This window comes from Desulfitobacterium sp. (assembly GCF_035539115.1).
Lineage (GTDB): Bacteria > Bacillota > Desulfitobacteriia > Desulfitobacteriales > Desulfitobacteriaceae > Desulfitobacterium_A.
Map to the genome: position 1 here is coordinate 1 of NZ_DATLJA010000029.1, position 115,343 is coordinate 115,343.

The 115,343-nt window shown below is 43.8% G+C and carries 104 protein-coding genes, 1 tRNA gene, 1 pseudogene and 1 riboswitch (1 of these 107 running past the window's edge); of the genes and pseudogenes, 84 read left to right on the forward strand and 22 right to left on the reverse strand.

The annotated features are described in order from the left end of the window. The first annotated feature begins 273 nt into the window (after positions 1–273). Both VM640_RS05080 and VM640_RS05085 read left to right on the forward strand, forming a co-directional pair. Positions 274–858, forward strand: a complete 585-nt coding sequence (locus VM640_RS05080) for a DsbA family oxidoreductase (protein WP_325390493.1) — start codon at positions 274–276, stop codon at positions 856–858. 45 nt (positions 859–903) lie between these two features. Beyond that, on the forward strand, positions 904–2,124 hold the full coding sequence (locus VM640_RS05085) for an amidohydrolase family protein (protein WP_325390338.1): 1,221 nt from the start codon (positions 904–906) through the stop codon (positions 2,122–2,124). 66 nt (positions 2,125–2,190) lie between these two features. On the opposite strand, the gene VM640_RS05090 is transcribed toward VM640_RS05085, so the two are convergent. Beyond that, a complete protein-coding gene (locus VM640_RS05090; RefSeq protein WP_325390339.1) occupies positions 2,191–3,432 on the reverse strand; it encodes an MFS transporter in 1,242 nt (413 codons plus the stop codon). 257 nt (positions 3,433–3,689) lie between these two features. Between VM640_RS05090 and VM640_RS05095 the strand changes: the two genes are divergently transcribed. The 3 genes from VM640_RS05095 to VM640_RS05105 are packed head-to-tail and all read left to right on the forward strand — an operon-like array spanning position 3,690 to position 5,787. After that, positions 3,690–4,163 carry an NfeD family protein gene (locus VM640_RS05095; protein WP_325390340.1) on the forward strand — a complete coding sequence of 158 codons (474 nt, stop codon included), beginning with the start codon at positions 3,690–3,692 and terminating at the stop codon, positions 4,161–4,163. Positions 4,164–4,221: 58 nt separating this feature from the next. Next, positions 4,222–5,217, forward strand: coding sequence for a flotillin-like protein FloA (gene floA, locus VM640_RS05100; protein WP_325390341.1), 996 nt, complete (start codon positions 4,222–4,224; stop codon positions 5,215–5,217). A gap of 15 nt (positions 5,218–5,232) precedes the next feature. Continuing rightward, entirely contained in the window at positions 5,233–5,787 is a 555-nt protein-coding gene (locus VM640_RS05105) for a hypothetical protein (RefSeq protein ID WP_325390342.1), read from the forward strand. A gap of 105 nt (positions 5,788–5,892) precedes the next feature. On the opposite strand, the gene VM640_RS05110 is transcribed toward VM640_RS05105, so the two are convergent. After that, positions 5,893–6,747, reverse strand: a complete 855-nt coding sequence (locus tag VM640_RS05110; protein ID WP_325390494.1) for a CvfB family protein — start codon at positions 6,745–6,747, stop codon at positions 5,893–5,895. A 256-nt stretch (positions 6,748–7,003) separates the two neighbouring features. On the opposite strand from VM640_RS05110, the gene VM640_RS05115 reads away from it, so the two are divergent. The 9 genes from VM640_RS05115 to recQ all read left to right on the forward strand — a co-directional run bounded on the left by VM640_RS05115 (position 7,004) and on the right by recQ (position 19,374). Beyond that, the gene (locus tag VM640_RS05115) at positions 7,004–8,260 is read left to right on the forward strand and encodes a hypothetical protein (RefSeq protein WP_325390343.1); all 1,257 of its coding nucleotides are present in this window, start codon (positions 7,004–7,006) and stop codon (positions 8,258–8,260) included. 260 nt (positions 8,261–8,520) lie between these two features. Continuing rightward, positions 8,521–9,267 carry an ABC transporter ATP-binding protein gene (locus VM640_RS05120; RefSeq protein ID WP_325390344.1) on the forward strand — a complete coding sequence of 249 codons (747 nt, stop codon included), beginning with the start codon at positions 8,521–8,523 and terminating at the stop codon, positions 9,265–9,267. Continuing rightward, entirely contained in the window at positions 9,239–9,991 is a 753-nt protein-coding gene (locus VM640_RS05125) for an ABC transporter permease (RefSeq protein WP_325390345.1), read from the forward strand. The genes VM640_RS05120 and VM640_RS05125 overlap by 29 nt, the downstream gene beginning before the upstream one ends. A gap of 9 nt (positions 9,992–10,000) precedes the next feature. Then, entirely contained in the window at positions 10,001–11,446 is a 1,446-nt protein-coding gene (locus VM640_RS05130) for a sensor histidine kinase (protein WP_325390346.1), read from the forward strand. 23 nt (positions 11,447–11,469) lie between these two features. Continuing rightward, positions 11,470–12,174: a response regulator transcription factor gene (locus tag VM640_RS05135; RefSeq protein WP_325390347.1), complete on the forward strand. Its 705-nt coding sequence runs from the start codon at positions 11,470–11,472 to the stop codon at positions 12,172–12,174. Positions 12,175–12,266: 92 nt separating this feature from the next. After that, a complete protein-coding gene (locus VM640_RS05140; RefSeq protein ID WP_325390348.1) occupies positions 12,267–13,271 on the forward strand; it encodes an NADH:flavin oxidoreductase in 1,005 nt (334 codons plus the stop codon). A 235-nt stretch (positions 13,272–13,506) separates the two neighbouring features. Beyond that, on the forward strand, positions 13,507–13,728 hold the full coding sequence (locus VM640_RS05145; protein WP_325390349.1) for a hypothetical protein: 222 nt from the start codon (positions 13,507–13,509) through the stop codon (positions 13,726–13,728). Between the two features lie 117 nt (positions 13,729–13,845). Beyond that, complete coding sequence (locus tag VM640_RS05150; RefSeq protein WP_325390350.1) at positions 13,846–17,121, forward strand: DEAD/DEAH box helicase; 3,276 nt, start codon at positions 13,846–13,848, stop codon at positions 17,119–17,121. A gap of 48 nt (positions 17,122–17,169) precedes the next feature. After that, complete coding sequence (gene recQ, locus VM640_RS05155) at positions 17,170–19,374, forward strand: DNA helicase RecQ (RefSeq protein WP_325390351.1); 2,205 nt, start codon at positions 17,170–17,172, stop codon at positions 19,372–19,374. Positions 19,375–19,376: 2 nt separating this feature from the next. Here the strand turns inward: recQ and VM640_RS05160 are convergent, their stop codons facing one another. Then, complete coding sequence (locus VM640_RS05160) at positions 19,377–19,949, reverse strand: hypothetical protein (protein ID WP_325390352.1); 573 nt, start codon at positions 19,947–19,949, stop codon at positions 19,377–19,379. A gap of 364 nt (positions 19,950–20,313) precedes the next feature. Between VM640_RS05160 and VM640_RS05165 the strand changes: the two genes are divergently transcribed. Next, the gene (locus tag VM640_RS05165; protein ID WP_325390353.1) at positions 20,314–20,616 is read left to right on the forward strand and encodes an SHOCT domain-containing protein; all 303 of its coding nucleotides are present in this window, start codon (positions 20,314–20,316) and stop codon (positions 20,614–20,616) included. Positions 20,617–20,776: 160 nt separating this feature from the next. Here the strand turns inward: VM640_RS05165 and VM640_RS05170 are convergent, their stop codons facing one another. Beyond that, positions 20,777–21,196, reverse strand: a complete 420-nt coding sequence (locus VM640_RS05170) for a hypothetical protein (RefSeq protein ID WP_325390354.1) — start codon at positions 21,194–21,196, stop codon at positions 20,777–20,779. 146 nt (positions 21,197–21,342) lie between these two features. Between VM640_RS05170 and VM640_RS05175 the strand changes: the two genes are divergently transcribed. Both VM640_RS05175 and VM640_RS05180 read left to right on the forward strand, forming a co-directional pair. Beyond that, the gene (locus tag VM640_RS05175; RefSeq protein WP_325390355.1) at positions 21,343–22,599 is read left to right on the forward strand and encodes a heparan-alpha-glucosaminide N-acetyltransferase domain-containing protein; all 1,257 of its coding nucleotides are present in this window, start codon (positions 21,343–21,345) and stop codon (positions 22,597–22,599) included. Further along, positions 22,599–23,519 carry a phosphatase PAP2 family protein gene (locus VM640_RS05180; protein WP_325390356.1) on the forward strand — a complete coding sequence of 307 codons (921 nt, stop codon included), beginning with the start codon at positions 22,599–22,601 and terminating at the stop codon, positions 23,517–23,519. The genes VM640_RS05175 and VM640_RS05180 overlap by 1 nt, the downstream gene beginning before the upstream one ends. Here the strand turns inward: VM640_RS05180 and VM640_RS05185 are convergent. Beyond that, positions 23,509–24,741 (reverse strand): aminopeptidase, encoded by a 1,233-nt coding sequence (locus tag VM640_RS05185; RefSeq protein WP_325390357.1) that lies wholly within the window; start codon positions 24,739–24,741, stop codon positions 23,509–23,511. The genes VM640_RS05180 and VM640_RS05185 overlap by 11 nt on opposite strands. A 217-nt stretch (positions 24,742–24,958) precedes the next feature. Between VM640_RS05185 and VM640_RS05190 the strand changes: the two genes are divergently transcribed. The 12 genes from VM640_RS05190 (at position 24,959) to VM640_RS05245 (ending at position 40,076) form a co-directional block, all read left to right on the forward strand. Continuing rightward, positions 24,959–25,477 carry a DUF6125 family protein gene (locus VM640_RS05190; RefSeq protein ID WP_325390358.1) on the forward strand — a complete coding sequence of 173 codons (519 nt, stop codon included), beginning with the start codon at positions 24,959–24,961 and terminating at the stop codon, positions 25,475–25,477. Further along, positions 25,477–27,660, forward strand: a complete 2,184-nt coding sequence (locus tag VM640_RS05195; RefSeq protein WP_325390359.1) for a sigma 54-interacting transcriptional regulator — start codon at positions 25,477–25,479, stop codon at positions 27,658–27,660. Before VM640_RS05190 ends, VM640_RS05195 begins: the two co-directional genes overlap by 1 nt. A gap of 546 nt (positions 27,661–28,206) precedes the next feature. Beyond that, on the forward strand, positions 28,207–29,346 hold the full coding sequence (locus VM640_RS05200) for an acyl-CoA dehydrogenase (protein WP_325390360.1): 1,140 nt from the start codon (positions 28,207–28,209) through the stop codon (positions 29,344–29,346). A 13-nt stretch (positions 29,347–29,359) separates the two neighbouring features. After that, positions 29,360–30,199: a 3-hydroxybutyryl-CoA dehydrogenase gene (locus tag VM640_RS05205; RefSeq protein WP_325390361.1), complete on the forward strand. Its 840-nt coding sequence runs from the start codon at positions 29,360–29,362 to the stop codon at positions 30,197–30,199. 90 nt (positions 30,200–30,289) lie between these two features. Next, positions 30,290–31,435: an acyl-CoA dehydrogenase gene (locus VM640_RS05210; RefSeq protein ID WP_325390495.1), complete on the forward strand. Its 1,146-nt coding sequence runs from the start codon at positions 30,290–30,292 to the stop codon at positions 31,433–31,435. 59 nt (positions 31,436–31,494) lie between these two features. Further along, complete coding sequence (locus tag VM640_RS05215) at positions 31,495–32,268, forward strand: electron transfer flavoprotein subunit beta/FixA family protein (protein ID WP_325390362.1); 774 nt, start codon at positions 31,495–31,497, stop codon at positions 32,266–32,268. Between the two features lie 37 nt (positions 32,269–32,305). Continuing rightward, entirely contained in the window at positions 32,306–33,295 is a 990-nt protein-coding gene (locus VM640_RS05220) for an electron transfer flavoprotein subunit alpha/FixB family protein (protein WP_325390363.1), read from the forward strand. 183 nt (positions 33,296–33,478) lie between these two features. Beyond that, positions 33,479–35,542, forward strand: a complete 2,064-nt coding sequence (locus VM640_RS05225; protein ID WP_325390364.1) for a heterodisulfide reductase-related iron-sulfur binding cluster — start codon at positions 33,479–33,481, stop codon at positions 35,540–35,542. A gap of 52 nt (positions 35,543–35,594) precedes the next feature. Beyond that, entirely contained in the window at positions 35,595–36,773 is a 1,179-nt protein-coding gene (locus VM640_RS05230) for an acetyl-CoA C-acetyltransferase (protein WP_325390365.1), read from the forward strand. A gap of 34 nt (positions 36,774–36,807) precedes the next feature. Next, a complete protein-coding gene (locus VM640_RS05235) occupies positions 36,808–37,590 on the forward strand; it encodes an enoyl-CoA hydratase-related protein (protein ID WP_325390366.1) in 783 nt (260 codons plus the stop codon). Between the two features lie 163 nt (positions 37,591–37,753). After that, positions 37,754–38,944, forward strand: a complete 1,191-nt coding sequence (locus VM640_RS05240; protein ID WP_325390367.1) for a Xaa-Pro peptidase family protein — start codon at positions 37,754–37,756, stop codon at positions 38,942–38,944. Positions 38,945–38,999: 55 nt separating this feature from the next. Next, positions 39,000–40,076, forward strand: coding sequence for an FUSC family protein (locus VM640_RS05245; protein WP_325390368.1), 1,077 nt, complete (start codon positions 39,000–39,002; stop codon positions 40,074–40,076). Between the two features lie 54 nt (positions 40,077–40,130). On the opposite strand, the gene VM640_RS05250 is transcribed toward VM640_RS05245, so the two are convergent. Both VM640_RS05250 and VM640_RS05255 read right to left on the reverse strand, forming a co-directional pair. Further along, positions 40,131–40,400 carry a DUF1294 domain-containing protein gene (locus tag VM640_RS05250; protein ID WP_325390369.1) on the reverse strand — a complete coding sequence of 90 codons (270 nt, stop codon included), beginning with the start codon at positions 40,398–40,400 and terminating at the stop codon, positions 40,131–40,133. 3 nt (positions 40,401–40,403) lie between these two features. Continuing rightward, entirely contained in the window at positions 40,404–40,706 is a 303-nt protein-coding gene (locus VM640_RS05255) for a carboxymuconolactone decarboxylase family protein (RefSeq protein ID WP_325390370.1), read from the reverse strand. Between the two features lie 188 nt (positions 40,707–40,894). Between VM640_RS05255 and VM640_RS05260 the strand changes: the two genes are divergently transcribed. The 6 genes from VM640_RS05260 (at position 40,895) to VM640_RS05285 (ending at position 47,277) form a co-directional block, all read left to right on the forward strand. Continuing rightward, positions 40,895–41,032 carry a hypothetical protein gene (locus tag VM640_RS05260; RefSeq protein ID WP_325390371.1) on the forward strand — a complete coding sequence of 46 codons (138 nt, stop codon included), beginning with the start codon at positions 40,895–40,897 and terminating at the stop codon, positions 41,030–41,032. A gap of 198 nt (positions 41,033–41,230) precedes the next feature. After that, on the forward strand, positions 41,231–42,397 hold the full coding sequence (locus tag VM640_RS05265) for a metallophosphoesterase (protein ID WP_325390372.1): 1,167 nt from the start codon (positions 41,231–41,233) through the stop codon (positions 42,395–42,397). 62 nt (positions 42,398–42,459) lie between these two features. After that, positions 42,460–44,247: an ABC transporter transmembrane domain-containing protein gene (locus VM640_RS05270; RefSeq protein ID WP_325390373.1), complete on the forward strand. Its 1,788-nt coding sequence runs from the start codon at positions 42,460–42,462 to the stop codon at positions 44,245–44,247. After that, entirely contained in the window at positions 44,225–46,009 is a 1,785-nt protein-coding gene (locus VM640_RS05275; RefSeq protein ID WP_325390374.1) for an ABC transporter ATP-binding protein, read from the forward strand. Before VM640_RS05270 ends, VM640_RS05275 begins: the two co-directional genes overlap by 23 nt. An 11-nt stretch (positions 46,010–46,020) precedes the next feature. Next, entirely contained in the window at positions 46,021–46,917 is an 897-nt protein-coding gene (locus VM640_RS05280; protein ID WP_325390375.1) for a DegV family protein, read from the forward strand. Between the two features lie 81 nt (positions 46,918–46,998). Beyond that, a complete protein-coding gene (locus VM640_RS05285) occupies positions 46,999–47,277 on the forward strand; it encodes a hypothetical protein (RefSeq protein WP_325390376.1) in 279 nt (92 codons plus the stop codon). A 47-nt stretch (positions 47,278–47,324) separates the two neighbouring features. Here VM640_RS05285 and VM640_RS05290 read toward each other — a convergent pair whose 3' ends face one another. Together VM640_RS05290 and VM640_RS05295 are read right to left on the reverse strand one after the other, a co-directional pair. Continuing rightward, complete coding sequence (locus tag VM640_RS05290; protein ID WP_325390377.1) at positions 47,325–47,660, reverse strand: hypothetical protein; 336 nt, start codon at positions 47,658–47,660, stop codon at positions 47,325–47,327. A gap of 90 nt (positions 47,661–47,750) precedes the next feature. Beyond that, a complete protein-coding gene (locus VM640_RS05295) occupies positions 47,751–47,933 on the reverse strand; it encodes a PspC domain-containing protein (protein ID WP_325390378.1) in 183 nt (60 codons plus the stop codon). A 125-nt stretch (positions 47,934–48,058) separates the two neighbouring features. On the opposite strand from VM640_RS05295, the gene VM640_RS05300 reads away from it, so the two are divergent. The 12 genes from VM640_RS05300 (at position 48,059) to VM640_RS05355 (ending at position 65,596) form a co-directional block, all read left to right on the forward strand. Beyond that, positions 48,059–48,544: a spore coat protein gene (locus tag VM640_RS05300; RefSeq protein ID WP_325390379.1), complete on the forward strand. Its 486-nt coding sequence runs from the start codon at positions 48,059–48,061 to the stop codon at positions 48,542–48,544. Between the two features lie 218 nt (positions 48,545–48,762). Continuing rightward, complete coding sequence (locus tag VM640_RS05305; RefSeq protein WP_325390380.1) at positions 48,763–49,287, forward strand: chromate transporter; 525 nt, start codon at positions 48,763–48,765, stop codon at positions 49,285–49,287. 38 nt (positions 49,288–49,325) lie between these two features. Continuing rightward, the gene (locus VM640_RS05310) at positions 49,326–49,889 is read left to right on the forward strand and encodes a chromate transporter (RefSeq protein WP_325390381.1); all 564 of its coding nucleotides are present in this window, start codon (positions 49,326–49,328) and stop codon (positions 49,887–49,889) included. Between the two features lie 113 nt (positions 49,890–50,002). Continuing rightward, positions 50,003–51,439: a cardiolipin synthase gene (cls, locus tag VM640_RS05315; RefSeq protein ID WP_325390382.1), complete on the forward strand. Its 1,437-nt coding sequence runs from the start codon at positions 50,003–50,005 to the stop codon at positions 51,437–51,439. 222 nt (positions 51,440–51,661) lie between these two features. Beyond that, positions 51,662–52,171 (forward strand): RNA polymerase sigma factor, encoded by a 510-nt coding sequence (locus VM640_RS05320; protein ID WP_325390383.1) that lies wholly within the window; start codon positions 51,662–51,664, stop codon positions 52,169–52,171. Next, positions 52,171–53,388, forward strand: a complete 1,218-nt coding sequence (locus tag VM640_RS05325) for a DUF4349 domain-containing protein (RefSeq protein WP_325390384.1) — start codon at positions 52,171–52,173, stop codon at positions 53,386–53,388. Before VM640_RS05320 ends, VM640_RS05325 begins: the two co-directional genes overlap by 1 nt. 207 nt (positions 53,389–53,595) lie before the next feature. Continuing rightward, entirely contained in the window at positions 53,596–54,441 is an 846-nt protein-coding gene (locus VM640_RS05330; protein ID WP_325390385.1) for a YitT family protein, read from the forward strand. A gap of 154 nt (positions 54,442–54,595) precedes the next feature. Beyond that, positions 54,596–55,957, forward strand: a complete 1,362-nt coding sequence (locus VM640_RS05335) for a GGDEF domain-containing protein (protein ID WP_325390386.1) — start codon at positions 54,596–54,598, stop codon at positions 55,955–55,957. 177 nt (positions 55,958–56,134) lie between these two features. Continuing rightward, a complete protein-coding gene (locus tag VM640_RS05340; RefSeq protein ID WP_325390387.1) occupies positions 56,135–56,878 on the forward strand; it encodes an ABC transporter ATP-binding protein in 744 nt (247 codons plus the stop codon). Continuing rightward, complete coding sequence (locus VM640_RS05345) at positions 56,875–57,630, forward strand: ABC transporter permease (RefSeq protein WP_325390388.1); 756 nt, start codon at positions 56,875–56,877, stop codon at positions 57,628–57,630. Before VM640_RS05340 ends, VM640_RS05345 begins: the two co-directional genes overlap by 4 nt. Positions 57,631–57,708: 78 nt before the next feature. Then, a complete protein-coding gene (gene addB / locus VM640_RS05350) occupies positions 57,709–61,410 on the forward strand; it encodes a helicase-exonuclease AddAB subunit AddB (protein WP_325390496.1) in 3,702 nt (1,233 codons plus the stop codon). Then, positions 61,403–65,596 (forward strand): UvrD-helicase domain-containing protein, encoded by a 4,194-nt coding sequence (locus tag VM640_RS05355; RefSeq protein WP_325390389.1) that lies wholly within the window; start codon positions 61,403–61,405, stop codon positions 65,594–65,596. Before addB ends, VM640_RS05355 begins: the two co-directional genes overlap by 8 nt. A 108-nt stretch (positions 65,597–65,704) precedes the next feature. Here the strand turns inward: VM640_RS05355 and VM640_RS05360 are convergent, their stop codons facing one another. From VM640_RS05360 to VM640_RS05370, 3 genes are all read right to left on the reverse strand, one after another. Further along, complete coding sequence (locus VM640_RS05360; protein ID WP_325390390.1) at positions 65,705–66,508, reverse strand: ABC transporter ATP-binding protein; 804 nt, start codon at positions 66,506–66,508, stop codon at positions 65,705–65,707. After that, the gene (locus VM640_RS05365) at positions 66,492–67,409 is read right to left on the reverse strand and encodes an ABC transporter permease (protein WP_325390391.1); all 918 of its coding nucleotides are present in this window, start codon (positions 67,407–67,409) and stop codon (positions 66,492–66,494) included. The genes VM640_RS05360 and VM640_RS05365 overlap by 17 nt, the downstream gene beginning before the upstream one ends. A 161-nt stretch (positions 67,410–67,570) precedes the next feature. Further along, positions 67,571–68,569: an ABC transporter substrate-binding protein gene (locus VM640_RS05370; protein ID WP_325390392.1), complete on the reverse strand. Its 999-nt coding sequence runs from the start codon at positions 68,567–68,569 to the stop codon at positions 67,571–67,573. A gap of 308 nt (positions 68,570–68,877) precedes the next feature. On the opposite strand from VM640_RS05370, the gene VM640_RS05375 reads away from it, so the two are divergent. The 4 genes from VM640_RS05375 to VM640_RS05390 all read left to right on the forward strand — a co-directional run bounded on the left by VM640_RS05375 (position 68,878) and on the right by VM640_RS05390 (position 71,452). Beyond that, entirely contained in the window at positions 68,878–69,291 is a 414-nt protein-coding gene (locus VM640_RS05375; RefSeq protein WP_325390393.1) for a LysM peptidoglycan-binding domain-containing protein, read from the forward strand. 265 nt (positions 69,292–69,556) lie between these two features. Continuing rightward, positions 69,557–69,931, forward strand: a complete 375-nt coding sequence (locus VM640_RS05380) for a GntR family transcriptional regulator (RefSeq protein WP_325390394.1) — start codon at positions 69,557–69,559, stop codon at positions 69,929–69,931. A gap of 2 nt (positions 69,932–69,933) precedes the next feature. Beyond that, positions 69,934–70,800 carry an ABC transporter ATP-binding protein gene (locus tag VM640_RS05385; protein ID WP_325390395.1) on the forward strand — a complete coding sequence of 289 codons (867 nt, stop codon included), beginning with the start codon at positions 69,934–69,936 and terminating at the stop codon, positions 70,798–70,800. Beyond that, entirely contained in the window at positions 70,793–71,452 is a 660-nt protein-coding gene (locus VM640_RS05390) for an ABC-2 transporter permease (RefSeq protein ID WP_325390396.1), read from the forward strand. Before VM640_RS05385 ends, VM640_RS05390 begins: the two co-directional genes overlap by 8 nt. A gap of 132 nt (positions 71,453–71,584) precedes the next feature. Here VM640_RS05390 and VM640_RS05395 read toward each other — a convergent pair whose 3' ends face one another. After that, complete coding sequence (locus VM640_RS05395; protein WP_325390397.1) at positions 71,585–72,337, reverse strand: hypothetical protein; 753 nt, start codon at positions 72,335–72,337, stop codon at positions 71,585–71,587. A gap of 1,019 nt (positions 72,338–73,356) precedes the next feature. Here VM640_RS05395 and VM640_RS05400 point away from each other — a divergent pair. The 10 genes from VM640_RS05400 to VM640_RS05445 all read left to right on the forward strand — a co-directional run bounded on the left by VM640_RS05400 (position 73,357) and on the right by VM640_RS05445 (position 81,583). Beyond that, entirely contained in the window at positions 73,357–73,506 is a 150-nt protein-coding gene (locus VM640_RS05400; protein ID WP_325390398.1) for a Flp family type IVb pilin, read from the forward strand. 342 nt (positions 73,507–73,848) lie between these two features. Next, positions 73,849–74,367, forward strand: a complete 519-nt coding sequence (locus tag VM640_RS05405; RefSeq protein WP_325390399.1) for an A24 family peptidase — start codon at positions 73,849–73,851, stop codon at positions 74,365–74,367. Position 74,368: 1 nt separating this feature from the next. After that, complete coding sequence (locus tag VM640_RS05410; RefSeq protein WP_325390400.1) at positions 74,369–74,758, forward strand: TadE/TadG family type IV pilus assembly protein; 390 nt, start codon at positions 74,369–74,371, stop codon at positions 74,756–74,758. Positions 74,759–74,774: 16 nt separating this feature from the next. Continuing rightward, positions 74,775–75,827, forward strand: coding sequence for a pilus assembly protein TadG-related protein (locus VM640_RS05415; protein WP_325390401.1), 1,053 nt, complete (start codon positions 74,775–74,777; stop codon positions 75,825–75,827). A 45-nt stretch (positions 75,828–75,872) separates the two neighbouring features. Further along, positions 75,873–76,607 (forward strand): Flp pilus assembly protein CpaB, encoded by a 735-nt coding sequence (gene cpaB, locus VM640_RS05420; protein WP_325390402.1) that lies wholly within the window; start codon positions 75,873–75,875, stop codon positions 76,605–76,607. A gap of 14 nt (positions 76,608–76,621) precedes the next feature. Next, positions 76,622–77,860 carry a response regulator gene (locus VM640_RS05425; protein ID WP_325390403.1) on the forward strand — a complete coding sequence of 413 codons (1,239 nt, stop codon included), beginning with the start codon at positions 76,622–76,624 and terminating at the stop codon, positions 77,858–77,860. 11 nt (positions 77,861–77,871) lie between these two features. Then, positions 77,872–79,224, forward strand: coding sequence for a TadA family conjugal transfer-associated ATPase (locus tag VM640_RS05430; RefSeq protein WP_325390404.1), 1,353 nt, complete (start codon positions 77,872–77,874; stop codon positions 79,222–79,224). A gap of 19 nt (positions 79,225–79,243) precedes the next feature. Then, on the forward strand, positions 79,244–80,203 hold the full coding sequence (locus VM640_RS05435) for a type II secretion system F family protein (protein WP_325390405.1): 960 nt from the start codon (positions 79,244–79,246) through the stop codon (positions 80,201–80,203). A 40-nt stretch (positions 80,204–80,243) separates the two neighbouring features. Next, the gene (locus VM640_RS05440; protein ID WP_325390406.1) at positions 80,244–81,152 is read left to right on the forward strand and encodes a type II secretion system F family protein; all 909 of its coding nucleotides are present in this window, start codon (positions 80,244–80,246) and stop codon (positions 81,150–81,152) included. A 71-nt stretch (positions 81,153–81,223) separates the two neighbouring features. Then, positions 81,224–81,583: a DUF192 domain-containing protein gene (locus VM640_RS05445; protein WP_325390407.1), complete on the forward strand. Its 360-nt coding sequence runs from the start codon at positions 81,224–81,226 to the stop codon at positions 81,581–81,583. Here the strand turns inward: VM640_RS05445 and VM640_RS05450 are convergent. After that, a complete protein-coding gene (locus VM640_RS05450; RefSeq protein WP_325390408.1) occupies positions 81,573–82,898 on the reverse strand; it encodes a M18 family aminopeptidase in 1,326 nt (441 codons plus the stop codon). The genes VM640_RS05445 and VM640_RS05450 overlap by 11 nt on opposite strands. Before the next feature lie 158 nt (positions 82,899–83,056). Here VM640_RS05450 and VM640_RS05455 point away from each other — a divergent pair, with 158 nt between their 5' ends. From VM640_RS05455 to VM640_RS05495, 9 genes are all read left to right on the forward strand, one after another. Then, complete coding sequence (locus VM640_RS05455) at positions 83,057–83,875, forward strand: GNAT family N-acetyltransferase (RefSeq protein WP_325390409.1); 819 nt, start codon at positions 83,057–83,059, stop codon at positions 83,873–83,875. 538 nt (positions 83,876–84,413) lie between these two features. Continuing rightward, the gene (locus tag VM640_RS05460) at positions 84,414–85,295 is read left to right on the forward strand and encodes a DegV family protein (protein ID WP_325390410.1); all 882 of its coding nucleotides are present in this window, start codon (positions 84,414–84,416) and stop codon (positions 85,293–85,295) included. 27 nt (positions 85,296–85,322) lie between these two features. Beyond that, positions 85,323–87,080 (forward strand): phospho-sugar mutase, encoded by a 1,758-nt coding sequence (locus VM640_RS05465; RefSeq protein WP_325390411.1) that lies wholly within the window; start codon positions 85,323–85,325, stop codon positions 87,078–87,080. 212 nt (positions 87,081–87,292) lie between these two features. Beyond that, positions 87,293–88,243, forward strand: a complete 951-nt coding sequence (locus VM640_RS05470; RefSeq protein WP_325390412.1) for a J domain-containing protein — start codon at positions 87,293–87,295, stop codon at positions 88,241–88,243. Between the two features lie 67 nt (positions 88,244–88,310). Beyond that, positions 88,311–90,899 carry an ATP-dependent chaperone ClpB gene (gene clpB / locus VM640_RS05475; RefSeq protein WP_325390413.1) on the forward strand — a complete coding sequence of 863 codons (2,589 nt, stop codon included), beginning with the start codon at positions 88,311–88,313 and terminating at the stop codon, positions 90,897–90,899. 175 nt (positions 90,900–91,074) lie between these two features. Continuing rightward, the gene (locus VM640_RS05480; protein WP_325390414.1) at positions 91,075–91,233 is read left to right on the forward strand and encodes a hypothetical protein; all 159 of its coding nucleotides are present in this window, start codon (positions 91,075–91,077) and stop codon (positions 91,231–91,233) included. A 14-nt stretch (positions 91,234–91,247) separates the two neighbouring features. Further along, a complete protein-coding gene (lpdD, locus tag VM640_RS05485) occupies positions 91,248–91,673 on the forward strand; it encodes a prenylated flavin chaperone LpdD (RefSeq protein WP_325390415.1) in 426 nt (141 codons plus the stop codon). A gap of 121 nt (positions 91,674–91,794) precedes the next feature. Then, entirely contained in the window at positions 91,795–93,561 is a 1,767-nt protein-coding gene (locus VM640_RS05490; RefSeq protein ID WP_325390416.1) for a UbiD family decarboxylase, read from the forward strand. A gap of 65 nt (positions 93,562–93,626) precedes the next feature. Beyond that, positions 93,627–94,010 carry a putative signal transducing protein gene (locus tag VM640_RS05495; protein WP_325390417.1) on the forward strand — a complete coding sequence of 128 codons (384 nt, stop codon included), beginning with the start codon at positions 93,627–93,629 and terminating at the stop codon, positions 94,008–94,010. A 10-nt stretch (positions 94,011–94,020) separates the two neighbouring features. On the opposite strand, the gene VM640_RS05500 is transcribed toward VM640_RS05495, so the two are convergent. Beyond that, positions 94,021–94,521, reverse strand: coding sequence for a DivIVA domain-containing protein (locus VM640_RS05500; protein WP_325390497.1), 501 nt, complete (start codon positions 94,519–94,521; stop codon positions 94,021–94,023). Positions 94,522–94,720: 199 nt separating this feature from the next. Between VM640_RS05500 and VM640_RS05505 the strand changes: the two genes are divergently transcribed. Then, positions 94,721–94,930, forward strand: a complete 210-nt coding sequence (locus VM640_RS05505) for a hypothetical protein (RefSeq protein WP_325390418.1) — start codon at positions 94,721–94,723, stop codon at positions 94,928–94,930. A gap of 22 nt (positions 94,931–94,952) precedes the next feature. Continuing rightward, complete coding sequence (locus VM640_RS05510; protein ID WP_325390419.1) at positions 94,953–95,150, forward strand: spore coat protein; 198 nt, start codon at positions 94,953–94,955, stop codon at positions 95,148–95,150. 106 nt (positions 95,151–95,256) lie between these two features. Here VM640_RS05510 and VM640_RS05515 read toward each other — a convergent pair whose 3' ends face one another. The 7 genes from VM640_RS05515 to VM640_RS05545 all read right to left on the reverse strand — a co-directional run bounded on the left by VM640_RS05515 (position 95,257) and on the right by VM640_RS05545 (position 100,612). Beyond that, positions 95,257–95,877, reverse strand: a complete 621-nt coding sequence (locus VM640_RS05515) for a sigma-70 family RNA polymerase sigma factor (protein ID WP_325390420.1) — start codon at positions 95,875–95,877, stop codon at positions 95,257–95,259. 124 nt (positions 95,878–96,001) lie between these two features. Further along, positions 96,002–96,463 (reverse strand): 6,7-dimethyl-8-ribityllumazine synthase, encoded by a 462-nt coding sequence (gene ribH, locus VM640_RS05520; RefSeq protein WP_325390421.1) that lies wholly within the window; start codon positions 96,461–96,463, stop codon positions 96,002–96,004. 57 nt (positions 96,464–96,520) lie between these two features. Continuing rightward, positions 96,521–97,723 (reverse strand): bifunctional 3,4-dihydroxy-2-butanone-4-phosphate synthase/GTP cyclohydrolase II, encoded by a 1,203-nt coding sequence (locus VM640_RS05525; RefSeq protein WP_325390422.1) that lies wholly within the window; start codon positions 97,721–97,723, stop codon positions 96,521–96,523. Positions 97,724–97,751: 28 nt separating this feature from the next. Next, positions 97,752–98,402, reverse strand: a complete 651-nt coding sequence (locus VM640_RS05530) for a riboflavin synthase (protein WP_325390423.1) — start codon at positions 98,400–98,402, stop codon at positions 97,752–97,754. 24 nt (positions 98,403–98,426) lie between these two features. Then, positions 98,427–99,563: a bifunctional diaminohydroxyphosphoribosylaminopyrimidine deaminase/5-amino-6-(5-phosphoribosylamino)uracil reductase RibD gene (gene ribD, locus VM640_RS05535; protein ID WP_325390424.1), complete on the reverse strand. Its 1,137-nt coding sequence runs from the start codon at positions 99,561–99,563 to the stop codon at positions 98,427–98,429. 130 nt (positions 99,564–99,693) lie between these two features. After that, a riboswitch (FMN riboswitch) is annotated at positions 99,694–99,807 on the reverse strand. Between the two features lie 51 nt (positions 99,808–99,858). Continuing rightward, positions 99,859–100,392, reverse strand: coding sequence for a GNAT family N-acetyltransferase (locus VM640_RS05540; RefSeq protein ID WP_325390425.1), 534 nt, complete (start codon positions 100,390–100,392; stop codon positions 99,859–99,861). Between the two features lie 143 nt (positions 100,393–100,535). Beyond that, positions 100,536–100,612: transfer RNA gene (locus VM640_RS05545), tRNA-Pro, on the reverse strand. A 266-nt stretch (positions 100,613–100,878) separates the two neighbouring features. Here VM640_RS05545 and VM640_RS05550 point away from each other — a divergent pair. The 12 genes and pseudogenes from VM640_RS05550 to VM640_RS05605 all read left to right on the forward strand — a co-directional run. Beyond that, positions 100,879–101,722 (forward strand): annotated as a pseudogene (locus VM640_RS05550) (DegV family protein). A 39-nt stretch (positions 101,723–101,761) separates the two neighbouring features. Continuing rightward, entirely contained in the window at positions 101,762–102,010 is a 249-nt protein-coding gene (locus tag VM640_RS05555) for an NUDIX hydrolase (RefSeq protein ID WP_325390426.1), read from the forward strand. Positions 102,011–102,442: 432 nt separating this feature from the next. After that, positions 102,443–103,219: an ATP-binding protein gene (locus tag VM640_RS05560; protein WP_325390427.1), complete on the forward strand. Its 777-nt coding sequence runs from the start codon at positions 102,443–102,445 to the stop codon at positions 103,217–103,219. Between the two features lie 69 nt (positions 103,220–103,288). Next, on the forward strand, positions 103,289–105,307 hold the full coding sequence (gene cooS, locus VM640_RS05565; protein ID WP_325390428.1) for an anaerobic carbon-monoxide dehydrogenase catalytic subunit: 2,019 nt from the start codon (positions 103,289–103,291) through the stop codon (positions 105,305–105,307). Positions 105,308–105,326: 19 nt separating this feature from the next. Next, entirely contained in the window at positions 105,327–107,507 is a 2,181-nt protein-coding gene (gene acsB, locus VM640_RS05570) for an acetyl-CoA decarbonylase/synthase complex subunit alpha/beta (RefSeq protein WP_325390429.1), read from the forward strand. 132 nt (positions 107,508–107,639) lie between these two features. Then, entirely contained in the window at positions 107,640–108,968 is a 1,329-nt protein-coding gene (acsC, locus tag VM640_RS05575) for an acetyl-CoA decarbonylase/synthase complex subunit gamma (RefSeq protein ID WP_325390430.1), read from the forward strand. Positions 108,969–109,056: 88 nt separating this feature from the next. Further along, positions 109,057–110,967, forward strand: coding sequence for an ASKHA domain-containing protein (locus VM640_RS05580; RefSeq protein WP_325390431.1), 1,911 nt, complete (start codon positions 109,057–109,059; stop codon positions 110,965–110,967). Positions 110,968–111,015: 48 nt separating this feature from the next. Further along, complete coding sequence (locus VM640_RS05585; RefSeq protein WP_325390432.1) at positions 111,016–111,774, forward strand: ATP-binding protein; 759 nt, start codon at positions 111,016–111,018, stop codon at positions 111,772–111,774. A 57-nt stretch (positions 111,775–111,831) separates the two neighbouring features. Beyond that, positions 111,832–112,800, forward strand: a complete 969-nt coding sequence (locus tag VM640_RS05590; RefSeq protein WP_325390433.1) for an acetyl-CoA decarbonylase/synthase complex subunit delta — start codon at positions 111,832–111,834, stop codon at positions 112,798–112,800. Positions 112,801–112,845: 45 nt separating this feature from the next. Then, positions 112,846–113,640 (forward strand): methyltetrahydrofolate cobalamin methyltransferase, encoded by a 795-nt coding sequence (locus VM640_RS05595; protein ID WP_325390434.1) that lies wholly within the window; start codon positions 112,846–112,848, stop codon positions 113,638–113,640. A 180-nt stretch (positions 113,641–113,820) separates the two neighbouring features. Next, entirely contained in the window at positions 113,821–114,873 is a 1,053-nt protein-coding gene (locus VM640_RS05600; protein WP_325390435.1) for a hypothetical protein, read from the forward strand. Positions 114,874–114,953: 80 nt separating this feature from the next. Continuing rightward, a protein-coding gene (locus tag VM640_RS05605) for a sensor histidine kinase (protein ID WP_325390436.1) crosses the window boundary here: on the forward strand, positions 114,954–115,343 show its start. It continues 750 nt past the right edge of the window; the window shows 390 of its 1,140 coding nt (coding positions 1–390); the start codon lies at positions 114,954–114,956; its stop codon lies beyond the right edge, outside the window.

Sequence of the window (115,343 nt, forward strand, 5' to 3'; positions counted from 1 at the left end):
CTAGGGCTTCTGCCTTCGCTTTGCTTGGCACAAGCCAAGTTTTCTTTATCCTACGATGCAAGTGGTTAAGTCCGGCAGGATAAGGCAACTAGGCCTACCACCTTCGCTAGGGCTTGGTGCTAGCCAAGTTTTCTTTATCGCTAAAGCTCGGCGAAAGCCGGGTTTTCTTTATAAAAGTGGTACAATAAGGATAAAACGAGTTAATCAAAAGGAGGAATATCTATGGTATTCACCATAAAAGTATACTCAGACTACACCTGACCGTTCTGTTACATTGGCAACGGGATTGTCAAAGAATTAAAAAAAGAGTTTGAAATACAAGATGAATGGATGAGTTATGAGCTCCATCCGGAAATCCCCAAACCGGGCATAGCAATTACTCAATTCTTTCCGGGAATGAACACGCAAGGCATGCAGGAGCAACTAAACTCAATGGGTGCTGCATATGGTCTTATCTTTAAAGAGACGTCTTGGGTTGCAAATACAAATCTTGCGTTGCAGGCCAGCGAATATGCACGTGATCATGGTAAATTCCATGAATATCATGATCAATTACTTTACGCTAATTTTACAGAAGGAAAAAACCTGGGAGAAATTGATGTCCTTCTTGACTTAGCCCAAAATGTCGATTTAGATCCTCAGGAACTTAAAAATGCTCTTCAAGAAAACCGCTATCAAACACGCTTAATTGAAGCCAAGCAGCAGGCAGAAAAAGATCACATTACCGCTACACCAACATTCATGATTAATGATCAATACAAAATCGTGGGTGCGCAAACGCTTCAAAATTTCCGAAAAACCTTACAAGAGATCAGCTCGAAGGGCTCTAATAACAATAATCCATTTACAATTCTTTAATTGTCACTTACTTGAGGAAAGCATGTAAAGTGAAAGTGAGCAGCTATGGAGATTTCTTGCAGTTCCAAGCGTGAAATTTGGAAGATTCCTGAATCAGGCCAAGCCTATCTGGCTGGGTATTGGAGTCCTGAAAAGGGGTTAACTCCGCAACCCACCTACGTGAAATGGCAGGCAGGGAAGATTATTGCCTTAGAATCTATCGATGAACCACAAAATACTTTGGCTAACAAAGACCCAATGTCTCTTACTTCTCAGGAAGTCTTTTCTTGGGACTCCTATTACCTAATGCCTGGCTGGTTAGATGCTCATGTCCACCTTGCCTTGGATAGCCTTGACTTTTACCAGTGTTTAGACAACTGGGCAAGACCTGAACTTATTGACGAAAACATCAAGAAATATTTAAGGGATTATCTCACAAGAGGGATTGTTGCAATTCGAGATGGGGGAGATCTTCCAGGATTCGCCTGGCAGGCTAAGCAAAAGGTGGACTCAGGTCAATGGCAAGGTCCTCAGATTTTATCGGTCCGCGAAGCAGTAAACCGGCAAGGCAAGTACGGTCGCTTCCTTGGACGAGGCTTCAAAACGATCTCAGATTGGAAAGACCAGCAAGAAGCCTTCTTTACACAAGGATTAGATCAGCTCAAAATTGTGGTTACGGGAATTATCAAATTTGATACTTACGGAGTCGTCGGACCCGTGCAGTGGAGCGTTGGGGATCTCAAAGAACTCGTGAAAAGTGCCCATGATCGAGGAATTTCCGTAATGGCCCATGCGAGCGGGGCAGAGGGGATATCTGTCGCGATTGAAGCGGATGTTGATTCGGTTGAGCATGGGTATTATTTGAGGACAGAACAATTAAAACGCATGCAAGCCAAAAAAATCGCTTGGGTACCTACTGTCGCACCGATCGGGAATATCTTAAAATACGACGTCGAGCGTTATTCCGAACAGGAGAAGGCCGTCTTAACTCAAATTCTGCAAAGGCATTTGGCGAAGATTCAAGAAGCCTTTCAACTGGGCGTTTTAATCGGGGTTGGTACAGATGCAGGCGCGTTTCTTGTTCCGCATGGAGATGGCTTTTTTGATGAACTCTCTTGGCTGATTGAAGCAGGACTGCCCAAGGATGAAGTTCTGAGAAGAGGCACTCAGGGCAATGCACGCATTTTTGGTTGGCCAAATTTAGGAACCCTTAAAATCGGGAGTACGATGAATCAACTTCAGCTTAATAGCAATCCGTACAATTTCATAGATCACGTTCATAATTAATAGAGGCCATAGGGATTACCCCATGGCCTCTAATCTTTCTCATTGTTGTCCTTCAAGATATTCGATTCAATTTTTAGGTCCATGTTCCCGAAAATTGAGCCCCCAGGCAATTAAACTTAGAAGTACCATACTTAGTCCTCCCCAGCAAACTCCTTGCCAGCCTCTAACACTCCAGAGGTATACTCCTAAGGTCGAGCCCAGTGCTCCGCCTCCAAAATAGGTGACCATATAAACTGTGTTCAGTCGATTCCTGGCATTGGGGATAAGCGTATAGATCTGGGTCTGATTGGCAATCTGGGCGCTCTGAACGCCCAAGTCTAAAAGAATAACACCTAGGATTAAGCCCCACAGTTGTTTTCCAAGGAGCCCTAAAATCACAAAGGAGAGAAGAGCGATTCCTGCCGCAACCCCGGCAACAGAACGAGGGCTATTTTTGTCCGCGAGACGACCTGCGAGGGGAGCCATTGAAGCCCCAACAACTCCAACGAGTCCGAAAAGACCGGCGACCTCGCTTCCATAAGCATAAGGAGGTTGTTCTAAAAAAAAGACTAAAGTCGTCCAGAATAGGCTAAACGCACCAAAAAGCATTCCTCCCATGAAGGAAGTTTTTCGAAGTACGGGTTGTTTGATAACGAGTTGTCCAAGTGAGCGCATCACTTGGGGATAGGGGATCCGAGAATTTTCTGGTTCGCATTTGGGAAGATAGGTCCTAAGAAGGAGCATTAAAATAAACATGAACCCGGCAGCAATTAAGTACATCATTCGCCAACCTAAGAAGTGTCCGATCATTCCACTCACCAGGCGTGCCAGTAAAATTCCAAAGAAGAGTCCGCTCATGACGAGTCCGACCACTCGCCCCTGTTCCTGCGGCTTTGCCAATTGCGCCGCGAACGGTACGATCAGCTGTGGAACGATAGTTGTTGCTCCTACAGCAAAACTCGCAAGCTCCAACATCGTAATATCAGGGGCAAAGGCCATTGCCAGTAAGGCGAGAATTACCGCCCCAAGTAAATTCGTGATCAATTTCCTGCGTTCCCTCAAATCTCCAAGTGGAATAAAGAAAAACATACCTAAGGCATACCCGATTTGAGTGAGCATCGAAATATTTCCAATTCGACTTGCCGACACCTGAAAAGTTTGAGCCATCTCAACGAGTAAGGGCTGATTATAGTAAAGATTGGCTACTGAGGCTCCTGCTCCGATGGCCATGATCCAGATCAAGCCTTTGGAAAGTCTAGAGCTAGGAGGATTTTCCAAAGGGTGTGTCGAAGGTCTTTCCAAGGAATCCTGATAAAGAGGCTGACTCATCGCGCTTACTCCTTTAAGATAGAACTTAGATTGTCTTTTCTTTAGATTTCTATCCGAATTATTTAGGTATAACTATTATTGTAGCTATACATCCAAGAAGTTACAACTAGAAGTGTCTCGCCTTATCCCCCAATTAGAAGTATAATTAGGTGCTGACAGCGAATAGTCTATTAGCATGGATCTCCGTAATTTTCATTTTTAAGGAACCCGGCGAGAGTTCGTAACGTGGAATTTAAGTTTGAGAGGGGAGAAGAACGATGGGGCCGGGATTAGCATCAACTCTATTCATCTTAGGAATCATTTTACTGTTTCTAGAGATCTTTGTTCCTGGAGGAATTCTAGGACTACTAGGGATTATCTTATTCTCAGTTGGAATCTTTCTTACCGTGGATTCCGCCTTACAAGCCCTCTTATACATTGGCGGGATGTTACTCGCCATAGGAATCATAGTACTTCTCAGTTTTCGCTTTTCGCGAACACGCAAATTTTGGCAAAGATTTTCTCTAAGTACCCGTCAAACTAAAGCAGCCGGCTATGTTGCTTCCAAGCTTAGTTATGAAAACTTTCTTGGCCGGGAAGGGGTAGCTCTCAGTCAGCTTCGCCCAGCCGGGACCGCGGATTTCGCAGGGGAACGTCTTGATGTGGTAACCGAAGGAGGGTTTATCCCACAAGGATCAAAAATTAAAGTTATTGACGTTGAAGGTGCCCGTGTGATTGTGAGAGAGGAATAGCACAGTAAAAATAATCAAGAGAGAAAGCGAAGGTGAAGCCCGTTACCGGGCGTGAAAAATGGCAAGTACGATTATGTCACTGATTCTTTTAGCAATAGCCCTTCTAATTATCGGGATTTTGTTTACTTTTATTCCGATCGGACTCTGGGTATCAGCTTTAGCGGCTGGGGTTAATATTGGGATCATCACACTAATTGGAATGAGACTACGGAGAGTCACTCCCTCGAGAATTGTCAATCCACAAATTAAAGCCCATAAAGCGGGTTTAGATATCTCAACCTCCCAATTAGAAGCTCACTTTTTAGCGGGTGGGAATGTGGATAAAGTGGTTAACGCTTTAATTGCGGCTGAACGTGCCGAGATTCCATTGCCTTTTGAGAGAGCCGCCGCAATCGATCTCGCTGGCCGAGATGTTCTCCAAGCCGTTCAAATGTCTGTTAATCCTAAAGTTATTGAAACTCCAATCGTTTCCGCAGTGGCACAAAATGGGATTGAATTAAGAGTGAAGGCTCGCGTTACTGTGCGCACCAATCTTGATCGTCTTGTTGGTGGTGCAGGAGAGGAAACGATTATTGCTCGGGTCGGTGAAGGAATTGTCACAAGCATTGGTTCATCGCTCTCGCACAAACAGGTCTTAGAAAATCCAGACTTGGTTTCTCGTACCGTTCTAGCCAAAGGACTCGATTCAGGAACGGCCTTTGAAATCCTCTCGATTGACATCGCCGATGTGGACGTTGGTAAGAACATTGGGGCACAACTTCAAACCGATCAAGCTGAAGCGGATAAACGTATTGCCCAGGCAAAAGCTGAAGAGCGTCGCGCGATGGCAGTTGCCCTAGAACAAGAGATGAAAGCCTCCATCCAAGAAATGAGGGCAAAGGTTGTTGAAGCAGAAGCTGAAGTTCCTCGAGCCTTGGCTGCGGCCTTAAGAGAAGGAAAAATGGGAGTCATGGATTATTACAATATGAAAAATATCATGGCCGATACCTCAATGAGAGAAAATATCGCCGGTTCCGGCAAGGTTGAGTCTGGCGATCCCAGCCCGAAAAAGTAGTAGGGAGGGATACCCATGGATATATTTTCCTGGTTACCAATTATCGTGATTATCCTTGTAGCCTTATCCTCGGCCAATAATAAGCTTCAAGGAAAACCTGGTTCAAAACCGCACGACCAACCTTCTCCTTGGGCTCGAGGTTTTGATCCTCGGAGTTTCGAGCTTCCCAAATGGCTTACTCAGGAAGGACCCCTGAAAGAGTCAGGACACATTTGGGACGAATTTAAAAGCTTTAATGAGTATCCTAAGAAAGGCTTAACTGACACTGAAGGAACAATTAGTGTTGAAGGAACTGCTGGAGAGGAGGGTACTTCTGGGAATGAGGGTACGATTGGGATTGAGGGGTCCTCTGGAACAGAAGGAACTTCTGGGCGAGAAGGGACTTCAGTGTTATCAGGAAATGATGCTAAGGAGCGTATTTCTGAACTCAGAACCCCGATTACGCCTGAAATTTCTTCCCAATCTCAAGGCTTATTCCTAAACTACTTCCCTGCCGATGCCGTTCTAATGCGCGCGGTGGTGTGGGCCGAAATTCTGGATAAACCCAAGGCCCTAAGAAAACGGAAGTAGACTTAATCTCTGGATAGATAAGTAAAAGAGCAAGAATTCCTCGAATTAGGGGTTTCTTGCTCTTTTTGTACGTTCTTTATTCCCTATATTACTGACTACCTATGTTTAGCTCTCAATGTTTCCAGACTTGAGTTTAAAACCATTCTCCGTCTTCTGAATTCTTCCAGACTTAAGTAAACCACCGATCGCCCGTTTAAATTCAGACTTACTCATTTTAAACATCTTCTCAAGCTCCGCCGGACTTGCTTTTTCACCCAAAGGAAGATTTCCGTCATTTTCTTGCATCGCTTTGAGAAGATGCTGGGCGTCGATACTCATTTGCTCATAAGAAAGCCTACGTGTCGAAAGATCGAGTTTGCCATCTTCCCGAACCCGGATGACCCTCGCCTGAATTCGATCTCCCACATGAAGATCGGTAAAATTCTCCGTGTTCGGAATAAGTGACTTATATAGGTTATCCACGGCTACGAAGGCGCCAAATTCTGGCTGAATCTGATATATTGTTCCTATGACTGAGTCGTTTTTTTGATAAGGCGCATCCGAGCTTAGAAATTCAGAGATATCCGTTGTACAACAAAGTCTATCCGTTTTATCAATGTAGACAGAGACTAAATAACTTTTTCCTAGTACAATAGGGAATTTTTGTTCACTAAACGGTAAAAACAAACCCCGCTCTAGCCCGAACTCCAAAAAAGCTCCAATTCCCGTTTTGGCGGTAACCGTTAGATAGGCAAGATCTCCAACTTGAGCAAGAGGAGTCCGGGTCGTCGCGATCAAACGGTTTTCGGAATCTCGGTAGATAAAAACATCAAGGAAGTCACCCGCTTTTGCCTCAATTGGCCGCTGCTTTTCCGGCAACAATACATTATCGATGCGGTTTCCGGTCCCCGCATCGAGATAGGCCCCAATGGACACGAGATTTGATATTTGAAGTCGATTAAATTTACCAATCTGAATAATATGAATTCCCCCTAGTCTTCAGCTGTAATACGTTCTTTTTATAAAATAACTTTAATTATAACACAAGGTCAAATTCTCTGCTATTTTCCCATCTTTCCTACTTTCTTATTTATCGCTTAGCGTGTTTTTTTTAACTTTTTTACGTTCATTTGGAAAGTTTATACTTTGTTTAGATTCTGTTAACAGAAAATCAATGTGTTTGCGTTAGAATACAGTTAGGGAAGCTTCCTGAAGTAAAATAAAGGAGTCACAAAGAATGAAAATTAAAAAGAAGACCGCCATGATCGTGAGTTTTGCTCTCGGCAGCTTGATCTTCGCCACGACAGCCTTGGCGGACATTGCGAGCAAGAGCGGGTATGACCAATTAAAAGACACGCTTAAAGTCACCGCTGAGAATTGCAGTGATAAACTTAATAGTTATACGATGGATTTTACCATGGTCCTGAAGGACAATGGTAAAACGCTAACCTCCCAAAATGAGATTCATAAATATGATCGGAGTAAAAGTGCTGAAGAGAATATATCTTCTCGTGAAGGCATTGTGAGTGGAAAATACAATAGTCGGAGTTACACAGATCCTGTGACCATAATCCGGAAGAATGACGAAGAGCAAGCGTTCAATGTTACCGAATTCACCAAGCCCCAGAAGGTTAAAGCCTTTGACAATCCCTTTATAAGCAACCGTGCAGTGGATGTCGAGAAGATTGCCGATGCAGTGGTTGGAAGCCTGAAAGACCAAGTGATCGTCAAAGAAAATCCTGATGGAACCAAAGATTTCAGTGGTTCTTTGAGCGAGGTTCAAATTCCTACCCTCGTGAATGCTATCGCCTCCTTTCAATTGAAACAAGATTTGAATGGCCGTAATCAAGAAACCCCACAACTCGCTCAAGACATTTTCGTTAAAGAAATCAAAGGTTCGGCCCATGTCAACCCGGAAGGACTTCTGGAAAACATCTTAGGCACAGCAACGATCATCGGTAAGGATGAGCAAGGAAACGACCACGAAGTTACGGTTGAAATTCTCTTCAAACTATCTGGGATTAACTCCACAGTCGTGACTAAACCTGATCTCACTGGGCAAAAAGTCAATAAACAAGTTGCTAATAATCTAAATGGTCCCCAACAGATCTCGAATCGCGAAAAGTTCGTCGGCAAATTTAAAAACGATATGATTATTGAAAAAGACGGGAAATACGTAAAAATTGGCGAGAGATTTATCGAGATCACGCAACTTGACCAAAACCATGTTGTAGGGAAATATTACGAAGAATATAAACCCGGTTATGAAGTAAATGCTGCTAATAAGGAGAATTTTAGCTTTGATGCCCCATTTAACAGCGGCGAGAAAAAAGACCCCAATAGTGTGAACTTCGACGTTACAAATGAAGCAGGGGTCAAAACTCAAGGGAATATTCACTTTGATGAGAATCTTGGAAAACTCAATTTAGGTATTAATGGAAGAATGATGGGGAACCAACCTTTTGATTCTACGTTCAGCCCAGATTTAGAGTAAACCTACCACTCTGCAGCAGCATCATCTGGACGAGGACTCTACGCGGGCAGATATCAAGCTTGGGCAAAACTACTCTTACTTAAGTGGGACGAGTCACAGGGCAGAAAGCCTCTCTGAAGATTGCTCACGACGTAGGATGGGTTTCGCCCCAAGCCCTTGCTCAAGAAGAAATTTCAACGGCAAAGGGTTGACTCGCCGACTTATATACAATTCAAAGCTATTTTCATTTAGAATTTACTTTTTTAATTGGAGGCCAGTAGATGGATAAAGAAAAAGTCATCGAAATCCAAAATCTAACCAAGCGCTACCCCAATGGTCGGGGGATTGAGGATATTAACCTTGAAATCTTTAAGGGAGACATTTTTGGCTTTCTTGGTCCCAATGGGGCAGGAAAGACCACCGCAATGAAGATCATGACCGGGCTCATTCGTCCGAACCGCGGAGATGTGAAGATTTTCGGGACGAGCGTCATGGAAGAATACGAGAAAGCTATGGCCTCAGTCGGCTGTATCATTGAAATGGCGGAATCTTACCCGTATCTAACGGCCTATGAGAACCTCAGACAGTTTGCCCGCTATTCCTCGCAAGTTAGCCGGCAGCGCATCGAGGAAGTCCTTGAACTGACCGGAATGCTCAAGTTCAAGGATGAAAAACCTAAAAAGTTCTCCCTGGGCATGAAACAACGTTTGGGGCTGGCCGCTGCCATTCTGACCCACCCTAAGGTGGTCATTCTCGATGAACCGCTTAATGGTCTGGATGTGGAAGGGATGATCGATATCCGCAATCTTATTAAACACCTAGCGGAAAACGAGCAGACCACATTTTTTATTTCCAGTCATCTCATCCATGATGTCGAACTTACCTGTGACCGCGTTGGCGTGATCTATAACGGAAGAATGCTCAACGTTGAGAGCACCGAAAATATCTTGAGAAACTATGCCACCCTGGAAAATTATTTTGTGAGTGAGGTCGAAAGAAATGGCCGTATTCCAAATTGCGCTGGTTAACGAACTGGAAAAACTTTATAAGAAGAAAAAAGCCTTAGCGGCAGTTATTCTGTCGCTCGCTGTGATTATTCTCGGTCAACTTGGCGTCCTTGGGGTCAGAACGGGTTTTGGAATTCGTGGAGCCGGGAATATCGCGTTTCCGATGCTCGTGCTGTCCGTCGTCGTCAACACGATTTTGCCGCTTTTTACGGCCCTAGTGACGATTGATAGTTTCTCAGGAGAGTTTGCCCAAAATACGATGAGAATTACCTTAACCCGACCGGCCAGCCGGTTTAAAATTTTCATGGCTAAAATTACAGCCATTACCCTTTTTATCCTGACCATACTCGTCTTGCTCCTCATTCTCTCCTTAATCGCCGGTTTTTTATTTAACGTCAGCTCAGCCACCGCGAGTGACGTGCTCAAAACAGTCCTTGCCTATGCTGTAAGCATCCTACCCCAGTTTATCTTAGCTTTGGGGATTGTCCTGATCGCTAATCTCTTCAAAAGCGGGGTTTCCGTCTTTTTTATCTCAATCCTTGGCTTTCTCGGATTCAAAGTTCTCGGCCTTGTCTTTTCGCAGTATGCCAGTCTACTCCCGACGACCCAATTGGATTGGTATACGTTATGGATCAGCAATACTTTTCCTTTGCTTAAAATCCTTCGCCAGTTCTTACTCATGGTGGGGTATGCTATAATGTTACTTACAGCCGGGTTTTATTTCTTTGATAAAAAAGAATTTTAGGGTGACAATATGGACCTAAAACGTCGTTTAATCGTTACCAATGCCACCACAGTGATTATCCCTTTGATCGTTACTGTGGTGTTTGCAATGGCTTTTTTGTTCATTTCCAACAATCTATCAAACCATGATCTCTCTCTTGAGAATTATCAAAAACAATCAAAAGTTAAACTTGAACTTTTGAATATAGAGCAAAGCATTTTACGACAGACGCCAGAGGCGATTGAATCCCCGGAGTTTCAGAAGAATATACAGGATCGTTTGTCCACGATCAATGGAGATGTCATAATTCTCAAGGATGAACAGGTTCTTTTTACATCACACAATATAAGTAAAATCGATATTGCCAAGAGTCTGGATGCGGGAAATTCAAAGTGGGGAAACTCGACCGTCAAGATTGGGAACGTGCCCTATAGCGTACAAGCGGTTAAGCTCTCCTTAGCCGGGAGATCGACAGGGACCGTATTAATGCTCGCACCCGTGGATCTTGCTTCAGCAAGCGATATGACCCATTTTCTTATTTTTGTTGCCATCATTTTTATCCTGTTCTTCGTCTTGACCAATGTTCTTGTATCCTATCAGTTTGCCCACAGAATTTTGTCTCCTTTAAATCACTTAAAAAAAGCCGCGACCGAAATTAGCGGGGGTAATCTCGATTTTCCCATTGTCGAAGAAGGGGATCAGGAACTTCAGGAACTTTGCCGCGATCTCGAACTCATGCGCCTTAAACTCAAGGACTCCATTCACACGCAATTAAAGTTTGAAGAAAACCGCAAAATGCTGATTTCAAGCATTTCCCACGATCTAAAAACACCGGTCACCTCCATCAAGGGCTATGTTGAAGGAATTATGGATGGAGTGGCGAATACCCCCGAAAAGCAAGAACGCTATTTAAAAACGATTTATACCAAAGCTCAACTCGTAGACGAAATGATTGAGGATCTGCTGCTTTACGCTAAACTTGATCTAAATCAGCTTCCCTTTGATTTCGAACGAACGGACATCAGCGAATATCTTTATGAGTTTGTCCGTGAGAACGAGCCCGAATGTACTAAAAATGGGATTCAACTCACTTTGCAAAAGGAGCTCTCCCAACCCTACACGATCCAGTTAGACCGTGCTCGTTTTCGCAGAGTCCTCATGAACATTTTAGATAATTCAAGAAAGTATATGACAAAAGAAGATCGCGAGCAGGCAGGGCTCATTCAGATCTCGCTCCGTGAAACCCCTTCCAGTGTTATTCTCGAGCTTCGAGACAATGGAATTGGGATTCCGGAAAAGGATTTATCGCATATCTTTGATCGTTTCTATCGCTCAGACACGTCTCGCGGAGAAATCAAAGGGAGTGGCTTGGGGCTTGCTATTGCGAAACAAATCGTCGAAGGGCACAACGGAAGAATATGGGCACTCAGTCACGCTCAGGAAGGAACAAGCATCCTGATTTCTCTAAGCAAGTGAATTCTCAAGGAGGTGAATAATGCGTGAAGAAAATTCTGATCATCGAAGATGACCTCAGTATTGCGGAGCTGCAGAAGGATTACCTTGAAATCGCAGGCTTTGAGGTACTCATTTGTACGGACGGCAGGGAAGGATTAACGGTTCTGGAAGCAGCAGATAACGCATTCTGCCTCCTGATTCTGGATATCATGCTTCCCGGTCTCGATGGTTTAGATATCCTTCGCCAGATCAAGGAGGATAAGGATATTCCGGTTCTTCTCGTTTCCGCCAAAAAAGAAGAAATCGATAAAATAAAAGGCTTAAGCCTTGGAGCTGATGACTATATCACCAAACCTTTTAGCCCTGGGGAACTCGTCGCTAGGGTCAAGGCTCATCTTGATAATTACGAACGCTTAAAACAACGCTTCAGCGAAGGGCTCAACAAGCAGAAGGTTTTGTCCATTCGTGGTCTGAAAATAGAAAAAGAGGCGCGTCGGGTTTTCGTTCAAGGCGAAGAAGTGAGTCTGGCTCAGAAGGAATTCGATGTGTTACTCTTTCTCGCTCAATATCCCAATCGAGTATTTAGTCGAGACAAACTTTTTGAACAAATCTGGGGCTTAGAAGCTTTCGGAGAATCCTCTACAGTAACTGTACATATTGCCCGAATTCGGGAGAAAATAGAAAGCGATCCTTCAAATCCGCAATATATTGAGACAGTTTGGGGAGCGGGGTATCGGTTTAGGGTATGAGGTATATTCGTAATCCAATCTATAGTGAGTTATAATTAAGAGATGGCATTCTAGGTTCTCTAAATTTAACCTAAATATTGGAGGAATTCCTTATGATAAAATTACTTCTGCCCTTGCAAGCAGGTCCACTAACCTTGGCCAATCGTTTAGTCATGCCACCGATGGCTACTTCTAAAGCTGAAGCTGATGGCCAAGTGAGTCAAGCTATTCTTGACTATTATACCGAAAAATCAGCAGGAGGATATCTCTCACTGATCACCATTGAACATAGCTATATTCGACCCGAGGGCAAAGCTAGCCAGAATCAGCTTTCGGTCGCCGACGATCGGATGATTAAAGGCTTAGCGAAGCTAGCCCAAGTTATTCATCAGAATGGTTCCAAAACAATGATGCAGCTCAATCATGCTGGAAGTCAGACCACCGAAGAAATTACCGGTTTTTCACCAGTCGCTCCTTCGGCTGTTCTTAACCTGCGCAATGGAGATAAACTTCCTCGTGAATTGACCCATGAAGAAATGATTGAGCTTGTTTTGGCCTTCAAAGAGGCTGCTCGCCGAGCAAAGGCTGCTGGTTTTGACGGGGTCGAAATTCACTCTGCCCACGGTTACCTATTGAACCAGTTCTTGTCTCCACTTACGAATAAGCGTACCGATGAATATGGAGGTACACTTTTAAACCGAATTCGGCTTCATCTTCAAGTGATTGAAGCTGTTCGATCTGAAGTTGGACCTGATTATCCTATTTTCTTGAGACTTGGAGCTTCCGACTTTATGGAAGGGGGAACGACTCTCGAGGATAGCCTAATTGCAGCTCAAGAATTTGAAAAAGCAGGCATCAATGGGCTTGACATTTCGGGTGGTTTCTGTGGCTTTAGCTTACCTGGAAGATCGGATCAAGGATACTTTTCCGACCTCACCGAAGGAATAAAAAAAGTGGTATCAATTCCAGTTATTCTGACCGGTGGCATCACTGAGATAGAAGCAGCAGAACAGCTCCTAGCCGAAGGTAAGGCTGATCTTATTGGGGTTGGCCGGGCTCTTTTGCGTAATTCAAAATGGGCTGAGGAAGGAATCCATAAACTTCAAAGAGAAGGGTAAAGGAAACCTCGAACTAAAAAAGGCAGCTCCTCCCCAAAATAGAGGAGGAGCATGCCTTTTTTTTACTAACAGAAAGTATAAGTTTTGGGCAGATAGCATAAGTGCAACTAAGGCTTCCGCCTACGCCAGAGGCTTGGCGCAAGCCAAGTTTTCTTTACTACTCAGAAAAAGTCTAGAAGAATGACTTAAAGGACCCACGAGCGTAGCTTCTCCTCGAAGGGGACTATAGCGCACGATGCTTCCGTGGGTTAGCGGCGCCAGTGGGCTTGGCCATGGAAACAAGTGCGTAAGCCTTACCACGGCTTACGGGCCTGATGTCGCGGGTGCAACCTTCGGGCGAACAGTTCACTGGACTGTTCGGGATTTGCAGGAGAGACGCACTTCAGGTATTACCTACCCTGAGGTTTGGCAGAGTTCCCACGGAAGCGAGTGTGCCAGCCCCAGAGCGACTAAGTAAACGAATGTGCGTTGCGCCACAACCCTCAATAAGCCGTCCAAGGGTAAACTTCGGAGAATTATGTTATAATAGATTTTATACCTAATTTTTCTCGGAACGATTCAAAGGAGTCTTTTCATGTTACGTCTAGAAATGACGGATAGACAAATACGAAATCTAGCGAGCTATCCGATGGCTTATCAACTGGGTGTTGCGTATTATCAAGCAGGGAAGGTTGGCCCCCTCGAATATAATGCAGCGGAACGAAAAGTGAAGGCCTTTGTTGCCGGAACTTCACGATATCTCATCCAGCTTCAACTTACACCAGAGGGCGGTCTTAGTAGCTATCATTGTAGTTGCCCCGCCTATAGCCAGCATTCCGGGGCGTGTAAACACATTATTGCCGTCCTGAAAAGCACGCAGGTTACCTTACCGCTGATTTTCCAGAAGAAGGCTAACAGTTCCTCAAGCCGAGAATTCTTATCTTTTTTTAAAGACCATGCCCAAGACACTTTTATGGAAGAGCTAAATCTTGAGGTCGAACTTGAGCTTTACGTCGTTCCAAGACACCGAGTATCAGCGCAGTTTTCCTTAAAAGTAGGCTTTCAACGGCTCTATGTCGTTAAGGATGTTGGTCTGTTTTTAAATTCCCTATATAAAGGAAAAACGTTGGAATTTGGCAAGCAATTTACCTTTGAACCTCATCGGCAAACCTTTAACGACCAAGACCGTCCAATTATTGACCTTCTGCTCGAAATGTATGAACAAAATATGGCCTGGACGGAAATGTTAAACACGTATGCTGGCTCAGTCTTTAACAGCAAAAAACTCATTCCTTTAAAAGGAGTCTATTTCAGAAAATTTCTGGATGCTCTTGGGGATAAACCTTTTAATCTTTATCAAGAATCTGCTCCTCTGTTACAAACCCAAATTATCCGTCAGGCGCTTCCCCTTGAACTCACTCTGAATTCCGAGGCGGAAAATCTTGCTTTGACGTTAGACGTAGAAGAGCTTCCCCTTCAATTACTTCCGGATGCGAGTTATTTCTTATACCAGCAGAAAATTTACCAAGCGACTCCGGCTCAACAAGAAATTCTTCCTTCAATGCTCAAGGCAATACATCAAGAATACTCTTCAACCTTGATCTTACCCTCTGACAGCAAAGAATTTTTCATTTCCGAAGCACTACCCTCGCTCGAAAAAATGGGCAAGGTTTCGATTGCCCCTGGACTCGCCGAAAAGTTCAGCCGAGAGAACCTCGTGACCCAGATTTATTTTGAACGGGGCAATGATGATGGTATCGCTGCTCGGGTTGAGTTCCATTATGGGGAAAACTCCATCAATCCCTTTGCGCCAGTAGGAGGAACCCATACTTTCAAGGATTCCCACGATGTGATTTTAATCCGTGCTGTTGAAGAAGAGCGCAAAGTCTTAACTCTGCTCGAACTCGCAGAATTCAGCGTTAATCAAGGGAAAATTCATCTGGAAGATGACCATAAGATCTTCGAATTTGCCACAACCTATCTTCCCCAACTCCAAGAACTCTCTGAAATCTTTTACTCTGATGATTTTAAACTAACTATTCATAACTCGGTCTCATTTGCTGGGGCTGTTCGTTTGGATGAAAAGCTGGATTTACTTGAGATATCCTTTCAATATAGCAATATTGACGAGACAGAATTAGCCGATATCTTCCAGGCACTGAACCTTAAGAAAAAGTACTACCGCCTTAAAGATGGCTCCTTCCTCAATTTGCACCAGCCCGAATTGGAAACCGTGGCTCGGCTCGTTGATTATTTGGATCTCAAAGCAGAAGACCTGGAGCAAACCGTTCTCAGACTCCCGAAATATCGCGCTCTCTATATCGATAACTATCTTCGTCAGGCCAATTTACCTGGAATCCAGCGTAACAAGGCGTTTAAGCAACTGGTCCAGAGTATCCTCGAACCGCATGACGGAGATTTTGAGATTCCACCTTCCCTTCAAAATGTGCTTCGTGATTATCAGAAAACAGGGTTTCAATGGTTAAAAACTTTGGCTGCCTATGGTCTAGGCGGAATCTTAGCTGATGACATGGGTCTCGGCAAAACCTTACAAGTCCTTGCTTTCATTCTTTCTGAGAAACCGACTGCTTCCCAACCTGCGCTCGTTGTCGCCCCAACTTCCGTGATTTACAACTGGCAGGAGGAAGCCCTCAAATTTGCTCCGGAATTGAACGTCCTCGTTGTCGATGGCCCTCCCCAGGTAAGGCAAGACCTACTTGCTGATCTCGACGGTTGGGATCTTGTGGTGACTTCTTATCCGCTCCTGCGGCGCGATACGGAGACTTATGCGCATCTCGAATTTTCCTATTGTTTTTTGGATGAAGCACAACACATTAAGAACCCGCAAACAATCAATGCCAGATCCGTCCAACAACTCCAGGCTAAAGGATATTTTGCGTTGACCGGAACTCCGATCGAAAATTCGCTCTCAGAACTTTGGTCCATCTTTCAATTTATCATGCCAGGGTATCTTTTATCACACCCTGATTTTCGGAAGAAGTTTGAAATTCCTATCGTCAAAGGGGATGATTCTGAACCTCTGATCGAGCTCAGTCGGCACGTTACTCCTTTTATCTTGCGTCGTCTCAAAAAGGATGTTCTCTTAGAGCTTCCCGATAAGATTGAAACCCGGATGAGCGCTCAGATGACGGAAGAACAGACGAAGATTTATCTCGCCTTTCTCCAGGAAGCCCAAAAAAATATTGCCCGAGAGATCGCCTCTGTCGGTTTTGAAAGAAGTCAGATTAAGATTCTCGCCGCACTTACCCGACTTCGTCAGATATGTTGCCATCCCGCGATGTTCGTTGAAAATTACACGGGAGGAAGCGGCAAAATGCAACTGTTTGAGGAAGTCATCGCCAATGCCCTAGACAGCAGTCATCGTATTTTGGTTTTTTCCCAATTCACAACCATGCTCGATATCATCCAAAAACATCTGATCTCCAAGAAGATTGAACATTTTTATTTGAGGGGTTCAACCAAATCAACAGATCGGATGAAAATGGTTCAGTTATTCAACAATGGGGTAGGTCAGATCTTTCTTATTTCTTTAAAAGCTGGCGGAACTGGGCTCAACCTGACTGGTGCGGATATGGTGATCCATTTTGATCCCTGGTGGAACCCGGCCGTCGAAGATCAGGCAACAGACCGAGCTCACCGAATCGGTCAGAAAAATGCCGTGCAGGTCATTAAACTCGTTACGCAAGGAACGATCGAAGAAAAAGTCCTGGTCCTACAGGAAAAGAAGAAGGCACTTATTCAAGCTGTCATACAGCCGGGTGAAACTATGATTTCTAAGTTGACCGAGAAAGAGCTTGTGGAGCTTTTTGATCTAGATGAAAAAGGAAGTTCGCTACCAATAGAACTTTAACCTTTATCGCGTAATTAAAAGAGAACCCTTCCTAAGGAGTTGTTTTTTATGATGGATAAAGCCTTGCAAACGTTACAGCATTATTTCGGTTACTCCCAGTTTCGGTTAGGACAAAATGAAGTCATCGTAAGTTTGCTTTCAGGAAAGGATACCTTAGCAATTATGCCGACTGGCGCAGGGAAATCATTAGCCTATCAGATCCCTGCACTTTTATTTAAAGGGGTAACCCTCGTTATTTCTCCGCTTATTTCTTTAATGAAGGACCAAGTGGATGCGCTCCAGGAATATGGTGTCCCAGCCACATTTATTAATAGTTCGCTTTCTCCCCGTGAAACCTTATCCCGTATTGAACAGACAAAGCGCGGAGAATTTAAATTACTCTATATCGCTCCCGAACGTTTGGAAACGGAAAGTTTCCTCGCCCTCCTTGAAACCATTGAGCTTTCTTTTATTGCTATTGATGAGGCCCATTGTGTTTCCCAATGGGGTCATGATTTCCGCCCAAGCTATCTCCGAATTGGGCAATTCCTACAACGACTTCAAGCACGCCCGTTAATTGGTGCCTTTACCGCTACGGCAACTGAAGAAGTCAAAGAGGATATCCTTCGCCTGTTAAAACTTCAAGATCCTAAAGTTTTCGTTACAGGTTTTGATCGGCCCAACCTCACCTTCTCAACCCTCCGCGGGGAGAACCGCAGAGTTTACCTATTAGATTACGTTAAAACTCATTCCGATGAGTCAGGAATCATCTACGCTGCCACACGTAAAGAAGTCGATGCCCTGCAGACATTTCTGCGTGGGAAAGGTCTACCTGTCGGAAAATACCATGCTGGGATGAGTGATGTGGACCGTCAAAAAAACCAGGAAGATTTTCTCTATGATAAAGCACCTATTATCGTGGCAACCAACGCTTTTGGTATGGGCATCGATAAATCGAATGTGCGTTATGTTATTCATTATAATATGCCGAAGACTATGGAAGCGTATTATCAGGAAGCCGGTAGGGCAGGGCGTGATGGCGAACCTGCCGAATGTATTCTTCTATTCTCCCCGCAAGATGTCGTACTGCAACGTCATATGATCGAGCAAACAACATTACAGCCTGAACGCAGGGAAAATGAACTTAATAAGCTTCAGGAAATGATGGATTACTGTCATACCACGCGCTGCTTACGTAAAACAATTCTTGTGTATTTCGGAGAAATGAATGTCCCTGAGGAATGTGGTCAATGCAGTAATTGCCTAGATGATCGGGAAACGGTGGATATCACGGTTGATGCGCAAAAGATTTTTTCCTGTATTATCCGGATGCGAGAACGATTTGGAATGAATCTTGTTGCTGAAGTTCTTAAAGGCTCACGCCAAAAAAAAGTCCTTGAACTCCAATTTGACCGACTCTCAACATACGGAATTATGAGCGAGAGGTCTGTTCAGGAAATCAAAGATCGTATGAATTATTTGATGACAGAAAACTATTTGCGCTTATCGACCGGAGAGTATCCCATAGTTAAGCTCGAACCGAAAAGTATACCGGTTCTGAAAGGGGAAGAGAAGGTCTTTCAAAAGATGTCCCGTAAGATTATAAAATCCAGTTCTGACCTCCAAACCTTGTTTGAACGACTTCGCCTCCTTCGACGTAACCTCGCTTCTCGGGAAAATCTGCCTCCTTATATGATCTTTGCTGATAGCACACTTCGGGAAATGGCTGAAACTCGCCCAACTGATCGTGCTGGTTTTATCCGCTTAGGTGGGGTAGGGGAAAAGAAACTTGAAAAATATGGGGCGGAATTTATCGAGGAGATTCAAGCTTTTCTTATGGAAAAACAGGAGACACCTGATGACCTTAAGCAAGAAATGGCCATTAATCAACAGACTTTAACCCCTTCAGAGCAAAAATCTCAAGAAGCAAAGGATCGGCAACCTGCTCGCGAATCAGATTTCGCTACAAATCCTTCCGCGAAAGTCCCAAGTCATCTTCAAACCCTTGAACTTTTTCAGGAGGGAAAAACGTTAGAGAAAATTGCCTCCTTACGGAATTTATCCTTACCTACAATTCAAGACCACCTTATCCGCTGCCAGGATGAAGGTGACGTCATTCCTTGGGAGAAGCTAATCCCGACTGGACAAGAAGAGCTCATTCTTACAGTTATTCAACAAGTTGGCAGGGAAAAATTACGTCCGATTAAGGACGCCCTACCTGAAGAAATCGATTGGTTGACGATTAAAGCCGTGCTCGCTAAGCACAAGCCATAACACTACACTTTTAAATGATAAGCCTTAAGGTAATTGAGAATTTTATCCTTTTCGCTCGTATGCGCATAGACTAAGGGGTGTTCCAGCCCGCCCTCTACTCCCGCCCATTTCATATAAAGTGCTTGTTGATAGGTTTGATTTAGGACAGGATCAGAGTAGGTTAGATGGATGACAATGTACTGGGGAGGAACCTTACCCTCTGCAGGTGAGATGTCTTTGGAAGCAAGCTGGATCATTAGGCGAGTCGTTGTTTCACGTGGAATATCGTTAATCAAGGCGTACTCATCCACATGAACAGGTTTAACATTTAAGCTTTGATCAAAAACATAGGTATTGCTCATTAAATTTGAAGCCGAATGTTTACCCACGTTGGTAAATTCAAATTCAAATGTTATTTCTTTTTGTATCTCAACGGTAGGAGATTCCTTCACACTGAAATAGGGACGGTCCGCTTGGCGCTGTGCCCGCCAGGAAGTAATCGTTATGTAGGCTGTAATCAAGGAAACGATCGCGAAAATCACAGTAGAATAAGTGACGAGAGTCGTCGACCAATCCCGTTCTTTCTTCGAAGCCATACTTCTCCCTCATTCGCAATGTTTCTAATATGTTTATGAATTTTTAAGTCTAATCATTCCAATAGCAAACTTCGACGCACTTATCGCCAATTCTAACTTCCAAACGGGATCGACCATCCCAATGTCTTCGGTATAATTCCGCAAGCTTTAAAAAAAATTCCTATACACAAGGCTGGAGTAGACCTCAATGCAGGCCATACAAATCTTTAATTCACGAAAAGTTCACATTTAATTCATGAGATTATAAGCTTTTTAGCGTATGATAAGCTTAAGATAAAGCAAAGTAAAAGCTTATTAAAAGTCTATGAACCCATGAGGACAGCTCACAAGAGGAATATTGAACGAAATAGGAGGATTGATTCTTATGATTAGTAATTACGCCGGTAATTGGGGAGGGTATGGTGGAGGCTGCGGACTGGGTTACTTTAGCGGGTATGGTGGAGACTTCGGCAGGATGGGACTCTTAGGAATAGGAGTTCATGCTATCTTCTGGATTTTGGTTATTCTCCTTATTTTAGTCCTAGTCCATCGCTATAGAAAGCACAATTCTGGCTCTTTCCTAGGATTTAACCACAATGAGGCTCTAAACATATTGCGTGAAAAATACGCGCGTGGAGAGATTGATACCGAAGAGTATGAACAAAGACGCGATACGCTCTTAAAATAAGTCCAATAAAACCTGCTTTTGGTTGAGAATTGAGCTCTTCCTAAAGCAGGTTTTCTTTATACTAACAGAAAGTATAAGTTTTGGGCAGATAGCATAAGTGCAACTAAGGCTTCCGCCTACGCTAGAGGCTTGGCGCAAGCCAAGTTTTCTTTATCATCTATCATCGGCCTATACACACCGTCCCAAAATACTTGACACATAATCGACAATTCCAGTCTGAACCCATTTTTGACCGAGCACAGGTATATCCCTCTGGCTGAACACTGAAAAGCGGCCAATCATCAGTACGTCCGTGCAAAAGGGCAATATAATGTTTCTGCTGTACCGGATCATGGAGGATAAAATCATACGGAATTTCTTCTGTTCTCTCGATCCAGCCGATCACTTCATATTCCGCAGACAAGGAATTCAGATTACAGTCGTTCAGAGTCAAAATTTGCATGCAATGACCATGATTAATGATCATGGATTTATCCTGCTCAGAATTCCGAGCCAACTCATTCTCCTGGACTTCTCCTAGATAACGAATTTCTTGCAATTTATCAATATAGTCTTTATTGATAATGGGATGCTTTAGCATGAATATCCTTCTCTCAGTCAATATCAATTTTAAACTTAAGAGAATCTAAACGTTTCTTAACCAAATCTCCACCTCATTTTCAGAGTAGATTCAGTTTCGATTTTTATAATTTGAACAGGTAATTCAAAAAGAAAAGAGGGATCGAATTGTCTGACACGTCCAAATCCAATCGTTTAGTGTTTGTTGATCAGTACCGCGGATTGATCATGGTATTGATGGCCCTTGACCACGCGCTATTTTTTTGGAGCAACGGGGGACGGATCAGCAATGAAGGATTACCTTTGATTATTAATGGAGTTTGGCAATTCAATCAACCCGACCAGTTTAGTGCTTTAGGTTATCTTGTTATGCTTCTTTCCAGTCTGGCCGCGCCCGGATTTTTATTTTTATCAGGCTATGTTCTTTCGCGCTCTCTCAAACACCGACGTGAGAAGGGAATGACCCCGGGAGAAATTACCCGCCACCTGTTCCAGAGGGGACTGATTTTAATCGTCCTCCAAATCTTGGTCATATCTCCAGCCTTTAATCTTCCCACAATGATCGAAGCAAAATCTTTATCGTTCTTTTCCGTCGGCACCTTTTTCTCCTTTAGCGTGCTCTCAACCATTGGCACAGGATTTATTTTTCTAGCGCTTATGCAGCGGTTTTCTCCCTGGGTTGGCTTTCTCACGGCTCTGATTCTCTATGCTGGAGAGCAAGTTTTCCTCCCAACCCTGACCCAACTTTTCCCCACGTTAACTCTGACAGGCAAGGCTTTGATAAGCTATTTGCTTTTGCCGATTCCATTCAAATCCTCATATTTTCTCAATCAAAATTTTCCGGTAATACCCTGGCTTGTTCCAATCAGCTTAGGGTGGTTGTTCGGACAAACCTTTAAGTCAGCCAAGGGCGTTATTGATGAAGGAAAGCGTTTCCTCACGTTTGGAGTCGGTTTACTCGTCGCCTTTTTCGCACTCCGTCTGAATCATCTTGGGGATTATCTACCCTATAACGGCTCATTCTCAAGCCTCTTTATTCTCTCCAAATACCCGCCAAGTCTGGATTATTTTCTCTTCTATACCGGAATCATGTTTTTGCTTTTTTACACTTTTATTCATCTAAAAAGGGTCCCCAAATTTTTGCTGATCCTTGAGGACTTCGGTCAAGTCCCCCTCTTTTTCTACTCGCTTCATTTGTGGGTTTATGCGTTGATTCCACTCCTTCTGAATAAATTCAATGTCCTCTCCTTAGAACTAGGGATGATCATCTGGATTTTAGGGCTAAGTATACTTTATCCACTCTCCAAAGGGTATCTCAATTCTCGAACGGGAGCCAAACGACTCCAAGTCCCTGTTCATACCCATTCGACAATAAATAATAATACTATAGAAATACTACCAAAGAGAGTAATGAGGAATTTCTAATGAGCACAATCTACACTTTAAAATTGAAACATCCGACCCTCTTTATTTGGGTGTCTGACCATGTTTACACCTTAATCGCAATTGGAATATTTATTTGCCTGCTCTATGACCCGAACCGCACCGAAGATGGGGCGTATTTACTTCTCGCAGCCACTTTCTGGGGCTTGGACAAAGACCGGCAAAGGACGTCTTGGAAACGCTTTCTACCCCTGGGAATTCCGCTTCTTCTTTTTCCAATTCTCCTTTGGCGCTATTTCCCGCCCCTTTGGAACCAAGTGGTCTACTGGCAACTAGGACTCAAACCCCATCTCTTCGACTGGAACGCCCTCTTTCAATCCATTCCAGGAAATGATGGCAGTCTATTTCGGGTCATAAAGACCCCTTGGTTAACCGCTTATTTTCAATGGATCTATGCCAATGGCTTTACCTTACCCGTTCTTATTCCCGTCCTTCGTTCATTTTTTGCCAAAGACTGGATTAAAATGTTGCACTATGAACTCTCCGCGCACGTTCTTCAGTTTCTTCTCATTTTTCCGTTCTATTTAACGATCAAAGTCAATGAAGTTTGGTGGGTCTTAGGCATCCCAGATGGCATGAACCGAAACTTATCAGCCTCTGATGCAGCTGTCGTCGTCATGAATTGCTTTCCCTCGATGCATACCTCGGTGGCCTTTGCGATGCTGCTTCTGGCTTGGCGCGAAAAAGACCGCCTTTTCCGGATCATATGGACAGTTTTTGGCTTCTCCGTGATTTACTCGACAATGTATTTGGGAATTCACTGGGTGATTGATGTGCTCGGCGGTTTGCTTTTAGGTTATGTCGGCGTCAAACTCGGGGATTGGGTAGTTCATCGGGTCGAAGCAAGGATTGATTACTTTCCACAACAACAAAAACAAGCAACTTCCGATTCTAGGCAATAACAAAGTTGCCCTTTTCGAAAATACTAATTTCTCGTCCGTCTTTGGTCACACCTGTAATCTCTAAATCAGCAGTTCCAATCATAAAATCTTCATGGAGCAAGGAATCATTGACTCCCTCTTTTTCAAGTTCTTCACTGCATAAGGCGTCTCCGCCTTTAAGGCAGACTGGGTACGCCTTGCCAATTGCCAAATGACAGGATGCATTTTCATCGAAGAGGGTATTATAAAACATGATTTTCGAGTTTGAGATCGGGGAATCGTAGGGAACGAGCGCAACTTCGCCTAAATAATGAGAGCCTTCGTCCGTTTCAATTAGACTTTTTAAAGACTCATAGCCCTTTTCCGCGCTATAATCAATGATGCGGCCCTCTTTAAAGGTTAACGAAAAATCTTCAATTAAGCTACCGTTATAATTTAAGGGCATAGAGCTAACCGCTTTGCCAACAACACCCGTCTTTTTCGGCAAAGTAAAAACCTCTTCAGTCGGCATATTAGCAACGAACTCTATCCCGTCTGGCGTAAACTCTGATCCTCCAAGCCAAAGATGACCATCGGGTAGCTCAATTGTTAAATCAGTCCCTAGGGAATTCTGATAATGCAGGGATTTTAAGCCCTGAGCATTCAAATAATCCATCCGTTGCTTCAAGTTTATTTTATGAATTTTCCAGGCTTCAATCGGGTCTGCTTGATCCACTCGAACAGTTTTTAAGATGGCTTTCCACAGCTCTTCGATGCCCTCAACTTCGGTCAACTGCGGGAAAACCTTCTTAGCCCAGGAAGCGGTTGGAATTGAAATGATACACCAGACATTTCGATTGCTCATCAATTGCTCGCGATATTCTTTCATACCTGTACTACTGGCCTTCTGAGCTTTCATCATGCGTACTGGGTCGACATCTTTCATCAATTCCGGATCATTGGCAGCAATACTTAAGATTGCTGCACCTCTCCGGAGATAGCTCATATACATGTCTTTCTGCCAGTCCGGGAACTCGTCGAATACTTCCTCGGCAGCATACGTAAAACGAATTTTGGCGAAAAGTTCATCGTTCCAGACGATTTTCACATCCCGTGCACCTTCTCGCAAAGCCACCTCAGCGATGAGACGAGTGATCGGTGCACATTCGATCGGAGAATTGATCAATAGCGTTTGGTTCTTCCTCAGATTAAGTCCAGTCTTTAGAATTAAACGGGCATATTTTTCAAGGCTGTCCTGATTCATATGTAAAACTCCTTCTTCTTAAATATTCCAAGTAAATTTAGTATATCACTAATTTACCCTACACAAGACTAGCTAAACTTCTTGAAGAATTCTTCCTTTTGAGAAGGATTTTTCATCTAGATCTCGAAGTTATTCTTAGAATTACTTCGAATTATCCAAAGTTTTAGACGATTCTGACTTGCCTATGCAGAGGTTATTATAGAGGAGATGGATGAATATGTTAAATTCCAAAGAAGATTTAAACCGTGAACAAGCTTTAATGCTCCTCGAAAGTTTTGCCAAACGTTGGATTGCTCACGATGGGTTGTGGTTCCAATCGATTGAAAAAGAACGAGGAATGGATGAGGCGATCCACCATGATGTCGAGGCCTGGCGCAAATTTACCGTTGTTGAAGCGAAAAGGATTAAAGAATTTCTCCAACTTCCAGACAATGGTGGATTAGATGCTTTGGAACGAGCCCTCAATTTTAGATTGTATGCCTTCGTGAATCAACAAAAAATTGAACGTCCAAATTCGCAGACCTTAAATTTCTATATGACTGCTTGCCGAGTCCAGTCTGCTCGTCAGCGACAACAATTGAACGATTTTCCGTGCAAAAACGTGGGTGAAGTCGAATATAGCTTGTTCGCTTCCACAATTGATTCTCGGATTACAACGCGCTGCCTGACCTGTCCACCTGATGCTCATCCTTCAGAATTCTTTTGCGGTTGGGAATTCACCCTCGAGCAGATATAATGAACGGATTAATCTCAATCGGTTTATCCTTGCTCGAGTATCAGAAGTGCGTTTCAACCGACCTCTTAAGTTTATCTGGAAAAACATCGTTCAAGGATGCAGTTGATTTCTTTCTTGTTCACCGTCTTACGCAAGTTCCAATTGTTGATGAGGACGGTTCTTTGCTCGGTATTCTTGATAGTCAAACCCTAATCCAAAACCTAAACTCCTTAGCTTCTAATCCTTCAGGACCTACGCCTAACGACCTGCCGATACTGGATTTTGTTCAAGAACCCGAATTTTTGATCTATGAAGAAGATGACCTCGAACAGAACCTTCAGTTTATTATTGAACACCAGGTTTCAGCCTTAGTCATTAACCGCAAAAGAAAGCTTCAAGGGGAAATCAGGCTCAACCTGATCGTACAAGCTTTAAAAAATCTGTTTAATGATCTGGAATGCTTTGTGACGAATGTCATCGGCTCCGCCCATAATGGAATTGTCGCCATTAGTTCTCAGGGAACAGCTATTTTCTACAATCATTCAGCTGAACGCATCCTAGGTTTTTCTGCTCAAGAGGTGATTGGTAAGCCGATTCTCCAATACTTTCCCGATTCCCTCACATATAAGGTTTTGAAATCTGGCGAAGCCCAACTTCGAGTTCCTCTCACGTATGGGGCGATGAACGTTCAGACCGATTTTATTCCAATCGTTACTTCAGGCAGGATTTTAGGTGCAGTAGCCATTTTTAAGGATGTAACCGAGCTTGAAACCGTGACTGACCGCTTAAGCACTAATGAGAAACTCATGGCAACCTTGGAAGCAGTCGTTGAAAATTCCTACGAGGGAATCATCGTTATTGACGAACAAGAAAAGGTAGAACTCATTAACCATTTCTTTTTAGAGCTAATGGGATTGAAAGCCGAGGACGTAATTGGTAAGCATATTAATGAAATTAGCCCTGAATCCCAATTACCAAACACTCTGAAAACTGGACAAGCACAATTTGGAGAAACATGGCACATTGGAGGAAAGGATTTCTTAGTTATGCGAGCACCTGTGGAACGAGACGGGAAAATCGTGGGTGCGTTGGGTAAAACTCTTTTCAAAAACATGGAAGTTGCTAAGCTGTTCGCCAAAAAGGTTATGCGTCTTGAAGGAGACTTAGCCTATTATAAGGATGAATTACGTCGCTTTAACTCTTCCCAGTATAACTTTAACGATATTATTGGAGATAGTCCGCAAATGCAAGCGGCAAAGGAATTGGCTGCACGAGCAGCCCGAACCAATTCTACTATCTTACTTTTGGGAGAGAGTGGAACAGGAAAAGAGATCTTCGCTCACGCTATCCATGAGACTAGTCTCCGCGCGAAAGGCCCCCTCATCCAGATTAATTGCGCCGCCGTACCGGAAAGTCTCTTGGAATCCGAGCTGTTTGGGTATGCTGATGGAGCATTTACCGGAGCACACAAGGGTGGAAAACCAGGGAAATTCGAACTTGCGGATAAAGGCACAATATTTCTCGATGAAATCGGAGATATGCCGCTTGCTATGCAGGCTAAACTTTTACGGGCCATACAGGAACGCGAAGTTGAACGTGTGGGCGGAACTCAGCCTTTAAAGATAGACGTACGAGTAATAGCCGCAACGAACCGAGATCTGCACCAAATGGTTATTGAACATAAATTTCGACTCGACCTCTACTATCGACTCAACGTTATCAACATTGAACTTCCGCCGTTGCGTGAGAGGGGAGATGATCTTAAGCCTATCGCTACTGCTATATTAGAACGTTTAAACCATCGTCTCGGGACCTTTATTGAAGGAATAACTCCTGAAGCCATCAAATATTTACAGGCCTATGACTGGCCCGGCAATATCCGTGAATTAGAAAATGTCTTGGAACGGGCAATTATAACCTGTGATGAACCTTGGATTCAGTCTTGGCATCTTTCCTTACCTCTTCAGACCACTGGAGATACGCCTTATGCCGTTGATCAGATAAACGGCGAACCTCATTCTATTATTTTTCAGAAAAGGCAATTCACGACTTTAGAGGAAGGCTTAGCGGAAGCGGAACGGGATATGATTCATTCAGCGCTTCAGATGTCTCATGGTAATAAGATGCAAGCGGCGCGTTTACTGGGTATTCATCGCTCTGCTCTTTATAAAAAAATGGCGAAACATCGTCTCGCCCAGTCGTAATTTCAAGGAAAGTATTCAAAAGATACTGTCTTCGAAACTGGACAGTGTCTTCATATAGGTACAGAAGCTCAACTCATCTAGCTTATCTTGCTTTATACCAATTCTCACGAAACTACCCTTTGAGGAACTGTCTCATATTCGCGACGGTTCCTCAAAGGACAAAACTCTTTTGATACTGAATTTCATCCTTTAAAATAATAATTATACACGTTTTCAGAATATTCGATACGTAGCTACCTTCTAAAGAGATCTTTAGTTATTAATAGTACAATCATGATTAATCCCGCATGGTTTCCTGTTTTGGAGAAACCACACCTCCGATCAATAGGTAATCTAAATTTCAATCTAACGGTTTTGTTTATCTGAATTGCCTGCTTCATATTCGTAAATCGTCTTAGAAACGGATACCATGGCATGATAATTGCAATAATTATCGGATAATTGAAATTTTTCACAATAATAGATTAAAGAAGTGAAAGCGTAAATGAGGGTTCCCTTTAATTGATCAAGGTCTTTAATCATTAACAGAAGGAGGGAGAATTTTCCTTGGATTTCTCTTTGAATGAAGATCAACTAATGATGCGTAAAATGGTTCTCGACTTTGTTGAAGAAGAAGTAATTCCCCAAGCTATGATTATCGATAAAACCCAAGAATTCCCTTTAACACTCATTCGTAAAATGGGTCAACTCGGGTTGATGGGAATTTCTATCCCTGAAGCATTCGGTGGCTCAGGCTTAGATTTCTTATCTTATATCCTAGCCATTGAGGAAATCGCCCGAGGTAGTGCAACAACAGCTATTATTCTCGAAACCCATACCTCGATTGGAACCCTCCCGATTCTCTACTTCGGGACAGAAGAGCAAAAACGTAAATACCTTCCTAAACTCGCACGTGGTGAAATGATTGGTGCGTTCGCTCTAACTGAATCGAATTCCGGTTCAGATGCCTCCAGCATAGTTACTTCCGCTGAACGGCGGGGAGACCACTACATTTTAAATGGCGGTAAACGTTTTATTACCAACGCTGGATATGCTGGGGTCTATACAGTCTTAGCATCAACAAACCGGGCACTCGGAAACAAGGGAATCACCGCCTTCTTACTTGATGCCAATACTTCTGGGCTCAGCATAGGCAAAGCAGAGGAACAAATGGGGCTTCATGGTTCATCGACCTGCGAACTTATTTTTGAAGATGTCATTATACCAGTTGAAAATCGTTTAGGCGAAGAAGGTCAAGGTTTTAAGATCGCGATGTCTCTCTTGGATGGGGGGCGAATTGGTGTTGGCGCGCAGGCCTTAGGAATTGCTCAAGCTGCTTTTGAAGCAGCTCTAGCCTATTCTCAAGAACGTGTTCAGTTTAAGAAAGCTATTTGTAACTTTCAGGGGATTCAATTTATGCTTGCTGATATGGCAACCCAACTAGAAGCCGCTCGCTTTCTTATCTATCATGCAGCTACTCTTCAAAGTTTAGGATTACCTTATAGTAAAGAAGCCTCAATGGCTAAGTTGTTTGCCAGTGACGCTGCTATGAAAGTTACAACTGATGCAGTTCAGATTCTTGGCGTGTACGGGTATACCCGTGAATATAAAGTCGAGCGTTATCTCCGTGACGCAAAGATCACGCAAATCTACGAAGGAACCAATCAAATACAAAGAATCCTTATTGCAAAACATCTGAGAAAATGAAGGAGGTACAAAGTTGAAAACTATTATGGTAATCGGAGCCGGCCAAATGGGTTCCGGAATCGCTCAAGTTGCAGCTCAAGCCGGGTTTAATGTTATTTTAAACGATATCAAAGAGGAATTTGTTAGCCGAGGACTTCAAGGAATTGAAAAAAACCTAACGCGAAGCGTTGAAAAAGGAAGACTTAGTGCTGAGGAGAAAACCGCAACATTAGGTCGTTTCAGAAGTAGTACTTCATATCAAGATGCAGCCGAGGTTGATCTCGTCATTGAGGCTGCCATTGAAAAAATGTCGATTAAAGGCGAAATCTTTAAAACATTGGATTCTGTCTGTCCTGAGCATACCATTCTGGCTACGAATACTTCTTCTTTGCCGATTACCGAAGTTGCAGCAGCAACCAAACGCCCCGATAAAGTAATAGGAATGCACTTTTTCAATCCAGTTCCAGCTATGAAACTCGTCGAAGTCATCCGTGGTCTGGCGACTAGTGATGAAGTCTATGCACAAATCGAAGAATTAGCTCGCAAACTGGGGAAAACTCCTGTCGAAGTCAATGATGCACCTGGTTTTGTCGCAAACCGGATTCTGGTTCCGATGATCAACGAAGCCATCTGGATATTGAGTGAAGGGATTGCCAAACCAGAAGCAATTGATGAAGTTATGAAACTTGGAGCTAATCATCCAATGGGACCGTTAGCCTTAGCTGACCTCATTGGTTTGGATACCGTTCTCGCAATCTGTAATGTCTTGCACGAAGGTTTGGGAGATAAATATCGTCCTTGCCCACTACTCCGTAAGTATGTAAATGCCGGTTGGTTAGGACGTAAAACTGGGCGAGGGTTCTATACCTATTAAGTCCCATTTTTTAACTACTAGGTTACCCCAATTACTAAGTTACCCCAATATAATTAAATATAAATTAAAAAATCAATGGAGGAATGAATGATGAATTTTGATTTAACCGAAGACCACATTATGATGCGCAAAATGGTACGCGATTTTGCCGAGAAAGAGTGTGCACCTGGTGCTGAAGAACGGGATGAAAAAGAAGAATTCCCTCGCGAGATCTGGACCAAACTTTGCGGACTCGGCTTAGCAGGAATTACTTTCCCAGAAGAATTCGGCGGTGTAGGTGCTGACTATATTTCTTATGCGATTGCGGTTGAGGAACTTTCTCGTGTCGATGCTTCAGTGGGTGTCACGCTTTCAGCTCATGCAAGCTTAGGGGCCAATCCAATCAATATGTTTGGTACTGACGAACAAAAGAAGAAATTCTTGACTCCACTTGCTACAGGTGAAAAATTGGGTGCCTTTGGACTAACTGAACCTATGGCTGGTTCGGACGCTTCGGGCACCCGTACCACTGCAGTTCGTGATGGCGATGAATATATCCTCAACGGTTCGAAAATCTTTATTACCAATGGTAAGGAAGCCGATACCTACGTCGTGTTTGCTCAAATGGATAAAAGCAAAGGCAATCATGGGATTGCTGCCTTTATCTTAGAAAAAGGCACCCCAGGTTTCTCGTTTGGTAAAAAAGAGAGGAAAATGGGAATTCGCTCTTCTGCTACCTATGAACTTGTCTTTGAAGATTGCCGAATTCCTGCTGAAAACCTCCTGGGTGGCGAAGGTCAAGGTTTCAAAATTGCAATGCAAACGCTGGATTTTGGCCGGATCGGGATTGGTTCCCAAGCTTTAGGAATTGCACAAGGTGCTTATGAAGCAGCCGTAAAATATACCAAAGAAAGAGTTCAGTTTGGCCAACCGATTTCCGCCTTACAAAACACGCAGTTCAAACTTGCTGATATGGCCACTCAAATTGAAGCTGCTCGCCTGCTTATTTACCAAGCTGCCTATGTCGCTTCTCAACACAAACCTGTTTCCAAAGTTGCTGCAATGGCAAAACTCTTTGCTTCTGAAACTGCTATGGCGGTTACGACCCAAGCGGTTCAACTTCATGGTGGTTATGGTTATACCCGTGACTATCCTGTGGAGCGCATGATGAGAGATGCCAAGATTACAGAAATTTATGAAGGTACAAGTGAAATTCAACGGGTAGTTGTTGCCAGCAAAATTCTTAAAGAATTCTAAAAGGTTGAAAGACACTGTCTAAGGGTGTTAACTCATTTATTACTGGGGGAGGTAAGCCTGTGAACATTGTGGTATGCATGAAACAAACTTTTGATACGGAAGCCAAAATCGTGCTGAACGCCGAAGGAAAAATAGATTCTAATGGGGTTACTCTGATCATCAATCCTTTAGACGAATATGCAATCGAAGAGGCACTTCGTTTGAAGGAAAAATTCGGCGGTGAAGTCACGATTCTCACATTAGGTGGAGATCAGGCACAAGCAGCTATTCGTACTGCCTTAGCTATGGGCGCAGATAAAGCGATTCTCATCAATGACCCCGCACTTGTCGAAGTGGATGAGGGGGGTGCTGCTGAAATCCTATCCCAAGCTGTAAAAACAATTCCCTACGACATTCTCTTAGCAGGGGTGATGGATACTGATAATGGCTCAGCTCAAGTTGCCGTTCGACTCGCTGAAAAAATAGGCGTTCCTTCGATAAGCAGTGTTACGAAACTCGAAGTCGACGGGGATAAAGCGGTAGCCGTTCGTGTAATTGACGGAGGCACGGCGACCCTTGAAGTAACACTTCCTGCGGTCATTACTGTGGTACAAGGAATTAACGAAGTGCGTTACCCTTCGGTAGCGGGAATCATGAAAGCGAAGAAGAAACCACTCTCCACGATCAAACTGAGCGACTTGGGACTTAACGTTTCCGATCTGGCTCCTCACATGAAGGTCACTAAATTTACTTTGCCCGTCCCGCGTAAAGGTGGAAAAATACTTCCTGGCGATGCAGCCCAAGCTACCCAAGAATTAGCGCGCTTACTGCGTGAGGAAGCAAAAGTCCTCTAAAATGAGATGAACAAGGCAAAAGGAGCGAGTGAGTATTATGCCAAAAGGGATATGGATTTTTGTTGAACAATCGAATGGAAAAATTCGCAAAGTGTCTCTAGAGATTTTGAGTCAAGGTCGTAAAATCGCGGATCAAACGGGAGAACCGCTCGTTGCCGTCATTGCTGGCGAGGGTATCCGTGATCTTGCAGGTCAAGTTGCAGGCTATGGAGCAGATCAAGTTTACCTTCTTGATTCCCCTCAATTAGCTCAGTATACGACGGGTTCGTATACCTCTGCATTAGCTAAGCTGATTCAGGAAAAAGAACCTCAAGCGTTCTTGCTTGGTCATACAGCTGTCGCAAAAGACCTAGCTCCGCGTTTAGCACAACGTTTAGGTGTCGGTCTTGCTTCAGATGCAATAGATATTGAAGTCGACCCCGAACGGTTCCTCATATTTAAACGCCCAGTTTATACCGGCAATGCGTTCAGCTTTGTTGAAACGACAAGTCGCCCCGTTCTCGCGACCATTCGTGCGAAATCTTTCATTGCGGCTGAGCCGGATGCTTCTCATCAAGCTGAAGTACTGGAAGCGACAGTCACTATCGACCCAGCAGACTTAAAGGTTATTTTGAAAGAAGTGGCTATTTTAGCCTCTAGTCGTCCTGCACTCACTGAAGCTGATATTGTCGTATCAGGCGGTCGCGGGATGAAAGGACCTGAGAACTTTGCCCTTCTTGAAGAATTGGCAGATGTCGTTGGCGCAGCAGTGGGGGCCTCCAGAGCGGCGGTCGATTCAGGGTGGATAGATAACCAATTCCAAGTCGGACAGACTGGAAGTATCGTTGCTCCTACCCTTTATATCGCCTGTGGAATTAGCGGAGCGATTCAGCATTTGGCGGGTATGGGAGCTTCAAAATTCATTGTCGCGATCAATAAAGACCCAGAGGCTAACATTTTTACTGTAGCTGACTATGGGATTGTCGGAGACCTTTTTGAAGTCGTACCTCTACTGACTCAAGAATTTAAGAAATTAGTAAACGGCTAAGTCATTCAACTCAACTCGCACGGGGACTATGGGGAGCTCACCATTAAAGCTAGGTCTTTACGGTAAGATCAAACGGGAGCTTACCTTTCTTCTCCGCGCGAGATCCTTTAATTTAAGGACTTTTTCTCGATCAATCTGAATCTGAGTCTTTATCTGGTCCGTAATTAGAAAGGAGGAAAAGATATGCCTACTCGCGTTCTCTATTGGAACATTCAGGGGCATTGGCTAATTTATCCCCTGTTTTTAATTGCCGTTGGCTTTTTTGCTTATGGTTTTTATAAACGCTTACATCTCTGGAAGCTAGGACAACCTGAAAATCGCTGGCAAGATATTGGAGCGGGAATCAAAGATCTACTGGTCTATGGTTTATTCCATAAACGAATTATCAAAGATCGCTATCCGGGAACGATGCACCTCTTTATGTTTTGGGGGTTTATCCTTTTAGGCTTTGCCACAACCATCGTTGCTCTACAAGCGGATTTTGGACTTAATCTTTTTCATGGAGGGCTTTACGTCTTCATTAAACTCTCAGCCAACCTCTTCGGTTTATTGGCTATTGTCGGTCTTTTAATGGCCCTATGGCGGCGTTATGTGACTCGTCCAGATCGCTTGGATAATAAGACTGATGACGGAATAATTCTTGGACTCATTTTGGTCATCCTCCTAACTGGATTTGTGATTGAAGGCGTGCGAATTGCTGCTACTCCTGATCCGTATGTAGCTTATGGATTTGTCGGATATTGGCTAGCCCCTCTCTTTGCAGGCCTTAGTGCGGATAGTTTAAGTATCCTCCATCGCGTTTTGTGGTGGTCCCATCTCATCCTCGCTATGTTCTTCATCGCTTATTTACCCTATTCAAAGCTTTTTCATATTCTGCTTGGACCAGCTAACCAATTCTTAAGAAAACGTGGACCCATTGGAATTCCAGAAAAAATTGATTTTGAAGATGAAAGTCTTGAAACCTATGGCAAAAGCAAACTACGCGAATTTTCCTGGAAGACGCTCTTTAATTCGGATGCATGTTTACGCTGTGGAAGATGCCAGGATAACTGTCCGACCTATTTAAGCGGTAAACATCTTAATCCCAAGAAGGTCATTCAAGATATGCGTGTCTATATGGAAGAAGTAGGGAAAGCCTACGATGACTATGCTAAAGCCAGACCAGCACTCGCTAAAGCTGGAGCAGCTCAAGGTACGGAAGAAGCTACAGCTAGCGTTGAAGCTCCTTCGGAAGAAGAACTAGGGTTACGAAATCTCATTGGAGATGTTATCCCTGAAGAAGATCTTTGGGCTTGCACAACCTGTCGTTCTTGTGAACAGCAGTGCCCAATTTTTGTCGAGCATGTGGATAAGACGATTGATATGCGTCGAAATTTGGTTCTGATGGAAAGCCGGTTCCCCAGTGAAGCCCAGCTTGCCTTCAAGAATATGGAGAACAATGGTAATCCCTGGGGTATTGGTTGGAGTACCCGTGCCGACTTTTTGACCGGTCTTGGCGTTAAAACACTGGAACAAAATCCAGATCCCGAAATTCTCTATTGGCCGGGTTGTTCTGGAGCTTTCGATGCACGGAACCAAAAAGTTGCAGCAGCTTTCGTTAAACTCCTGCAGAAAGCGAATGTCAACTTCTCAATAATTGGAAATGAAGAAAAATGCTGTGGTGACTCCGCTCGCCGTTTAGGAAATGAGTATTTGTTCTTCTCGCTTGCTTCTGAGAATATCGAAGTTATGAATGGTTATGGCGTTAAAAAGATTGTCACACCATGCCCTCACTGCTTTAATGTCTTAAAACAAGATTACCCTGAGTTCGGTGGTAATTATGAAGTCATTCATCATACCCAGTACTTGAATGAGTTAATTCAATCAGGACGCCTTCAATTAAATCAGCCAGAAACCCAACAAACCGTTACCTATCACGATTCCTGTTATCTTGGGCGCTATCATCAAATCTATAACGAGCCTCGCGAACTTCTCAAGGCTGCAGGACTGACAACGCTAGAAATGCCTCGTAACCATGAGAAAAGTTTTTGCTGCGGAGCGGGTGGCGGACGGATGTGGCTCGAAGAGAATGAGGGAGAGCGAATTAACCTCATGCGGACAGATGAAGCGCTGGCTCTCAATACAGATCTCGTAGGAACAGCTTGTCCGTTCTGTCTAACTATGATCAATGATGGGGTGGCAGCTCGGGAAGCTGGAGATAAGGTCAAGGCTCTCGATATTGCGGAAATTCTCGTTCAAAGGATTTAAGAGTAGACTCGTTAATTTTCATAAAAAAGTTATACAAAGTGAGGTAATAGTCATGAAAGATGTAGTAATCGTTAGTGCAGTGAGAACACCTGTCGGTGCATTTGGTGGCAAGATGGGCCAACTTACGGGTGCACAGCTTGGCTCTATTGTTATTAAAGAAGCCGTTCAAAGGGCAGGTATAAAACCGGAGCAAGTTGAGGAAGTAATCATGGGAAATGTATTAAGCGCAGCTATGGGACAAAATCCTGCTCGCCAGGCTGCTGTTAATGCAGGTCTACCGATCGAAGTTCCAGCTTGGACCGTGAGTAAAGTTTGCGGATCTGGACTAAAAGCTGTCGTTTGCGCCGCTCAAGCTATTATCTCAGGGGATGCTGAGGTTATAGTCGCTGGCGGAATGGAAAGTATGTCTGCAGCAGCTTTTGCGCTACCTAAAGCCCGCACTGGCTATCGTATGGGCAATGATACTTTGGTGGACACCATGATCAATGATGGATTAACTGATGCGTTCCACAATATTCATATGGGTATAACAGCTGAAAATATCTCCGAAAAATTTGGGATTACCCGTGAGCAACAAGATGCGCTTTCTGCTCGCAGTCAGAACCGGGCTGAAGCAGCTATTAAATCGGGCAGATTTACTAATGAAATTGTTCCTGTTTCGGTTCCCCAAAGAAAAGGTGACCCCATCGTTATCAGTCAAGATGAATTCCCGCGGTTTGGCACAACTCCTCAATCACTCGCTCAATTGCGCCCTGCTTTTAAAAAAGACGGAACAGTTACAGCAGGTAATGCTTCCGGTATCAATGATGGTGCAGCTGCATTTGTCGTAATGTCCAAAGATAAAGCTGAGGAACTCGGCTTACCAGTACTTGCCAAGATCACTTCCTGGGCTTCCGCTGGCGTTGATCCTTTAATCATGGGGACAGGTCCAATTCCGGCTTCTCGCAAAGCGATGGCCAAAGCAGGCCTTAAGATTGAAGATATCGATCTTGTCGAAGCCAATGAAGCCTTCGCTGCTCAAGCACAAGAAGTGACTAACGAATTGCATCTTGATATTGAGAAGACGAATGTCAATGGAGGAGCAGTTGCACTTGGTCACCCCATTGGAGCATCTGGTGCACGTATTCTGGTGACTTTAATCCATGAGATGGGAAAACGCGACGCTCATCGTGGTCTCGCCACTCTCTGTATTGGCGGTGGCCAAGGAATTGCCATGATCGTGGAGCGATAAGCACAAAGCTTTTTGTAAAAGGAGGCATTCCAAAATGGAGTATGAAAATCTTATCCTCGAGTATCAAGATCATATCGCAATTTTGAAAATCAACCGGCCTAAGGCTTTAAATGCTTTAAATACCGCAACCTTACATGAGCTTTCCGAGGCTTTTTCCCAGATCGCTCAGGATGCGAGTGTTCGGGTTGTACTTCTTACTGGTGGTGGAGAAAAAGCCTTCGTGGCAGGAGCAGATATCGCTGAAATGCGCGATATGAATACTCAGCAAGCAAGACGATTTAGTCAATTAGGTCATCGCGTCATGAATCAAATCGAGAATTTACCTCAACCCGTCATCGCCGTCATTAATGGATTTGCGCTTGGGGGAGGCACTGAGTTAACAATGGCCTGTGATTTACGTCTTGCCGGTGAAAAGGCTAAATTTGGTCAACCTGAAGTCACCTTAGGACTCTTGGCAGGCTTCGGGGGAACACAACGTTTAGCGCGTTTAGTTGGTAGTGGGAGAGCTAGTGAAATTCTGTTCACAGGGGATATACTGGACGCTCAAGAAGCGTATCGAATTGGCCTTGTGAATCGTGTTTATACGCAAGAGGATTTAATGAGCCAAGCACTCACACTCGCTCAAAAAATATCCTCCCGTGCTCCTAGCGGTGTTCAGCTTACGAAGAGCGCAATTCAGAAAGGTCAAAACATGGATATTGTAACAGGTCAAGATTATGAAGCTGAAGTCTTCGGACAACTCTTTAGTACTCAGGATCAAAAAGAAGGGTGTTCAGCTTTTCTTGAAAAACGTCAAGCGAATTTCCGCGGGGAATAAGGAAACTCTCTCGGCCAGAATTTTAGACCTGCTTCTTGTAAGAGGGAGTTTAAACTCCCTCTTTTATTCGATTAATGAGTGAAGGATGTCTTTTATTCTCTCTATTCTCTATCTAAACTAAATAAGGTAAATGTATCTATATGTTAATGAGGAGGATATGAGCATGGTTCCAATTGAAGAATTAAAAAGAAGATGGCTTGGCTTTCAGAGAATTCTCCAAAGCAAAAACATTGAAGGTACCTTACTTGTTCAACGCGCGGATACCTTATATTTTAGCGGAACCGCTCAAAATGTACATGTGTATATTCCCGCGATAGGCGAACCTTTGGTTATGGCCTATCGCGATATCCAGCGCGCGCAAGAGGAATGCCCTTGGGAGATCGTTCCTTTAACCGGGATTTCAAAAATCCCGCAATTGCTTGCTGCTTCGAATCGAAAGTATCCCAAAGTTCTCGGTCTGGAGTTTGACGTTCTACCCGTAGCAAACTATCAGCGTTATGGTAAGGCCTTTGTCGAGACCCAATTTGTTGATATTGCTTATCCATTGCGTCTGTTCAGAGCTATTAAGTCTAATTGGGAAATTGCCCGAATCGCAGAAACGGGCAAAATCTACACTGCTCTTTATGATTACGTGTCCACTATTTTGCATCCTGGTATGAGTGAAGTTGAGTTAGATGGTTTACTTGAACTTAAAGCCCGAACGCTAGGTCATGAGACAATGGTCAGGGTCCGAGGCTTTGGTTCAGAGTTCCATTATGGTCAAGTCAGCTCCGGCCCTCGAGCAGCGCTCCCCAGTTATTTTGACGGGCCACTCGGAGGGTTAGGTGCTTCATATACGCATCCCCTAGGTTCTTCGCACACTCAAATCGTAACCGGGGAACCGATTATTATGGATTTGGTCATGGTTAAGGAAGGTTATCAGATTGATACGACCCGAATTTTAGTTATAGGTGAACTTTCAGGGGCATTCCGGACAGCCTATGAAAGCTCGCTTCTAGTTGAAGAAAAGACCCGTCAGGCCCTCGTCCCAGGGCGAACCGCAGAAGAAGTCTATGAGGAAATACTTCTATGGGTTCAAAATGAAACTCCTTACGCAGAAAACTTCATGGGTTTTGGTCCAACACAGGTTAAATTTGTGGGTCATGGTATCGGACTTGAGCTTGATGAACTACCGACCATAAGCAAGGGAGCTAAAGAAGTTCTTCAGCCCGGTATGACGATTGCGATTGAGCCCAAATTTGTCTTTCCTGGCAAAGGGGCTATCGGAGTTGAAGATACCGTAGTCGTCGAAGGGAAGAAAGGAGCTCGCTACCTTTGTCAGGCACCCCGCGAAATCGTTCAGATTAAGCCTTAATTGTGATATAATATTAATTCTAATAGGGAATTAATAAGGATATGGGAGAGTTTTTATGGCGATTCCGATTGGGGCAAGAGTCTTTAAAACGGGGCTAGGGGTTACTATTGCCTTAGTTATCTGTCAAATTTTCAATATCGTACCCGCCGCTTTTGCGGCGATTACAGTTGTCGTGAATATGTTACCTTCGGTTAATAAAGCTTTATCTAACGCTTGGGAACAAATCCGAATTCACATTGTAGGTGTCATTCTAGCTACGTTTCTGGGTCTCTTTCAGTGGAACAACCCCTTAGGAATTGGTTTAGCGGTTATTTTCATTATCATGATTGCTAACCAGCTTGGTTGGGAGGGAGGGATAACCCCTGGGATCGTTTCGATCATTTTTATTCTCGATGCCCCACCAGAGCAATTTTTGATGCATGCGGGGACTCGCTCCCTGAGCATTTTTATTGGACTCGGTGTGGCGTTAATTACGAACCGTGTGTTAGCGCCACCGCGGTATAAAGATTCTCTCTTTGAAAAGCTTCCGACTCTATTTCTAGATTCCGCTACTTACTTTATCCAAAGCATGCGTGTTTTTGTCCAAGCTACTTATATGAAAAACTATGAAAAAACCGATATTCAGAAACTGGAAACGCGGATAGAAGAAATTATTGAAATTCATGAACATGCACGGGATGAATTTTTACCCGGAGAAAATGAGCGTCTTGTCGAAAAGCTTATTGAGATATGCCAGGGCTTCGTAGAACGTGGGCAAAATATCGAAGAGATGACGTATCAGCGCGTCAAACGGCGGCTCTCACCAGACTCACCCCTGTTGTTTGAAGAAGAAATCAGCCCAACCTTTCAGCACCTGCTAGATGTTCTTCTTTTAGGTGACGAACATTTGGAGACTTTAACCAAGATGATTTGCGATAATATTTATAAACCCCATTCTTCCACGATTTCGAAAGCGGATAACCTCGAATACTGGGCTCAATTCGATGAAGCTATGGATGCCTGGCAACGTGAAGTCAGCGGTGTTTTCTACTTACGTGCGATGATGGAGGTTGCAGTCGTCGCTACTGAAATGCGGTGGGCTGCTCGACGCTTAAAACGGATCTATAATCTGGGAAGCCTTAAGAAAGCTTGACATAGCAAAATCCCTGGGTAAATAATACTTCCAGGGATTTTATCACGAGTGCTTCTATCGAAAGAACTTCCAAAGACCGTAATACAGAAGTACGTTGATAAGGAGTAGCAGGGGTATACCAACCGTAAATTTGGGATGCTTCGTTTTATGATGAAAAATTTGCATCCCTACGAAAATTCCTAGGGCTCCTCCAAGCAATGCTACACTCAAAAGTCGCACTTCGGGAATTCGCCAACTGTTATTCTTGGCGCGGTGCTTATCTATTCCCATTAACAAGCATGTAACCAGGTTCCACACAAGGAGTACTATGTTGACAACTAGCATTTTCTAACCTTCTTGAGAAAAGGCAGCAAAAGAAGAGATCAGAATAGAATTGCCAGAGGCGAAATAGACCAGGCGTAAAGCCTCGGCGATTTCCTGATCAGATACACCCATTTGCCGTGCCTGAAGCGCTAGGGAAGCAACACCTTGGTCTGCTCCATGAGCGGCGTCAAGAGCCAAGGCAATGAGCATTTTTGTTTTCGGATCAAGCGCTCCTTCACTCATGGATAGTCCTACAATTTTTTCAATGGCTTGGGCAAATTCGGGATCATTTTGTTCCAGTGCTTTCAGAAAGGGGGGTAAGGCCATAATTAAACTCCTCCTGTCGTTTTACTAAGATTTTGGCAAATCACGTTTCCACAAGTTCCTCCATTAAAGATAGCAAGCTCCGCACAGATAGTCAAAGGGAAAGAGAAATACATAATGTCACCCTCCATTATGGGATAAATACTTAGATCCAGGGAATTCTAAGAAGACCATGAAAGGGGAGGTTTTATATGTCTAAGCCGAAAGAAAAAAATAGAATCGTTGACGTTCAAAAGAAAAAAACGGTAGAACATTATGATAAAACTCCACCCTTTGATACCCCCGATAATGATAAGATTGGACAGACGGATTCTAAGGAGCGTACTTAAATCATTAATCTTATCAGTAAAAAAATCTCTAGATAGGCTTTGAGCATAACTCAAGGCCTATTTAGATTCGTTAACCAGAATTACAGCTTGTTTTAGCTGAAATATGATAATATGATGGATAAGATCAGTTAAAATTGACACTACGCTACCATAAATAAATAAATAAGTAGCTAGTTGGAGAAAGGGAAGAGAACCATATTGTTTGTTATCGCTATCCTGATCGTTGTCCTCCTTTATGGGGGAGTAAACTATTGGATTGGGCTTCGCGCCTGGCAGGGGTTGTTTAAATATCTACCACATGCCGCTAGTTGGCGTCCATATTACTGGATTTTCTTCTTTTTAATTGCATTTTTCTACATACTCGGACGCCTTATTCAAAAGTATCTTCCCGCCAATTTAAACCGTGTCATTGCTTATATTGGGGCCTATTGGCTGGCCGCCATGTTTTATCTAATTTTGTTTCTCCTTTTTTGGGAAACTTTAAAGAGGGTTAACCAATTCGTTCATATTATTCCTACTACCTTAGAAATGCGCCCAACCTTTCAGGTTGCCCTTAGTCTAGTCGTTCTCGTCGCCCTTACCAGCCTCTTGGCTTATGGAACTTGGAATGCGCAAAATCCGCGAATTCAACATTATGATCTTCGGATTAATAAAACAGCCGGGAACTTAGAAAACCTTCATATGGTGATGGTTTCTGATATTCATCTAGGAACAATTAATCAGAATAAAACGCTAAACGGCCTAATTACACGGGTTAATGCCCTCAAACCGGATATAATCGTGTTTGCGGGTGATGTCTTTGATGAGAATGGCGAAGTCTTTGTCGAGCAGAAAATGGCCGTACCGTTTCAATCTTTGAAGGCTCCCTACGGGATTTATGCCGTTCTCGGAAATCATGAATATATCGGCGGGCACGCGGAGGAAGTGATTCATTATTTAGAAGAAGCGGGTATTAAGGTGCTTCGTGATCAAACGATCGAGATCGCTGGTAGCTTTAACCTAGTCGGTCGAGATGACCTCAGTAAATCAAGTATTAACGGTCAGAAACGGGCGGATTTGCAGGCCCTTCTTAAAGATTCCAATTCTCAACTTCCAATCGTAGTACTCGATCATCAGCCTTCCCACTTAGAGGAACCCGAACAGGCCGGAGTGGATCTTCAGCTATCGGGGCATACTCACCACGGTCAACTCTGGCCCGTTCAATGGATCACTCAACGAATTTTCGAGAAGGACTGGGGACTCTTAGAAAAAGATTCCTTTCATTTGATCGTCTCAGATGGGTATGGAACCTGGGGACCACCTATCAGAATTGGTAATCAACCCGAAATTGTCGACCTTCAAATTCAGTTCGGACCCCATAGATAGCTGCAACCGCTTAAATTCCTCCTTTTAGGGGGTCTAGTCCCTGAACTGACGAAAGGATTTATATGCGTTTGTTTTTAGATTTGCTCTGGTTCTTTAAACTTGAAAAAAAAAGCTACTTTACGGGGATTTTCCTACTGATCCTGGTTGCTATCATCAACCTTTACCCTCCGTATGTGGTACGTAAAATTGTGGATGAAATTAGTTCAAAAACTCTCACACTGGGCTTGCTCTGGCCCTGGATGATCTCCCTTTTAATCAGTGGGGTGCTCATATATGTCCTACGCTATTTATGGCGCCTCATGATCTTCGGGGCTTCTATCCGTCTGAGCCGCTTGCTGCGCAATCAGCTATTTGAACATTTTACCCGTATGTCACCTACCTTCTACCACAAACATCGCACTGGGGATTTAATGGCTCATGCCACCAATGACATCCAAGCGATCGAGATGACGGCAGGTCAGGGCGTTCTAACGTTAGTGGATTCTTTAATAACTGGAGGTCTGGTCATTTTTTCAATGGCCTATTTTTTGAGTTGGAAACTCACCTTGATTACGCTTGCTCCGATGCCTATAATGGCTTGGGCTACCAGTCATTATGGGACACTCCTACATAATCGTTTTTTCAAGGCTCAGGAAGCCTTCAGCACTTTAAATGATAAAGTTCAGGAAAACATCTCTGGGGTTCGTGTAATTAAAGCGTTTGGCCAAGAAAAAGCAGAAATCCATTCCTTCGTCAAACTTTCCGCAGAGGTTGTTGCTAAGAACATGTCTGTTGCCAAAGTTGATTCTTTATTTGATCCAACTATCATGTTAATTGTGGGTTTTTCCTATTTTTTGGCCATCGCTTTTGGTGCCCAGGATGTGATTCACAATCGACTTACTATCGGACAACTCACTCAGTTCACTTTATACCTCGGGCAGTTTATTTGGCCAATGCTGGCCTTCGGCTGGCTTTTCAACATCGTCGAAAGAGGAAGGGCCTCTTATGACCGAGTAAGGTCTTTGCTCGAAATTGAACCTGCGGTTAAAGATATCGAGGTTTCAGAAGCTTCCGGCAGCTATCCTGTTCCCAGTGGGAATCTAACCTACTCAATTAACTCATTTTATTATCCAGAACAAACTCAACCTGCCCTTCAAGATATCCATTTTACGCTTCAGAAGGGGCAGACCCTTGGCATAGCAGGGAAAACTGGAAGCGGAAAAACTACACTTTTCCGCCTGCTCATGCGTGAATTTGATGGGATTGATGGTACCCTTCAAATCGGCGAAGAGCGGATAACTCAAATCCCGCTTTTATTCCTACGTTCCGCAATCGGGTATGTTCCGCAGGAGCATTTCCTCTTCTCGACAACGCTAGCGGAAAATATCGCACTCGGGAGACCCAAGGCTAGCCTAGAAGAAATTAAAGAAGCATCACGTCTCGCTTCTATCCATGAAGACATCGAACGCTTCAAGCAAGGATATGCTACTCTCGTTGGCGATCGCGGGGTAACTCTCTCCGGCGGACAAAAACAAAGAATATCGATCGCCCGCGCACTCTTGCTGGACCCCGAGATCCTGATTCTCGATGATTCTTTGTCTGCTGTCGATGCTCGAACCGAAAAGGCGATCCTTGATGCTTTGCGTGTGAATCGTGCGCGTAAAACCACCCTTATTTCTGCCCATCGTTTAAGTGCGATTGAACATGCGGATCAAATTATTATATTGCAGGATGGAAAAATTCTTGAACAGGGAACGCACAGTGAACTTCTTCAACACGATGGCTGGTATGCTCAAACTTATCGCGCCCAGCAATTAGAAAATCAAATTGAGGAAGGGGGGAGTCTGAATGGGAATGGATACCTTTCCTGATCCAGAGGAAGACTTCACGACTCGGCCTCTCAAAAACCAGCGAGCTGTAATTATCCGTTTACTCCGTTACTTGAGACCCCATATTAAGCCCTTGATCTACGCCTTCAGTATTCTTTTGCTCGCTACAACTGCCGATGTAACCGGGCCCGTCCTTGTAAGAATATTTATCGACCACTATTTAACGCCTCGTATCTTTGATTCCACTGCGCTTTATCTATTAGGAGGGGGATATCTAGCTCTTGTCTTACTCTCCGCAATGCTTCATTACTGTCAGCTCATCTCTTTTAACCAGATTGCACTAAGCATTATTCAATCCATTCGCATTGAAGTATTCAGCAAAATTCAGTACCTGGGTCTTCGTTTCTTTGACCTGACACCAGGGGGAGCACTTGTTTCTCGTATCACCAATGACACTGAAGCGATTAAAGAGCTTTACCTGGGTGTGCTGTCAACCTATGTACAAAATATCGTTTTCCTATTGGGTATTTTCATCGCGATGTTTGTCCTTGATGTCCGCTTGGCCACGCTCTGCCTGATTTTCCTCCCACTTATTTTACTTCTGATGCAAACCTATCGTAGCTTCAGTTCTCAAGTCTACCGCGTGCTTCGTAAAGAACTCAGCCGTCTCAATACAAAACTTAATGAAACCTTGCAAGGGATGAGCATCATTCAAGCGATAAATCAGGAAAGACGCTTTCGTCAGGAGTTCGGACAAATCAATGACGGTTACTATCAGTCCGCGCTCTCGAATATAAAACTCGACTCTGTCTTAATGCGGCCCGCGGTTGACGTCCTCTATACACTGGCCTTTGTTCTCGTCCTAAGCTTCTTTGGACTTCAGTCCTTGACTGGTCCAGTTGAAATCGGGATTGTCTACGCCTTCATCAATTATTTGGACCGTTTTTTTGAGCCTGTCAATACGATGATGATGCGACTCTCCCAGTTGCAACAGGCGGTAGTTGCTGCTGAGCGGGTCTTTGGATTAATTGACGAGGAGCGGCTTGCGCCAGGGCAGGGAGGTGATATACCGATAATTGAAGAAGGCAAAATAGAATTTCGTAACGTTAGCTTCTCCTATGACGGTGTGACAGAAGTCCTCAGAAATATCTCCTTTACCGTCGAGCCGGGGCAGACAGTCGCACTCGTTGGACATACCGGTAGCGGGAAGAGTACGATCTCCAATCTCTTAATGCGTTTTTATCCTCTCAACCAGGGAGAAATTCTGATTGATGGTATACCGCTGATGGCCTACTCGGAGGAAGAGCTTCGTTCCAAAATTGGACTTGTCGCCCAGGATCCGTTCCTTTTCGTCGGTGATGTCGCCCAAAATATCCGTCTCGATCGGCCAGAGATTACTCCAGAAGATATCCGTGAAGCAGCACGCTTTGTCCAAGCAGATATATTTATCGAAAAACTCCCACTAGGATATGAAGAACACGTCGGTGAACGGGGAGCCACATTCTCCAGTGGACAACGCCAGCTTCTTTGCTTCGCTCGTACCATGGCGGGCAAACCTAAAGTCTTAATTCTTGATGAAGCAACAGCAAGTGTTGATACCGAAACTGAAGCGGGAATCCAAACGACTTTAAACAAAATGCGTCAGGGACGGAGCACGATTGCGATCGCTCATCGCCTCTCGACAATTCAAGATGCAGACTTAATCCTCGTCCTTCATCGTGGACAAATCGTTGAACGAGGTAATCATACTGAGCTTCTGAGACAACAAGGACTTTATTATAAAATGTTCTTACTGCAGAAGTAAGAACACCTGATTTGCCAGTTCTAATTGAAGGTGTTAGCATTAGATTAGTTTATTCTCAAGAGAAAGAGAGCGAAGCTTCCATGATCCATATCATTACGGATAGTTCTTCTGATATTCCAAACTCCTTAATCGAGAAATATATGATTCGAGTTGTACCCATGACTGTACAAATTGATGGCCAAGAATATGAAGAAGGGATCGATCTAGCCCCTCAAGAATTTTATCAAAAAATGTTTTCTTCTCCGGAACTTCCCAAGACTTCCCAGCCTGCTCCAAATCGTTTTTCTGAGCTATTCGAACAATTTATTGATGCGGGTGAAACCTTATGTTTAACTATCTCTTCGAAGTTAAGTGGTTCTTTCCAATCCGCTTGCCTAGGTAAAGAGCTCTCAAGGAATAGCCATGTTACCGTTTTCGATTCCTTAGCTGGTTCTCTAGGGCATGGCTTACAAGTTTTAATGGCCGCTGAAATGGGAATAAACGGAGCAAGTCTGGAAAATATTTTGAGTAAACTGGAAAAATATCGCCAGGAAATGAAATTCCTGATTCGGCTCGACTCCTTAGAAAACATCGTGAAGGGTGGGCGTCTTAGCCGTTTTCAAGGCTCCCTGGCCAAATTATTGAATATTAAAGTCATGCTCCACAATGTAGACGGAAGTGCTGAATTTCTCGAAAAAATCCATGGTCATCGGCATTCACTACAGCATCTGTTGGATTTAGTCGGGGAGCGCTGTACTGATTTCTCTGATCGGGTCGTCGGCATCACGCATGTAAATAATATTGAAGATGCTTCCTTTCTTGCTTCAGAAATTCAAAAGCGCTACCATCCTAAAGATATCTTGATTAATGAAATGGGGTCCACGATTGCAACATATGCTGGAAAAGCTGGGCTCATAGTAGCTTTTTAGAATCCACGAATTTCCATTCATAGTCAGAAATCTTGTCTCATACGCTTTAGTAAAATACTTCTCGAAAGTGGGAGGGTTACGATGACTAAAGAAGACGAGATTCTAGACTTTTTGGAAGCGCGAATGTTTGCGCCTATTCTTAATTCATCAACCACCTCTGAGCGTTTAAAAAAGGCGACACGCGGTCTGCGGCTACGCCTCAAACAACGAGATGCTCAAAAAATGATTCAATATTTTTGGAACACCGTCATCGATGCCAATGCTAAACATGCAAATTACGGACGAATGCTCCAAAATGAAGGAATTACAAATTTCGAAGAAGTCGTCAATGATTTTCGGGTAAAATTTAAAGAGCTCTAGAAATAAGAGCCTCACTTCAAAAGAAAAGTGAGGTTCTTATAATATCTTCAATGGAGTTTCTGCGGTTCTGTAGTTTGCGCTAATTTAACACTCACATAATCCGCCATAGCCTGATTCAGACCATCATACTGCTCACTAATTTCCGGTGCATAAAGCCATTGGCTTGCTGGTGAATCCCGGTTAAACTGATCGCTAAAGTCCTTAAAATTCTCACCGCTATAGGCTTCTCGGAAGCCTTCTAAGTTGAAATTAGCGATAAAATTGCAATTTAGATTTAAATGATAATACAAATTTTTATTAATGAGCGCTGCATTCTCTTTATCTACTACTTTTTTAAAATTCTGGAGGACTTTATTCTGATCCTCCTCCGATAAATTAAACATAGAATCCCTCCAGAGTGGTGAATCACTTCCGCTTTGCGTTGTAATCTTGCCTTGTTAGTTTAGACGAAAGAGAGATTTATTACTCATGTATTACGGTTCAATTGGTATAAGCACCCAGGCCACTAGATAAGCCAATAAACCGACACCCGCTCCAAAAACTGCAATAATCATCGCTAAGCGAATCAACGTAGGATCTAAATCAAAGTATTCGCCTAATCCTGAACACACTCCACCTAACATTTTATTTTGGCTTGACCGATACAATCGTTTCATACGTCTTCGCCTCCTTTACCTATAACTACGTAAGGTACCATAAAATGTTTCATCCTATCTTAATTCGATGAATAAACTTTCTACCTTCGCACAACACTATAAATATTATACAAGGAGGTGCTCTTATGCCAGTACAACTCAATCAAAAAGAAAGAATGTTGCTCCAGGATCAACAGAATCATGAACAGTTATGTATTCAGAAATACAACAAGTATGCCAATGAAACGCAATGTCCTCAACTCAAACAGTTGTTTCAAACCCATGCTTCCCATGAACAACAACATTATGACACCCTCGGTCAAATCTTAAGTGGACAGGCCCCCAGCATAAATCAAGGTCAACAAGCGCAGGGGCAAGTTCAACAAAATCAAATGAGCGGCCTCCAATCCCCAACCAGTAGTAAAGGCTATAATCAGGATGATGCTACCATGGCCAACGACATGCTCACCACGGAAAAATACATTTCAGGGACCTATGATACCTCGATTTTTGAGTGCCGCGATTCTAACATCCGTCAGGCCTTAAACCATATTCAGAAGGAAGAACAACAACATGGGGAAGACCTATACAATTACATGCAAGCCCATGGCATGTATAACACGCAAGCCTAAATTACAACCATAATCTTAACAGCCTGACATCAAATCCATAAGTATCACGCCTGAAACGGTTAGGAGAATTCTCCCGACCGTTTTATTCTGTCCTTTCTAATCGCGAACTTTAATTTTCAGTATTCTCAACCCTAAGACTCTCTGCTATAATATTCACTATGCAAAACTTCGTTTCATAATGCACAACACGATCGAGATCAAGACAGGAGTTGAGGAACTTGACGCAACTATGGGATTTATTCATTGGTTTTTTCCGAGCGAGCAACCTCGCTTTTGGAGGCGGGCCTGCAATTATCCCCCTTGTTCAAGCGGAAACATTATCCCGCTATCATTGGATGACACCTTCTCAATTTTCAGATGGACTAGCCATCTCAACCTCATTGCCGGGCCCAATCGCAACACTTTTAGCCGGCTATGTCGGCTATCATGTTTCCGGATGGTTAGGCGTACTCGTCGCTTTACTGGGGACGATCGGGTTAACTACGTTCGCCGTTATTTTATTAACAAGCTTCTTAATGAAACATATGAATTCTCCCGTACTCAAAGGGATGCTCAAAGGGGTACGTCCTGTTGTTGTAGTGCTCGTCGCTAAAACTGCCTTTGATATGGGGATGAATGTCTCTCTTAATGTCTATAGCTTATTGATCGCACTCTTTACGTTATTTGCACTTTTTAGATTAAAACTTCATCCGGGAATTATTATTGTTCTGTCTATGCTTTTCGGCATTTTGGTATTTCGTTAATTGGATCTATTCCTTAATCGAGATAGGAGGGATTAAGCATGTCAAAAGACGTCTGGAATCTATTCATCGCCTTTACAAGGGCGTCAAACCTTAGCTTCGGGGGCGGACCAGCCGTTATCCCATTAATTCAAAAAGAAGTCGTTAGCCGTTATCAATGGATGACGGATGAAGAATTTGCTGATGCTTTAGCCGTTGGGAACTCGCTCCCGGGACCGATCGCTACCAAAATGGCCAGCTATATCGGCTATCGGGTCGCAGGCTGGCTAGGGGTTTTAGCTACTCTAACAGGAACGATTCTCCCGACCTTGCTCATTACGATTCTACTGGGAGATTTGCTCATCCGGTACTCAAATAACCCTATATTGAATGCAGCGCTCACAGCAGTTCGTCCAGTTGTTGTGGTTCTGATCGCTCAATCGGCCTATGATCTCGGCAAAAAAGCGTTCCCCAAAAATTCTCATGTTGCCTGGGGAATTGCGGTTGGAGCGCTCGCTTTAATGTTCTTAACACCGATTCACCCGGGATTCTTGATCTTAACCGCCATGATTGTGGGGTATTTTACCTGGGGGCGGAAAAAGACACAAGATTCCATTAATAAATAAGTTAATTAATACAAATTAACGCAAAAGGCGATAGCTTCGCAATGAAGCTATCGCCTTTTGCGTATACTAATCATCACCATATCCAATCTTCGAAAAAGCAGGAGTTGAGACTGTTGATTTGGATTTTAATTGTTGTATTACTAGTAGCTCTAGGTAACTTATGCGCACAAATCATTATCCTGATGGAAAACAGTAATCCAAAGAAAATAGTTTCATGGCTAGCTATTTTTGCTCTTTGGCCCTTTTTCGGTGGGGTACTCTATTTCATCCTGGGCTATTCTGGGCATCGACGAAAATTGTTTAAACGAAAACATCTCCCGTCTAGTTCTTTAAAGGAAATTACGCAAAAACAAGAATTATTGTTCACTGATCACGATGTTTTTTTTAAAGAACACGCTGAAGGAAGTAAGCGCCTAGCTCGCCTAACTTTAAAAAGTGGTAGGGCCCCCTTATCTCGAAACAATGATATCCGCGTTTTGACCAATGGGGAGGAGAAATTTGCAGCTCTGTTTGAGGACTTAGAGAACGCTCAGGATCATATTAATCTGGAATATTATATTTTCCGTGATGACGACATCGGTACGCAACTTCAAAATCTACTGATTCGCAAAGCTAAGGCAGGAGTTGAGGTTCGCGTTATTCTTGATGGACTCGGCAGCCATACCTTACCTGCTTCCTTTATCGAGAAAATGCGGTGCGCGAGTATTATGGTTAGCTTGTTTTTCCCGTTAAAATTTCCTCGTCTCTTTGGAACGCTAAATTACCGAAATCATCGCAAATGTGTCGTGATTGACGGAAAGATTGGCTACCTCGGTGGTCTGAACATTGGAGATGAATATTTATCTAGAGATCCCAAGCTCGGTTTTTGGCGGGATACCCATTTGCGTATTGAAGGAGAAAGCGTGCAAACGATGCAAGCAACTTTCTTAAATGATTGGTACTTTTTAACCCAACAGGAGTTACAAGGTCAGAGTTTTTATCCCCGCTTAGAAGTTAAGGAGGGAATTCTGACGCAAATTCTCGCTGGAGGTCCAGACTCCCAACAAGAACCCATGAAAGAGCTCTTTTTTACAATTCTGGCGACCGCTAAGAAAGAGATCTTCCTCGCAACTCCTTATTTTATTCCCGATGAGAGTATGACGATGGCCCTTAAATCGGCTGCCCTCAGCGGTTTGAAGGTTATCCTTCTAGTTCAGGGCAAACCTGATCATCAACTTTCGTACCTGGCTTCAGCTTCTTATTTTGAAGAACTATTGAAAGTAGGTGTTCAAATTTATCGTTATCAAAAAGGAATTCTCCACTGCAAAATTCTGATCGTTGACCGACAAGTAAGCATCGTCGGATCTGCAAACTTTGACATTCGAAGTTTTCAAATTGACTTTGAGCTTAGTGCTCTGATATATAGTTCAGAAATTGCTGAGCGTTTAAATTTTGATTTTCATCAAGATTTACAAGAAAGCGTACTCATCCATTATGAAGAATTTAGCCAACGCAGCCTTTGGTTAAAAATGAAAGAATCAAACGCGAGTCTTCTTTCGCCTTTACTCTAAAGTAACATCACATCTAAACCTCCAAAGTTAAATGAAAATATCCGAGCCCAAGCCCGGGTATTTTTCTTTTTAAAGGATTTTCCACAAAACTTCCTGAATAAGTCTTAATTGATGGATCTACTGTTTAATTACTCCATGATCCTTTATTCCGTCAGTTTTTCAATAGTTAATCCGTCAATACACTTAGGTGTGTCGAAGAGGGAGAGGAGGATAAGCGCAAACGTGGATACAGACTCCTTTGATCAGATTTATGAAAACCTTTTACCCTTAGTTTACCGTTTCGTACGCTTACGCGTCCCAACTCATGACGTTGAAGATGTTACCGCTGAAATTTTGACCAAAGTCTGGTGTGCCTTACCCGGCTTCAAAGGAAATGCTTCACTTAAATCCTGGGCTTTGCGCATCGCTTACCATCAAATTGCTGATTATTATCGGATGAACCGAGGAAAAGGGCTGCCCGTAATTTCCCTGAGTCACGATCTCATGAACAGCCCAGTCGCAGAAGATCAAAGCGAACTACTAACAACCCTGCTCAGTATCAGTGAAACCCTAGCAAAAATGTCTGAACCTCAGGTTGCTGTCATTCAGCTGCGTCTCATCGAAGGATTCAGTGCCGCTGAAGTATCACAAACACTCGGTATTACGCAGCAAGCCGTTGACAGCCTCCTGTATCGAGCCAAAAAGAGTTTTTGCAAACATTACCGAATGGATCATGCAGGGGGTAAACGCTAATGAAGAAAATAGATGTAATTGCTCTCTGGGGTGAGGAGGGTGACTCAGAACGAATGAAGCTCTTCTTCCAAAAAATCAATCCTAGTCTTGACCAAAAAGAACGAATTAAACAACTCACGTTAAACCGAATTCAAGAGCAGGGAGAGAAATCGCCTAACGAGCCTTTTGCCGATACTGAACTTTCCTTTTCAAAAAGGGCGAGGGATAGCTCTCTACTCGAAGACAGCCGATTTTTTAAATTACTTTGGAAGCAGCGGGCTTGGCAAATTGCATTGCCCTTAGTGGTTGTAATCCTACTGGTATGGATTGGCAAAGGAGGTCTTCCTTCTTTCTTCGGAACTTTACCACAACAAAAGAATGCCACTGAAACTATGACTCAATCAGCTCCAGTACAATCGTCAGGGCAGAGGGAATTAGCTAAATCTAATGAATCGCTTAGCTCAACAGCTGATGCAGCTTATAACCACGCAGCGGGGGCCCCAGAGCAGAATATCTCTTCACCTCCAGAACCTTCAGTGGCAAATCCTGATTTAGCACATAAAATCACGTATGACATCAATATTTCCTTACAAGTTGAAGATGTAAATGAAGTAATGGCTAGCATAACTCAAGACATCAAGAAAATGGGGGGATATGTCGCCGAGTCTCAGTTGGATAGTTCAACCGCTAATGATAGCGCTCATATCGCGCTCAAAGTCCCCGCGAACCAACTAGAAGGATTTCAGACCTTACTTCCGGGACTAGGAAAAATCCTCAACCAACAAACAACTGCCAACGATATCACTTCTCAATATTATGATGCCGAAACTCGCTTACGGAATTGGGAAGCTCAAGAGCAGCGCTACCTTGAGCTCTTCAAGGATGCGAAGAATTTAGACGATATCTTGAAAGTTGAAAACGCCTTAGGCAACATTCGAGCCCAGATCGAGCAACTCAAAGGACAGCTTAAACTTTGGGATCATGAAGTGATCTATTCCACGGTTCAGCTGAATCTCCAAACCAACTCTCTTGCTGTGAATAGCGAGGATCCCTGGCAACTGATATCCTGGGCAAAGACCTGGCAGGCTGCCAAAGATGCGACACTAAAAACGATCAGTTTTCTTTGGAATACTTTAAATTATCTTGTTGTAGGTTTCGCTTATGCACTTCCTTTCCTTGCACTTGGGTCTATTCTATATGGGATATACCGTTTTCTTCGCGCAAGACGTGGTATGTAGTATTCACAAAGTGAAAGGAAGAAAAAGTATCTGTTTCCTCAGCTTCTGAGCAGAAACAGGTACTTTTTCACGTTCTCATCTATCAGTACAAAGATTGTAAATATTCCCCCTCACGCCTATAATAGATAAAACAGCAACAGAGTACTTATTTCCATCGTGGAAAGTTAAATAAGGGCAAACAAAATTCGAAGGATTAGGGGGAGAACTATGAAAATATGGCGTAGTCTGAAATATGGCGGAAATTTTCTAGGGATTGCTCTCGGTGGAATCCTTTCAGCTTATAGTGTTCAAGGGTTTATCGTCCATGCCGGCTTGGGGGGAGGAGGATTGGGCGGAATTGCTTTGCTTTTATTCTATACCCTTGGCCTACCCATCGGCTTAATAACACTTCTCCTCAATATTCCTCTTTTTTTTCTGGGCTGGAGGGAAGTGAGCCGCGAGTTTGTGCTAAAAACAATCATCGGTTTAGTCATTTATTCTTTAGCTCTTGATCTTTTCAAAGGGACTCGTCCCTTGCCCTTTGATGATATTTTTTTAGGTGCTCTCTACGGTGGCGTATTAGGAGGTATCGGCTCAGGTCTTGTTTTCCGTCTTGGTGGTAGCCTGGGAGGACTTGATATTATCGCTAAGGTAATTCAACGCCGTTTAGGTTGGGCTATGGGGACGACGATGCTTTTAATCAATGCCTTTATTATATTAATTTCTTGGGCTATTCTTGGCCCTAAAATCGCATTATACACTTTGGTTTCAATATTTACCTTCAGCCGCACGGTCGATGTCATTCAAGGCGGAATTCCTGCTAAAGCAGTCACGATTATTTCGAACCATTCAGATACGTTAGTCAACCGTATTCACAATGAAGTCGGTAGAGGGGCAACTTTTCTAAAAGGTCGCGGCAGTTTTTCTGAACAAGAAAAAAACGTCATTATTTGTGTTGTCAGTATGTCGGAAATCGGTCATTTAAAACGCATTATCCGGGAGGAAGATTCGCATGCTTTTTTGATCATTCAAAACGCTAGTGAAGTGATTGGGCAAAGATGGGCTAATGAATAAACGCTTTAGTTTTTATTATTTTATGTAGAATCTTATGACATTCTTGTCTAATTTTGTAACTCTATAGCAGGAATCTCAACATTAATAGCGAATAATAACTTAATTATAGCTAAATTAATGATATGTTTTTTCGTAAAGTGAAGGTGAATCCCGAATGGAAGATAGAAATCAAAAGATACATAGGTATAGCCAATTCTTCCTTTTGATTTTTATGGGAATATCTCTGCTTTCGGTTGTTTTTCTGAAGAGTATTGACATTTCTTTTGTCTCACCCGTTCTCTTCCTTCTTGTTGTCCTAGTGGCAATTCACTCTTCATGGTGGCTTACCCTCCTAATCGTTATACTTGCCTCTCTTTTTTCCTTAGCTATTGAAATTTGGACTTCCTCGATTAATCCGTTCTGGACTTGGGGAATTCATCCCTTCGCTTTTATCATCGCTGGTCTAGCGATTAATTATGAAGCGGCTAGGATGCGCAAAATTCAACATCTTTGCGAAGAACGTAGTGCAATCTCAAATGTTTCCTACTCCTTAACAAATACTTTGGACTTGCGCGAACTCTTGGATCGAGTCGTCAATCATATTATTGAACTTTTCTCAGCAGCTGGCTGTACAGTCTATCTTCTCAATGAAGAAACCAAAGAACTTCATCCTATGGCCTGTCGCGAATTTGATAATAACCCGGAAGTCATTCAACAACTGATGAAGAACAAGGTTAGAGTGGGCTTCGGCCTAGTGGGGTGGGTTGCTGCGGCTGGAGAATCCGTTCTTTCTGGCGATGCCGAACATGATCCCAGAGCAATGCATATTCAAGGGACTCCTAATGAGGACCAATCCGTAATTGGAATTCCCTTGCAACGAGATAATCAAGTCTTTGGCGTACTTTTTATTTATAAACTGAAATTGAATGCCTTCACAGATGAAGATTTGCAGCTTGCCAATATCTTCGCCAACCAAGTCAGCATTGCCCTTACGAATGCTCAACTCTATGAAAATGTTCGCCGTCTCTCCGAAACGGACAGTTTAACCGGGCTTCTTAATTCTCGTTCTCTCTCCCAAATCGCCGAACACGTAATTGCCCAAGCTGCTTCGACAGGAACCTCAGCTTCACTTTTGTTTATTGATTGCGATAATTTTAAAGGAATAAACGATCAGTTTGGTCATCCAATGGGGGATAAATTCTTGCGTTTCTTAGCTCAAGTACTTAGGAATGTTGTTCGAGAAGAGGACGTGATCATTCGTTATGCCGGAGATGAATTCGTTATTCTTCTCCCCAATACTGATTTACCTGAAGCAGAAAAAGTTGCGCAACGTTTAATGGAGGATATCCGCAACCAACATATGGGTAATATTTCTACTTTAAATACAACGGTCAGTGTCGGCCTTGCGGTCTATCCCGATCATGCTCATTCGGCAGAAGAACTGATCAAGCTCGCCGATGATGCTCTTTATGAAGTTAAACGGAATGGCAAAGATCAGCTTGCAATTTCGGGTAAAGGGGTAGTATCAGCAAACTAAGAACTTTCAATAACGCTTATATCTAGTAAGTTTCATTTAGCGTACAGATAGATTTAATCTCGATTTGATTTTAAGGGCCCTTTGGGGCTTTTTCTGTTTTTTGGTATTTATTCAATGGTATAATATAAAAAGTTGGAACTTTGATTTGAAAAAGGTTTTAATCGAAAGGAAGCAACGATGAACGACAGTATTAAACTAAACGTTGAAAATATATCACTTATTCTTCAGGAAAGAGGACGGTTCTTGACACTCTTAGACCATGTGAGTCTAAAAATTCGGCAAGGCCGTATCCATGCCTTATTAGGACCGTCGGGAAGTGGAAAAAGCACCTTACTTTATACTCTTAACCGTTTACGCCAAATTAGTGAAGGCGAGATTTATCTAGATAACACCGAAACACGTTCACTCAACATTCTTGATCTACGCCGACGCGTGGGTTTAGTCATGCAAAAAGCAATCTTTTTCTCGGGGACGGTTAGCGATAATATTCTCTATGGTCCTCGTATCCAAGATAAAGAACTTCCAGACCCGTTCCATTATCTTGAGTTAGTCGGCCTAAATCCTGATTTTACGAACCGCGACCCGAATACCTTATCTGGGGGTCAACAACAGCGGGTTTCCATTGCGCGCGCGCTGGCCAACGACCCAGAAGTTCTTTTGCTTGATGAACCCACTTCTGCCCTTGATGCCCAAGCCAGTGAACACTTGGAAGAAGTGGTAATGCAACTCTGTCAAGAGTGCCAATTAACCGTAGTTTGGGTCACTCACGACCTCCACCAGGCTCGGCGAGTGGCCCAAGATGTCACCCTTCTCTATCGTGGCCAGATGCTTGAACAAGGGGAGGCCGCCGACTTTTTTGCTCAGCCCATAACCGTCGAAGGCCGGGCGTACTTGGATGGACGATTGGGGGGAGTGGAATGAGTTATTTATCGTTAGGTCTGGCTTTAGGCTTTGTAGGATTAGCCGCAATTGTCTCTCGCTATCAGGAATTAGGGTTAGAAAAGGATCTGGCTATCGGCGTCATTCGTGCTTTTATTCAACTGACGATCGTCGGCTATATCCTCTCGTATGTTTTTGCTTCTCATAACCAGATATTTATCGTTTTAATGATTTCACTAATGATCGGAGTCGCAGCTCATAACGCTGCTAAGCGTGGCAAGGGAGTCCCCCAGGCTCAATCGATTGTCCTGATCGGAATTGCCTTTAGTGAAGGAATTACGCTTCTTCTTCTTCTGGCTTTGAGAATTATTCCAGCTACAGCGCAATATATCATTCCTCTCAGTGGTATGATCGTCGGGAATAGTATGATAGCAGCAGGTGTAACGATGAACCGCTTAACCTCAGAGTTCAAGTTGCGCAGGGGAGAAGTTGAATTAGCACTTTCCTTAGGAGCACCACCGAAAAAGGCCGCCTTGCCTGTTATTCAATCTGCTGTTAAAGCGGGCATGATCCCCACGGTTGACTCGATGAAAACGGTGGGTCTGGTTCAACTTCCTGGAATGATGACAGGCCAGATTTTAGCGGGTGCAGACCCTATCCAAGCTGTACGCTACCAGATCATGGTCATGTTTATGATTTCCGGGGCATCAGCCCTCACGAGTTTAATCGTCGTGTTATTAGGTTATACCCGTTATTTCACCCCACACGCGCAACTTGTGGTTCATGACTCGTGATGATTGCGGCTACCTCTTATTCGATAGAGGAATTGACTATATAATGAAACCAAGAGGGAAGGAGAGCGCCTTGTGAGTATACGATTTATTTTTGGCCGGGCAGGTACCGGCAAAAGTACCTACTGCTTGGAGCAAATCGTCCAGGAGATTAAAAAGGATCCGTTAGGGACCCCGCTCATTCTTCTTGTGCCAGAACAAGCGACCCATCAGATGGAAATGCGCTTGGCTCGAACTCCTGAATTGGGAGGAATTCTGCGTGCTCAAGTTTTGAGTTTTCACCGCTTAGGTTGGCGCGTTTTTTCGGAAACAGGTGGTGGACAAAAAGCGGTCCTCGGTGAAATGGGTAAGCGCATGCTTTTAAGGCGCTTGCTTTTACAGTTTAAACCTCAATTGCAAATCTTTGCCCGTTCAGCGACTCGACCAGGAATGGCCGATTTACTCGCCCAAATTATCGGCGAATTTAAGATCTACCGTATTACACCCGAAATTCTGCGCAGTATTCAGGATTCGGATTCAATTCTTACGCAAAAATTACAGGAACTCGCTTTTCTTTATGATGAATTTAACCAGGCCTTAGGCCACAATATCCTTGACCCCGATGATGAATTAGGGATTGTCGCTGAAAGAATTCCTTTTTCATCCAGCCTTCAGAATTCAACCGTATGGATTGACGGATTCAAAGGTTTTACACCGCAAGAACTCTATGTTATCGAATTTATTCTGCGAACAGCACAAGAAGTCATTTTGACTTTACCGCTCGATCCCGAGTTTATTCGCCGTCAAGCTTCCTTTTCTGCCCTTTCTCCAAGTGAGCATAAAGAAGAGTTTTTCCGGCCTGGTGAGGAACTCTTCGCTGGACCGTGGCGGACTTACCAAAGCCTTATTCGCAGTGCACGAGAGACAGGGACACCAATTTTACCCCCCATTCTTCTCGAGGAAGCCCGCCGTTTCCGGAATTCTGAGCTGGGTTATCTTGAAAAATATTTCGCTACTTATCCAACGCAACCTTACCCCGAGGGAGGAGAAAGGCAGGTAGTTAAGGATCTCCAGGGAATTCGCTTATTCTCAGCAGTGAACAGACGGGCAGAAGTACACGGCGTTGCTCGTGAATTGCGTCGTCTCGCCCGTGAAGAAGGGCTTCGTTGGTCAGACATGGCCGTCGTAACCCGAGATCTCCCGGCTTATCAGGAAACCATTCAGCACGTTTTTAGTGCTTATGATTTGCCTTTTTTTCTGGATAACAAACGTCCCATTCTTCATCACCCACTTCTTGAACTTCTTATGTCTGTGCTCGAAGTCGCTCAGCAAGATTGGTCCTATGAACCCCTCTTTCGGGCCCTTAAAACGGGTTTTTTCCCGTTGTCTCAAGATTCCCTGGATCGTCTGGAAAACTATTGTTTAGCTCATGGAATCAGGGGAGGGGCCTGGACCACCGGTAAGGAATGGCATTATCAGTTCCGTTGGCTAGCCGGGGATCAAGAAGCTCAATTACAGGTAGATAAAGAGCAAGAAGCACGTATTAACCAAGCCCGGCAAACGGTGTTATCTTCTCTCCAGCCCTTTGTGACAGCGATTACTTCTTTCGAAGAGCCGCAAGATACTACCGCTAACTCGGTTCCTCCAACTACGCTTCCTTCCAATAATCCCCGACTGATCAAAGTTCGAACAGTAACTGAGGCCCTTTATAATCTTCTCCTTAGCCTTAATGTTCCAGATTCGCTTGAGCACTGGGCCACTTCGGCCCGCGACTCTGGTGACCTCGTTGAAGCACGCCTGCAGGAACAAATTTGGGATGCTGTTCTTGAAGTTCTCGACGAAATGATCACAGGTCTGGGCGAAGAATCACTGGAACTTCAGGACTACGCCTTAATTCTAGCCTCAGGTCTGGAAAATCTAAAACTTGGTTTAATCCCCCCTGGACTGGACCAGATTTTGGTTGGCTCCTTAGATCGCTCCCGTAATCCCGAGCTTCGGATTCTTTTTCTCTTAGGTGCGAACGAGGGGACTCTTCCGGCTCGCCCTGCCCCAGATGGAGTTCTCGACAGGGAAGAACGAGAACAACTTGAACATTTAGGGCTGACCCTTGCACCTAAAGGGAAGGCTCAACTCTATGAAGAGCAATTTTTCATTTATACAGGCTTAACTCAGGCCAGAGACCGCCTATATATAACTTATCCCTTAACCGATGAAGAAGGAAAAGGGCTTACCATTTCACCCGTTATCACCCGTTTAAAGGCTCTATTTCCTGAACTCCATGAACAGTACCTCGACAATTCAGACGATGATTTGCAACAGATCAGCCATCCTCAGCCTTTATTGCCTTCTTATGCCAGTCAACTCATGCAGTTGCGCCAACATAAAGAGCTTTCCCCGATGTGGCAGGCTGTTCAATCCTGGTACCAAAATACGCCTGAACGCCGCTGGCAGGTTAAACTTCTGGAAGATGGCGTTTTAGCTGAGAACCGTGAGGAAAAGATCCCTAAACACTTAGCGCGCAGGCTTTACGGCAAGCGTCTCATGGCTAGTGTTTCGCGACTGGAAGAGTTTGCCCGTTGCCCGTTTGCCCATTATTCGAAATATGGCTTGAAACTTAAAGAGCGCCCGATCTATCAACTGGCCAGCCCAGACATGGGGCAATTTTTTCATGCTGTTCTCCGCGACTTTGCTAAAAAGGTTCGTCAAGAAAATTTAGACTGGGGAAATATGTCGAAGGAGGACTCCTGGGAGATAGTTAGCGAACTTGCTGAAATTATTGCTCCAAGACTACAAAATGAAATTCTCCTCAGTAACGCGCGCTATCGTTATCTGAAGAACAAGCTCAAACGAACAGTACATCATGCCGTCCGTGTCTTAGGAGAACACGCCCGGAAGGGAATCTTTATCCCCATCCAGCTCGAAGTCCCCTTTGGACCGGGTAAACCTCTTCCGGGTATTGAGATCCCCCTTCAGGAAGGGAATTCTCTTCTACTGCGGGGGCAGATTGACCGCATCGACGCCGCAGTTTTAGAAGGACAAGTCTACTTACGAATTTTGGATTATAAATCCCGTCAACAGCACGTGAGCTTGAATCATATCTACTATGGGTTAGACTTACAGCTTCTAGCGTATCTTGATGCGGCCTTACAAGGAGCCGAAGTCTTACTCGAAACGATTGACTCCGAACAAGCTGACTCTTTCCAGCTTCAAGCTTCCGGACCCTTACCGATTTGGCCTGCTGGTTTTCTTTACTTTCCTGTCGTTGAGCCTCAGCTCGAATCGAAAACACTCCTAAGCGCGGAAGAGCTCGAAGCAAAACGAATCACAGCGGTCAAAGTTAAAGGATTTCTCTTAGCTAACCGCCAGGTTTTAGAGGCCATGGACCAGACTCTAAGTACTGGGCAGTCAGATTTACTCGGAATTAAACTGACCAAAACGATGGAATTTCGTAAGAATACGAATGTCTTAACTGATAGCCAATTTTCCCTTCTTCGCGAACATTTGCATACTTACCTCCAGAGTTCTGGGGAGGGCATCCTGGCAGGCAATATCTCCATTTCACCTTATCGCCAAGGACAAGAGAATGCCTGCCAGTATTGTGAGTTTAAAACAGTTTGTCAATTCGATCCTATTTTACCCGAAAATCGATTTCGCGATTTATCCCCCCTCAAAGACTCCGAAGTCTGGGATCTAATCGGCTCGAATTCAGATCCAGATCCAGACCTCTCTGCACCATCCCACTCCTCAGATATGATCTGGTTGGGTGACGATGTCGACGCAAAGGAAGGTGAGAAACATGAATGAACCTAAATGGACGGTTGAACAGCAGGCCGCCATTGAGCTCCAGGGACAACTCCTTGTTGCCGCAGCTGCTGGTTCCGGAAAAACAGCAGTCCTCGTGGAACGTCTCATTCGACGCATCACGGATCATGGAGTCCGGGTGGATGTAGACCGGTTTCTCGTCCTTACATTTACCAAAGCGTCCGCCAATGAGATGCGTGAAAGGATCGGCAAGGCTTTAGATGATGCTCTATTCAAGGAGACCGATTCGGCTGAAGTTGAACATCTTCTCCATCAGCGGGCACTCCTCAACCAAGCCAGTATTACAACCATCCATTCCTTTTGCATGGAACTCATTCGCCAGAACTTTTATCGGCTTGAACTCGATCCAGCCTTCAGAGTCGCCGATCAAGCGGAAGCTGATCTCTTGCGTCAAGATATCGTTGAAGACCTTTTTGATGCATTTTATGAACAAGAGAATGCGTCCTTTGAAGCTTTGGTTGAAGCCTTCGGCTCAGATCGCGACGATCAACCCTTAATGGAAAATGTCTTAAGGCTCTATGAATTTGCCACCAGTCAAGTCGATCCTGAAAACTGGTTAGAGAACCTGGACAACGCTTATAATTGGCAAAATACGGAGGAGCTAGCCCAAAGCCCCTGGGGAGAGTCTGTCCGCCAAGGCGTTAAAGACAAAGCCGAAGAAAGTATAGGGTTATTAGAACGAGCATATCAACTCAGTATGCAACCTAGGGGACCGAAGCACTATTCGAGCTGCCTTCAGGAAGACATTGTTCGTTTACAACATCTCAGCAAAATCCTGCAGGAAGGAAGCTGGGGAGAGGTAGAAGCACAATTCCAGGAGGCGTCGAAATTTTCTAAGCTTCCCTCAGGTCCTCGCAAAGGGAAGGCCGGCTCAGCCCGCAAAAATGCTGAAGAAACTTCCATTGTATCTGAAGAGCTCCAGTTCCCGGAAGAGCTCCAAAAAGCTATCCGCGAAGAATCTAAAAAAGCACGTGATGAGGCGAAGAAGAAACTTGAAAAGCTCAGTAAGGATCTTTTTCAGTTTCCCCTTGGGGAACAACTCCCCAGACTTCAACAGATGGGAGAGCTCGTCAAAACCCTAGCAACAGTTGTTCAGGAATTCTCTCAAGAATATTCCCGTGCAAAACGGCAACGGAATATCGTTGATTTTTCTGATTTGGAGCATTTTGCGCTAAGGTTATTAGTGGAGGATAGGGAGGGAAACCCAACTCCAGTTGCTCAAACGCTCCAAGAACGGTTTGCTGAGGTCATGGTCGATGAGTACCAGGATATCAATCCTGTCCAAGAAAAAATTCTCCAGTCCGTCTCCCGTCACGACGGACCAGCTCCCAATCTATTTATGGTGGGGGATGTCAAGCAGAGCATTTATCGCTTCCGCATGGCCGATCCCAGCTTATTTCTCACCAAATATATAAATTTACCGCATTGGGACCCTGCGCAGACCCCTTCCTCGTCTCAAAAACTTGTCATCGACCTAAATCGTAATTTTCGCAGCCGCAAGGAAGTGATCGAGGGAGTCAACTTTTTGTTTCGCCAAATAATGACGGCAGGAGCAGGGGAGATTTCTTATGATGATCAAGCTGCCTTACGCTATGGTGCCAGCTTCGTCAGCGGACAGCCTGAGCTTAAAACTGCTGAAGGTCCGATTGAAGTTCATTTGTTTGATCCCAAAGTTCTCAAATCTTCTCCCACTTCCACAGTTGAGCCTGCGAATCAGAACAGGGATGCCAGCTCGCCCCCAGAGCTGAACGAAGACATAATCCAGAGAGAGTGTGGAGTGGATGAGGCAAGTGGAAGTACAGCTGAAGAGGGGATTCTGCAGGAAGAATTGACGCTGGAAGATCTTGAAACAGCGCGTCTCGAAGCTCGCTTAGTTGCTAACCGGATTCAACACCTTGTTCAAGGTCAGGAATTTCAGGTTTACGACAAACATCTTCAAGATTTTCGAGCCACCCAATATTCTGATATTGTCATTCTGATGCGTTCCTTCTCCTCAATTGCCCCACTCTATGTTGAAGAATTCCAATCTTTGGGAATTCCGGTTTATGCCGAAACGAGCAGCGGCTACTTCGGTGCAAGTGAAGTTGAAACGATGCTTTCACTCCTCAAAGTTATCGATAATCCCCGCTTAGATATTCCTTTGGCTGCTGTGCTTCGTTCCCCCTTTGTAGGCTTGAATGGTACGGAACTGGGGAAGATGCGTTCCTTATTGCCCCAGGGTGATTTTTATGAGGCCCTTGTGCTGGTCTATTGGGCTGCTCTGGAGCTCGAACTGCAGGAGCCCGAACGATCAGAAAAACCCAGTCTTCCCGAGATCTCTGACGTACTTGAAGTGTATACAAAGTCTTGGCCACAACTCTTGGCTAAGGCCTGTGAGACTCTTAAAGAGACACCTTCCCTTAAGAAAAAAGTGCTTTACTTTTATCCCAAACTCCAAGCCTGGCGTCAGCTTGCCCGCCAGACTTCCCTAGCAGACTTATTATGGAATCTTTATGAGGAAACAGGATATCTGGCATATGTCGGGACCTTACCCAGTGGCCCCCAACGTCAGGCGAATCTCCGAGTACTTTATGACCGGGCTTGCCGCTTTGAAGCAACCAATTACCGTGGCCTCTTTCGTTTTTTGCGCTTCCTTGACCGCTTTCAAGGGCAGGGGAAAGACTTAGGAAATGCCCGGGCACTTGGGGAAAACGAAGATGTGGTGCGCCTTATTACGGTTCACGCCAGTAAAGGCCTGGAGTTTCCTGTCGTTTTCGTCGTGGGACTCGGGAAAAAGTTCAATACCCATAGTCTAAGGGGTAATCTCTTGCTTCATTCCAGTCTTGGTGTAGGAGTTCCCTTGATCGATATTGAAAATCGAGTTCGTTATCCTTCTTTTATTCAAACGGGCGTTAAAGAACGGCTTTGGCAAGAATCTTTGGCCGAAGAGCTGCGAATTCTCTATGTCGCGCTGACCCGAGCGAAAGAGAGGTTGTTCCTTTATGGAGCCCTCCCTAAATTACACGATGTTATTAAGCAATGGCAAAGTTTAGCCACCTATATCGAACCTGCTTTCCCTGATGGGCAACTACGCAGCGCTCGAACCTTTCTTGATTGGATAGGCCCTGCTCTCGCTCGACATCCTCAAGCCCTATTTAGTGATTCCCTTAATGCTTTAGTTAGTGAGCCTGATCTTGCTCAGGAGCCAAATAAGCCTGTACTTGCTGACAACACTTCCTCTCAGTGGTTGGTTCTAATCCATGATACGCTTGAGACCTTCTCAGCCAATAAGGAGGAGGGGGAGGAAGAGGAAGCCTGTCCCTCCGAAGGCGAAGCTAAACTCTCACCGGAAAGTTCACTTGACGAATGGTATCAGACAATTGACGAACGCTTGAGTTGGGCCTACCCCTACCCTGAAGATGTTCATCAAGTAGCCAAAACCAGTGTGAGCGAACTTAAACGTCGGTTTGCCTGGCATCAAGAGGAGTTGACAGCTACACCAGTCAAACCCCTCCAAGCCAAAGAATATACGCGGCCAAAATTCCTTCAAGCGAACCAGAAACTAACCCCGGCAGAACGAGGGATAGCCTTCCATGCTGTCATGGAACACTTGCCCTTGCAGGACTGGGCTGAAACTTGGTCTGATCTTTCAAGCGAACAGCAAGAATTCCAAGTTGAATCACTTTTTCAATCTCTGGTTCACCAGGAAATTATTACTTCTGCGCAAGCAGCAACGCTTTCAGCGAAACAGATCGTTAACTTTCTCAATTCTCCGTTGGGCACCCGACTTCTTAAGGCCAAGGAAGTACGGCGTGAATTACCGTTTACCTTGACCCTCTATCCAAATGGACTGGTGAAAGATTTTCAAGAAGAAGGGGAGGGGGAAAGGGAAAGAAGTAGTCGTGAAGGAATACTGGTTCAAGGGGTCATTGACGTACTCATTCTTTCCCCCGATCGAAAGAGCGCCGAAATCTTAGATTATAAAACCGATCAGGTCAAATTTATGGGAACACCTGAAAGAACACTGATTGAACGCTATAGCTTACAGCTTTCCCTATATTCCTTGGCTGTGGAAAAACTTCTTCATGTACAAGTCGAACAAGCTACTCTCTACTCGGTCGATCTAAGCTGTGAAATACCGATACCCGCAGAGGAGCTCCGAGCAAAACAAGCAAAGCTTAACCCCTAGTCATCTAAAAAGGAAACAAAGAAAGCGACTAAGTACACTTTCATCGTAGGATATAAAAAAGCCCCCATAGGTTTATCACAATAAACCCGTGGGGGAGGTGTGAGTAAATTAAAAAGTACTCGCTAAAATCATTCGGTCATTATTCATATGCACGCCACTCGCTTTTTCAAACATCTCCAGTAAGCGGTTCATGCTCATATTATTACGGTCTGTGCCCTTAAGATCGAGGATAATCCTGCCATCGTGCATCATAAGTGTACGATTACCCACTGCTAAGGCCTGTTCTAGATTATGCGTAATCATTAGGGTGGTTAAATGTGACTTTTCCGTAACTGAGCATGTTAAATTCAACACTTTTTCAGCAGTTTTTGGATCGAGAGCAGCTGTGTGTTCATCCAGAAGCAAAAGCCGAGGTTTTTTGAGTGTTGCCATTAACAAGGTCAGGGCCTGACGTTGACCACCTGAAAGAAGACGAACTTTCGTAGTTAACCGTCCTTCCAAGCCCAAACCGAGCTTCGTTAGTTCCTCCCGAAAAGACTCTCGTTCTTTGCCCTTAAGCGCCCATCGTAAACGGCGGGGCTCGCCGCGTTTCAAAGCCATAATCAGGTTTTCCTCGATGGTCATGGAAGCAGCTGTTCCAGACATGGGATCCTGAAAGACACGGCTGATGAGTTCAGCCCTTTTAAACGACGGCAATTTTGTAATGTCTTTACCATCCAGAATAATATGGCCCTGATCGGGAAGAAAGGTGCCGGCAATGGCATTCATCAGCGTTGACTTACCCGCTCCATTGGAACCAATCACAGTAACAAAATCTCCGGGATCCAAGTGCAATTGTACACGGTCCAACGCTATTTTCTCATTAATTGTCCCTTGGTTAAACACTTTGGTAAGATTATTTACTGTTAGCATAATTGGTCTCCTTTCCACGTGCAGCACTGCTCAAGGCCGAAACCTTAAATTTCATATTGGGTGCGGCTAAAGCAATAATGACGATAAAAGCCGTGATCATCTTTAAGTCGGTCGGTCCAAGCCCCATTTGCAAGGCAATTGCAATGATGATCCGATAGATTATACCACCGCAAATCACAGCAATCAGCGTGCGTCCGAGGTTAGAAGTACCTATAAGAACTTCTCCGATAATCAAGGAGGCTAATCCAGCCACGATCATCCCGATACCCATCCCGGCATCAGCGAATTGCTGATTTTGTGCCACAAAACTTCCAGAGAGGGCAACAAGACCATTCGATAAGGCCAATCCCAACAATTTCATACCATTTGTATTAACCCCTAAGCTCCGAATCATCAACTCATTATCCCCGGTTGCTCGCATAGCCAAACCTAACTCCGTCTTTAAGAATAAATAGAGAAGAACGCCGAGCACGAAGATCGTAAGGAAGGCTAAGACAAGCACTCCATAAGTGTGCATACCGGGAAGGTTCTTGAAGTCGGTAAAAATCGTCCGTGCTTTAAGCAGGGAGACGTTCGCCCGACCCATAACCCGCAGATTAACAGAATAGAGCGCAGTCATCGTCAAAATCCCAGAAAGTAAAGGAGAAATCTTAAACCGGGTATGGAGAAAACCGGTAAAAGTTCCGCCTAAACACCCAGCAGCAAAAGCGATCGCAGTTGCCAACCACGGGTTTGTGCCATTGTATATTAAAATTGCCGCAGTCGCTCCACCAAGAGTAAAGCTACCTTCAACAGTAAGATCAGCATAATCGAGAATTCGAAACGTTAGATAAACTCCCAGAACCATGATGGCGTACATCAAACCTTGTTCGAGTGTACCAACAGCAATTTGGGGAAACATCTTTACACACCTCAATTTCTTCTTTTGGAAGAAGTCTCGATATTCGTGTATGGGTTAACACAAATATTTTTTTCGTATCTTTTTTGATACGTTTATCTTCTATATCTCTTTATCTTTTCCACTTGAAGTTTCTTACGTTTTTTACAATAATTCTGTTAGGTTTATTTTAAAATTGCTTTTTGTTGTAAATCGGCTGGTAGCTTAATTCCCAAAAGTTCTAAGGTTGCTTTATTAAAGACAGTATCAAACTCTTTTTGGCTCTCAATCGGCATATCCTGAGGTTTTTGGCCTTTTAATATCTTAAGAGCCATATCACCCGTTTGTGCCCCTAATTTTTTATAATTGATACCAATTGTTCCCAAACCGCCCTTATCGACGATACTACTTTCCCCAGGGATCAAGGGGATCTTATTCTTATTGGTAACTTGAATCACGGAATCCGAGGCTGATACCACGGTATTATCTGTGGGAACATAGATCGCATCCACTTTTCCAACAAGAGATTGAGCAGCTTGTAAGACATCAGCAGTAGTAGCTACGGTTACTTTAACAAGTTCTAGCCCTGCTTGATTGGCAATAGTTTCTGCCATTGCAACTTGAACTTGGGAGTTATCTTCACCCGCATTATAAATAACTCCAACCTTCTTGGCGTTTGGAACAACTGTTTTGAGAAGATCAAACTGTTCCCTCAAAGGATTCATATCTGTGGTCCCGGTTACGTTCTTGCCGGGTTTCTCCAGGCTATCCGCTAAGCCTGCCTTAACTGGATCGGTAACGGCTGTGATAAGAATGGGAGTATCCTGGCTTGCACGAGCCATGGATTGAGCGGCGGGAGTTGCAATCGCAAGAATAAGGTCAAGCTTTTCCGAGGCAAACTTTTGCGTAATTGATTGAAGTATAGACTGATCATTTTGCGCACTTTGATATTCGACGGTTAAATTTTTTCCTTCTTCATACCCATTGGCCTTTAAGGTTTCTAAAAATCCTTCTCTAGCTGCATCCAAGGCCGGATGCTCCACAATCTGCACAATACCAACCTTAATTGCCTTTGGTCCTGTCGTATTTCCGGCTTGCGTGTTTTGATTTGTCGGGGATGTACCACATCCTGCTAAGCTCAACGCCATCATGAGCGAGAGTCCTAATGCTACAATCTTCTTCATCCTACAAATGCCTCCTCATATTTGGCAATACTTGAAAAAGGGTATAAAAAATACACCTCCGCAGGAAGTGCACCTCTCCAGTCCCATTCCTACTGTACTACCATACTACAATCATTTAGTTTATTTTATGTTATAGTTTTGGGAAACGATTGTCAATAACCTTTGCTTAAATATTTTTTCTTATTTATGCTTGGTACATACTCATATTTCCTTCATATCCATATATTGTTATCAAACAGCCCCTCTAATCAATATTTCATTGAAGCTTTGAGAACCTTAAGATAACAGGACGTAAAGGAGGAAATATTATGAATTACCCAATGCAACCAATGGCTGGTCCTGCAGGTATGATGGGAACCCAAGGAATGGGAATGGCGCCTGGTACTATGGGAGCCGCTCCTGGAATGTATAACCCTGCTTTTCCCCACGCTGGCCTCGTCAATCTTGACCCTGATTGCGCTCCAGGTGCTGTAACTCTTGATGTAGGTAATCCCTGCTGCTATCCACAGTATGGTATGGGTATGGGTATGGAAATGCATCATCGTACACCTGAACCGCTGCCGACTCCTGCACCCGAAGTCTATGTTGTCAAAAAGGGAGATAGTGTCTACAAAATTGCTAAGCGCTATGGCACGACCATGAGAGCGATCATCCTCGCAAATAATCTCAGAAATCCTGAGCTTATTTATCCCGGCCAGCTCTTATATATCCCCGGTGTCTAATTCTAACGCTTTGATTCTTCCCCGGGGGAGCATCAAATAAAGAACGAACGGCTGAACCCTTGGGTTCGGCCGTTCGTTCTTTATTTCAGCCCAAAAACCGCATCGATGAGGCGATTTTTGGGCTTTACAAAAAATGCATATTGGGTTAGTATGTATATATTGTATATGGACAGTATCGACATTATATATGGTTAATTTGTCTTTTGCTCTTTTAACTTCAGTTAACATTATAAACCAACTCTTTAATAGGAAGGAGGATAAGGAATTGAAAATCGTCATTTCCAATTCTTCATCTGACCCCATTTATCAGCAAATTTTCAATCAAATTCAGGAAGCCATTTTTCAAGGTGAATTAAAAGAAGGCGAAGCTCTACCCTCAATTCGCAACCTTGCTAAAGATCTGCAGATCAGCGTAATTACGACAAAACGAGCTTACGATGACTTGGAACATGAGCGATATATTGAAACCGTTCCCGGCAAAGGCTCTTTTATCGCCGTTCAGAACAAGGAACTTATGCGTGAAAAACATCTTCGGATTCTCGAGGATCAACTCACCGAAGGAATTCATACTGCTAAACTTCTGCGGCTAAATCTTGACGAACTCCAGAACATGCTGACCCTGCTTTACGAGGAGGATTAAAAATGGAAAACATTTTAGAAGTTAATAACCTAACAAAACATTTCTCAGGCTTTTCCTTAAATAAGATCAGCTTTTCACTGCCCAAAGGCTATATTATGGGCTTCATCGGGCCAAACGGAGCAGGGAAAAGCACCACGCTTAAACTCCTTCTTAATTTGCTCAAAAAGGATGGAGGAGAGATCAAAATCTTTGGGCTGGATTCTGTCCGAGACCAACTGGCTATTAAAAATAGAATCGGCTTTGTTTTCGATGAAAGCTTTTATTATGAAAATTTGAGCATTGACGAAATCATTCGAGTGATCAGTCCCCATTACCAAAGGTGGGATGCCCAGGCCTTTAAACGCTGGATGAAAACGTTCCAGATTCACACGCGTCAAAAAATCAATGAAATGTCCAAAGGGATGAAGCTGAAGCTTTCCCTAGCCATCGCCCTATCCCATCACGCCGAATTGCTGATCATGGATGAACCCACTGCAGGACTTGACCCCATCGTGCGCAGAGACCTGTTAGACATCTTAACAGGTCTTCTTCAAGATGAAAATATGGGCATTTTCTTTTCCACACACATTGTCTCCGACCTCGAAAAAATCGCCGATTATATTACCTTGATTAATCAAGGTAATATAATCTTCAGTGAAAACAAAGATCAGGTTCTCGAAGAATTCAAGCTGGTTAAAGGCGAGAAGGAGTTACTCACCTCAGCTGTACGTGCATTCTTTATCGGCATCCGCGAAAATCACTTTGGTTTCGAAGGGTTACTTCGCAATCCTGGCTTACTCCCCCCGGAGTTAAAAGAACACATTCTCGTCGAGAGACCCACCCTCGAAGAAATTATGCTCTACACAGTAAAGGGGGAAGACCATGCTTAATCTCATCCTGAAAGATCTGATTCTCAATAAGAAGTACCTTGGATATGTGCTTGTTTATGGAATTTTCTTGTTAATCGCCTTTCAAGCTTTACCAGGAGGACAATTTATTGCTATCACTGTAGGCATCGGCTATATATTAATGATTAACGCTACAGCTTATGATGATAAGAACAATTTCGAAATTATCTTAAACAGTCTCCCCATTTCTCGATCCAAAATAGTCTATGCGAAATATTTAAGTATTTTGCTCTACACAGCTTTGGCGATTGTATCCTATCTACTGGCTGCTTTCATCATTCAAATCTTCCATTTAGCGATTTATGTATCACCTTTAACGCCGCTGGGCGTGATCAACGCGCTTTTTACCCTCGGCCTGATGTCTGGAGTATATTATCCTCTCTATTTTAAAATAGGCTATCTGAAATCCAATCTTATTAGGACTTTAGTTTTTATGCTGTTCTTCTTTGCACCCCTGTTTTTGAGCGGGTATCTACAAAGCAAGCCCAAAAATCCCTTGCTTCGAAGCCTGTTGGAAACTATCAATAGCCTTTCCTCAACTCAACTCAGCCTCATCTTTCTCTTTCTGACGATGATCTTCATAGGTATATCTCTTGTCCTTTCTCTTCGCTTTTATGAGAGGCGCGAGTTCTGAGCATGTCTGGAACTGAAGTTTGTTGTGTCTTTTAGAAAAATTTGAATAATGTGTACTTATAAACTAAAGGCAGCTTCGTCTAAGAAACTGCCTTTGCTACTATTACTCGGTTATTGAACTTCTTTTACCCTTTTATTTTACGGCCGGCTCACCTTTGAGAGATTTGATCAGGTCTAAAGCGTCTTTTATAGTCGCTTCCTCACCCTCCAGCACAAGGGTTATAGCACCTTCAGACCCATTGACTCCGCCTGCAGCAATGCACTTGGCCTGAACAGGGAAGAGGGTCTCTAAGGCTGTTATTTCCGTAACCACGGTCGCGCCAAGCATGGGCACTAGTCCCACCTTATCGCCAATAGCTTCGTCAGGACGATGTCCCGCCATAAACTCGACAGCTTCACGGACATCCGGAACGAGCTTTTCTAAGCCTATCGGTACGATTAGCTCAATTCCGCGAACATTGAGTGGACCCGCTGCAGCACCTATTGTTCCACCCGTGAGATTAGAAGCTGCGACAGCTGCCAAGCCTGTATGATCCACAGCATTTCCACCTTTGACGAAAACATCTCCCGGTTCTAATTTGGCGAGATAATCTTTCCAATGAACTTCTGCTCCAAGAGCTTTACCTTTGGTAATGATAAAAGGATGAATGCGGGTATTCTCTACGCTAACCCCAGTTTTTCCTTCGGTAATAATACCTACCGTATAAGCACTTTTAACCTCGATTGTAATCCCTAGGATTTCCTCCGCCAGAAAGGCATTAGTCGTTCCTCCGGCTAGGACAATTGTATGTTCTGCTAATGCCTTTTGCATAACAGGTAGAGCTTTAACCCCCTTTGCGATTAAACGTTTAGATTCACTCGAAGTAAGTGTAATTTGTGCTCTCATCAAAATTCCTCCATTATCTTTAATATTTTATTACCTTTAAGATCTCAGCTGATCCAGCTTAATTTATCTGACTCATCAAACCATCTCATGCTTATTCATATTTTAGAACGATCTGTTCCAAACGTCAAAAAGGTTCTGGAAAAAGTCGAAAATCGAATTTGGTAGCAATAAACCATTACAGGAATTTTTTAGTAACAATTAATCCCTCTTTAACATAATTTAAACTAGGTAAAACCCCATACTAAGAATTAAATCACGGGAGGGAAATATTATGGCACTTGGTGGAGCAGTTGTTGACGGATGTGGACCAAACTTCTTACCAGGAATTGCAGTAGTTGTTGTGATTATCCTTTTGCTCATCGCAATGGGAATCGTCTTCTAATTTCGCATAGGTTTGCTAAAAAACGGAGGGAGGATCATTATGTACGGATATGGATGTGGCGCACCGCTTGGAGGATTTGTAGGAGTTGGGATTATTGCCATAGCGATTCTCATCCTGATTGCCCTCGGCGTAATCTTCTAAAAAAGTTGAGCTTAAATTAAACAAGAGGGCGTCCTGATTTACGGGGCGCTCTCTTTTAATCTTAATTTCTATGTTGCGGTCTTACAAAAGACCGTTTATGTTCAATATTGAAAAAGAAGGAAGTTAGACTATTGTTTTTGAGTTACACCTATCAGGCGAAAATACGTCTTATTTTCGTTCTTAATCTCAATATTCGAATGTTATCTCCATTATACATCTCCATTCCCGTATTTTCACATTTCAGCTCTCTAATCCATTTCTTTTTTCCCTTTATACCTAGTCCTTCGTAGGGCTTGACTAGAGCTTAAGTCCCTTGCAATCAAGGACTTCATCACGAAATATTTAGGTCTTCTTCTACTTCCAAACGTGACCTATGCTTCATGTTTAAAAAAGTTGAAAGATATATAATTAAATCAGAAGAAGACTTAATTGAGATTAATTTATACATAATAAATCAAAAATGAAGGGATTGGTGTTTTCTATGAAAAATAAATTGATGGGGCTTTTGAAAGACGATGCAGGTCAAGCCATGACTGAATATGGGTTAATTATCGCGTTGGTTGCTGTGGTAGTGATTGCTGCAGTTGCACTTATTGGTACCAACCTTAACGGCATATTTGGTAAAGTTTCCGAAAAACTTCAGTAGAGTTGCTTTAAAACTCCATTTAAATTTGTCATTGAAAAATCTAGTCTTTCCAATGTTACTCAAATTTACTTTATTGGTTTATACACCCAGATTATTCATCCCGCCAGGTCCAAAGGAGCATTGACCCAAGAGGTAGTCCTTTTCCACATTTTTACTCGATTTGTTATTACTGGTGTTTGACTTTTTTCCTAATACTTTTATGCAACGCTACTGGCTAAACTTACTACTACTCCCTAAAGCTTAACTTTTAAATTTTCTTTGCTACATGAGTATATTCACTAAATACCTTGAACGACCCTACTGTCCTACAGTAGGGTCGTTTCCCTCAAGGAGGACAATGTGATGGGCCCTACTGAAGTTGCCTTAGGTTTCACTCTAAGTATCGCTGCTTTCACAGACTGGCGGGAACGCCGAATTTATAATAAGCTTCTCGGACCTTCCTTCCTGGTGGCTCTATTCCTGCAAACCTATTTTAAGGGCTGGGCAGGATTGAGAGAAAGTCTGATTGGAGCCCTAATTGGGTTTGCCATCTTGCTGATTCCCTATTTTCTAGGGGGGATGGGAGCGGGGGATGTTAAGTTACTTGCCGTCATCGGTGCCTTCGGCGGAGCCCGCTTTGTCATCATCAGCTTTCTTTACGGAGCGATTATTGGTGGTTTCATTTCGACAATCCTGCTCGTTCACCGTGGGGCACTTTGGGTAACCCTCAAACGTTTCCTCCTCTTACTTCCTTTCCTAACTAAACCGGAAAACTTAAGTGAGGATATGCGGAATGCTCAGAAGGAAAATTTTCCGTATGGAATCGCCATAGCTTTGGGTACCGTTCTTGCTATGTTCGTACCTTTTCAAGGAGGATTTTGAAATGAAACTTCATCAAGAGGAACGAGGACAGGCCATGGTCGAAATGGCCCTGATCCTTCCTCTCTTTTTACTTCTCCTCTTTGGGATGATTGAAATGGGGCGGGTAGGCTACGCCTATGTTACGGTCAGTAATGCCGCTCGTTCCGGGGTTCGAGTCGCTACCACCGGAGGAATGGATCAGGACATTCAAAACGCTGTAATCTTAGGCGCCCCCACCTTAAATCAGGCTGAACTAACAATTATAATTACCCCGACTCAGATTGACCGACAATCGGGGCAAAGTGTCCAAGTTCAAGTCACATATCCTGTACACCTCATTGTCCCCTTGATTAGCAACATTCTTCCTAATCCTTTCGTGGTTAGTTCGATTCTAAGCATGCGTGTTGAATAGAACGGAGGAGAAACGCATGGCTATATGGACAAGAATAAAGTTTTTTGATCTGAAATTTATCAAGAGGGCAAAGACGTTACTTAAAACTCCGGGATCGCAAACTCCAGAGCGTAAGATCAACCCATCTGAGCGAGGAAGTATTGCAGTTATATTCGCTTTAGCGATGGTCGTCTTATTAGGAAGCTGTGCTATAGTGGTCGACATTGGGTTGCTCTATGTTCAAAAAGCCAAACTCCAAAATACGGTTGATTCTGCTGCTTTAGCTGGGGTTCAGGAACTCCCGGGTGACACAAGTAAAGCTACTGATGTCGCCAAAGCCTATGCCTTGCAAAACGGTACTGAAAATATAACAACTCGCTTCGAAGCCAATAATTTTAAAATAATTATTTCAGCTCAAAAGACTGTACCTACTTATTTCGCTAAAATCTGGGGAATCAACTCCGAGCAAATATCCGCTACCGCCCGAGCAATGATGCTACCCCCGACCTCAATGTCTGGGGCTGTTCCCTTGAGCGTTCAGGAGCAGAACTTTGAGTACGGGGCTCTCTATACCTTAAAGTCTGGATCAAGTGACCAACCCGGTCCGTACAGCGGTTGGTTCGGAGCATTAAGGCTCAGTGGTAGTGGCGCCAAAACGTACGAAACTGATCTGGCTTATGGTTATCAGGGAACCTTGAGCTTCGGCCAGATTGTCGATGTAGAACCTGGTAATATGAGCGGGCCAACTCAGAAGGGCATTGAAACACGATTTGCTCAGGATCAAAGAGTCCCCCGGAATACGTTTGCTGACTATGGCCGTAATGCTCCAGAGATCATCTATGTTCCGATTGTCCACCTTCTTGATGCCAACAAGCAAGTGCAAATCGTTGGATTTGCAGCCTTTTTCCTGGAAGGAATTCCGGGTAACGGCAATGATTCTATTATTACAGGCCGCTTTATCAAAACTCTAATTCCCGGCAACAAAACAGAGTGGAGTCTAACGGATCTTTTAAAAAAAGAAAATGATATAAGCGCTGGGATATCAACTGATGCTTTCGGTCTCTATACCCCTAAGCTCGTCGCACAATGAGTAAGCCTCTACGGGCAATCGAAACTGGTTTGGAGTGAATAATTGATGCAAAGAAAAGGCTTCTTGATTCTCGCCTTAATTTGTGGCCTGATCGCAGCTGGCTCAACTTATATTTTCTTAAGCGGTACGCAACGCAGCCCTCAGATAAGCCTAAAGCCGCTGGTCATCGCCAAAGGCAATATTCCAGCACGTTCGGTCATAAAAGCAGAACAACTCACGACCAAAGATATTCCAAATGAAGCTTATCCCGTTGGTGGTGCTTCTTCCATCCAAAGTGTGGTTGGCTCTGTTGCCTTGGTCAATTTAACGTCAGGTGATTCCATCGTTAATTCTGTCATTGAGCACCCCACAAGTAATGATAATAATTCCGCCGCTTCCAGTGCGCTCACAGTACCTGACGGAAAGCGTGCGGTAGCCATCCCCATTGGGCTTGTCAGCGGGGTAGGGTTTATGGTTAAACCCGGAGACCATGTGGATATTCTCGTGACGATGGAGGTTAAAGACTCCTCTGGGAACTCCCAAACCGTTACCACTTTAGCCGCCCAAGATGCTCTGGTCTTGAGCAACGGTGAGAGCTCAGTTTCTGATAAAACGAAGGTTGAAGCGAAATCCTATACTCTTGCCCTCACTGTACCTCAAGCGATGGTCATAACCTTAGGGAGCGAAAAGGGAAGTCTCCGTTTATTATTAAGAAATCCAGCCAATACCGATCAGCAAGTGGATGCGCCATTTACAGCGAGCCAGTTTCTGGATCCCAATTACTTCAATCGTTATAAATAAAGGAGGACTAGGAAATGAAACGCATAAGCGTTCTCATCGTCGATGATATCAACGAAACCCGTGAAAGCGTCAGACGCCTCCTGGAATTTGAAACTGATATCGAAGTAATCGGAGAAGCAGGTACCGGCTCTGAGGCCTTGCGTCTCTCGGAAAGCTTACATCCCGATATCGTACTCATGGATATCAATATGCCAGATATGAATGGAATTCGGGCAACTGAACTTCTCGCTCTTCGGGTTCCGAACTGTTCGGTCATCATGATGTCGGTTCAAGGGGAACAAGACTATCTCCGAAGTGCTATGATGGCGGGAGCCCGAGAATATATCGTCAAACCTTTCACTGGGAGTGAATTGACAAGCACTATTGCCAGAGTCTATGAGATTGAAAGCCGTAAACGCGAGGCCTTAGGGGAGCAACCTGAACTACCGGCAGCCACTGACAAAACCCGAATGGGTCAGATTATTTCCTTCTTCAGCACGAAGGGTGGAGTAGGCAAAACCAGCTTAGCCACAAATTTAGCCGTAGAGTTAGCTCGTTCTGGAAAGTATCGAGTGCTCCTGATCGATTTGAACTTACAATTTGGCGATGTGTGCGTCTTTTTAAATCTAGCACCTAAACGCAGTATTGCCGATTTAGCCCAATCTGGCTCTCTTCAGTACAGTGACATCAAGTCCTTTCTCTTAACCCACTCTTCAGGCCTCCAAGTGCTTGCTGCACCCACTCGCCCTGAATATGCTGATTTAGTCAGCGTCGAACAAATAGAACAAATTCTTAAAGAAGTTCAACCATATTTTGATTTTATTATCTGTGATACCGTGAGCCGGTTTGAAGAAATTAGCCTGCTTAGCCTCGACTTAGCAGAAAAAATCTTTCTGATTGCCGGTATGGATGTCCCAGCCCTTAAAAATACGAAGCTCAGCTTGGAGACCATGGAAGGTCTCAATTATCTCGATAAAATAAGCCTCATTTTAAATCGGTCAGGCAAAGAAATGGGACTCGAACGTCAGGATGTGGAGAAAGCGCTGAATATCAAAGTTGACTTTGATATACCGAGCGATGGTAATACCCTGCTTCCTGCGCTTAACCAAGGTATTCCTTTTGTTATTTATCATCCGCAAAGCAAAGCAAGTGAGGGCATCCACATTATCGCCCAAACCTTAACCAAGCAATCCGTTCAACCGAAGGAAGCGCCCTCCGCTCACGATACTGGTCGTAAGAGTTTTCACCGATTTCGCCAGTTGTTTGGCTTGTAGGAGGATTAGACATGTCCTTACTTAAACGTTTAGAAAAGGAAAAAAATATTTCGGAAGAACCTGTTCAGGAATTGCGTACCAATCGACCTATACAGCTTCTTGATCCCTGGAAAGATTTCAAAAATCAAGTTCATCATGAAGTTATTCAAACCTTGGATACTTCAGAAACGGAGAATCTAGAGGTTGAAACCCTTCGTCCAAAGGTTGAAGAAATCTTTGAAAAGAAAATAGAAGTTCAGGGAATTACAATCCCTCGGACTGACCGCCAACGACTCATTCAGCAGATTTTGGACGAAATTCTCGGATTTGGACCGATTACTCCACTATTGAATGATCCGGATATCAATGAAATTATGGTCAACGGTCCGCACCAGATCTATGTTGAGCGTAAAGGAAAATTAGAATTGGTGCCAATCACTTTTTATGATGATCAACACGTTTTGCATATTATCGAAAAAATCGTAGCGCCACTCGGACGAAGAATTGATGAAAGCCAACCAATGGTTGATGCTCGTCTTCCTGATGGTTCACGGGTTAATGCAATTATTCCACCACTCGCTCTGAATGGCCCGACGCTAACGATCCGTAAATTTGCCAAAGACCCCTTTAAGGTAGAAGACCTGATCCGTTTCGGCACCTTAACTGCGGAAATGGCTCTATTTCTCGAAGTCTGTGTTAATTCACGTCTTAATATTATCGTCTCAGGAGGAACCGGCTCCGGTAAAACGACCACCCTCGGTGTGCTCTCTAGTTATATTCCCGAAGATGAACGGATTATTACCATCGAAGATGCTGCTGAATTGCAGCTCCGCCAAGCCCATGTCGTCACCTTGGAAACTCGTCCGCCCAATATTGAAGGCAAAGGGGCCATAACCATTCGTGACCTTGTCCGCAATTCCTTGCGGATGAGACCAGAGCGGATCATCGTTGGCGAGGTAAGAAGCGGGGAAGCTCTAGATATGCTTCAGGCCATGAATACGGGGCATGATGGCTCACTCACCACTGGACATGCTAATACCCCTCGGGACATGCTTTCTCGTCTTGAAACGATGGTCCTGATGGCAGGTATGGACCTTCCCGTGCGCGCAATCAGGGAACAGATATCCAGTGCCCTTGACGTTATCGTCCAGCAAAGCCGTCTGCGTGATGGCACCCGCCGTGTGACCCATATTACCGAGGTTCTGGGAATGGAGGGAGATGTCATCGTTCTCCAGGACATTTTCCGTTTTGAGCAGACCGGTATCGACAAACAAGGGAAGGTTCTTGGGTATTTCCGAGCAACGGGCATTCGCCCACATTTCATGGAAAAATTATTATCAGCTGGACAGTCTCTACCGGAAAATCTTTTTAGTAATGAAGGATAAGCCTTGAGGAGGGAGCTCCATGATTACTTTTTTGTTTAATGTATCCCTCTGGATCGTAGTAATTTCAGTCTTTTTAACGACTTACCTTGGCATCTTAGCTTTTACCCGCCGTAACGAAACGCTCGATGAACGGCTAAAACGTTTCACCGCTTTACGCCCGACTAACCCTTCAGTTCCAGAGCAAAAGACGTTCAAAAATATACTTTCCCATCTAGGGCAATTTACCCCCCAGCGCTGGCGAGCAAAACTTGACCACGAACTCATGCAAGGGGATATTCCTCTTCGCGGTGGGGAATTCCTTGTTCTCCAGGACTTCATCGCCTTCCTATTTTTTCTAGTCGGACTGTTACTGACCCGTTCGCTGGGTTTAAGCCTTCTCTTTCTAGGCATTGGCGGATTTATTCCTCGTTTATTTTTAAAGCGCGCGCAAAAGAAAAAAAGAAAACAATTTAATAATCAGCTTGCCGATTCTTTACTTATCCTGGCCAACTCCCTGCGTGCTGGATTTAGCTTACTTCAGTCCATGGAAATGGTCAGTCAGGAAATGCCCAATCCGATAGCCGGTGAATTCAAGATCACACTTCGCGAAATGACCTACGGTACTTCAACCGAAACAGCACTGTCGAATCTTGCCGAACGGGTTGGGAGTGAAGACTTGGATCTTCTGGTGACTGCTATCCTGATTCAACGACAGGTTGGTGGAAATCTTGCTGAGGTTCTTACCAATATTCACTCAACTATCGAGGACCGGATCCGCATCCAGCAAGAAATTAAAACCCTAACTGCCCAGGGGAGAATGTCTGGATATATTATCGGTGCCCTACCCTTTGGCATTGCAGGGATACTCAGTGTGTTGAATCCGAGCTATTTGAAGCTCCTTTTTACGACTCCTCTGGGTTTAATCCTTCTAGGTGTGGGAGTTTTCTCCCAAATCATTGGTTTTCTCATTATCCGTAAGATTATCGCCGTCGAGGTGTAAACGTCTGCCCCAAACACTTGAATCAAAGGGAGTGAGCGCCATGTTTGAGCCTTTCATCATCCTCGGGACCTTTGGTTTTGTTGTTTTTACAATGCTCGCAATTTTTGCCGGAAAGAGAGTGAAAAAACCTCAAGAACGAATTATGCGAGCACTTGGCCGAGGAGAAGTTATCAACGAAGATCTACCGCCCCTAAAAGAACGGCTTCTCCGTCCAGGGCTTCAGAAGCTGGCCTCGGTCTTTGCTCATCTTCGTCTAAAAAAACGAGCAAATCGGGATTTAACCAGTGGCGGCTTACCTGAGAAGGAAGATAGGGAAGGAGAAGTAAAGGGAGTGCAACTGGGCTTGGGCCTTTTGTTAGGCTTAGTCCTCTTAACGCTGGCTATTCTCCTTCAGACCGCTTCAAGTCTGCGTCTAGGGGCTTTAGTTTTTGGTTTCTTGATTGGCTATTTATTTCCCCAGAGTTGGTTAAAAGCTCAAACTAAAAAAAGGCAGACCGAGATTGAAAAGACTTTACCCGATGTTTTAGATCTTTTAACTGTTAGTGTGGAAGCTGGGCTAGGCTTTGATGCTGCCTTATTAAAGGTAGTCGAAAAGCAAAAAGGGGCCTTAGCTGAAGAATTTCTTAAAGTTCTCCAGGAAATAAAAATGGGACGTCCACGCCGGGACGCCCTTCGAGATTTAGGTCAACGCAACTCAATTGAAGATTTGAGGAGTGTAGTAGCATCCCTGGTTCAAGCCGATCAGCTCGGAATACCTATAGCTGGGGTTCTCCGTAATCAGTCCAAACAGATTCGCCAGAAACAGCGGCAAAGAGCCGAGGAAAAAGCCCAAAAAGCTCCCGTTAAAATGATGATTCCTCTCGTTTTCTTCGTTTTTCCAAGTATTTTCATCATCATCCTTGGACCAGCTGTAATTCAAATTATCGATATGTTTGCAAAACAACAATAATCCGTTAACGAAAAACTAAGTTGAACAGAGAAGAGGCGAATACTCGAAAGGAAAGAAGGAGAGGTAAGCTTATGACATCGATTAGTCTCTTAAATTACCGTACAGGTGAGAGAATCGCCACTTCGGTTATCCTTGCCAATTCTTTCTGGCTCCGCCTGCGGGGATTGCTGGGTCGTCCACCCCTAAAGCCCTATGAAGGATTATGGCTGATACCCTGTCAGCAAGTGCACATGCTGGGGATGTACTATTCTTTATCTGTCTGGTTCATTAACCCCCAAGGAGAAGTCTGTCAGATTATCGATCAGTTGGACCCGGGTAAGATTTCTCCTCGGATCCAGGAATCTTCCTCAATTATCGAATTACCAGCTGGATGGGCAGAGAAAACGGGGACGCAAATTGGAGATACTCTTCTGCGTTCTGTTAATCCATGAAAAATTGTTTGAATACCTTACTCATAGCCAAGTGATCCTTGACTCCACCTAGTTCTCGAATTGAATGCATGCCCAAAAGCGAATTTCCGACATCAACCGAACGAATATCTAGGTGGGTCGTCGAAATTGGTCCGATTGTTGAGCCTCCTCGTTCGTCCGAGCGATTAACAAAGATTTGCACAGGAACCTGGGCTTCTTCACAGATTCCTCGAAAAATGGCAGTACTCTCAGCATCTGAGGTATAGCTCTGATTCGCACTCAGTTTAATCACTGGGCCTCCGTTTAACACTGGCTTATTCACCGGGTCATGCTTTTCCACTGCATTCGGATGGAGAGCATGGGCCATATCTGCGGAAATCATAAAAGACTGGGCCAGGGCCTGATAGTATTCTTCACGATTTTTACCCAAGGCCAGCATTATTCGTTCTAAGACAGAGGCCAGCAAAGGAGATGCAGCTCCTTGTTTCGAGGTGCTACCGACTTCTTCATTATCAAAACAGGCAAGTATTGATGTCACTTGATTACTCTCCGTTTGCGCAAGTGCCCAGGTTCCGGCCTGAACCATGGCTAAATCGTCAAGGCGACTACTCGAAATAAAATCCTGGTTCAGACCGATTATACTTCCGTTCTCATATTCAAAAAGAACCATATCAAAATCGATAATTTCCTCGGGAGCAACCTGCAGTAGCTCTGAGAAGTGATTGACTAAAACGTTCTCCTTCTCCAAGCCTTCTCCTAGCATACCCAAAAGCGGAAGAAGGTCTTTCTGTTTATTAAGCTCAAATCCCTCATTCACTTTATGATTTAAATGAATAGCAAGATTAGGAATGGTGAGCAGGGGACTAGGACTTTGGAAAAGAACGCTTTGCGGATGATAAGGAGATCTTCCTTTAAGAACGACACGCCCAGCCAAAGCGAGGGGACGATCGAGCCAGGTATTTAAGATCGGACCTCCGTAAGTCTCAACATTTAGCTTTACGTATTTTCCTTCAACCGGAATAATCGGAGAAGGCTTCAAACGAAACGTGGGGCTGTCTGTATGGGTACCGAGGATATGAAACCCTGCCTTTTCTGGTGAAGACTCACCAAGCACGATGGCAATTAATGCTGACCCATTCCGGCTGACAATATATTTTCCCTTTGGAAGAATTACCCACTTATCTTCGAATTTTAATTCCTTGAAACCCAAAGGTCCTAGATGCTCTTTAACACTTTGAACAGCATGGAAAGGAGAAGGGCTAGTCTTGATAAACTGCAAAAGGTCTTCAGCATGTTTAATTTCCTCTTGTGAAGCTTGAAATGATGAGTTAAGCATTAACATTGCACTCCTTTTTAATCTCTAACGCTCCACGATTCATCATAATTCTCTTTTGGCTTAGAGTCAAAATTCCTACCTTCTGAGCAGGAAAAACTGCTACCGAAGGCGAAGAAAATATATTAGGTTGAAATGAAATCTTTAAGGGGAATCCTAAGATGGTTGAGCTAACTACCCTTGAAGGCACTAACTCCTCGCTTTTGACGGAAGCTTGGAATCGATGCTGGCAAGGTTATTTTTACGAAATGTTTTTTACCGAGGAGAATCTGCGAATTTGGATTGGTCACGGAGAGATAGAGTTAAAACATTCTATCGCCCTGAAAGAGCAAGGTAAAATTGTAGGGTTCACCTTTCTCAGTCAAACTGGATCAGATGGCTGGATTGCTGGAACTGCTATAGATCCGCATTATCGTGGGCGAAAACTTTTTGCTCCTATGCTTCAAGCACAAATTAAGTTGGCTCATACTCTGGGATTGAAACGAATTTATCTAGAGGTGCTCTCCGATAATTATGCCCAACGCACTTATCAAGCCCTAGGGTTTAGATATGTTCGTGATCTCCACCTTTTTCGTTTAACTCCTGGAGTTTTGAACTTAGATCGTGCCCGCAGTCCATTCACTGATTTTCACCGTGAAGACCTATCTATTTATTTTCTAGCCCGGAAAAAGGCAAATTTCGTTCCCTCCTGGCAAAGACGCGCCCACTACCTTAAACGCTATACCTCAATTAACGCCTGGCTTAACTCGCAAGAAACCGCTGGTATGCTTTACGCTGGGGCGGAGGGAAGAATCCTTCTTGATGCCTGGGCTGCCTATGATGATTCAGCCCAAGAACTGCTCTCCTCGCTTAACGAGCGTGATTCGGGGAAATTCTCTCTAACGAATCAGCCCCAGGATCCTATAACGCGTATCTTGACTTTCGCGGGAATTCGTCCCAGTGCCATTTTATGTGAGATGGTCTGCGAAATTAATGATTAGAAGATGAAAATGAAACAGAATTATAATAATAATATAAGACAAAAAGAATATAAGGGTATTGATTTATGCGTAATAAAATGCTATACTATTTTTTAGTCTACAAGAAGACAATTATTTACATTTTGAGAGGAGGCATTACATGAGCGAAAATGAAAAGGTTATGATTGAAGCAATTCTTGCTTCGGTTGGTCTTGAGCCATTAAGAGTTCACGAATCAGGAAAAGCCACCAAAAAAATCTCCTAGAAAGGATCTGGTAAAGTGCCATTAACCCAGGCCAATCCAATTAAACGATTCTTCAGAGAGTAAAACGAGTTCCTAACTATGAGTTATGGAGCTCGTTTTTATTTATATATATTTCCAGGTCGCCTGCCCAGGCGAGGTGTATTTTTATCCACAGCGGGTACTCATTGGAGTACGTCATAAAGATCTTGAATTATGTAACGATTAGATCCAAATTAAAGGGGAAATATTACCGTAGAAGTATATATATGATATACTACGCTTAGTTATTTTTCTTCGTACGAAAGGGATGACGTGATGTTCAGTCAAGATAATAAGCCAGCCCCAAGAAATAAGATTGCCATAGTCACGGATAGCACCTGTGATCTTGAACCTGAGATTATCAGTCAATATGGAATACATGTCTTACCTTTGCATATTATTTATAAAGACCGAGAATATCGCGATCGTGTAGATATCACTCCACAAGAAGTTTATGATCACTTAGAAGAGGAAATCCCCAAAACTTCCTTACCTTCTCCAGCGGAGATTTATGAACTTTTTAACCGCTTGCACGACCAAGAATTTACGCATGTCTTAGCCATCCACATTTCCAGTGGACTCAGTGGAACCTACCAAACGGTAGCGACGATTGCTCAAGAATTTAAAGATATGGTGATTGAAGTTGTCGACTCTAAAACCCTTTCTTTCGGTCTTGGCTTTTCAGTTCTCGAAGCTGTCCGAGAGTATCAGCGCTCCTTTAACTTTGAAAAGGTTGTGGGTACTGCCAAAGAAGTCGTTGAGCATATTAAAGCCTACTATGTCGTTTCAACCTTAGAATACTTGAAAAAGGGAGGACGTATTGGTTATGTTGCCGGTACGCTTGGCGAATTACTTCATATTAAGCCCATAATCTCGATCAATCAGGAAGGTAAATATATTACCGTTACCAAAGTCCGAGGGCGAGAACAGTCCCTCCACAAGTTAGCTGGTATACTCAAAGAGCATGTCCGTGACACCCTTTCGAATGTAGCCATTGTTCATGGCGGTGCGGAACAAGAAGCGAGAAATCTCGAAAAGTTAGCACATGAACTTCCCAATATTAAAGAAGTTTTCTTTGGTCAGATCAGTCCGGCAATGGGAGTACACACTGGACCTGGTTTAGTAGGATTATTGGTATATCCAGTTCGCCAGCGCTAGATTCATCATGAAGGAGTCGTCAACAGTATGATTCAGGAACTCTATAAACTTTGGTCTGAGCATCCCTATTTTGATCTCGAAACGCGTCAAGAGTTGAAAACTTTAACGGATCCTTCAGAAATTGAAGACCGTTTCTATATGGATCTCGAGTTTGGGACAGGCGGCTTACGCGGGATTCTCGCTGCGGGTACGAATCGGATGAATATTTATGTCATTCGCAAAGCAACTCAGGGTCTTGCTGATACAATTCGCGAATATGGCAAGACAGGGATGGCCAAGGGAGTCGTCATTGCCTATGATTCTAGGCGTTTTTCCTTACGCTTTGCCCAAGAAGCTGCCTTAATTCTCGCTAAAAATGGTATAAGAGTCTATCTCTTTGATAACTTACGGCCGACCCCGGAGTTATCTTTTGCCGTTCGCTATCTGAAAGCTCAAGCGGGAATTGTGATTACGGCCAGCCACAATCCCAAAGAATATAACGGTTACAAGGTCTACTGGGAGGATGGAGGACAGGTTCCCCCAACTCAAGCGGACCGAATCTCGGAGCATATTTTAGCTCATGCAAGCTTTGTTGGTTTAGAACCTTTAACAGAACAAGAAGCGCGATCCCGAGGTTTGTTAATTTCGATCGGGGAAGAGATCGATCAAGCCTATCTATCTCAGGTTAAGAATTTAGCACTTTACCCTAATCTTGCTCGTAATGAAGGTTCTACACTCAAAATTGTCTACTCACCCTTACATGGAGCCGGTAATTTACTCGTTCGCAGAGTTTTGCAGGAACTCGGCTATACCTCAGTTTTCGTAGTTCCCGAGCAGGAAAAACCGGACCCGAACTTTTCCACAGTACCCTATCCTAACCCAGAGATCCCGTCAACCTTCGATCTAGCACGACGCTACGGTGAACTGAAACAGGCTGATCTACTTCTGGCAACTGACCCCGATTCAGATCGATTAGGAGTCGTTATTCGCAATCAAGAGGGGCAGTATGTTCAATTAACCGGTAACCAAGTCGGTGTTATTTTAGCCTATTATCTCATTTCCCAGAAGAAAGCTTTAGGAATTCTCCCACCTCAAGCAACCCTTATAAAAACGATCGCCTCAACCGACTTGGCGGATGCCTTAGCTTTGGATCTTGGCGTCCAAGTAGAGAATGTTCTAACCGGCTTCAAATTCATTGCCGAAAAGGAAAAAGAACTGGAAGAAGAAGGACGAGGCGATTTTCAATTTGGTTTTGAGGAAAGCTACGGCTATTTAGCCGGGCATTTCGTCCGCGATAAGGATGGGGTCATCGCAGCCATGCTGGTTGCCGAAGCTGCTCTTTACTATAAGCAAAAGGAACAACAAACTTTGCTCCAAGTTCTCGATAAAATTTATCAGGAGTACGGCTATTATGTTGAAGACCAAACTTCCATTACCCTAAAAGGTAAAGAAGGCAAGGCCGAAATGGAACAAATTATGGCAGGCTTACGGCACTCCGAGATCCGATCCTTTGCTGGAGTTCCCCTTGTACGGATCGATGATTATGAACTACGTATCGGTAAACACCTGAGTGGGGACGTGACAGACGATACCTATCCCTTAACTTTACCTCAGTCTGAAGTTCTCCGCTATGCCTTTAGTGGTGGTGGCTTTGTAATGGTTCGTCCCTCTGGAACTGAACCCAAAATTAAATTCTACTTTTCGATCCGCGGAACTCAACCTGAAACAGTTCGGATAACCCTTAATGAAGTCAAGGACGATTTATTAACAAAGGTAAGTCAGATTCTGGGGAAACCTCTCAATTAACCCAATTAAAATACCTAGTTTCAGCAACTCATCATTTAAAGCTCCCTTAAGGGAGCTTTTTTGCCTATCCTTGAAAAGAGAATAAAAATGCTTTTATATTCTTAACCTAAATCAAATGTCAGATAACTATCTGACCATCATTGACCTTTATATTTTAAAATACTATAATTAACTTAACGAATAGAATTTTACGAATGAAGGAGGGATGACTTATGGATTTTAAAGATTATTATTCTATTCTCGGTGTCTCGAAAGATGCTGATGATACTTCCATAAAAAAAGTCTATCAAAAGCTGGCTAAAAAATACCATCCAGATGTCAACCCTGGTAATAAAGAAGCAGAAGAAAAATTCAAGGAAGTTACGGAAGCTTACCAAGCAATTAGCGACCCGGAAAAACGTCGTAAATATGAAGAAGTACGACAAAACTATGAAGCTTGGCAAAAGCATGGTGGACAAGGGGATTATGACTGGAGTCGTTGGCAAGCACAGCCCGGTGAAGGAAGCCATACTCGGACAATGACTCCCGAAGAATTTGCCGCAATGTTTGGCGACTCAGGATGGGAGGGAAGCTTTTCCGGTTCAGGCGGAGGTTTCTCAGATTTTTTTTCAACCCTCTTTGGGATGGGAGATATAGAGCAAGGCCCACATCATCGTGGCCATCAAGCAGCACGTACTCAAACGAGGCAAGATCGTGAACTTAAAGTCAATATTTCGCTTGAAGAAGCATATCACGGAACAACCCGTGTAATTGATACCGGTGAAAAACGCCTTCAGGCTAAGATTCCGAAAGGAGTACGTTCAGGGTCAAAAGTGCGCCTTGCTGGACAAGGAATTTTCCTCCTCATTACCCTCGAACCCCACGCTGTGTATACAAGGGAAGGGGATGATCTAACAACTGATATTTCCGTGAATTTTTACAAGGCTGTTCTCGGCGGCGAAATAAAGGTTAGCACATTGGGCGGAGAAATCACGTTTAAGATCCCTCCACATACCCAGGGAAATACCAAATTCCGCCTCAAGGGCAAAGGAATGCCTCACCTCGAGAGCCCCAATCAGTTTGGTGACCTTTATGTCCATATTCAGCTCACCTTACCTTCTAACCTCGGAGGTGAAGAACGCTCAGCTCTCCAAGATTTAGCGACAAAATATCAACATCTATAAATCCCCACTTAGCAATTAGTACCTACGTTACTCTCCCATTATTTACATGAAAGGTTGTGAAATATTTATGGCTTTTGATACCAACCGTTTTACTCAAAAATCCCAAGAAGCAATAATTAACTCCCAGAACATAGCAGAACACAACGGTAATAGCGAAGTTGAGCCAGAGCATCTTCTGCTTGCTTTATTGGAACAAGAAGATGGAGTCGTACCCCAAGTCCTCACGAAACTCAACCTTGCGGTCGGAGCTTTGCAACAAAAAACCCGTGAGGCTATCAACAACTTTCCTCGGATGAGTGGAGGGAATGTGCAACTCACGATATCGTCTCGTTTAAGAACCGTCCTCGTCTCAGCCCATGATGAAATGGAAACCTTTAATGATGAGTACGTCAGTACTGAACATCTTTTACTGGCCCTTCTGAGTCGAGCGGGTGGTACAGTTGAGCAGATTCTGAAGCAAGCTGGTCTCAACCGAGAAAAACTCCTCCAAGCCCTCCGCGAAGTTCGTGGCAGTCAACGTGTAACCAGTCAAAATCCGGAAAACACTTACCGTGCCCTGGAGCAATACGGACGTGATCTGGTGGAACAAGCCCGCAGGGGTAAGCTCGATCCTGTGATCGGACGGGATGAAGAAATTCGTCGGGTGATTCAGATTCTTTCGCGTCGAACGAAAAACAATCCAGTTCTTATTGGCGAACCTGGTGTCGGCAAAACCGCAATTGTTGAAGGTCTTGCCCAGCGTATTGTGCGGGGAGACGTTCCCGAAACAGTGAAAGATAAGAAGCTTATTGCTCTAGATATGGGCTCACTAATTGCCGGAGCCAAATACCGAGGGGAATTTGAGGAACGTCTTAAAGCCGTACTCAAGGAAATTCAGGATCGCGATGATGTTATTCTCTTCATTGATGAATTACACACCGTGGTCGGCGCTGGTGCTGCTGAAGGAGCGATGGATGCCAGTAATATGCTTAAACCAATGCTGGCCCGTGGCGAACTTCGCCTGGTCGGAGCCACGACACTGGATGAGTATCGCAAGTATATCGAAAAAGATGCTGCTTTAGAACGCCGTTTTCAACCTGTCATTGTCGATGCGCCCAGTGTCGAAGATACAATATCCATCCTCCGCGGTCTGAAAGAACGCTATGAAAGGCACCATGGTGTACGCATCACAGATGGGGCGGTCATCGCCGCTGCGGTTCTCTCTGACCGTTATATCAGTGATCGTTTTCTCCCGGATAAGGCCATTGATCTAATCGACGAATCTGCTGCCCGCTTGCGGATGGAAATAACGAGTGACCCTTTCGAGCTGGATCAAATTAAACGCCGAGCTCTGCAGTTGGAAATTGAGCGTGAAGCCCTGAAAAAGGAAAAAGATGAGGCGAGTAAGGAACGGCTTGCTAAAATTGAAGAAGAGTTAGCCAACCTGAAAGAAGAAAAAAATGCACTTGAAGCCCAACTTCAAGGTGAACGGGAAGTTTTAACCCAAATTAAACAACATAAGGACGAACTTGATCAAGCACGCACCAACATGGAACAGGCCCAACAAGTCTATGATTACAATAAAGCAGCAGAGCTTCAATATGGTGTTATCCCTCGTCTGGAAAAAGAGCTGAAGGAATTAGATGAGCAGTTAACCGGGCGTAAAAATTCTTTGCTTAAACAGGAAGTTGACGAACAAGATATCGCCGAAGTTGTGGCTAAATGGACGCACGTTCCTGTTACCAAACTTCTGGAAAGTGAAATGGATAAGCTCGTGCACATGGAAGATCGACTTCATCAGCGTGTCATCGGACAGAGCGAGGCCGTCCGAGCTGTTTCTGACGCCGTTAGACGCGCACGTGCAGGCTTACAAGACCCTGACCGTCCTTTAGGATCATTTCTTTTTCTCGGACCAACCGGGGTCGGTAAAACTGAACTTGCGAAAGCTTTAGCTGAATTCCTTTTTGATGACGAACAAGCGATGATTCGGATTGATATGTCTGAGTATATGGAAAAGCATACAGTCTCACGTTTGATCGGTGCGCCTCCCGGTTACGTTGGGTATGAAGAAGGAGGGCAGCTGACTGAAGCAGTTCGTCGTAAACCTTACAGTGTTGTCTTATTCGATGAAATTGAAAAGGCTCACGGGGATGTCTTCAACGTTCTTCTGCAACTTCTCGACGATGGTCGTTTAACCGATGGTCAAGGGCGAGTCGTCAATTTTAAGAATACGGTTGTCATTCTGACGAGCAATATCGCCAGCCCTGCAATCCAAGAAATGACCCGTTCGGCCGCTTCGCAAGAAGAAATAAGAACACGAGTTTCGGAGGAACTCAAAAACTACTTCCGACCTGAGTTTCTTAATCGACTTGATGATATTATTGTTTTCCACCCACTCAGTCTCGAGCATATTGGACAGATTGTCAAGATTCAACTTCAACAACTTTATGAGCGACTGGCTGTTCGCAAGTTAACGCTAGAGTTGAGTGAGAATGCTCTCCAGCAACTTGCTCAAGAAGGCTATGATCCTATCTATGGAGCACGGCCTCTGAAACGCGTGATTCAACAACGCCTTCAAAACCCTCTGGCGCTGAAAATCCTCCAAGGAGAATTCAAGGAAGGACAGTCTATCCAAGTGGATGTAAACGCTGAAGGTTTCACGTTTACCGCGAATTAAGATTAATTACTCGCCAAAATAGGTAGTACTAAGACCGCATTATCTCTAAAATAATGCGGTCTTAGTATTACCTCCGCAGTAAAGAAACTTGCAGTTGCTTGTTTCTCAGTATAAACTAATAATTGAAACTCTTTCTAGGATCAAATATCACTTGCTTAAGTGAGGAGTATGGTTTATGCAGAGAAATAAATTTGAAATGCTCTTTTTTCTCCTTGTTATTATCTTTATCTTTTTCTCTAGCCACCTTAATCCAACAATTAACCTGACCATTACTGGAATCTTACTGGTCCTAATCTTTGTTTATCGCGCTCGCTCCAATAAAAATAAGAAATGAAGAAAGGAACTAAGATGCCCCAAACGCAAAGTTCCAAGCCTTTCCCGTCCTGGACTTTTCAATCTGGGACAGGACGCTTTTACCTGGCTCTAGAATTATGGGATACCGGGAACGGTCTTCAGGGGTTGCTGACTGGGGGTGAAAAACCTCATATTGGTGGCGTCGTGCTTGCGGTACCGCGTCCAAGCTTAAGCGGGGAAGGGTGGAGTGCTGATCTCTATCTCACGCCGGTACCAAACCATAAAGATATTGATTTCGCCAGTCCACTCGCGGATTCCTTAGCCAGGTTAAGTCACTTTCCCGTCGTTATGACTGCAGGCGTTCATTCCGATTCTTTTACCCCAGAAGAAATCAAGCACCTTAAGACGGATTTTACAATGCTGATGCAGCAGGCTCTACAAGAGCTTGAAGACTATTTCTCCTCAAATGCCAACAAATAAAGAAAACTTGGCTTGCGCCAAGCCTCTGGCCTAGGCGGAAGCCTTAGTTGCACTTATGCTATCTGCCCAAAACTTATACTTCCTGTTAGTAAAATAAAGACTGTGAGGTTACATAACGCCGATGCATGCAAATTTACGCAGTTTTCTGGATACCTTACGCCAGGAAAAACAACTAATCGAGATCGAAACTGAAGTTGACCCTTATTTAGAGCTTGCTGAAATTCACCGTCGAGTTATTGAAGAGGAAGGACCTGCTCTCTTTTTTAAAAAGGTCAAGGGTAGCCCTTTTCCTGTCGTGACGAACCTTTTCGGTACTCGGCACAGGGTTGACTTAGCCGTTGGCCCTAAACCCGAAGCAACGGTGAATCGAGCTGTTCAGGCTTTAAATCGTTTAATGCCCCCAAAAGTTCAAACGCTCTGGCAAGAAAAGGATTGGATTTTACCGTTAGCTAAAATAGGGATGACCAAAGTACTACCTTCACGTGCACCTCTCCTAGAGGTGCAGGAGAAGGATGTGAACCTTAATAAGCTTCCGGTTCTGACCAGTTGGCCGAAGGATGGTGGTCCTTTTGTAACCTTACCCCTTGTCTACACCGAGCATCCTATAACGCATGAACATAATTTAGGGATGTATCGTATTCAAATTCATGGGCCTCAGCAAACAGGAATACACTGGCAGATCCATAAGGGCGGCGGCTTTCATTATTACGAAGCGGAACAATTGGGACGAGATCTTCCGACCACGTTATTCTTAGGGGGACCACCCGCTTTGATTTTATCTGCAGTTGCCCCTCTTCCAGAAATGCTGCCTGAGCTTTTGCTGACATCTTTTATGATGGGGGAAAAACTTTCTCAAGTTCAAGTCCCTAATCATCCTCATCCGTTAATTTCCGAGGCAGAGTTTGCTTTTTGTGGCACAGTCCCAGCGCACCTACGTAAACCTGAGGGACCTTTCGGTGATCACTACGGGTATTATTCCTTGCAGCATGATTTTCCGGTTTTTAATATCCATACCATGTATCACCGTAAAGATGCGATCTATCCAGCCACCATTGTCGGTAAGCCCCGTCAAGAGGATTATTTCATTGGAGAATACTTTCAAGACCTCTTATCTCCAATGTATCCCTTAGTCATGCCAGGGGTTAAATCCTTGTGGGATTATGCTGAAACAGGATTTCACTCCTTGGCAGCAGCTGTTGTTCGGGAAAGTTATCACCGTGAAGCTTTAGGCCATGCCTTCCGGATCTTAGGGGAGGGTCTACTGACCTTAACTAAATTTTTGATTCTTACCGATATACCGGTAGATCTCCGGAATTTCCCTCAACTGCTTGAGACTGTTCTTAAACGTTTTGAACCGGAAAACGATCTCTTGATTATCCCCGAAACTTCAATGGATACGCTCGACTATACTGGACGCAAGTTAAATCATGGGAGTAAGGCCATTATGCTGGGATTAGGTGAGCCAAAGCGAGACCTACCTGCCGCTTATACCGAGGAACTTCCCTTCGGTACGATTCGTGCTCAAGCCTTCTGTCCAGGTTGCCTAATGCTTAGTGGTCCTGGATTTACGGATAATCAGCAGTGGGCTGAAGAAATTCTTCAACATGAAAGTGCTGAGAACTTAAAAGAATGGCCTCTGATTGTTTTACTTGATGATCTCAATTTGGCTTCTAGCTCTTCCGGATTTCTATGGCAAGTCTTTACGCGTTTCGACCCAGCTCATGATATTTATGCTCGGACTGAACTCAATCATCATCGAGTGACTTATCATGGTCCCATTTTAATCGACGCTCGGATGAAACCCGACTACCCAGGTGAAGTTATTCCAGCCCAAGAAACAGTAGACCTCGTCAATCGGCGTTGGCAAGAATATAATATTAAGTGGTAAAGACAACTAAGGCTTAGCAGAAATTTGCCAAGCCTTTTGTCCAGTTAAGATAGGGGAGAGGAACAATGTGGTCTTATCTTATTACTGTCAACAGCGATATCGAAGCTGATATTATCAATGGACTTCTTGAGGAAGCCCAAATACAGATCCAAAAAAAATACCCAGGTTCCGGCAATTTAAGGGCTTCTTACGGAATCATCAATGGGGTCGAACTCTGGGTTCCTAGCGAAGATTTGGAGGAGGCTCGAGAATTACTTACAACACTTCCCCAAGACTCAGAGAGTAGCTTCGAAAGTTCGACCGATTTCTCCGAAGAGTTCAAACCCGAACTTTATCCTCCTGATTTAGACGAGCTAAGCCCTAAAGGGCTTTTTGCTAAACCCGCCTCAATAAGCTTCATACTAATCATATTGATCCTTCTTTATTGGCTAATTAAGGGATTTGATTAATATTACTTTTTTAAAACTTCAAGGTCAGGCGAAGAACTTCAAGTTGAGCGGAGGCCTTTTCCATCCGTTGCCCCAACTCTTCTTTTTCTAGAGTAAGTTCTGAAACTCGTTCCTCTAAACGCATCAGGGATTCCTGAGCATGTACCTCTTCTTCCTTGAGTTCAGCTACCCTTTGTTCAGCTCGTTGTGTGGTCTCACTAAAAATAGTTTCCGCCTCAGTTTTAGCGTTTTCTAAAAGCAACTGAGCATCTTGTTCAGCATTTTCTTTAACTTGACTGGCCACGCGTTGGGTACTGAGTAAGGCATCTCGCAGGTCTCTATCCACTTCTTCATAAGACTTTAAACGATTTCCCCATTCTTTATTTTGTTCGCGCAAACTATTGATTTGTAAGCGGAGTTCGCTATTGGCGGCATTGGCCTCAGATAAACTATGCTGAATTTCTGCATAAGCTTTATCCACTTCTTCAGGGTCATATCCACGCATAACTTTTTTAAAACTAAAGGATTCCATTAATTTCACCAGCCCTTTAACAAATTTCTTAAAACAAGATTAATATTCTTTTAATTTTTTATATTTCCTTTATTATTTTATCATGTTCGACTTTTTCAGGATAGCATAAAATTTTGCGACTAAAACTTTGTATGCATAAATTAAAGTGCATCTACACACCCTGTATATGAAGTTTAAACCTTAAAAGGGGGATAGGGCAATGCAATATAATGAAGCGGAACTGAAAACTATCTTAGATGAAGGAATGGTGACACGTAGCCTAATTGAAACTGAGACCGCCATGAAAAAATGCCATCTTTACAACGAAATGGCTACCGATCCTGCGATCAAATCTTTTTTCAAAGAACAAGCTAAGGGGCTTGAAGATGTCATGAATATCTTCAAAAATAGTATGGCTGATTTGAAATAAGGGCTGGAAAGGAGAGAATGGTATGAATATGTTTACTGATCTTGATATGCTCTACGATTATGAAAAAGATGCTGCCAGTGCTGCAACAGGGTATATGACTTTAGCAACACGCGCCCATCATAACGAACTGAGAGACAACTATCTACGGTTAGCCAATGAAGCAACAAATGCTCATTCAAAAGTTAGTAAATTGATTACGAAAGCTGGGGGCATCGCTTAATTGTTTTCATTATCTTCCTAAAAAATACAAAAAGGGGAGAGCATCGAATCTTTAGTTTCGATGCTCTCCTTTTTCGGTTAAGTTTCCTTACCGCCTTTAGCTGTCTTTAACTCACAGCTTGACGTGAACGGTAAGCTATCGTTTTACGACGAATTCTCTGGATTGCGTTGTCTAAGGACTTAGTGCTCATACCAAACTGTTGCGTCACTTCGCACTGTTTCATCCCTACGACGAAATGATAGCGAAATACGGTTAGCTCCAAGTTGGAAAATTCACGCGTCAATTCACGAATAAAGGATTGTGCTTCATCAACCGCTATGATTATGGACTCCGGATCCTCAATATTAGGAATAATATTAAGGAAACTTTCATCCTGCTCCTCAGCCAGGGTATTATTCAGGGAGAAGGCCTTATTTAAATTAAGGTGTTTTTGCCGGTTATAGGCCCGTAAACTATCAATTAGCTTGCGTTTAATCACCATGCGTACAAAATGTAAGAAAGGAATCTCAGCATTCGGGTTATACGATATAATCGCTTTATAGATAGCAATGCGTCCTTCTTGAAGCAAGTCTTCGTAATCTGCTCGCGGTAAAAAATACTTACAGGCAATCTTCCGAATCTCGGGCTCATAATACTCAATCAGCTGATTCATCGCCAGCTGATCTCCAAAGCGCGCAGCTTCAAGCTTTTGATTATCCTGGCCCGTCTGTCCCTTTTGTGAAGCCATAACGCTCATCTCCTTGTTAAAAAAAATACCTTACCTTAAGAGTCTAAGAAACTAGCACTCTTTTGGCAAGGTATCTTTTAGTGGAGATTTACTCTCATAATGTCATTTATTCCTGAATTTACCTTCAAAGTTGTTTCAGTACGTTTGCGGTTTCAATTGCGGTCACGGCAGCATCATAGCCTTTATTTCCGCCTTTAGTACCCGCGCGTTCAATCGCCTGTTCAATTGAGTCTGTCGTCAATACGCCAAAAATCACCGGCATATGAGTCGCCAAGCCGACGTTGGCAACGCCTTTACTGACTTCAGAGCTTACATACTCAAAATGAGGGGTAGCTCCACGAATAACAGCCCCTAAACAAATCACAGCATCGTAACGCTTGCTTTCTGCTAGTCTTTGAGCAACTAATGGGAGTTCAAAGGCTCCTGGCACCCAAACGAGTTCTACATCTTCTTCTTCAGCTCCATGTCGGGTTAACGCATCTAACGCTCCACTAACAAGCTTACCCGTGATAAACTCGTTAAAGCGCGCAACGACAATACCAAATTTCAATCCTTTAGCCATCAAATTTCCTTCATAGGTTTTCATGATTCAATCATCCTTCCACTCATAAACTCGTAAACTTCTAATCTTTAATTTGATAATTTAAAGAACCTCATTCAAAAGATGACCCATTTTTGATTTCTTTGTTGTCATATAACGTTTATTCTCAGGCTTAACTGGCATTTCTATCGGTACGCGTTCAACAACTTCTAAGCCGTAGGCTTCTAGACCCACAATTTTACGCGGATTGTTCGTGAGTAACCGTAATTCTTTAATTCCTAAATCTGCGAGGATCTGGGCTCCAACCCCATAATCTCTGAGGTCAGGAGGAAAACCTAAGGCAATGTTAGCTTCGACTGTATCTTTCCCTTCTTCCTGAAGCTTATAAGCTCGTAATTTATTGAGTAAGCCGATTCCCCGGCCCTCCTGGCGCATATAAAGAAAAACTCCGCGACCTTCAGCTTCAATCTCTTCCATCGCTGCCGTTAACTGATCTCCACAATCACAACGACGAGAATGGAAGACATCTCCGGTCAAACATTCAGAATGGACACGAACCAACACTGGTTCTCCATCGTCGACTTTGCCTTTAACTAAAGCTATATGCTCTTGGCCATCCAATAAGCTGCGGTAACCCACCGCTTCAAAATCCCCATAATCTGTAGGCAGATGGACACTTTGAACCCGCTCAACTAGGAGCTCCGTCTTTCGGCGATAACGAATCAACTCCTCAATCGTCACAATTTTTAGGCCATGCTTGTCGACAAACTTCATCAACTCAGGTACTCTGGCCATAGTCCCATCAGCATTCATAATCTCGCAAATAACTCCTGCCGGTTCCAAACCCGCTAGACGGGCGAGATCGACTGAACCTTCCGTATGACCAGCGCGTACCAGAACTCCTCCATCGCGAGCCCGCAAGGGGAAGATGTGCCCCGGCTGGTGGAGGTTTTCGGGTTTACTGTGCGGATTCGCTAAAACTGCCACTGTTGCTGCGCGCTCAAAGGCAGATATCCCGGTAGTGCTGTCATCACTATCCACACTAACAGTAAACGCCGTTCCCTTTGGATCGGTATTATGCTCAACCATTTGATCCAAATTCAAAGCGCTCAGTCGTTCAGCAATCATTGGCACGCACACTAGCCCGCGGGCATTCGTAACCATAAAATTAATCGCTTCGGGCGTTACTTTTTCCGCCGCCATCACTAGGTCTCCTTCGTTTTCCCGGTCTTCATCATCCACCACAACAATCATATGACCTTGACGAATCTCTTCAATGGCTTCTTCTATCGTGCTAAATCCCATGACTATCACTCCTCATTAAATGCTTATTTTAGAGAAACCCATGTTGGGCTAAAAACTCCATTGATAAATCCTTACGTTCTTGTGGATCAGACTGATTTTCTAAAAAACGTGCGACATATTTACCAATTAAATCAGTTTCAAGATTAACTTTTGATCCCACACCTTTAATTCCCAAGGTCGTTTCCTGTCGTGTATGGGGAATCAAGGAAACCGAAAATCCTTGTTGATTAACCTTAACCACCGTTAAGGAAATTCCGTCAATGGAAATCGAACCCTTTGGCAAAATGTAATGAGTTAAGGAAGGTGAGGTTGTAATCTCAAAAACCTCAGCAATTCCGACTTTCATCTTTTTTTGGATAGTCCCAACTCCATCCACATGTCCACTCACTAGATGGCCACCCAAGCGCGTTGAAAGCTGCAGTGCTCGTTCGAGATTAACTTTACTACCCCGAGCTAATTCTTCTAAATTTGTTTTCTGTAGAGTTTCAGCCATTACATCTACAGTAAAGCGAGTATCCTGAAGTTTCACAACCGTTAAACAAACCCCATTGACTGAAATACTGTCTCCAATCTGCGTATTTTTCAATACCTTTTGGGCCCCAATTGTCAAGTAGGCGGCATTAGGAAGAATCTGTAGATCAGCAATTGTTCCTAATTCTTCAATAATCCCTGTAAACAAAAGAGCACCTCCTTAATCCTTCATTTAACTCAACTTCTTTACGCGTGCCCGTACTCGGAGATCTCCAGTTTCCAGGCTAACTTCCTCAATTTCTAACGGGATCGCTTCAGCCATCTTAGCGATTTTCAGGCCAGTTAAAGGAGAAGGGCCATTTCCGCCGATTAATTTGGGGGCGAAGAAAAATACCACTTCATCCACTAATTCTGACTGAAATAAGGCTCCAGCTAATCCCCCGCCACCTTCGAGTAACACACTGTTCCAGCCTCGAGCCACAAGATCGCGCATTAAATTCTGTAAAGGTACGTGCCGAGGTACTGGATATTGCCAGACTTCAACTTGGGGAAATTCTTTCAAGACCTCAAGTTTTTCCTGAGAAGCTGATTGTGAAGTCGCGATTATGCAGGGTGCTGAAGAAAGAGGGGAAAGGATTTTTGCTTCCAGTGGAAGCCTCAAGGCCCCATCAACAATAACCCTGACCGGATCACGCCCCCCGGACAGCCGACACGTGAGAGCCGGATTATCCTTAAGTACTGTTTCGCTTCCTACGAGAATAACATCCAATTGATTTCTTAATTCATGCGCATAGCGTCGTGAAGATTCATTGCTAATCCAGCGGGAATCTCCCGTCTCAGTTGCAATTTTCCCATCTAAAGTTGAAGCCGCCTTATAAACGAGATAGGGGAGACCGGTTTGAACTGCTTTCAGAAAGGGCAAATTCAGTTTTCCGGCCTCGTCTGCGCATAAACCTACTTCGATTTGGATTCCTGCTCCCCGTAAACGCTTGATTCCTTCACCGCTAACGCGAGGATTAGGATCTTGCATTGCCACAACAGCTCTTTGAATTCCTGCTTTAATTAGAGCATCCGCGCAGGGTGGAGTTCTGCCGAAATGCGAGCAAGGCTCCAGGGTAACATAAGCGGTCGCACCCCGAGCATTTTCTCCTGCTTGTTCCAAGGCATGTACTTCAGCATGGGGGGTACCTGCCTGATGATGAAATCCTTCCCCCATAACCATATTGTTTTTAACAATCAAACAACCGACTAAGGGGTTTGGACTTGTGCGCCCGACCGCTTGAGTAGCCAGTTGCAAAGCACGACGCATATATTTTTCATCATTACCATCAATATTATTATTATTATTAATCGTTGAATCATCAATCATAGAACTTCCCTCTAAATCTTCTAATTTAACTAGTTTCCCCGTTTGGGTTAAATAAATAAAAAAGCACCCGAAAAACCTCCGGGTGCTTAGGGCACACTAAAAAGAACATGCGAACATAGAACATCTGCGCAAGCTCCTCTTTCCATCCAGACTATACTGTCGGCTCTGGACATACACCAGATCAGCCTTTCGGCTCGCGGGCTTTACCGCCGGTAAGGAATTTCACCTATCCCCAGAGGGTAGACAATTTATTTGTTTGAAATTGAATATATCATACTCTATATCTTGTCGAATTTCAACTTTTCTTGAAAAACTCAGGGCGGAGCAAACCAAAAATCAAAGCATCATGATATTGCCCTTGAACAAAACGGGCTTCTCTCAGTTTTCCTTCTAACTTAAATCCGAGTTTCTCATATGCTTTGATCGCGCGTAGATTGCCATCCCAAGTATCCAGACTGAGGCGATGAAAATTCCATTGACTAAATATATATAGAAGGAAAGTCTCAAGTGCATCTGTCCCAAACCCTTGTCCCCAATGTTTCTTATCGCCGATGACAATAAAAAGGGTCGCCGATTGGGCTGGGATATTCACCTCCCGAAAACCAATCGTGCCAATAAGTTCTTGCTGCAGATTGAGAATCGCATAGCGCCGTTCATCCGAATCCGGATCAAAGAAGCGTCCTTCAATTTCATTTTTGCTTAGCAGCGTATTCAGTGGCCAGGCTCCACTAGACCACAGATTGACTTCTTGGTCATTATACCACTGATAAAACGCCTCAATATCCTCGATTTCAAGAGGCCTGATTACTGTTTTATGACCTTCTAACATAAAATCACCCAAATTCTAATCACTTTAGATAATCATACTCGCGAAAAGTGAATTTGCCAAAGAATAATGCCAAAAGAGGGTCAAAAAAGCTCAAATATAAGAACAAAGGGTTTTCTCATCTTGAGAAAACCCTGAAATAACAATGGTCGGGGCGACAGGATTCGAACCTGCGGCCTCTTGGTCCCGAACCAAGCACGCTACCAAACTGCGCTACGCCCCGTTTACCGAACGAGTATTATATTAACAAACGCCAGACGGACTGTCAAGCATACTTTTTTCTTTCTAAATTGCTTATAACTTTTTTATCAGGTTTTGCCTTCAGCCCTTTCTCTACCTTCTAATATATTGCAGTTCTACAATATATTAGATATACTACTATAAGTAATTAATTTACCCCAATTAAATAACCTTTTTTTGTAAGCAAAAAAGAGAAATTATAATACATGCGTCTGAAATTATTGAATAAATGAGTGGGGGAGAATATTTTTGCGAAGAACCGCAATAGTCATGGATTCGACTGGGTATCTGACTCCAGATATCCTCAGAAAATACGATATTAGAATTGTCGCTTTAACCGTAACAATTAAGGATGAAACTTTTGCTGAAAATGAGCTCTCTATCGAGAACTTTTTTACTAAATTAGGAAAAGGCACTTCAACAACCTCACAACCTTCTGTTGGTGCATTCCTTCAAGTTTATGAATCCTTGATTATGGCAGGGTATCAAGAAATTGTGAGCTTACATTTATCCCAGAAAATCAGTGGTACGATTAATACTGCGCAAATGGCACGAGCACTGCTTCCTGATGTTCCCATCCAGATTTTCGATTCAGGCTCTTTTAGGGCTAGGACTTCTCGCATGGGCCGCTGCAGAATGGGCTGAAGCGGGTTTTAACGCACCCGAAATCATTAATAGATTACCTAAATTAAAAGAACAAACTGAGCTGTATTTTATAGTTGATACTCTAGAATATCTCCAAAGGGGCGGGCGCATCGGAGGAACGGCAGCTTTAATGGGAACTTTACTTCAAATTAAACCCATCCTCTACTTTAATTCTTCGGGAATAATTGACGTTTTTGAAAAGGTTCGAACTAAAGGTAAAGCCTGGCAAAGAGTTATAACTGAGCTAGATCGTGCACTTTCCTCTGGAATCTCTTACCGGATTGCCGTAATCCACGTTGGCTTACCTGAAGAGGGGAACAAAATTGCCAAAGAACTCCAGGAGAAATATTTTGCTCACGAAATCCGCGTATTTGAGGCCGGACCCGTGATTGCAACTCATGTTGGACCAGGAGCTACAGGTTTAGCCTTCCATCCTTGGCCCCACTAATTTTAAAGCTCACCACGAAATATCCAGACAATAAGTCTTATGCTGTTACAAAATAGTCTTCTCGACGTTCTTGCACTCCTTGAAATCCAAGATGCCAAAGTCCTCGTTGCTCAACATCCTAAGTACGATCGCTTTGTAGGTAAATGGGAACTTCCAGGAGGGGAAATCGAGCATTCTCTATTATTTAAAAATTACGGATTCCCAGGATGGTCCTTCCGAGACACATTAATTCTTGACTCTGAACACCTTTTTAAAGACAGAATTGTTTTTAAAAAGGTGTTTTCATAAAAATTCGCCTTTAAACTACATAGGTTTGTAATATTTTGATTTATATTTATATTTTGATTTATATTTATATTTTGAATAGTTGAGTATAGTTTCACAAAGAAGGAATAATTAAAACAACCGACGAAACTATTGAACAATAAAATACTACTGTTCCCCCTAAAAAAGATACCGTTTAGAGGCAACAACATAATTTTCTGAATCTTTGCAGGATTTAGTGAACTTCAGGAGAATAACTTAAAAAGATTAATTTTTTTGAAAAAAAGGACAATCAAAAGTTATAAAGAAATTGTGATATAACGTGCAATGTTAGTAGGATTTATTCTTTTAATATCGAATTAGAATTAAAAGGTATTTTGTGTAATATTGCCGATCGATATCAGAACATGAAAATATACAGGCTTTCATGTTCATAAGAATAGGAGATGACCCAAATTGAAGATTGCTATTTCAGGAAAAGGTGGGGTCGGGAAGACGACCTTTGCAGCAAATTTAGCCTTTTGGTTGGCGACACGTGGCGTTCAGGTTTTGGCTGTGGATGCCGATCCCGATGCGAGTTTGGGTACGGTCTTAGGCATCTCCGATGAAGTTTTGGCAGACTTGAAACCAATCGTCGACATGAAAGAGCTTATTGAAGAACGGATGGGAGGGAGTGGCGCCTTTTATCCGCTCAATCCTCAGGTTGATGATATTCTCGATGATTATTCGATTTCGTTAGGGGATCCCTTAGGATCGATTCGTTTTTTCAGGATGGGAAATATCAAAGGAGGCGGAACCTCCTGCTATTGTAAAGAAAATAGTTTTCTCCATGCGCTTGTGAATTCGTTGATCCTCGGTGAAGAGGACACCGTCATCTTGGATATGGGAGCAGGTATCGAGCAATTAACCCGAGGTACGGCCCAAGGGGTAGATATTCTCGTCATTATAACCGAAGCCAGCACTGTTAGTGTTCATACAGTGAAGGTCATTCAGAAACTCGCTCTAGAATTAGGTATACCAAAGGTTGTCGTCGTTGGCAACAAAATCCGTAGTGTTAAAGAAGAGCAATTTTTACAAAGTCAATTTTCGGCGGAGACATTGTTGGGTCTTATTCCTTTTAGTGAGGAATTGCTTGATATGTCTGTCAACACTGGCTCGGCCGCTTTTCCTTCAGGTGCCCCAGGTTTTCAACTTGAAGACATCTACCAACATATTATTGCAGAGGGGAGATGATGGATTCCGTATTCTAGATTCAGCATACAGAGTTTATTCTGAGCGAGTAAAAAGGAGGAGGTTTGATTTATGCCCAGATATCGGGATTTGACACACACTGCCCGACCCTCAGATGCATCACGTGTGATCGAGCCAAAAAATCCCTTGCGCACCACTGATCCAGGTGCCCTGGAAATGCTCAAAGTAGCACAAGAACAACATATTGAAACCGTTTTTGACCGTTTTGTTGCTCAACAACCCCAATGCGGTTTCGGGTATAAAGGTGTTTGTTGTCGGATTTGTCTAGCCGGTCCCTGTCGCGTTAAAACTCAAGAAGGCCCGGGTAGCAAAGGAATCTGTGGAGCTACCGCCTACACGATCGTTTCTCGTAACTTAGTCCGAATGATCGCCGGAGGGGCTGCATCCCATTCTGAACATGCTCGACACGTTTTACACACCGCTCACGCAATGCTAGAAGGCAATGCCCCAGATTACGAAATTAAATCACCGGAAAAGCTTCATAAATTAGCATCTGATCTGGGGGTTCTCACCCTAAATCGTGAAGTTCGTGAGATATTTAAAGACGTGACTGAAATTGCTTATGAAGATTTTGGTCGTTATCAAGACCGACCTTTAGCTTTCTTAGATAGCCAACTCAGTGAGCAACGCCGCCAAAAATTCCAACATACAAATGTTATGCCGCGCTCAATCGACGGCACCGTAACCGAGCTTACAGCTCAAACGGCAATGGGCGTGGACAGTGACCCAGTTAATCTTATCTTCGGTGGTATAAAAGGCTCTCTAGCCGATTTAGGCGGAGAATATATCGGAACTACCTTTAGTGACATTCTCTTCGGCGTGCCAAAGCCCATTGTCTCTGAATCTAATCTTGGAGTCATTAATCCTAAGATGGTTAATATTGCCGTTCATGGTCATAATCCGGTTCTCAGTGAAATGGTCGTTGCCGCTGCTCGTAAAATGAAAGATGAAGCCAAAAAGGTTGGAGCCGAAGGTGTCAACATTGTTGGCATCTGCTGTACCGGTAATGAGCTCTTGATGCGTGAAGGCGTATACTTAGCGACCTCTTCTGCCTCCCAAGAGATGGCAATCATGACAGGCGCACTTGATGCGATGGTGGTCGATATTCAATGTATTTATCCTGCTGTCCAGCAAGTAGCAGAATGCTTCCATACTAAGGTCGTTACGACTGAAGGCATCATGAAAATTCCGGGTGCCCAACATATAGCCTTTAATGCCGAAACAGCCATGGGAGACGCCGAAAAATTGATTCGAATCGCAATTGAAGCCTATACGAACCGTGATCCCAAGAAAATTTCGATTCCCAGTGAACGGCACAAACTCGTTGCTGGCTTTAGTCTCGAAGCTTTAACTGAAATCTTCGCTAAAATCAACCCTGATCATCCAATTTCCGTTCTCACTGATGCTATCCTGAGTGGTCAAATCAAAGGGGTCGTTCAGATGGCTGGGTGCAACAACCTTAAACGTCCTCAAGACGAGTCCCATATTGCTATTCTTAAGGAACTGGTTAAAAACGATGTCTTCGTTATTGCCACTGGTTGTTCAGCTGGAGCCTTCGCCAAGTTTGGTTTAATGAGTCCAGCTGCTGTTGATGCTTACGCCGGAGATGGACTCAAGAGCTTTCTACGGACGCTCGAAGAAGCCAACCCGCAGCTCACAACAGGTCTACCACTCGTCTTCCATATTGGCGCCTGTGTTGACAATAGCCGCGGCATGAATCTCCTTATGGCGATGGCCGAAGAGCTTGGGGTTGATTCACCAAAAGTACCCTTTGCTGCATCTGCCCCTGAAGCCATGCATGAAAAGGCAGTGGCGATCGGTACCTTTGGCGTTGCCATGGGTGTACCCGTCCATGTCGGAACCCTGCCATTCTTGGAAGGAAGCGATCTCGTCTACGGAGTTACAACCCAAATTGCGCATGACGTCTTTGGTGGTAACTTCATCTTTGAAGTGGACCCGCAAGAAGCTTCTAAAAAGATACTCGACGCACTGGAGTATAGAAGTTGGAAACTGAGAATTCATAAACAAACAGCTGAAAAATTTGATACTCAAATCGCCCAAGTTTGGTAAAGGAAGGAGGAACGACCCAATGTCTATGGAACAAATTTATGAAAATGCCATTAAAGACCCTTCACAAGAGCCCAAAAAACTATTACGTAAGACGTATGATGGTACGATTATCGCCTTGACCTATGCCGAGATTCTGCTCAACCGTGCCATCAAAGACTATGGCAAAGGGCAAACTATTGGTTATCCGGATACAGCTTACTACCTACCAGTTATCACTTGCCTGTCTGGGGAGAAAGTTACAACCTTAAATCAGCTCGTGCCAATTCTTAACCGGATGAGAAATCAAGTGAAAACGGGACTAACTTTTGAGAATGCGCGTCTCTGGGGAGAATCTGTCCTTTATGCTGCAGAAATTATCGAAGTCATTCATTATTTACAGGGCGATGAACCTAAAGTCGCACCCTGGACGGGTTTCTTAGGTGACCCAGTCGTTCGTAAACATGGCATCAAGATGGTGGACTGGACAATTCCTGGTGTTGCTGTTATCCTTGGTCGGGCCAAAGATTCCAAAGCAGCTAAAAAGATCGTTGATAACCTCATGGGAAAAGGGTTTATGCTCTTCCTCTGTGATGAAATCATTGAGCAACTTCTCGAAGAAAACGTCAAAATTGGCTTAGATTACATTGCCTTCCCCATAGGAAACTTTACTTCCATAATCCATGCTGTCAACTACGCCTTCCGTGCAGGCCTCGCTTTCGGCGGAATTCCGGCAGGCGAACGGGAGCAACACCGTGACTACCAACGCCGTCGTGTCCGGGCTTTCGTCCTCCATCTCGGCGAATTAGACGATGTTAAGGTTGCTGCCGAAATGGGAGCTATCTTCATGGGCTTCCCAGTTCTCACTGATCAAGAACTCGGAGATGACATGCAGATTCCGGATTGGTATATTTCCGAACCAGATTATGAAAAAATGGTTCCTCTTGCTTTAGAAGTTCGTGGAATTAAGCTGACCAATATTGAAGTCCCCATTCCGGTTAACTTCGGACCTGCCTTTGAAGGGGAAACCATCCGTAAAGGAGATACCTATGTCGAATTCGGAGGCGGCAAAACTACTGCCTTTGAACTTGTTCGTATGGTCGGACCTGATGAAGTTGAGGATGGGAAAATCACAGTTATCGGACCGGAAATTGATTCTATACCGGAAGGAACTCGCTTACCCCTTGGTATCATGGTTAAAATCTATGGTCGGAAGATGCAGGAGGACTTTGAAGGAGTTCTCGAACGCCGCATTCACTACTTTACAAACTATGGTGAAGGAATTTGGCACGTTGCTCAACGTGACCTCTGTTGGGTTCGAATCTCCAAAGATGCCCGCGCTAAAGGCTTCTTAATAAGGCACATCGGAGAAATCCTCCTTGCGAAATTTAAACAAGAATTTCCAGCAATCGTGGACCGTGTCGAAGTAACAATTTTAACCGATCAAGCGGCTATTGATGAAAATATTATCAAGGCCCGGGAACGGTATCGTGCACGGGATGCTCGAATGAAGAGTCTGACTGACGAAAGCGTCGATACATTTTACTCCTGTCTTCTTTGTCAGTCCTTCGCGCCAAACCATGTCTGTATTACAACCCCAGAGCGAGTTGGGCTTTGCGGTGCAGTGAGCTGGTTAGATGCTAAAGCTGCCTATGAGATCACGCCTACAGGACCAAACCAACCAATTCCGAAAGGTCCGGCTATCGATGAAGTCAAAGGGATGTGGCAAAGTTGCAACGATTATCTGCGTCCTGCTTCCAATAATACTTTGGAGGAAGTCAATCTCTATACGTTGATGGATCGACCGATGACGTCTTGCGGTTGTTTTGAGGCGATTATGGCAATTGTTCCTGAGGTAAACGGGCTCATGATCACTACACGTGAACATAGTGGCATGACACCTTGTGGGATGACCTTCTCAACTCTCGCCGGCACCGTTGGCGGCGGCTTACAAACCCCTGGATTCATGGGTATAGGACGTTCTTATGTAGTCAGCCGGAAATTCATTCCAGCCGATGGAGGTATCGCCCGCATTGTCTGGATGCCTAAAGAACTTAAAGAGTTTCTGCGTGAAGACTTTGTTAAACGTTCTGTCGAAGAAGGACTTGGTGAAGATTTCATCGATAAGATTGCCGATGAAAGCGTTGGTACAACCATTGAAGAGATTATTCCCTTCCTTGAGGAGAATGGACATCCGTGCTACTCACTTGAACCCTTGATGTAAAGTTCAATAAACCATAGATAGAGTTTAGAACTTCACTTGCAGTAAGTTTCCTGTATTGTGCCCCTCTGCTTTTATGCCTTACAAAAAAGCAGAGGGGACTAACAAACTTAGAAGAAAGGGGTTAACCATCACATGGGATTAACTGGACTAGAAATCTATAAACAACTTCCTAAGAAAAACTGCGGAGAGTGCGGAACTCCAACTTGTCTTGCTTTTGCAATGGCTTTAGCCGCAGGCAAAGGCGCTTTAGAAACTTGCCCGTATGTAACCGATGAAGCACGTGAGAATCTTGCTTCAGCCTCTGCTCCGCCGATTAAAGCGATTAAATTTGGTAATGAATCCATTCTTGGTGATGAAACCGTATTATTCCGCCATGATAAGACCTTTTATCATCCCACGACCTTATTGATTCAAGTCGCCGATTCGCTTACCGATTCGGAAATTGATTCTAAGCTGCAAGAAATTGAAGGTTTAGAGTTTGACCGTGTTGGTTTACACTACAGTGTCGATGGGATAGCTATTGTCAACGAATCTGGAGACCCTGCTCGCTTTAACCAAGTCGTTGCTAAAGTTGCTTCAGCAACTCAACGTTCCTTGTTACTTCTTAGCGAAAATCCTGCTTCTTTGACGGCCGCAGTACCGGGAATTGCTTCACGGAAACCCTTAATCGGTTCAGCAACTTCCGAAAACTACGAAGCTGTAGTGAACTTGGCGAAGGAGCAAAATGTTCCCGTCATCCTCAAAGCAGATGGCTTAGACGCTCTCAATGAACTGGTCGAAAGCGCACAAAAATTGGGCTATAAAGAATTCGTTCTTGACCCAGGTTCTCGTACCATCAGCCAAACCTTAGCCAATTTAACCCATCTTCGGCGTTTAGCGATCAAGAAGAAATTCCGTCCGTTCGGATATCCTGTTGTTGCCTTTACAACCAAGAATGAACCTTTAGATGAGATTGCTGAAGCTTCTGTGTATGTTTCCAAATATGCAAGCGCCGTAGTTTTGAAGACCTCGGGCAAAGCTCATATCCTCCCGCTCATGGCACTACGACAAAATCTCTACACTGATCCACAAAAACCGATTCAAGTGGAGCCCACACTTCACGTTATTGGGGAGGTTAATGAGAATTCTCCGGTTTATATCACAACTAACTTCTCTTTAACCTACTACAGCGTTGAAGGGGAAGTTGATTCTAGTAAAATCCCAAGCTATATCCTTCCGATTGATACGGATGGAACGTCAGTTCTGACCTCTTATGCCGCTGGTAAATTTGAACCAGAAAAAATTGCTGATGCCTTAGCTGCGTGTGGGGTAGCAGATAAAGTCAGTCATCGTAATTTGATTATTCCGGGGGCAGTTGCGGTTATCTCTGGTAAGCTTCAGGAAAAATCCGGTTGGAAGGTTATTGTTGGGCCTCGCGAAGCAAGTGGAATTATCTCCTTTGTTCGTGCACTTCAAGCCTAATCAATTATAAATTCCAGCGTAACTCAGAGAGAAAGCAGAATCTGCTAAGATAAAAAGAGGGATTAGTATAGGGGATGGTGAGACTGTCATGGCCCAATATCAAGTTAGATTTATGCCAGAAAATAAGATTATTGAGGTTGAGCAAGGTACCTCCCTACTTAAAGCGGCTTCCAAAGCTGGAATCTATATCAAGTCAGGTTGTGGGGGCAAGGGTACCTGTGGGGCCTGCAAAGTTACAGTTGTTTCTGGCAACGTCGAAACTGTAGGAACGGGGAATTTGAACCCAGATCAAATCGCTCACGGAGTACGACTGGGTTGTCAAACCTTTGTGCAAGGGAACTTAACGGTTGAGGTCCCACCGGAATCCCGCCTTCAAGAACATCAAGTTCTGATGGGGGATGTCCATAAAGGAATTTTACAGGAATCTGCGAACGATCTTCTTATCAAATACGGGCTTCAACCGTTAGCCAGTAAAATCAGAGTTCAACTTTCTGAACCGACCTTAACAGATAATGCGAGTGATTGGGCCAGATTATCAGTTGAACTCAAACGTACTTTGCCCTATGAAAAAAACATCGAAATACCCTTATCTGTCTTACGGGACTTACCCGAAATACTGCGCCAATCAAACTGGGATGTTTCTCTGACTTTGACAGATATGGAAGATAAGTACACCATAATCAGAATCGAGCCTGGAAACGATCTACCACCACGTGGTTTAGCCATTGATATCGGTACCACTACGGTTGTTGTTTACCTCGTGAATCTTGAAACTGGAGCAATTGAGGATAAACAAGGAACGTATAATAAGCAGGCTAAATTTGGAGATGATGTAATTTCCAGGATTGTCTATGCCGTAGAGACACCCGAGAGTTTGCAAGAAATTCAACAAGCCGTCATTGACACGATTAATGAATTAACGGACAAACTCCTGGCGCGCCAAAACCTAACCCAGGATGATCTTTGCACAGCTGTTGTCGCTGGTAATACCACAATGACTCAACTTTTCCTGGGTATCAACCCTCGCTACCTTCGTCTCGAACCCTATATTCCCACCGTCAGTCTTACACCCTCTGTTGCAGCAAGAGAAGTCGGTCTCCATATCCTACCTGAGGCTTTAGTTCATTGTTATCCTTCGGTGGCAAGTTACGTAGGTGGAGATATTGTCTCCGGTGCTCTCATTACCGACATGGCCAATAATGAGGAAATCACACTTTTTATTGATATTGGTACGAATGGTGAGATTGTACTTGGTAATCAAGATTGGCTCGTTTCTTGTGCTTGTTCCGCAGGTCCGTGTTTTGAAGGTGGAGGAATTACTTTTGGGATGCGTGCCATGCCAGGTGCAATTGAGCGGGTTAATATTGATCCCGTAACGTTAGATGTGAATATAGCCGTGGTTGGACGAATTCCACCCGTTGGAATTTGTGGATCTGGACTTGTCGATTGCCTTTCCAAAATACGTGAAGCAGGAATTATCGATCGAGCAGGTAATTTTCAACTTGAGCATGTCTCACATTCAGCGCGCTTGCGTCAAACCCAAGATGACAAGGAATTTGTCCTTGCCTGGGCTCATCAAGCCGGAGGGGAAAAGGATGTTGTCATCACCGAGAACGACGTAAAAAATTTAATTCGGGCTAAAGGCGCTATTTATGCGGGTATTCGCTCTTTATTGCAAATGGTAGCCGTGGACATTGACATGATTGACCGGATCGCTATCGCCGGTGGGTTCGGCAACTACCTAAATGTTCACGATTCAGTTCAAATCGGCTTATTGCCGGACTTGCCACCCGAAAAGTATGAGTTTATTGGCAATTCCTCGGTCAAAGGAGCTTGCTTAGCCTTATTATCGCAAAAAGCTTGGCACGAAGCAGCTGACTTAGGTCGGAAAATAACGTATGTAGAGCTCTCCATTGGGACGACATTTATGGATGAGTTTGTATCTGCACTTTTCTTGCCTCATACGGACTTATCCTTATTCCCTACGGTTGAAGGATAATTTCATCCTGACAATCATTTATCCTAATAAGTTTGGAGGTGCGATATTATGGCAAAATATGTAGCTGTTGCAGGAAAAGGTGGGGTAGGAAAGACAACCTTTACAGCCCTCTTGCTAAGACAAGTGTTGCGAAATCACAAGGATATTTCCATCTTAGCTGTGGATGCTGATCCAAATGCCAATCTCAATGAAGCGCTTGGGCTCGAAGTTACAACGACAATTTCCGAACTATTGGAAGAAACAAAAAATCCTAAATCCATTCCTGAGGGAATGCCAAAGAATGTATTTGTTGAGTACAAACTTCAACAAACTCTGGTTGAATCCCAAGATATCGATTTACTGGTCATGGGAGGACCGCAAGGCCCAGGATGTTACTGCTATCCTAATGATCTTCTCCGCAAGTACTTAGAGGACTTGGGAGGCAGTTATGACTTAGTTGCTGTCGACACAGAAGCCGGTTTAGAGCATATCAGTCGAAGGACGATTCCCCACATTGATACAATGTTCGTCATCAGTGATTCTTCGGCTCGGGGAATTCGTTCCGCTGGACGCGTTCATGATTTAATCAAAGGATTGCATTCTGCAGTAGGGGAAGTCTATCTCGTCGTTACGAAAACGACAGAGGACAGCTTAAATTCACTTTCTGAAGAAATCGCGAAAACAGGACTCAATTTAATTGGGGATATTCCGCTTGATCCCTTAGTCACGAAACAAGATTTAGCGGGAGAAGCACTCTACGTTCTGCCAGATGAATCTGTGGCCGTTCAGGCTGTACAAAAAATTGTTGAGAGATCTCGAATTTTTTAATCCTATCCGATTATTAAACTCAAAAAATACCAATAGTCTAGAGAGGAGAGAAATGTAATGCCCGTAGTACGCGTTAAAGAAAGATATCAGAGTAAAGTAGGTCAAGTTGTTCTCGGTGCAACTCCAGAACAAGGAGGCACCCGTACGAAGGTGGTCACCGTGGGGGGAGATGGTACTTTACCTTTTCTCCACTTCGAAGGGAAAGTTGAAAATCGTGCTGTCATAGCTATGGAAGTTACCGACATTGTTCCACCCTGGAACGATGTGATCAAGGAACAATTTGGTGATGTTTTAGATAATCCTGTCGCTTGGGCCAAAAAGTGTGTCGAAGAGTATAACGCAGACATGATTTATTTAAAACTGATTAGTGCTGCCCCGGACGGGGAGAATAGAAGTCCAGAGGATTGCGCTCGGATCGTCAAAGACGTTCTGGGAGCAGTGGGAGTTCCTTTAATTGTCGTAGGTTGTGAAGATATAGAAAAGGACAATGAGGTCATGGCTGCAGTCGCCGAAGCAGCTGCAGGGGAAAACCTCCTTATTGGTTTAGCCGAGCAGGATAATTACAAATCCATTACAGCTGCGGCAATGGTGCATAAGCATAATGTTATTGCTCGCTCGCCACTCGACATTAATATCTGTAAGCAATTAAACATTCTCATTAGCGAGATGGGTTTACCTCTAAACCACATCGTGATTGACCCAATGATCGGTGGCTTAGGCTATGGGATTGAATATGCTTACTCAATTATGGAACGTGCCCGTTTAGGTGCCCTCGCTAACGATAAAATGCTCTCCATGCCCATGATTTGTACGGTAGGCTATGAAGCCAACCGAGCCAAAGAAGCTAATGCTCTTGCTGAAGAATTTCCAGCTTGGGGAGAACTCCAAGATCGAGCTATTCTCTGGGAAACCTTGACAGCAACGGCTCTTATTCAGGTCGGTGCCAGCATTCTTCTGATGCGTAATCCTGCAGCCGTACGTCTTGTACAGCAAAATATAGCGGATTTAATGGAAGCCAATGCTTAATCAGCAAAAATAACTGACCCCAAAAAATGAAAGGGTGTGTGCTAGTTGATCATAATCGGTGAACGGATTAATGGAATGTTTAAGGATATCGGGGATGGCCTTCGTAATAAAGATCCAAAACCTTTACAAGAATGGGCTTTAAAGCAACAAGAAGGAGGAGCCCATTACCTTGATGTCAACTCAGGGCCGGCGGTTCCCACAGAAGAAAGACCCGAAGCCTATGAATGGATGGTAAAAATCATCCAAGAAGTATCCGAATTACCTCTATGTTTAGACTCAACCAATTATAATGCGATCGAAGCGGGCTTGAAACTTTGCAAACGTCCAGCGATGATTAATTCAGTCCCCGCAGAACGGCCTAAACTCGAACGGGTATTCCCTATGGCAGTTCAATATAACGCATCTCTTATTGCCCTCACCATGGATAAAAAAGGTATTCCCAAGGATTCCGAAAATCGTCTGGCGTTCGCCATGGAACTTGTGGCAGCTGCTGATGAGTTCGGCTTACCAATGGAAGATCTTTTCATTGATCCTTTGATTTTACCTGTTAATGTTGCCCAAGAGCATGCGCCAGAAGTCCTCGAGACCCTTCGTCAAATCAAGAATTTGGCGAATCCAGCGCCTCGTACAGTATTGGGCCTTTCAAATGTATCCCAGAAATCTCCTGACCGTCATTTAATCAATCGAACCTACCTGGCAATGGCTATGGCTTCTGGGCTTGACGCTGCGATCATGGATGCCAATGATGACGATCTCGTCGATGTAGCAGCTACAGCTGAAATTCTGTTAAACAAGAGCATATATGCGGATTCTTATCTTAAAGTTTTCCGCCAGCGCTAATATCTTGAAGAAAGAAGCCCATCTAAAGTAAACTTGGCTGCGCTCGTATGATCAAGACCAAAGAAAGACTCACCCTGAATTCCGGGGTGAGTCTTTCTTTGGTCTTCAACTTTTTTATCATACAACCGTGACAAACCGCATAGCAATCAAATCAAGAGAAGATAGTGGAGGTGGACAAACATGGAGACATTTTTCCAGAAAAATACAGAAGTTCAAGAGTGGGTCGACTTATTAATTGAAAAACTTTTTACCGTTTGCTTACTTAGCGGTTCTGAGGCTGATTCTGAATTTTTTAGGGGACGACAAGCTGCTGAAAAGATTTCCAGCATCCTTCAGGGAATCGCAGATTTACCAGAAGATACTGTGAAGGAAGGTATCCGACAATTGATTGAGCAACGTCTTCCTGATCCACGAGTGATCGATAACTTTCCTCAGTTTTATAGTTTTATGGAGGAAATGATTAAATCAGGGATACCGAATGATCATCCCACTGAATCAGTCTCCAACCAATCCCAATCAAAACTCTTGCCAGAATTGCCAAGCTCGACGTTTGTACTCACTCGTAGACCTAAAACTGCTGAAAACTTGCCTCGCGTATATCTTCCCGAGGTAGCCGTTCCCGCTGATGAGGATAATGTTTCCATAAATGTTTTTGCTCCATTTATACCACTCGTTCCTTTCACACTCCATAACCCTTCCGAAGCAGAAACACATCTCTTAAAACCTGAATCCTTTGAAGAAACATTTCCAAAACCGCCTGAACCTTCTCTCACAAGTCTCGCATTTGAAGAGAGTCTGGAACCTGAAAAACCTTCATCTCCACCAGAGACTTCCTTGAAAACTGGATTGACTATTTCATCGAAACAATCTCTCCTCGAAACAGACCACTCCCTCAAGAACAAAGTTGTACGAACCAACCAAATCCCGATTGAGGGAGATAGATTATCCAAAGTTCTTCAGCAGCATTATCCAGAAGAACAACCCCGTTGGAACGTTATGATAGGACAATATTCTATTTTTGCTCAAGTTTGCAATCTTATTATTTATATTCCCAATGAAACTCTCTCGGAAACCACAAAGACAGAAGCGAAAAAATACTTACAAAAACAAGGCTATCAGGTCGCCCTTTGTCAACACGAAGACTTAGCTTACCCAAGGCGTTTAGAACGTTTCATCCGACAAGCACTTCGCGAACCAACATATTCTAATACTTCCTCATCCTTTTTAAAATAAGAAGTAGGAATCCTTCGATTACTGTCGAATACATCATTATTACATAATATAGACGTTTAGGTTGAAATGAGGGACTACAGTTGACAGACCGCTTGGGTAATATCATAAGTAAAACATTGCTGGCGATCGAGACAGGAAAAGAAGAAATCTTCCATATCGCTGAAACATCACGAACCGAGACCCAACGCCTAACCCAAGAACTTTCTCATCTTCGTGTAGAAATCTCTGAAACCATCAAAAAAGTTGACCAATTGCAAAAAGAAGATCGAAAGATGCGTCAACACCTTATGGAAGTTAGTAGAGACTATACAAAATATAATGAAAAAATTATGATAGAAACATATGCCAAAGCCAAAGATACTCAGGTTCAATTGCAACTTGCTGAAGCCAAAGAGTCTCAGCTACGAACCCGCCGTAATGAAATTGAGCGTTCTCTTCGGCGAATGATGGATACCATCGAACGTGCAGAA

Coding starts and splice junctions, on each gene's coding strand:
- VM640_RS05470 (WP_325390412.1), top strand. CDS start 87,293: ATGGATTTTAAAGATTATTATTCTATTCTCGGTGTCTCGAAAGATGCT.
- VM640_RS05105 (WP_325390342.1), top strand. CDS start 5,233: ATGGATATATTTTCCTGGTTACCAATTATCGTGATTATCCTTGTAGCC.
- VM640_RS05185 (WP_325390357.1), bottom strand. CDS start 24,741: ATGAATCAGGACAGCCTTGAAAAATATGCCCGTTTAATTCTAAAGACT.
- VM640_RS05585 (WP_325390432.1), top strand. CDS start 111,016: ATGGCAAAATATGTAGCTGTTGCAGGAAAAGGTGGGGTAGGAAAGACA.
- acsB (WP_325390429.1), top strand. CDS start 105,327: ATGTCTATGGAACAAATTTATGAAAATGCCATTAAAGACCCTTCACAA.
- VM640_RS05260 (WP_325390371.1), top strand. CDS start 40,895: ATGTCTAAGCCGAAAGAAAAAAATAGAATCGTTGACGTTCAAAAGAAA.
- VM640_RS05600 (WP_325390435.1), top strand. CDS start 113,821: ATGGAGACATTTTTCCAGAAAAATACAGAAGTTCAAGAGTGGGTCGAC.
- VM640_RS05345 (WP_325390388.1), top strand. CDS start 56,875: ATGAGTTATTTATCGTTAGGTCTGGCTTTAGGCTTTGTAGGATTAGCC.
- VM640_RS05270 (WP_325390373.1), top strand. CDS start 42,460: ATGCGTTTGTTTTTAGATTTGCTCTGGTTCTTTAAACTTGAAAAAAAA.
- VM640_RS05275 (WP_325390374.1), top strand. CDS start 44,225: ATGGGAATGGATACCTTTCCTGATCCAGAGGAAGACTTCACGACTCGG.
- VM640_RS05240 (WP_325390367.1), top strand. CDS start 37,754: ATGGTTCCAATTGAAGAATTAAAAAGAAGATGGCTTGGCTTTCAGAGA.
- VM640_RS05250 (WP_325390369.1), bottom strand. CDS start 40,400: ATGCTAGTTGTCAACATAGTACTCCTTGTGTGGAACCTGGTTACATGC.
- VM640_RS05375 (WP_325390393.1), top strand. CDS start 68,878: ATGAATTACCCAATGCAACCAATGGCTGGTCCTGCAGGTATGATGGGA.
- ribH (WP_325390421.1), bottom strand. CDS start 96,463: ATGAAAACCTATGAAGGAAATTTGATGGCTAAAGGATTGAAATTTGGT.
- cpaB (WP_325390402.1), top strand. CDS start 75,873: ATGCAAAGAAAAGGCTTCTTGATTCTCGCCTTAATTTGTGGCCTGATC.
- cooS (WP_325390428.1), top strand. CDS start 103,289: ATGCCCAGATATCGGGATTTGACACACACTGCCCGACCCTCAGATGCA.
- VM640_RS05445 (WP_325390407.1), top strand. CDS start 81,224: ATGACATCGATTAGTCTCTTAAATTACCGTACAGGTGAGAGAATCGCC.
- VM640_RS05225 (WP_325390364.1), top strand. CDS start 33,479: ATGCCTACTCGCGTTCTCTATTGGAACATTCAGGGGCATTGGCTAATT.
- VM640_RS05455 (WP_325390409.1), top strand. CDS start 83,057: ATGGTTGAGCTAACTACCCTTGAAGGCACTAACTCCTCGCTTTTGACG.
- VM640_RS05195 (WP_325390359.1), top strand. CDS start 25,477: ATGAACGGATTAATCTCAATCGGTTTATCCTTGCTCGAGTATCAGAAG.
- VM640_RS05235 (WP_325390366.1), top strand. CDS start 36,808: ATGGAGTATGAAAATCTTATCCTCGAGTATCAAGATCATATCGCAATT.
- VM640_RS05145 (WP_325390349.1), top strand. CDS start 13,507: ATGCTTCCGTGGGTTAGCGGCGCCAGTGGGCTTGGCCATGGAAACAAG.
- VM640_RS05310 (WP_325390381.1), top strand. CDS start 49,326: ATGTCAAAAGACGTCTGGAATCTATTCATCGCCTTTACAAGGGCGTCA.
- VM640_RS05365 (WP_325390391.1), bottom strand. CDS start 67,409: ATGTTTCCCCAAATTGCTGTTGGTACACTCGAACAAGGTTTGATGTAC.
- VM640_RS05180 (WP_325390356.1), top strand. CDS start 22,599: ATGAGCACAATCTACACTTTAAAATTGAAACATCCGACCCTCTTTATT.
- VM640_RS05255 (WP_325390370.1), bottom strand. CDS start 40,706: ATGGCCTTACCCCCCTTTCTGAAAGCACTGGAACAAAATGATCCCGAA.
- VM640_RS05115 (WP_325390343.1), top strand. CDS start 7,004: ATGAAAATTAAAAAGAAGACCGCCATGATCGTGAGTTTTGCTCTCGGC.
- VM640_RS05510 (WP_325390419.1), top strand. CDS start 94,953: ATGAATATGTTTACTGATCTTGATATGCTCTACGATTATGAAAAAGAT.
- VM640_RS05285 (WP_325390376.1), top strand. CDS start 46,999: ATGACTAAAGAAGACGAGATTCTAGACTTTTTGGAAGCGCGAATGTTT.
- VM640_RS05440 (WP_325390406.1), top strand. CDS start 80,244: ATGTTTGAGCCTTTCATCATCCTCGGGACCTTTGGTTTTGTTGTTTTT.
- VM640_RS05540 (WP_325390425.1), bottom strand. CDS start 100,392: ATGTTAGAAGGTCATAAAACAGTAATCAGGCCTCTTGAAATCGAGGAT.
- VM640_RS05495 (WP_325390417.1), top strand. CDS start 93,627: ATGTGGTCTTATCTTATTACTGTCAACAGCGATATCGAAGCTGATATT.
- VM640_RS05505 (WP_325390418.1), top strand. CDS start 94,721: ATGCAATATAATGAAGCGGAACTGAAAACTATCTTAGATGAAGGAATG.
- VM640_RS05390 (WP_325390396.1), top strand. CDS start 70,793: ATGCTTAATCTCATCCTGAAAGATCTGATTCTCAATAAGAAGTACCTT.
- VM640_RS05580 (WP_325390431.1), top strand. CDS start 109,057: ATGGCCCAATATCAAGTTAGATTTATGCCAGAAAATAAGATTATTGAG.
- VM640_RS05290 (WP_325390377.1), bottom strand. CDS start 47,660: ATGTTTAATTTATCGGAGGAGGATCAGAATAAAGTCCTCCAGAATTTT.
- VM640_RS05400 (WP_325390398.1), top strand. CDS start 73,357: ATGGGGCTTTTGAAAGACGATGCAGGTCAAGCCATGACTGAATATGGG.
- VM640_RS05435 (WP_325390405.1), top strand. CDS start 79,244: ATGATTACTTTTTTGTTTAATGTATCCCTCTGGATCGTAGTAATTTCA.
- acsC (WP_325390430.1), top strand. CDS start 107,640: ATGGGATTAACTGGACTAGAAATCTATAAACAACTTCCTAAGAAAAAC.
- floA (WP_325390341.1), top strand. CDS start 4,222: ATGGCAAGTACGATTATGTCACTGATTCTTTTAGCAATAGCCCTTCTA.
- VM640_RS05210 (WP_325390495.1), top strand. CDS start 30,290: ATGAATTTTGATTTAACCGAAGACCACATTATGATGCGCAAAATGGTA.
- VM640_RS05330 (WP_325390385.1), top strand. CDS start 53,596: ATGAAAATATGGCGTAGTCTGAAATATGGCGGAAATTTTCTAGGGATT.
- ribD (WP_325390424.1), bottom strand. CDS start 99,563: ATGATTGATGATTCAACGATTAATAATAATAATAATATTGATGGTAAT.
- VM640_RS05490 (WP_325390416.1), top strand. CDS start 91,795: ATGCATGCAAATTTACGCAGTTTTCTGGATACCTTACGCCAGGAAAAA.
- VM640_RS05095 (WP_325390340.1), top strand. CDS start 3,690: ATGGGGCCGGGATTAGCATCAACTCTATTCATCTTAGGAATCATTTTA.
- VM640_RS05355 (WP_325390389.1), top strand. CDS start 61,403: ATGAATGAACCTAAATGGACGGTTGAACAGCAGGCCGCCATTGAGCTC.
- VM640_RS05555 (WP_325390426.1), top strand. CDS start 101,762: ATGCTGTTACAAAATAGTCTTCTCGACGTTCTTGCACTCCTTGAAATC.
- VM640_RS05190 (WP_325390358.1), top strand. CDS start 24,959: ATGTTAAATTCCAAAGAAGATTTAAACCGTGAACAAGCTTTAATGCTC.
- VM640_RS05360 (WP_325390390.1), bottom strand. CDS start 66,508: ATGCTAACAGTAAATAATCTTACCAAAGTGTTTAACCAAGGGACAATT.
- VM640_RS05480 (WP_325390414.1), top strand. CDS start 91,075: ATGCAGAGAAATAAATTTGAAATGCTCTTTTTTCTCCTTGTTATTATC.
- VM640_RS05405 (WP_325390399.1), top strand. CDS start 73,849: ATGGGCCCTACTGAAGTTGCCTTAGGTTTCACTCTAAGTATCGCTGCT.
- VM640_RS05220 (WP_325390363.1), top strand. CDS start 32,306: ATGCCAAAAGGGATATGGATTTTTGTTGAACAATCGAATGGAAAAATT.
- VM640_RS05170 (WP_325390354.1), bottom strand. CDS start 21,196: ATGCTAAAGCATCCCATTATCAATAAAGACTATATTGATAAATTGCAA.
- VM640_RS05340 (WP_325390387.1), top strand. CDS start 56,135: ATGAACGACAGTATTAAACTAAACGTTGAAAATATATCACTTATTCTT.
- VM640_RS05125 (WP_325390345.1), top strand. CDS start 9,239: ATGGCCGTATTCCAAATTGCGCTGGTTAACGAACTGGAAAAACTTTAT.
- VM640_RS05590 (WP_325390433.1), top strand. CDS start 111,832: ATGCCCGTAGTACGCGTTAAAGAAAGATATCAGAGTAAAGTAGGTCAA.
- VM640_RS05525 (WP_325390422.1), bottom strand. CDS start 97,723: ATGGGATTTAGCACGATAGAAGAAGCCATTGAAGAGATTCGTCAAGGT.
- VM640_RS05500 (WP_325390497.1), bottom strand. CDS start 94,521: ATGGAATCCTTTAGTTTTAAAAAAGTTATGCGTGGATATGACCCTGAA.
- VM640_RS05160 (WP_325390352.1), bottom strand. CDS start 19,949: ATGGCTTCGAAGAAAGAACGGGATTGGTCGACGACTCTCGTCACTTAT.
- VM640_RS05090 (WP_325390339.1), bottom strand. CDS start 3,432: ATGAGTCAGCCTCTTTATCAGGATTCCTTGGAAAGACCTTCGACACAC.
- VM640_RS05370 (WP_325390392.1), bottom strand. CDS start 68,569: ATGAAGAAGATTGTAGCATTAGGACTCTCGCTCATGATGGCGTTGAGC.
- VM640_RS05335 (WP_325390386.1), top strand. CDS start 54,596: ATGGAAGATAGAAATCAAAAGATACATAGGTATAGCCAATTCTTCCTT.
- VM640_RS05140 (WP_325390348.1), top strand. CDS start 12,267: ATGATAAAATTACTTCTGCCCTTGCAAGCAGGTCCACTAACCTTGGCC.
- VM640_RS05415 (WP_325390401.1), top strand. CDS start 74,775: ATGGCTATATGGACAAGAATAAAGTTTTTTGATCTGAAATTTATCAAG.
- VM640_RS05295 (WP_325390378.1), bottom strand. CDS start 47,933: ATGAAACGATTGTATCGGTCAAGCCAAAATAAAATGTTAGGTGGAGTG.
- recQ (WP_325390351.1), top strand. CDS start 17,170: ATGATGGATAAAGCCTTGCAAACGTTACAGCATTATTTCGGTTACTCC.
- VM640_RS05425 (WP_325390403.1), top strand. CDS start 76,622: ATGAAACGCATAAGCGTTCTCATCGTCGATGATATCAACGAAACCCGT.
- VM640_RS05325 (WP_325390384.1), top strand. CDS start 52,171: ATGAAGAAAATAGATGTAATTGCTCTCTGGGGTGAGGAGGGTGACTCA.
- VM640_RS05515 (WP_325390420.1), bottom strand. CDS start 95,877: ATGGCTTCACAAAAGGGACAGACGGGCCAGGATAATCAAAAGCTTGAA.
- VM640_RS05410 (WP_325390400.1), top strand. CDS start 74,369: ATGAAACTTCATCAAGAGGAACGAGGACAGGCCATGGTCGAAATGGCC.
- VM640_RS05120 (WP_325390344.1), top strand. CDS start 8,521: ATGGATAAAGAAAAAGTCATCGAAATCCAAAATCTAACCAAGCGCTAC.
- VM640_RS05165 (WP_325390353.1), top strand. CDS start 20,314: ATGATTAGTAATTACGCCGGTAATTGGGGAGGGTATGGTGGAGGCTGC.
- VM640_RS05465 (WP_325390411.1), top strand. CDS start 85,323: ATGATTCAGGAACTCTATAAACTTTGGTCTGAGCATCCCTATTTTGAT.
- lpdD (WP_325390415.1), top strand. CDS start 91,248: ATGCCCCAAACGCAAAGTTCCAAGCCTTTCCCGTCCTGGACTTTTCAA.
- VM640_RS05300 (WP_325390379.1), top strand. CDS start 48,059: ATGCCAGTACAACTCAATCAAAAAGAAAGAATGTTGCTCCAGGATCAA.
- VM640_RS05430 (WP_325390404.1), top strand. CDS start 77,872: ATGTCCTTACTTAAACGTTTAGAAAAGGAAAAAAATATTTCGGAAGAA.
- VM640_RS05450 (WP_325390408.1), bottom strand. CDS start 82,898: ATGCTTAACTCATCATTTCAAGCTTCACAAGAGGAAATTAAACATGCT.
- VM640_RS05130 (WP_325390346.1), top strand. CDS start 10,001: ATGGACCTAAAACGTCGTTTAATCGTTACCAATGCCACCACAGTGATT.
- VM640_RS05460 (WP_325390410.1), top strand. CDS start 84,414: ATGTTCAGTCAAGATAATAAGCCAGCCCCAAGAAATAAGATTGCCATA.
- VM640_RS05085 (WP_325390338.1), top strand. CDS start 904: ATGGAGATTTCTTGCAGTTCCAAGCGTGAAATTTGGAAGATTCCTGAA.
- clpB (WP_325390413.1), top strand. CDS start 88,311: ATGGCTTTTGATACCAACCGTTTTACTCAAAAATCCCAAGAAGCAATA.
- VM640_RS05245 (WP_325390368.1), top strand. CDS start 39,000: ATGGCGATTCCGATTGGGGCAAGAGTCTTTAAAACGGGGCTAGGGGTT.
- VM640_RS05150 (WP_325390350.1), top strand. CDS start 13,846: ATGTTACGTCTAGAAATGACGGATAGACAAATACGAAATCTAGCGAGC.
- VM640_RS05230 (WP_325390365.1), top strand. CDS start 35,595: ATGAAAGATGTAGTAATCGTTAGTGCAGTGAGAACACCTGTCGGTGCA.
- VM640_RS05395 (WP_325390397.1), bottom strand. CDS start 72,337: ATGAGAGCACAAATTACACTTACTTCGAGTGAATCTAAACGTTTAATC.
- VM640_RS05385 (WP_325390395.1), top strand. CDS start 69,934: ATGGAAAACATTTTAGAAGTTAATAACCTAACAAAACATTTCTCAGGC.